The organism is Variovorax robiniae (assembly GCF_037889955.1).
In the GTDB taxonomy this organism is placed as follows: Bacteria; Pseudomonadota; Gammaproteobacteria; order Burkholderiales; family Burkholderiaceae_C; genus Variovorax; species Variovorax robiniae.
In genome coordinates, this window is sequence record NZ_JBBKZS010000021.1 from 1 (window position 1) to 100,780 (window position 100,780).

General features: G+C 66.7%; 96 protein-coding genes and 3 pseudogenes. 59 read left to right on the forward strand and 40 right to left on the reverse strand.

Features of this window, described 5'->3' with window-relative positions:
- Together WKW79_RS30055 and WKW79_RS30060 are read right to left on the reverse strand one after the other, a co-directional pair.
- A partial coding sequence (locus WKW79_RS30055) for an MBL fold metallo-hydrolase (protein ID WP_340338905.1) occupies positions 1–1,029 on the reverse strand: 1,029 nt, incomplete at its 3' end.
- A gap of 246 nt (positions 1,030–1,275) precedes the next feature.
- Positions 1,276–2,880 carry a GMC family oxidoreductase gene (locus WKW79_RS30060; protein WP_340338906.1) on the reverse strand — a complete coding sequence of 535 codons (1,605 nt, stop codon included), beginning with the start codon at positions 2,878–2,880 and terminating at the stop codon, positions 1,276–1,278.
- Between the two features lie 146 nt (positions 2,881–3,026).
- Here WKW79_RS30060 and WKW79_RS30065 point away from each other — a divergent pair, with 146 nt between their 5' ends.
- Positions 3,027–3,923, forward strand: a complete 897-nt coding sequence (locus WKW79_RS30065) for a LysR family transcriptional regulator (protein ID WP_340338907.1) — start codon at positions 3,027–3,029, stop codon at positions 3,921–3,923.
- Positions 3,924–3,935: 12 nt separating this feature from the next.
- On the opposite strand, the gene WKW79_RS30070 is transcribed toward WKW79_RS30065, so the two are convergent.
- Positions 3,936–4,757: an SDR family oxidoreductase gene (locus WKW79_RS30070; protein WP_340338908.1), complete on the reverse strand. Its 822-nt coding sequence runs from the start codon at positions 4,755–4,757 to the stop codon at positions 3,936–3,938.
- A 299-nt stretch (positions 4,758–5,056) separates the two neighbouring features.
- Here WKW79_RS30070 and WKW79_RS30075 point away from each other — a divergent pair, with 299 nt between their 5' ends.
- The 9 genes from WKW79_RS30075 (at position 5,057) to vapC (ending at position 16,085) form a co-directional block, all read left to right on the forward strand.
- On the forward strand, positions 5,057–6,445 hold the full coding sequence (locus tag WKW79_RS30075) for a DUF1329 domain-containing protein (RefSeq protein ID WP_340338909.1): 1,389 nt from the start codon (positions 5,057–5,059) through the stop codon (positions 6,443–6,445).
- Positions 6,446–6,463: 18 nt separating this feature from the next.
- A complete protein-coding gene (locus WKW79_RS30080) occupies positions 6,464–8,113 on the forward strand; it encodes a DUF1302 domain-containing protein (RefSeq protein ID WP_422823984.1) in 1,650 nt (549 codons plus the stop codon).
- Positions 8,114–8,173: 60 nt separating this feature from the next.
- Positions 8,174–10,561 carry an efflux RND transporter permease subunit gene (locus WKW79_RS30085; protein WP_340338910.1) on the forward strand — a complete coding sequence of 796 codons (2,388 nt, stop codon included), beginning with the start codon at positions 8,174–8,176 and terminating at the stop codon, positions 10,559–10,561.
- A gap of 14 nt (positions 10,562–10,575) precedes the next feature.
- Positions 10,576–11,571: a WD40/YVTN/BNR-like repeat-containing protein gene (locus WKW79_RS30090; protein WP_340338911.1), complete on the forward strand. Its 996-nt coding sequence runs from the start codon at positions 10,576–10,578 to the stop codon at positions 11,569–11,571.
- 34 nt (positions 11,572–11,605) lie between these two features.
- On the forward strand, positions 11,606–12,907 hold the full coding sequence (locus tag WKW79_RS30095) for an aspartate aminotransferase family protein (protein ID WP_340338912.1): 1,302 nt from the start codon (positions 11,606–11,608) through the stop codon (positions 12,905–12,907).
- Between the two features lie 28 nt (positions 12,908–12,935).
- On the forward strand, positions 12,936–14,006 hold the full coding sequence (locus WKW79_RS30100) for a phosphotransferase enzyme family protein (protein WP_340338998.1): 1,071 nt from the start codon (positions 12,936–12,938) through the stop codon (positions 14,004–14,006).
- Positions 14,003–15,355: an APC family permease gene (locus tag WKW79_RS30105; protein ID WP_340338913.1), complete on the forward strand. Its 1,353-nt coding sequence runs from the start codon at positions 14,003–14,005 to the stop codon at positions 15,353–15,355. The genes WKW79_RS30100 and WKW79_RS30105 overlap by 4 nt, the downstream gene beginning before the upstream one ends.
- A gap of 116 nt (positions 15,356–15,471) precedes the next feature.
- A complete protein-coding gene (locus tag WKW79_RS30110) occupies positions 15,472–15,675 on the forward strand; it encodes a type II toxin-antitoxin system VapB family antitoxin (protein ID WP_340338914.1) in 204 nt (67 codons plus the stop codon).
- Positions 15,672–16,085, forward strand: a complete 414-nt coding sequence (vapC, locus tag WKW79_RS30115; protein WP_340338915.1) for a type II toxin-antitoxin system VapC family toxin — start codon at positions 15,672–15,674, stop codon at positions 16,083–16,085. The genes WKW79_RS30110 and vapC overlap by 4 nt, the downstream gene beginning before the upstream one ends.
- Positions 16,086–16,126: 41 nt before the next feature.
- Here the strand turns inward: vapC and WKW79_RS30120 are convergent, their stop codons facing one another.
- Genes WKW79_RS30120 through WKW79_RS30130 form a run of 3 tightly spaced genes read right to left on the reverse strand, consistent with a single transcriptional unit; the run spans position 16,127 to position 19,656 of the window.
- Positions 16,127–17,329, reverse strand: a complete 1,203-nt coding sequence (locus WKW79_RS30120) for an MFS transporter (RefSeq protein WP_340338916.1) — start codon at positions 17,327–17,329, stop codon at positions 16,127–16,129.
- A gap of 25 nt (positions 17,330–17,354) precedes the next feature.
- Positions 17,355–18,089, reverse strand: a complete 735-nt coding sequence (locus tag WKW79_RS30125) for a metallophosphoesterase (RefSeq protein WP_340338917.1) — start codon at positions 18,087–18,089, stop codon at positions 17,355–17,357.
- Between the two features lie 22 nt (positions 18,090–18,111).
- Positions 18,112–19,656: a YifB family Mg chelatase-like AAA ATPase gene (locus WKW79_RS30130; RefSeq protein ID WP_340338918.1), complete on the reverse strand. Its 1,545-nt coding sequence runs from the start codon at positions 19,654–19,656 to the stop codon at positions 18,112–18,114.
- Between the two features lie 223 nt (positions 19,657–19,879).
- On the opposite strand from WKW79_RS30130, the gene WKW79_RS30135 reads away from it, so the two are divergent.
- The 4 genes from WKW79_RS30135 to WKW79_RS30150 all read left to right on the forward strand — a co-directional run bounded on the left by WKW79_RS30135 (position 19,880) and on the right by WKW79_RS30150 (position 24,349).
- Positions 19,880–20,767 (forward strand): TorF family putative porin, encoded by an 888-nt coding sequence (locus WKW79_RS30135; protein WP_340338919.1) that lies wholly within the window; start codon positions 19,880–19,882, stop codon positions 20,765–20,767.
- Between the two features lie 70 nt (positions 20,768–20,837).
- Positions 20,838–21,176, forward strand: a complete 339-nt coding sequence (gene glnK / locus WKW79_RS30140; protein WP_213954512.1) for a P-II family nitrogen regulator — start codon at positions 20,838–20,840, stop codon at positions 21,174–21,176.
- 34 nt (positions 21,177–21,210) lie between these two features.
- Positions 21,211–22,755 carry an ammonium transporter gene (amt, locus tag WKW79_RS30145; RefSeq protein WP_340338920.1) on the forward strand — a complete coding sequence of 515 codons (1,545 nt, stop codon included), beginning with the start codon at positions 21,211–21,213 and terminating at the stop codon, positions 22,753–22,755.
- A 190-nt stretch (positions 22,756–22,945) separates the two neighbouring features.
- A complete protein-coding gene (locus WKW79_RS30150; RefSeq protein ID WP_340338921.1) occupies positions 22,946–24,349 on the forward strand; it encodes a hypothetical protein in 1,404 nt (467 codons plus the stop codon).
- A gap of 30 nt (positions 24,350–24,379) precedes the next feature.
- Here WKW79_RS30150 and WKW79_RS30155 read toward each other — a convergent pair whose 3' ends face one another.
- The gene (locus WKW79_RS30155; protein ID WP_340338922.1) at positions 24,380–25,396 is read right to left on the reverse strand and encodes a Bug family tripartite tricarboxylate transporter substrate binding protein; all 1,017 of its coding nucleotides are present in this window, start codon (positions 25,394–25,396) and stop codon (positions 24,380–24,382) included.
- Between the two features lie 116 nt (positions 25,397–25,512).
- Between WKW79_RS30155 and WKW79_RS30160 the strand changes: the two genes are divergently transcribed.
- From WKW79_RS30160 to WKW79_RS30190, 7 genes are all read left to right on the forward strand, one after another.
- Positions 25,513–26,436 (forward strand): SMP-30/gluconolactonase/LRE family protein, encoded by a 924-nt coding sequence (locus WKW79_RS30160; RefSeq protein ID WP_340338923.1) that lies wholly within the window; start codon positions 25,513–25,515, stop codon positions 26,434–26,436.
- Positions 26,437–26,448: 12 nt separating this feature from the next.
- Entirely contained in the window at positions 26,449–27,336 is an 888-nt protein-coding gene (locus tag WKW79_RS30165) for a LysR substrate-binding domain-containing protein (RefSeq protein WP_340338924.1), read from the forward strand.
- Positions 27,337–27,443: 107 nt separating this feature from the next.
- Positions 27,444–29,105 (forward strand): L-lactate permease, encoded by a 1,662-nt coding sequence (locus WKW79_RS30170; protein ID WP_340338925.1) that lies wholly within the window; start codon positions 27,444–27,446, stop codon positions 29,103–29,105.
- An 83-nt stretch (positions 29,106–29,188) separates the two neighbouring features.
- Positions 29,189–30,694 carry an FAD-linked oxidase C-terminal domain-containing protein gene (locus WKW79_RS30175; protein ID WP_340338926.1) on the forward strand — a complete coding sequence of 502 codons (1,506 nt, stop codon included), beginning with the start codon at positions 29,189–29,191 and terminating at the stop codon, positions 30,692–30,694.
- Positions 30,694–31,788, forward strand: a complete 1,095-nt coding sequence (gene glcE / locus WKW79_RS30180; RefSeq protein WP_340338927.1) for a glycolate oxidase subunit GlcE — start codon at positions 30,694–30,696, stop codon at positions 31,786–31,788. Before WKW79_RS30175 ends, glcE begins: the two co-directional genes overlap by 1 nt.
- Before the next feature lie 2 nt (positions 31,789–31,790).
- Positions 31,791–33,032, forward strand: a complete 1,242-nt coding sequence (gene glcF, locus WKW79_RS30185) for a glycolate oxidase subunit GlcF (RefSeq protein WP_340338928.1) — start codon at positions 31,791–31,793, stop codon at positions 33,030–33,032.
- Positions 33,033–33,125: 93 nt separating this feature from the next.
- Positions 33,126–33,527, forward strand: coding sequence for a carboxypeptidase regulatory-like domain-containing protein (locus WKW79_RS30190; protein ID WP_340338929.1), 402 nt, complete (start codon positions 33,126–33,128; stop codon positions 33,525–33,527).
- A gap of 10 nt (positions 33,528–33,537) precedes the next feature.
- Here WKW79_RS30190 and WKW79_RS30195 read toward each other — a convergent pair.
- The 3 genes and pseudogenes from WKW79_RS30195 to lplT all read right to left on the reverse strand — a co-directional run.
- Positions 33,538–34,440, reverse strand: a pseudogene (locus WKW79_RS30195) (haloalkane dehalogenase); the annotation flags it as partial.
- Positions 34,441–34,492: 52 nt separating this feature from the next.
- A complete protein-coding gene (locus tag WKW79_RS30200; RefSeq protein ID WP_340338930.1) occupies positions 34,493–34,981 on the reverse strand; it encodes a glutathione peroxidase in 489 nt (162 codons plus the stop codon).
- Between the two features lie 266 nt (positions 34,982–35,247).
- Positions 35,248–36,552 (reverse strand): lysophospholipid transporter LplT, encoded by a 1,305-nt coding sequence (lplT, locus tag WKW79_RS30205; RefSeq protein ID WP_340338931.1) that lies wholly within the window; start codon positions 36,550–36,552, stop codon positions 35,248–35,250.
- A gap of 202 nt (positions 36,553–36,754) precedes the next feature.
- Between lplT and alr the strand changes: the two genes are divergently transcribed.
- Both alr and WKW79_RS30215 read left to right on the forward strand, forming a co-directional pair.
- Positions 36,755–37,846, forward strand: coding sequence for an alanine racemase (gene alr / locus WKW79_RS30210; RefSeq protein ID WP_340338932.1), 1,092 nt, complete (start codon positions 36,755–36,757; stop codon positions 37,844–37,846).
- A 22-nt stretch (positions 37,847–37,868) separates the two neighbouring features.
- On the forward strand, positions 37,869–38,588 hold the full coding sequence (locus WKW79_RS30215; protein ID WP_340338933.1) for a hypothetical protein: 720 nt from the start codon (positions 37,869–37,871) through the stop codon (positions 38,586–38,588).
- Positions 38,589–38,616: 28 nt separating this feature from the next.
- On the opposite strand, the gene WKW79_RS30220 is transcribed toward WKW79_RS30215, so the two are convergent.
- The 12 genes from WKW79_RS30220 to hpaR form a co-directional block, all read right to left on the reverse strand.
- Positions 38,617–39,594, reverse strand: a complete 978-nt coding sequence (locus tag WKW79_RS30220; protein WP_340338934.1) for a 2-dehydropantoate 2-reductase — start codon at positions 39,592–39,594, stop codon at positions 38,617–38,619.
- A 1-nt stretch (position 39,595) separates the two neighbouring features.
- On the reverse strand, positions 39,596–40,375 hold the full coding sequence (locus WKW79_RS30225; protein ID WP_340338935.1) for a class II aldolase/adducin family protein: 780 nt from the start codon (positions 40,373–40,375) through the stop codon (positions 39,596–39,598).
- 154 nt (positions 40,376–40,529) lie between these two features.
- A complete protein-coding gene (locus WKW79_RS30230) occupies positions 40,530–41,519 on the reverse strand; it encodes a Bug family tripartite tricarboxylate transporter substrate binding protein (protein ID WP_340338936.1) in 990 nt (329 codons plus the stop codon).
- Between the two features lie 144 nt (positions 41,520–41,663).
- Positions 41,664–42,473: an aldolase/citrate lyase family protein gene (locus WKW79_RS30235; RefSeq protein WP_340338937.1), complete on the reverse strand. Its 810-nt coding sequence runs from the start codon at positions 42,471–42,473 to the stop codon at positions 41,664–41,666.
- Between the two features lie 14 nt (positions 42,474–42,487).
- Positions 42,488–43,291: a 2-oxo-hept-4-ene-1,7-dioate hydratase gene (gene hpaH / locus WKW79_RS30240; protein ID WP_340338938.1), complete on the reverse strand. Its 804-nt coding sequence runs from the start codon at positions 43,289–43,291 to the stop codon at positions 42,488–42,490.
- 5 nt (positions 43,292–43,296) lie between these two features.
- Positions 43,297–43,701 (reverse strand): 5-carboxymethyl-2-hydroxymuconate Delta-isomerase, encoded by a 405-nt coding sequence (locus WKW79_RS30245; RefSeq protein ID WP_340338939.1) that lies wholly within the window; start codon positions 43,699–43,701, stop codon positions 43,297–43,299.
- A 2-nt stretch (positions 43,702–43,703) separates the two neighbouring features.
- Complete coding sequence (locus tag WKW79_RS30250) at positions 43,704–44,522, reverse strand: DODA-type extradiol aromatic ring-opening family dioxygenase (RefSeq protein ID WP_340338940.1); 819 nt, start codon at positions 44,520–44,522, stop codon at positions 43,704–43,706.
- Positions 44,523–44,535: 13 nt separating this feature from the next.
- Positions 44,536–44,871 carry an aromatic ring-opening dioxygenase subunit LigA gene (locus WKW79_RS30255; RefSeq protein WP_340338941.1) on the reverse strand — a complete coding sequence of 112 codons (336 nt, stop codon included), beginning with the start codon at positions 44,869–44,871 and terminating at the stop codon, positions 44,536–44,538.
- A gap of 36 nt (positions 44,872–44,907) precedes the next feature.
- Positions 44,908–46,368 carry a 5-carboxymethyl-2-hydroxymuconate semialdehyde dehydrogenase gene (gene hpaE / locus WKW79_RS30260; protein ID WP_340338942.1) on the reverse strand — a complete coding sequence of 487 codons (1,461 nt, stop codon included), beginning with the start codon at positions 46,366–46,368 and terminating at the stop codon, positions 44,908–44,910.
- Positions 46,365–47,120, reverse strand: coding sequence for a fumarylacetoacetate hydrolase family protein (locus WKW79_RS30265; RefSeq protein ID WP_340338943.1), 756 nt, complete (start codon positions 47,118–47,120; stop codon positions 46,365–46,367). Before WKW79_RS30265 ends, hpaE begins: the two co-directional genes overlap by 4 nt.
- A complete protein-coding gene (locus tag WKW79_RS30270) occupies positions 47,117–47,752 on the reverse strand; it encodes a fumarylacetoacetate hydrolase family protein (protein ID WP_340338944.1) in 636 nt (211 codons plus the stop codon). Before WKW79_RS30270 ends, WKW79_RS30265 begins: the two co-directional genes overlap by 4 nt.
- Positions 47,749–48,186: a homoprotocatechuate degradation operon regulator HpaR gene (gene hpaR / locus WKW79_RS30275; RefSeq protein WP_340338945.1), complete on the reverse strand. Its 438-nt coding sequence runs from the start codon at positions 48,184–48,186 to the stop codon at positions 47,749–47,751. Before hpaR ends, WKW79_RS30270 begins: the two co-directional genes overlap by 4 nt.
- 118 nt (positions 48,187–48,304) lie before the next feature.
- On the opposite strand from hpaR, the gene radA reads away from it, so the two are divergent.
- Positions 48,305–49,696 carry a DNA repair protein RadA gene (gene radA / locus WKW79_RS30280; RefSeq protein ID WP_340338946.1) on the forward strand — a complete coding sequence of 464 codons (1,392 nt, stop codon included), beginning with the start codon at positions 48,305–48,307 and terminating at the stop codon, positions 49,694–49,696.
- Between the two features lie 61 nt (positions 49,697–49,757).
- Here the strand turns inward: radA and WKW79_RS30285 are convergent, their stop codons facing one another.
- Positions 49,758–50,201, reverse strand: a complete 444-nt coding sequence (locus WKW79_RS30285) for a hypothetical protein (protein WP_340338947.1) — start codon at positions 50,199–50,201, stop codon at positions 49,758–49,760.
- 176 nt (positions 50,202–50,377) lie between these two features.
- Here WKW79_RS30285 and WKW79_RS30290 point away from each other — a divergent pair, with 176 nt between their 5' ends.
- Positions 50,378–50,812, forward strand: coding sequence for a glycerate kinase (locus WKW79_RS30290; protein ID WP_340338948.1), 435 nt, complete (start codon positions 50,378–50,380; stop codon positions 50,810–50,812).
- A gap of 41 nt (positions 50,813–50,853) precedes the next feature.
- Here the strand turns inward: WKW79_RS30290 and WKW79_RS30295 are convergent, their stop codons facing one another.
- A complete protein-coding gene (locus WKW79_RS30295) occupies positions 50,854–51,825 on the reverse strand; it encodes a recombination-associated protein RdgC (protein ID WP_340338949.1) in 972 nt (323 codons plus the stop codon).
- A gap of 160 nt (positions 51,826–51,985) precedes the next feature.
- Here WKW79_RS30295 and WKW79_RS30300 point away from each other — a divergent pair, with 160 nt between their 5' ends.
- Genes WKW79_RS30300 through bla form a run of 3 tightly spaced genes read left to right on the forward strand, consistent with a single transcriptional unit; the run spans position 51,986 to position 54,007 of the window.
- Positions 51,986–52,933, forward strand: coding sequence for a branched-chain amino acid transaminase (locus WKW79_RS30300; protein ID WP_340338950.1), 948 nt, complete (start codon positions 51,986–51,988; stop codon positions 52,931–52,933).
- Positions 52,934–52,940: 7 nt separating this feature from the next.
- Complete coding sequence (locus tag WKW79_RS30305) at positions 52,941–53,150, forward strand: zinc-finger domain-containing protein (protein ID WP_340338951.1); 210 nt, start codon at positions 52,941–52,943, stop codon at positions 53,148–53,150.
- Positions 53,150–54,007 (forward strand): class A beta-lactamase, encoded by an 858-nt coding sequence (gene bla, locus WKW79_RS30310; protein ID WP_340338952.1) that lies wholly within the window; start codon positions 53,150–53,152, stop codon positions 54,005–54,007. The genes WKW79_RS30305 and bla overlap by 1 nt, the downstream gene beginning before the upstream one ends.
- An 11-nt stretch (positions 54,008–54,018) precedes the next feature.
- Here bla and WKW79_RS30315 read toward each other — a convergent pair whose 3' ends face one another.
- The 6 genes from WKW79_RS30315 to WKW79_RS30340 all read right to left on the reverse strand — a co-directional run bounded on the left by WKW79_RS30315 (position 54,019) and on the right by WKW79_RS30340 (position 61,014).
- The gene (locus WKW79_RS30315) at positions 54,019–55,287 is read right to left on the reverse strand and encodes an O-antigen ligase family protein (RefSeq protein WP_340338953.1); all 1,269 of its coding nucleotides are present in this window, start codon (positions 55,285–55,287) and stop codon (positions 54,019–54,021) included.
- Positions 55,288–55,320: 33 nt separating this feature from the next.
- Positions 55,321–56,562, reverse strand: a complete 1,242-nt coding sequence (locus tag WKW79_RS30320; RefSeq protein WP_340338954.1) for a sensor histidine kinase — start codon at positions 56,560–56,562, stop codon at positions 55,321–55,323.
- Positions 56,563–56,571: 9 nt separating this feature from the next.
- Entirely contained in the window at positions 56,572–57,285 is a 714-nt protein-coding gene (locus WKW79_RS30325; protein WP_340338955.1) for a response regulator, read from the reverse strand.
- A 69-nt stretch (positions 57,286–57,354) separates the two neighbouring features.
- The gene (locus WKW79_RS30330) at positions 57,355–58,998 is read right to left on the reverse strand and encodes an NAD(P)/FAD-dependent oxidoreductase (protein ID WP_340338956.1); all 1,644 of its coding nucleotides are present in this window, start codon (positions 58,996–58,998) and stop codon (positions 57,355–57,357) included.
- Between the two features lie 10 nt (positions 58,999–59,008).
- Positions 59,009–59,824, reverse strand: a complete 816-nt coding sequence (locus WKW79_RS30335; RefSeq protein ID WP_340338957.1) for a beta-ketoacyl synthase chain length factor — start codon at positions 59,822–59,824, stop codon at positions 59,009–59,011.
- Positions 59,821–61,014, reverse strand: a complete 1,194-nt coding sequence (locus WKW79_RS30340) for a beta-ketoacyl-[acyl-carrier-protein] synthase family protein (protein WP_340338958.1) — start codon at positions 61,012–61,014, stop codon at positions 59,821–59,823. The genes WKW79_RS30335 and WKW79_RS30340 overlap by 4 nt, the downstream gene beginning before the upstream one ends.
- 250 nt (positions 61,015–61,264) lie before the next feature.
- Between WKW79_RS30340 and WKW79_RS30345 the strand changes: the two genes are divergently transcribed.
- A complete protein-coding gene (locus WKW79_RS30345) occupies positions 61,265–62,368 on the forward strand; it encodes a mandelate racemase/muconate lactonizing enzyme family protein (protein ID WP_340338959.1) in 1,104 nt (367 codons plus the stop codon).
- Between the two features lie 18 nt (positions 62,369–62,386).
- On the opposite strand, the gene WKW79_RS30350 is transcribed toward WKW79_RS30345, so the two are convergent.
- Entirely contained in the window at positions 62,387–63,862 is a 1,476-nt protein-coding gene (locus WKW79_RS30350; RefSeq protein ID WP_340338960.1) for an AmpG family muropeptide MFS transporter, read from the reverse strand.
- Positions 63,863–63,899: 37 nt separating this feature from the next.
- On the opposite strand from WKW79_RS30350, the gene WKW79_RS30355 reads away from it, so the two are divergent.
- Positions 63,900–64,733, forward strand: coding sequence for a M48 family metallopeptidase (locus WKW79_RS30355; protein WP_340338961.1), 834 nt, complete (start codon positions 63,900–63,902; stop codon positions 64,731–64,733).
- A 106-nt stretch (positions 64,734–64,839) separates the two neighbouring features.
- On the opposite strand, the gene WKW79_RS30360 is transcribed toward WKW79_RS30355, so the two are convergent.
- On the reverse strand, positions 64,840–65,787 hold the full coding sequence (locus WKW79_RS30360) for a hypothetical protein (protein WP_340338962.1): 948 nt from the start codon (positions 65,785–65,787) through the stop codon (positions 64,840–64,842).
- Between the two features lie 187 nt (positions 65,788–65,974).
- On the opposite strand from WKW79_RS30360, the gene WKW79_RS30365 reads away from it, so the two are divergent.
- The 8 genes and pseudogenes from WKW79_RS30365 (at position 65,975) to WKW79_RS30400 (ending at position 72,488) form a co-directional block, all read left to right on the forward strand.
- Positions 65,975–66,121 (forward strand): hypothetical protein, encoded by a 147-nt coding sequence (locus tag WKW79_RS30365; RefSeq protein WP_340338963.1) that lies wholly within the window; start codon positions 65,975–65,977, stop codon positions 66,119–66,121.
- A 57-nt stretch (positions 66,122–66,178) separates the two neighbouring features.
- Positions 66,179–67,060 carry a TauD/TfdA dioxygenase family protein gene (locus WKW79_RS30370; RefSeq protein ID WP_340338964.1) on the forward strand — a complete coding sequence of 294 codons (882 nt, stop codon included), beginning with the start codon at positions 66,179–66,181 and terminating at the stop codon, positions 67,058–67,060.
- A gap of 225 nt (positions 67,061–67,285) precedes the next feature.
- Positions 67,286–67,471 carry a hypothetical protein gene (locus WKW79_RS30375; RefSeq protein WP_340338965.1) on the forward strand — a complete coding sequence of 62 codons (186 nt, stop codon included), beginning with the start codon at positions 67,286–67,288 and terminating at the stop codon, positions 67,469–67,471.
- Between the two features lie 249 nt (positions 67,472–67,720).
- Positions 67,721–68,200: pseudogene (locus tag WKW79_RS30380) on the forward strand (rhodanese-like domain-containing protein).
- Positions 68,201–68,231: 31 nt separating this feature from the next.
- On the forward strand, positions 68,232–69,158 hold the full coding sequence (gene epsC / locus WKW79_RS30385) for a serine O-acetyltransferase EpsC (protein WP_340338966.1): 927 nt from the start codon (positions 68,232–68,234) through the stop codon (positions 69,156–69,158).
- 82 nt (positions 69,159–69,240) lie between these two features.
- Positions 69,241–69,510, forward strand: a pseudogene (locus WKW79_RS30390) (helix-turn-helix domain-containing protein); the annotation flags it as partial.
- A 62-nt stretch (positions 69,511–69,572) separates the two neighbouring features.
- Entirely contained in the window at positions 69,573–70,505 is a 933-nt protein-coding gene (locus WKW79_RS30395; RefSeq protein ID WP_340338967.1) for a family 2A encapsulin nanocompartment shell protein, read from the forward strand.
- Positions 70,506–70,589: 84 nt separating this feature from the next.
- Entirely contained in the window at positions 70,590–72,488 is a 1,899-nt protein-coding gene (locus WKW79_RS30400) for a family 2A encapsulin nanocompartment cargo protein cysteine desulfurase (protein WP_422823985.1), read from the forward strand.
- 8 nt (positions 72,489–72,496) lie between these two features.
- On the opposite strand, the gene WKW79_RS30405 is transcribed toward WKW79_RS30400, so the two are convergent.
- From WKW79_RS30405 to WKW79_RS30420, 4 genes are all read right to left on the reverse strand, one after another.
- Positions 72,497–73,417 carry an HAD family hydrolase gene (locus tag WKW79_RS30405; RefSeq protein ID WP_340338969.1) on the reverse strand — a complete coding sequence of 307 codons (921 nt, stop codon included), beginning with the start codon at positions 73,415–73,417 and terminating at the stop codon, positions 72,497–72,499.
- Positions 73,418–73,454: 37 nt separating this feature from the next.
- Complete coding sequence (locus tag WKW79_RS30410; RefSeq protein WP_340338970.1) at positions 73,455–74,300, reverse strand: alpha/beta fold hydrolase; 846 nt, start codon at positions 74,298–74,300, stop codon at positions 73,455–73,457.
- Positions 74,300–74,821 carry a VOC family protein gene (locus tag WKW79_RS30415; RefSeq protein WP_340338971.1) on the reverse strand — a complete coding sequence of 174 codons (522 nt, stop codon included), beginning with the start codon at positions 74,819–74,821 and terminating at the stop codon, positions 74,300–74,302. Before WKW79_RS30415 ends, WKW79_RS30410 begins: the two co-directional genes overlap by 1 nt.
- 169 nt (positions 74,822–74,990) lie before the next feature.
- Complete coding sequence (locus tag WKW79_RS30420; protein ID WP_340338972.1) at positions 74,991–75,953, reverse strand: ketopantoate reductase family protein; 963 nt, start codon at positions 75,951–75,953, stop codon at positions 74,991–74,993.
- A 215-nt stretch (positions 75,954–76,168) separates the two neighbouring features.
- Here WKW79_RS30420 and WKW79_RS30425 point away from each other — a divergent pair, with 215 nt between their 5' ends.
- The 6 genes from WKW79_RS30425 (at position 76,169) to WKW79_RS30450 (ending at position 82,398) form a co-directional block, all read left to right on the forward strand.
- Positions 76,169–77,341: an ABC transporter substrate-binding protein gene (locus tag WKW79_RS30425; protein WP_340338973.1), complete on the forward strand. Its 1,173-nt coding sequence runs from the start codon at positions 76,169–76,171 to the stop codon at positions 77,339–77,341.
- A 10-nt stretch (positions 77,342–77,351) separates the two neighbouring features.
- Positions 77,352–79,181, forward strand: coding sequence for an ABC transporter permease (locus tag WKW79_RS30430; protein ID WP_340338974.1), 1,830 nt, complete (start codon positions 77,352–77,354; stop codon positions 79,179–79,181).
- 24 nt (positions 79,182–79,205) lie between these two features.
- On the forward strand, positions 79,206–79,793 hold the full coding sequence (locus WKW79_RS30435) for an OsmC family protein (protein ID WP_340338975.1): 588 nt from the start codon (positions 79,206–79,208) through the stop codon (positions 79,791–79,793).
- Positions 79,777–80,649 (forward strand): ABC transporter ATP-binding protein, encoded by an 873-nt coding sequence (locus tag WKW79_RS30440; protein WP_340338976.1) that lies wholly within the window; start codon positions 79,777–79,779, stop codon positions 80,647–80,649. Before WKW79_RS30435 ends, WKW79_RS30440 begins: the two co-directional genes overlap by 17 nt.
- A 98-nt stretch (positions 80,650–80,747) precedes the next feature.
- On the forward strand, positions 80,748–81,503 hold the full coding sequence (locus WKW79_RS30445) for an ABC transporter ATP-binding protein (RefSeq protein ID WP_340338999.1): 756 nt from the start codon (positions 80,748–80,750) through the stop codon (positions 81,501–81,503).
- A 13-nt stretch (positions 81,504–81,516) separates the two neighbouring features.
- Positions 81,517–82,398, forward strand: a complete 882-nt coding sequence (locus tag WKW79_RS30450; RefSeq protein ID WP_340338977.1) for a VOC family protein — start codon at positions 81,517–81,519, stop codon at positions 82,396–82,398.
- 140 nt (positions 82,399–82,538) lie between these two features.
- Here WKW79_RS30450 and WKW79_RS30455 read toward each other — a convergent pair whose 3' ends face one another.
- The gene (locus tag WKW79_RS30455) at positions 82,539–83,177 is read right to left on the reverse strand and encodes an HAD family hydrolase (RefSeq protein WP_340338978.1); all 639 of its coding nucleotides are present in this window, start codon (positions 83,175–83,177) and stop codon (positions 82,539–82,541) included.
- A gap of 219 nt (positions 83,178–83,396) precedes the next feature.
- Between WKW79_RS30455 and WKW79_RS30460 the strand changes: the two genes are divergently transcribed.
- From WKW79_RS30460 to vapB, 9 genes are all read left to right on the forward strand, one after another.
- Positions 83,397–84,215, forward strand: a complete 819-nt coding sequence (locus tag WKW79_RS30460; protein ID WP_340338979.1) for an SDR family oxidoreductase — start codon at positions 83,397–83,399, stop codon at positions 84,213–84,215.
- A 31-nt stretch (positions 84,216–84,246) separates the two neighbouring features.
- Positions 84,247–85,287 carry a zinc-dependent dehydrogenase gene (locus WKW79_RS30465; protein ID WP_340338980.1) on the forward strand — a complete coding sequence of 347 codons (1,041 nt, stop codon included), beginning with the start codon at positions 84,247–84,249 and terminating at the stop codon, positions 85,285–85,287.
- Positions 85,288–85,300: 13 nt separating this feature from the next.
- Complete coding sequence (locus WKW79_RS30470) at positions 85,301–86,392, forward strand: galactitol-1-phosphate 5-dehydrogenase (RefSeq protein WP_340338981.1); 1,092 nt, start codon at positions 85,301–85,303, stop codon at positions 86,390–86,392.
- Positions 86,393–86,428: 36 nt separating this feature from the next.
- Positions 86,429–87,931 (forward strand): glycerol kinase GlpK, encoded by a 1,503-nt coding sequence (gene glpK, locus WKW79_RS30475; protein ID WP_340338982.1) that lies wholly within the window; start codon positions 86,429–86,431, stop codon positions 87,929–87,931.
- 46 nt (positions 87,932–87,977) lie between these two features.
- Positions 87,978–88,901, forward strand: coding sequence for a shikimate dehydrogenase (locus WKW79_RS30480; RefSeq protein WP_340338983.1), 924 nt, complete (start codon positions 87,978–87,980; stop codon positions 88,899–88,901).
- Positions 88,902–88,903: 2 nt separating this feature from the next.
- Entirely contained in the window at positions 88,904–89,488 is a 585-nt protein-coding gene (locus tag WKW79_RS30485; RefSeq protein WP_340338984.1) for a glucose-6-phosphate isomerase, read from the forward strand.
- Positions 89,489–89,496: 8 nt separating this feature from the next.
- A complete protein-coding gene (locus WKW79_RS30490) occupies positions 89,497–90,393 on the forward strand; it encodes an MBL fold metallo-hydrolase (protein WP_340338985.1) in 897 nt (298 codons plus the stop codon).
- Positions 90,394–90,439: 46 nt separating this feature from the next.
- Positions 90,440–91,855 carry an FAD-binding oxidoreductase gene (locus WKW79_RS30495; RefSeq protein ID WP_340338986.1) on the forward strand — a complete coding sequence of 472 codons (1,416 nt, stop codon included), beginning with the start codon at positions 90,440–90,442 and terminating at the stop codon, positions 91,853–91,855.
- A gap of 64 nt (positions 91,856–91,919) precedes the next feature.
- Positions 91,920–92,177, forward strand: a complete 258-nt coding sequence (gene vapB / locus WKW79_RS30500) for a type II toxin-antitoxin system VapB family antitoxin (RefSeq protein WP_340338987.1) — start codon at positions 91,920–91,922, stop codon at positions 92,175–92,177.
- Between the two features lie 87 nt (positions 92,178–92,264).
- Here the strand turns inward: vapB and WKW79_RS30505 are convergent, their stop codons facing one another.
- Entirely contained in the window at positions 92,265–92,756 is a 492-nt protein-coding gene (locus WKW79_RS30505; RefSeq protein ID WP_340338988.1) for a GNAT family N-acetyltransferase, read from the reverse strand.
- Positions 92,757–93,056: 300 nt separating this feature from the next.
- Positions 93,057–93,845: an SDR family NAD(P)-dependent oxidoreductase gene (locus WKW79_RS30510; protein ID WP_340338989.1), complete on the reverse strand. Its 789-nt coding sequence runs from the start codon at positions 93,843–93,845 to the stop codon at positions 93,057–93,059.
- Between the two features lie 128 nt (positions 93,846–93,973).
- On the opposite strand from WKW79_RS30510, the gene WKW79_RS30515 reads away from it, so the two are divergent.
- The 6 genes from WKW79_RS30515 to WKW79_RS30540 are packed head-to-tail and all read left to right on the forward strand — an operon-like array spanning position 93,974 to position 99,860.
- Entirely contained in the window at positions 93,974–95,161 is a 1,188-nt protein-coding gene (locus tag WKW79_RS30515; RefSeq protein ID WP_340338990.1) for an ABC transporter ATP-binding protein, read from the forward strand.
- 46 nt (positions 95,162–95,207) lie between these two features.
- On the forward strand, positions 95,208–96,629 hold the full coding sequence (locus tag WKW79_RS30520) for an ABC transporter substrate-binding protein (RefSeq protein WP_340338991.1): 1,422 nt from the start codon (positions 95,208–95,210) through the stop codon (positions 96,627–96,629).
- Between the two features lie 13 nt (positions 96,630–96,642).
- The gene (locus WKW79_RS30525) at positions 96,643–97,602 is read left to right on the forward strand and encodes a carbohydrate ABC transporter permease (RefSeq protein WP_340338992.1); all 960 of its coding nucleotides are present in this window, start codon (positions 96,643–96,645) and stop codon (positions 97,600–97,602) included.
- Positions 97,599–98,459: a carbohydrate ABC transporter permease gene (locus WKW79_RS30530; protein WP_340338993.1), complete on the forward strand. Its 861-nt coding sequence runs from the start codon at positions 97,599–97,601 to the stop codon at positions 98,457–98,459. The genes WKW79_RS30525 and WKW79_RS30530 overlap by 4 nt, the downstream gene beginning before the upstream one ends.
- A 25-nt stretch (positions 98,460–98,484) precedes the next feature.
- Positions 98,485–99,615 carry an ABC transporter ATP-binding protein gene (locus tag WKW79_RS30535; protein ID WP_340338994.1) on the forward strand — a complete coding sequence of 377 codons (1,131 nt, stop codon included), beginning with the start codon at positions 98,485–98,487 and terminating at the stop codon, positions 99,613–99,615.
- Positions 99,615–99,860, forward strand: a complete 246-nt coding sequence (locus WKW79_RS30540) for a hypothetical protein (protein ID WP_340338995.1) — start codon at positions 99,615–99,617, stop codon at positions 99,858–99,860. The genes WKW79_RS30535 and WKW79_RS30540 overlap by 1 nt, the downstream gene beginning before the upstream one ends.
- A gap of 681 nt (positions 99,861–100,541) precedes the next feature.
- On the opposite strand, the gene WKW79_RS30545 is transcribed toward WKW79_RS30540, so the two are convergent.
- On the reverse strand, positions 100,542–100,780 hold a 239-nt coding region (locus WKW79_RS30545), incomplete at its 5' end, for an ATP-binding protein (RefSeq protein WP_340338996.1).

Here is a 100,780-nt window from a genome sequence, read left to right on the forward strand (position 1 = left end):
GGGGTACATGTCGAGCATCGCATTGATGTACTTGCTCCACGAGAGCGCGTCGCGCACCTTGGCGCCGCGGATCGTGTAGAGGTTGTGCATGTTCTTGGTGATGACCTCGGACGCGCACAGGGCCTTCTTGTCGGGGAAGTAGAACATCATCTCCGAGGGCGCCTCGGAGTTCTGCGCCATCTGGAAGACGATGCGCACGCCGTCGATCGTGGCTTCCTGTCCCGTCTTCGTGATGAGGTCGGTCGGTGGCAGCATGCCGGTGCTGCCGAAGCTCAGCGCCTTGCCCAGGCCGGCACCCACCGCCTGTCGGTCGTTGGCATCCAGGCCCACGCCGAACTGGTAGGTCGCGCGGCGCGACATCGCATTGCCGGCCAGCACGTTCTCGGCGATGGCGTTGTCCATGAAGCCCTCCGGCGCATAGATCTTCACTTTGCCGGCCTTCACGTCGGCCTCGTCGACCACGCCGCGCACGCCGCCGAAGTGGTCGACGTGGCTGTGGGTGTAGATCACGGCGACCACCGGTTTGGTGCTGCCCAGCTTCTGCATCGAGAAGGCCAGCGTGGCCCGGGCCATCTCGGCGCTGAAGATCGGGTCGATCACGATCCAGCCGGTCTTGCCTTCGACCAGCGTCATGTTGGCCAGGTCCAGGCCGCGGATCTGGTAGATGCCATCGGTGACCTTGAACAGGCCGCTGTGGTTGTTGAGTTGTTCCTGGCGCCACAGGCTGGGGTTGACGGTGGCGGGTGCGGCGCCCTTCATGAAGGACGAGAAGCGGTCCTGGTCCCAGACGGCCTTGCCGCCGGCGTCTTTCACGATCGCATCGGGCAGGCGCGCGACCAGGCCGCGCGTGGCTTCCTCGTTGTCGGTCTTGTCGTCCATGGTCATGGCCTGGGCCGCGGCCTGGTTGGCGCGGACGGTGGCCGGCGTTGCGGGCTTGGGCGCGATGTCCTGCGGCGGCTGCGCGAAAGCTTGCGGTAGGACGGCCGATGCGATGAGGGAAGCGATGAGGGTTCGGTGAAGCGTCTTCATGGTGTGAGATTCCTGGCTGAATGGGTTCTCGACTCGGCAATCCATGACGCGTGGCCTTCTCCGCGTCACATGAATTCGAAGTCTGTTCGTGGGCACCCGCGGAACCGGCTTTGCCGGGCCGCTGGGTGCGCCCCCTTGAGGGCTGAGGGCCGCGGCTCCAAGCCTGCCTGCGCAGGCTTGGACGGCCCGCAAGAGCAGCCGCCTCTGGCGGCCGCCCATGGCGCCGAAGGCGCTTCGGGGGTGGGCTTAATTCAAGCGGATCATGTCGGCGGCCTTCTCGCCGATCATCACGGTGGGCGCGTTGGTGTTGCCGCCGCAGACGGTCGGCATGATCGAGGCGTCGGCGACGCGCAGGCCCTGGACGCCGCGCACGCGCAACTGCGCGTCGACGACCGCCATCGGGTCGCTGTCGGGGCCCATCTTGCAGGTGCCCACCGGGTGGTACTGGGTGTCGGCGCGGTTGCGGATGTCCTCTGCGATCGCGGCGGTGTCGTTGCGGTCGACCTTGTAGAGCATCTTGCCGCGGTACGGATCGAAGGGGCTGGCTTCCAGGATGTCCATCTGAAGCTGGACGCCTTTCACCAGCAGGTTCAGGTCGCGCTCGTCGTCGAGGAACTTCGGGTCGATCAACGGGGCGGCGCGCGGATCGGGGCTCGCCAGCTTCACGTGGCCGCGGCTGTGCGGACGCAACACTTCGATGTGGCACGAGTAGCCATGGCCCAGGTGCAGCTTGCGGCTGTGGTCGTCGACCACCGCGACCACGAAGACCATCTGCAGGTCCGGCACCTTGACATCGGGCGACGAGCGCACGAAGGCGCCCGACTCGGCGAAGTTGGTGGTGACGAGGCCGGTGCGCTTGTTCTTCCACTCCGGGATCGCCGCAGCCATGCGCATGCCCCCGCGTGCCGAGACGCCGAAAGTTTCATGCTTCGAGCTCGTGCGCCAGGTCTGCACATGGTCGATGTGGTCCTGCAGGTTCTCGCCGACGCCGGGCAGGTCGTGAATCACCGAGATGCCCATGCGTTGAAGTTCGGCGGCCGGGCCGACACCCGACAGCATCAGCAGTTGCGGCGAGCCGAAAGCGCCGGATGACAGGATGACTTCGCGGCGCGCGCGCACCCGTTTCTCGACGCCCCCGACCGTGTAGACGACACCGGTCGCGCGCTTCCCTTCGAACACGATGCGCGAAGTTAACGCGTTGGTGCGGACGCTGAGGTTTGCACGCGAGAGGTTCGGCGTGATGTAGCCCTTGGCCGCGCTATGGCGTTCGCCGTTCTTCTGCGTGACCTGGTACATGAAGGAGCCGAATTGCTCGGCACCGTTGTAGTCCGGGTTGTGGGTCACGCCCTTCATCGCAGCGGCGGCGAGGAAGGCCTTGTTGATCGCGCTCGGCCGGCGCAGCTCGGCCACGTTGAAGGGGCCGCCCTTGCCGTGATAGGGGTCGTCGCCATAGGTCTCGTTGTTTTCCGCGCGCTTGAAGTACGGCAGGACTTCTTCGTAGGACCAGCCCGGATTGCCGAGCGACGCCCAGTGGTCGTAGTCCCAGCGGTTGCCGCGCACGTAGAGCATGGCGTTGGTCGAACTCGAGCCGCCGAGCACCTTGCCGCGCGGCTGGTAGCCCTGGCGGCCGTTGAGTCCCCGCTGCGGCACGGTCTTGAAGGCCCAGTTGTTGTACGGGATGGGCAGCATGGCCACCACGCCGGCCGGTGCGTGGATGAACACGCTCTTGTCCCGGCCGCCGGCTTCCAGCAGGCACACGGTGGCCTTGGGATCTTCACTCAGGCGGGAGGCGACGACGCAGCCGCCCGAGCCTCCGCCGACCACGACGTAGTCGAATTCTTCAATGCTCATGGATGTCTCCGTTGATGGGCGCAGGGACGGAATTGCAGGGCGCCGCGGGTGAGAGAACTCAATTGTTCCCTTCGGAGACCATTGAGTCCAATGCATTGTTGAGCCAGAATCGATGAATGCACTGCATCGGTGCAAATGGAGATGCCATGGACCTTCGACGCTGGAACCACATCGTGACCTTGGCCGAGCGGCGCAACTTTGCGCGCGCTGCCGAGCAGGTGCACCTGACGCAGCCTGCGCTCACCCGGAGCATCCAGGCAGCGGAGGCCGAACTGGGCTTGCGCCTGTTCGACCGGGGCACGCAGGAAGTCGTGCCCACGCCCGCCGGTGAATTCGTCGTGGCACGTGCGCGGCAGCTCGTCTACAACAGTCGCTGCCTGGAGCGCGACGTGGACCTCTACCGCAGCCGCGCGCTCGGCGACACCGCCTTTGGTGCCGGACCCTTTCCGGTCGCGACTTTCATCCCGGGCTTGCTGGCGTCGGTGCGGCGCGAGTTCCCGGGCGTCAACATCCGCGTGGAGGTCAGCAACTGGAAGCTGCTGCTGGCGCGGCTGCGGGAGGAAGACATCGAGTTCTTCGTCGCCGACATCTCCGATCTGCCGGTGGATCCGAGTCTGGACGTGCGCCCGCTGCGCATGGAGCCAGGCAGCTTCTATGTGCGCGCAGGCCATCCGCTGGCAGGCCGGCGGTCCGCGAGTTTCAAACAGGTGTGGGTCCACGGGCTGTTGTCGATACGCCTGCCGCCGCGTGTACTGGCCCTGCTGGCCGCGAAGCTCGATTTCTCACCGCCGGAAGCGCTGAAGCTGGCGCTGGAATGCGACGACGTGGGCATCCTGAAGGCCATTGCACTGGCCAGCGATTCGGTGTTCCTCGGGCCGGATGTCGCCGTGGCGCAGGATGTTGCCGAGGGGCGCCTCGTGCCGTTGAAGGTCGACGGCCTGCCGCCGATGGGCGCGGAGATGGGCGTGGTCAGCCTCTGGGGGCGCACGCCTTCGCCGATGGCGGAACTGATCATCGGGCGCCTGCCGTCCGCCGTCGCCTGATTCAGCCGCAGGTCATGCAACGGCCGCGCGCGCCATCACCTCCAGGCTCTTGTAGAAGCCATCCAGCACGATCGGGCTCTCCGGCAAGGTCGAGCCGCCATCGACCACGATGGTCTGGCCCGTGATGTAAGAAGCCTCCTTCGAGGCCAGGAACAGCATCGCATGCGCGATGTCCTCCGGCACGCCGATCTTGCCGATCGGAATGCACGCGGCCATCTGCTTCAGCTCCTCGCCATCGCCCAGCGCCGACATGGCCGGCGTCATGATGTAGCCCGGCTCCACGCCGTTCACCGTGATGTTCTCGCGCGCGAATTCCAGCGCCGCGGTGCGGATCAAGCCGTTCATGCCCGACTTCGATGCCGCGTAGTGCGCGGTGCCAGGCATCGCCACGCGCGGGCCTGTTACCGAGGAGGTGAACAGCACGCGGCCGCCGCCTTGCTTGCGCAACTCGGGCAGGGCTTCCTGGATCAACCAGAAGGCCGCCTTGAGGTTGACCGCGAAGGTGCGTTCCAGGTCGTCGTCGCTGAGTTGCTCGATCGCAATGACCGGGTACACCGCCGCGTTGTGCACCACGATGTCGAGCCGCCCATAGGTCTGCGTGGCAACGGTCACCGCCCTGCGGATCTCCTCGCGCCGGCCAACGTCGGCCTGCACCAGCGTGGCCTCGCCGCCGGAAGCACTGATCGCATCCGTCACGGCCTGCCCGTTCTGCGCGGTGCGCGTGGCGATGACGACCTTGGCGCCGGCCGCCGCGAACACGCGCGCGATGCCTTCGCCAATGCCCTGGCCTGCGCCCGTGACCAGTGCGACCTTGCCCTTCAAATCTCCAACCATGGTGAGTTCCTTGACTGCGTGAGAGTGATTGAGTGAATCCACGAGGCACCGGTGCAACACACCTTCCGCCTCGGCGTCGAGCGTAGGCAGCGACAGCCGCGACGGCTGGCATTTGCGTGCACCGCATGCCGGACGAGCGTGCAACCCGCACGCATTCGCTTGCACGCGAATCCGGCACGTTGTGCACGCCAGTCCAAGCACCCGCGGAGCCGCAAACGTACCTTTGCCATGTCCGCTCCGGCGGCCCATGACCCGTCTGACCCCGAACGCTTGCGCACCACTCCAAGGAGGTTTCATTCATGAGATCCAAGACCGCCCCCACCGGCATCGCACTCGCGATTGCCACGGCCCTCTCGCTCTACGCCGCCACTTCACACGCCGCGCCTGACGCCGCCCGACTGGGTGCGGACCTCACCGCCACCGGCGCCGAGAAAGCCGCCAGCAAGGACGGCGCCATTCCCGCCTTCGCCGCCGCTCCCGTTGCCGAACCCGGCTGGTCGCAAGGCAAGAAGCGCGAGGACTTCTTCAAGTTCAAGGGCGACAAGCCGCAGTTTTCCATCGACGCATCCAACGTCGACAAGTACGCCGACAAGCTCTCGCCCGGCCAGGTCCAGCTCATCAAGCAGACCAAGGGCTACCGCATGGACGTGTACCCCACGCGCCGCACCTGCAGCGTGCCGGACTTCGTGCAGGAGAACACGAAGAAGAACATCGGCACCGCGAAGCTCGGCGATGACGGCTGGAGCCTCAAGGAAGCGGTGGTCCCCGGCGTTCCCTTCCCGATGCCCGAGAACGGCGCGCAGGCGATGTGGAACTACAAGATGAAGTACGCGGGCATCGGCTTCGAATGGCCGCTGAACTACGTGTCGCTGTCGCCGCGCAAGGGCTCGACCGACTGGATCCAGGCCGGTGCCACCGAGACCTATTACTTCCCCTGGGGCAAGAAGGGCTCGACCTTGCTGTCGACGCTGCCGCCAGTCGAGTACTACACCTACTTCGCCTATGAATCGCCGACCGCGCTCGCCGGCCAGGCCTTGTCGTACACCCTCTACACCGACAAGCCGAGCGAAGCCTTCTACTACTTCCCCGGCCAGCGCCGCGTGCGCCGCATGCCGACCTACGCCTATGACGCGCCGCAGGTCGGCTTCGAGAACCAGTACACGGTGGATGAGCCGCGCGTGTTCAACGGCACCATGGACCGCTTCGACTGGAAGCTGGTCGGCAAGAAGGAAATCTACGTCGGCTACAACGCCTACGGCATGTACGACCCGTCGGTGAAATTCGACCAGGTCGCGAAGCAGGACTTCATCGACCCGGCCAGCCGCCGCTACGAACTGCACCGCGTCTGGGTGGTCGAGGCTACGGTGAAGGCGGGCGTGCGCCACTCGGCGCCCAAGCGCACCTTCTACCTCGACGAGGACAGCTGGTCCGCGGTGGTCGCCGACGACTACGACGCACAGGGAAAGATCGCCAAGGTGCGCGAGTCCTTCGTGATCCCGGTCTACGAAACGGGCAGCTGCGACAACCCCGCCTTCGTCCAATACAACCTGCCCGAGGGTCGCTACCTGTTCGACCAGACACCACTGGCGGCCGGCAAGGACCTGCGCTGGGTCGTCGAGTCGAAGGAGCCGAAGTTCAAGGAGAGCTTCTACACCTCCGAGAACCTGCGCGCGATCAGCGAGCGTTGAGCGTCCGGCGACACACGAATGAACAACACCATGCGCCATAGCTTCGTCCCCTCCTGCATTGCCGCGGCCTGCGCCTTCTTCGCCATGGCCGGCGCCCACGCCCTCACCTTTGAAACCGAAAGCCTCAAGGGCAGCTTCGACTCCACCGTGAGCCTCGGCTCTGGCGTGCGCCTGAAGGACCCGAGCACCACGCTCATCAACGCCGGCAACACCGGCGGCCCGCCGGGCGAGCTGTCGCCGCTGTCGGGCATGGGCGACCAGGGCAACCTGAACTACGGCAAGGGCGATGCCTTCACCACCTACCTCAAGGGCAGTCATGAACTCGTGCTGAAGATGCCCGAGGACATCACCGTCATGGGCCGCTTCAGCTGGCTGCGGGACTTCACGTCCACGCACACCACCGGCTTCATCAGCTCCGCCCCGCCGATCGACCAGCCCGACGGCCTGGCGCCGGACGCGCGCAGCGACCTGCGCTTCAAGGCCCGCCTGCTCGACTTGTGGGTGAGCAAGAGCTTCTCCATCGGCGACCAGACGGCCCGCGTGCGCGTGGGCAACCAGGTGATCAACTGGGGCGAGAGCCTCTTTCTACCGGGCGGTATCAACGCCACCAACGCGATGGACATCATGCGGCTGTCGCAGCCCGGCACGCAGCTGAAGGAAGCGGTGCTGCCCGCGCCGATGATCAGCGTCGCCTCCGGCCTGGGCAAGGGCTTCGCGGCCGAGGCCTATGTGCAGACCGACTGGAACAAGAGCTACTTCCCGCCGAGCGGCAGCTACTGGTCCGTCACCAACGGCCTGGGCAAGGGCGCCAACAGCTATGGTATCCAGGACGCCAATCCCAAGCAGACCGGGCAGGGCGGCGTCGCGCTGCGCTACCAGCCGGACGGCACTGCGCTCAACCTCGGCCTGTACGCGATGACGTACACCGACAAGACGCCCAACCTGGCGCTGACCGAGTTCGGCCCGCGTTGGACGTACCTCGAGGACCGCAAGATGTTCGGCATCAGCGCGAACATGCCGCTGGGCGATTGGGCCATCGGCACCGAGCTCTCGTACCGGCCGAAGGATGCGGTGTTCATCTCGCCCAACGTCTCCGGCTGCGCCAGCCAGGGCGGCAACTGCTGGGTCGACCAGAAGCGCTTCCAGTGGGCCTTGACCGGCATCCTGAGCCTGACGCCATCGAATGCCGAGCCGGTGCTCAAGTTCCTCGGCGCACAGACCGCGACGCTGATGGCCGAGGCTGTCGTCATCGGCTATCCGAAGCTCAAGCCGACCTATGGCGGCGACCCCGTGGCCGCGGGCGGCTGGGGCTGGGGCAACGAGTACGCGGTCAATGCCGCGACCAATGCGCAGTACCCGGTCGGCAGCAAGTACTCCAGCGGCTTCAACTTCGACTTCAGCTGGACCTACGACGGCAACCTGATCCCGGGTTGGCAGGTGGTGCCGGAGATCTACTACTTCCAGGCGCTGAGCGGCCGCACGCCCAACCTGTCGGCCAACTTCATGAAGGGCGCGAAGTCGGTCAACCTGACCGTGACCTTCATCAAGAACCCGGCGACCTGGCAGTTCGGCGTGAACTACGCGAAGTTCTGGGGCGGTGACTCGGTGTTCGACCAGCCGCTGCGTGACCGCGATTTCATCGGGGTTTACGCCTCGCGCAATTTTTAAGGCTCCCTGCCGGGTGAAGGGGCCGCGTGTCCCTCGCCCGGCCTTACCGGGTTTCACGCCGTGTCCTCCCATACCCTTGCCCCGTCCTACGCGCAGCGCCTGCTGGCGCGGCTCGAAACCTTCTTCTTCACGCGGCGCAAGCCGCTGCTCATCGCCCTCGCGCTGCTCACCGTGGTGATGGGCGGCCTCGCGCTGCAACTGCGCATGGACGCCGGCTTCGAGAAGCAGATGCCGATCGGCCACGAGTACATCCGCACCTTCCAGCAATACCGCAACGACGTGCTGGGCGCGAACCGCCTCAACATCGTCGTGAAGGCGCGCCACGGCAGCATCTGGACGCCGGCCGGCCTCAAGCGCCTCTATGACGTGACGGAGGCGGTCAAGTTCCTGCCGAGCGTCGAGCGCCTCGGCGTGCAGTCGCTGTGGACGCCCAACAGTTTCGTCAACGAGATCACCGAGGAAGGCTTCCGCGCCGACCCGCTGATCGACGGCACGATCACGCCCGAGCAACTCACGCCCGAGCGCATCGCCGCCATCCGCCAGGCCACGGCGCAGGGCGGCTTCGTCGGCTCGCTGGTCTCGCGCGACCAGACCAGCGCGATGGTCACCGGCGAACTCACCGAGTTCGACAAGGACGGCAAGAAGCTCGACTACGTCGCCTACAACCGCATCCTGGAAAAGGACATCCGCGACAAGTTCGAGGACGCCGACTTCGAGATCCAGATCATCGGCTTCGCCAAGCAGATCGGCGACATCGCCGACGGCGCCTCGGCCGTGATCGAGTTCTGCGCGCTGGCGCTGCTGCTAACCGCCGGCGCGGTGTACTGGTACAGCCATTCGGTGCGGTTCACCTTGCTGCCGATCGTCTGTTCGCTGACCTCGCTGGTGTGGCAGTTTGGCGCATTGCGGCTATTAGGCTTCGGGCTGGATCCGCTGGCGGTGCTGGTGCCCTTCCTGGTGTTCGCGATCGGCGTGTCGCATGGCGTGCAGCAGATCAATTTCATCGTGCGCGAGATCTCGCACGGCAAGAGTTGCCATGACGCCTGCCGCGCGAGCTTCACGGGCTTGTTGATCCCGGGCACGCTGGCATTGGTGACGGCCTTCGTCTCCTTCGTCACGCTGCTCCTGATCCCCATTCCGATGGTGCGCGAACTGGCCATCACGGCCTCGCTGGGTGTCGGCTTCAAGATCATCACCAACCTGGTGATGCTGCCGGTGGCCGCGTCGTACTTCGACGTGCCCAAGTCCTACGCGGACCGCGCGATGGTGCAGCGCGAGGCGCGTGCCCGCTGGCTGCGCGTGCTCGTGCGAGTGGCCGAGCCGCGCAATGCCGCGATCACGCTGGCGGTGGTGGGCGCGATCTTCGCGACCGCCGTCTGGCAGAGCAGCGACCGCGTGGTCGGCACGCTGCAACCGGGCGCGCCGGAGCTGCGGCCCGAGGCCCGCTTCAACCGCGATGCGGTGGCCATCTCCACCAACTACGACACCGGCCTCGACTGGCTCACCGTGGTCTTCGAGGCCGCGCCCGACAGTTGCAGCAACATCGACATCGGCCTGTACCAGGACCGCTTCGCCTGGGCGCTGCAGCCGGTGGAAGGCGTGCTCTCGGTGTCCTCCTTCTCGCAGCAGCTTCGCCTCTACAACGAGGGCTACAACGAAGGCAATCCGAAGATGAGCGTGGTGCCGACCGACTCCGGCAACTACGCCGCGCTGGCCGCCGAGATCTCGCGCATCCGCGGCACCATGCGCAAGGACTGCAGCATGACCGCGGTGCACCTGTTCCTCACCGACCACAAGGCCGCGACCATCCAGCGCGTGGTGGATGCGGTGAAGAAGTTCCGCGACACGCATCCGCAACCGGGCGTGACCATCCGCCTCGCATCGGGCAACGCCGGTGTCCTTGCTGCAGTCGATGAGGAAGTCGAGCACAGCGAACTGCCGATGATGCTGTACGTCTACGCGGCCATCGTGATCCTGGTGTTCGCCGTGTACCGCGACTTCCGCGCCGTGCTGGCCTGCTGCCTGCCGCTCACCGTCGGCACCTTCATCGGCTACTGGTTCATGAAGGAACTGCAGATCGGCCTGACCGTGGCGACGTTGCCGGTGATGGTGCTGGCGGTCGGCATCGGCGTGGACTATGCGTTCTACATCTACAACCGCCTGCAACTGCACCTGAGCAAGGGCCAGCCCATCGTCAAGGCGGTGGAGCACGCGATGCTGGAAGTCGGCACCGCAACCATCTTCACCGCCATCACGCTGGCGGTCGGCGTGGCGACCTGGTCCTTCTCCGACCTCAAGTTCCAGGCCGACATGGGCAAGCTGCTGGCCTTCATGTTCATGGTCAACATGATCATGGCGATGACGGCGTTGCCGGCCTTCGCGGTGTGGCTGGAGCGGCTGTTCCCGCGCAAGGTGCCGATGCGTGCGCCGGGCTTGCTGAGTCACTGAGAGGGAGCAGGAACATGAACAACGCACTCCTCTCGCGCACCTTTCGAGCTTCGCTCGTGGCCTTCTGCTACGGCCTTGCGAGTCTTTCAGCTTCCGCGCAGGCGCCAGTGGACGGCGCGCCGTCCGCGCTCGTGCCGGCGCAGCGCGTGGCGCATGCGCTGAAGGCCGAGATGCTGGCCATCGCGAGCGCCGGTCCGCGATTCGTCGCGGTGGGCGACCACGGCGTGGTGCTGCTCAGCGATGACGCGGGCAAGGCATGGCGGCAGGCGAAGTCGGTGCCAGTCGACGTCAAGCTCAACGGCACCAGCTTCGTCGACGACAAGCAGGGCTGGGCCGTCGGCCATCGTGGCGCGATCCTGCACACGCAGGACGGCGGCGAGACCTGGGTCGTGCAACGCATGGCCGCGCAGGAAGACCGACCGCTCTTTGCCGTTCACTTCTTCGACGCCAGCCATGGCGTGGCTGTCGGCCTGTGGTCGCTGGTGCTCGTGACCGAGGACGGTGGCAAGAGCTGGAAGGAGCAGAAGCTCGCGCCGCCCCCCGACGGCAAGACGGCCGACCTGAACCTGCTGAGCCTGTTCGCGGACGCCAAGGGCCGCCTGCTCGCGACCGCGGAGAAGGGCATGATGCTGCTCTCCGAGGACCAGGGCCATGCATGGCGCTACCTGGAGACGGGCTACAAGGGCTCGTTCTGGACCGGCGTGGCCACGGACGGTGCGTGGGTCGTGGCCGGCCTGCGCGGCTCGCTCTACCGCAGCGCTGACGACGGCGCGCACTGGGACCGCATCGACACCGGCAGCACCTCCTCGATCACCGGCCTGGCCACGCGCGGCAAGAACGTGCTGGCCGTGGGCCTCGACGGCCTCGTGCTGCAAAGCAACGATGGCGGTTCGCACTTCAAGCCCGAGATACGCGAAGACCGGCTCAGCCTCACCGCCGCCGCGCTGCTGCCCGATGGCAAGGCACTCCTCCTGTCGCGCAACGGCCCGGTCGAATCCGCGGCCCGCTGAACACACAACACACACATCCGAAGAAGGACATCGCATGTCATCAACGTCTATCGACCTCCTCCAGCGCCGCTTCGACATCCTCGGCAAGCGCGCACCGCTGTTCTACGAAAAGCCGCTGCACATCGTGCGCGGCGAAGGCGTCTGGCTGCACGACGCCGACGGCAAGAAGTACCTCGACGCCTACAACAACGTCGCGCACGTGGGCCACTGCCACCCGCGCGTGGTCGATGCCATCTGCGCCCAGGCCCGCACGCTCAACACCAGCACGCGCTACCTGCACGAGACCATCGTGCGCTACGCCGAGCGCCTGGCCGCGACGTTCACGCAGGACGACATGATGGTGATGTTCTGCTGCAGCGGCAGCGAGGCCAACGAACTCGCGCTGCGCATGGTGCGCGAATTGAGCGGCGGCACCGGCGTCATCTCGACGGCCAATTCGTACCATGGCAACACGGCCGCGGTCTCGCAGATCAGCAGCATCCTCAGCACGCCCGACCAGCGCGGCCCCGACGTGCGCATGATCCCGGTCATCGATCCGTACCGGGATCGCGGCGCGAAAGACGACGCCACGCTCGTCGACGGCTACTGCGCCGAGGTCGACAAGGCCATTGCCAGCTTCGCAGACGGCGGCCGCAAGTTCGCCGGCATGATCCTCTGCACCGGCCTCTCCTCCGAAGGCCTGCCGACCCAACCGGCGGGCTACATGCGCCGCGTCGCCGAGCAGGTGCGTGCGGCGGGCGGCTACTTCATCGCCGACGAGGTGCAGGGGGGCTTCGGCCGCTTCGGCAGCCACTTCTGGGGCCACCAGGTGCAGGGCGTGGTGCCCGACATCGTGACGCTGGGCAAGCCCATGGGCAACGGCCATCCGATGGCCGCGGTGATCGCGCGCCGCCACATCGTCGAGCGCTTCACCGAGCTGAACCCGATGTACTTCAACACCTTCGCGGGGAACCCGGTGTCGTGCGCCGCGGGCATGGCCGTGATGGACGTGCTGGAGGACGAGGACCTCGTCGCCAATGCGAAGACGACCGGCGACTATGTGATCGCGCAACTGCACGAACTCGCGCAGCGTCATGAGCTGATCGGCGACGTGCGCGGGCGCGGCCTCTTCTTCGCGGTGGAGCTGGTGCAGGACCGCGAGGCCAAGACCCCGGCCACCGATGCCGCCAAGGAAATCATCAACGCGATGAGCCGCGCCGGCGTGCTCATCAGCCGCATCGGGCCTTTCGACAACATCCTGAAGATCCGCCCGCCGATGCCTTTCACCCGCGGCAACGCGGACCAGCTCATCGAGACGCTCGACGGCGTGATGGCCTCGCTGCGCGTCGCCGCGTAAGCCACGGAGCCCGCCCGCCGTGACCGACATGCTGCAAACGCCACCCGACGAACATGCCTTCCGCCAGATCGCCCTGTCGGCCCTGATCCACTGGGACCTGCAGCCGACCGGCATCAGCCTCCTCAAGGTGCGCGAGAACGCGGTGTTCCGCGTTGACTGCGAAGGAGGCCGCAAGGTGGTCCTGCGCGTGCACCGCCAGGGCTACCACGCCGACGCCGCGCTGCGCTCGGAGTCCGAATGGATGGCCGCGCTGGACCGCGATGGCCTGCAGGTGCCGCGCATCATCCCCTCGCGCCATGGCCGGCCCTTCGAGGTCATCAGCGCCACCACCGGTTCCATCGGCCACCAGGTCGACATCATCGACTGGATCGATGGCCGGCAGCTCGGCTCGGTGGAGGCGGGCGTGAGCGGCGGCGACGAAGAGATCGCGCGCAAGTACCGCATCGTGGGCGAAACCATGGCGCGCATGCACAACCAGTCGAGCGGCTGGCAGCCGGCCGAAGGCTTCGTGCGGCACAGCTGGTGCGAGGAAGGGCTGGCCGGCCTGCGCCCGCTGTGGGGACGCTTCTGGGAACTCGAAGCGCTGTCGACCTCGCAGCGCAGCCTGCTCGGCTCCGCACGCATGGCGATCCGCGAGGACCTGCTCGCCATCGGCAAATCCGCGCAGGTCTACGGCCTCATCCATGCCGACCTGGTGCCGGAGAACTTCCTGGTCGAAGGTGATGACGTCCGCGTGATCGACTTCGACGATGCGGGCTTCGGCTGGCACCTGTTCGACGTCGCGACCTCGCTCTACTTCCTGAAGGCCGAGCCGTACTACGACGTGGCACAGGCCGCGCTCGTCGAAGGCTACCGGCGGCATCGCGCGTTGAGCGACCAGGCGCTGGCGCAGTTGCCGATGTTCCTCGCGGCGCGCAGCACCACCTACCTGGGCTGGGTGCACGAACGCAAGGGCACGGCCACGGCGAACGAGCTGACGCCGATGCTCATCGAGCTGGCCTGCGGCGTGGTCGAGGACTACCTGGCGCAGCGCGCGCGCCGACCGGTTGTTCCGGCTGCTTCATCTGCAACGCAAAGTCCTTCCCTGGAGCCCACATGAGCCATCAAGACGGCAAGCTGCGACCGGTCCTGCGTTTCTCCGACCTGCTGATCTACGGCATGACCTATATGGTGCCGGTGGCGCCGTGGGTCATCTTCGGCTTCCTGCACGTCACCTCGGGCGGCACACCTGCACTGGCCTACCTGCTCGGCATGGGCTGCATGGTCTTTACCGCGGCGAGCTACGCGACCATGGTGGAAAGGGTGCCGCGCGCGGGCTCGGTGTATGCCTATGCGCGCGTCGCGCTCGGGCCCTTCGCGGGCTTCCTGGCCGGCTGGCTGATGCTGCTGGACTACATCCTGTTCCCGGCGCTGACCTGCGTGTTCGCGGCGATCGGGCTCAACAGCCAGATCCCGGCGATTCCGCGCGAGGCCTGGGTGGTCGGCCTGGTGCTCGTGACCCTGGCGGTCAACTGGTTCGGCATCGGCGTGAGCGCGCGCATCAGCGCGGTGCTGTTCTGGGCCTCGGTGGCGGCGGTCGGCGCCTTCGTCATCGCGGCGGTCATCGCGCTCAGCGGCGGCAAGGGCGCGGGCCACGTGAGCACGCTGTCGCTGTGGCCCGCGCACATCGTGTGGCAGTCGCTGCTGCCAGGCGTGGCGCTGGGCGTGATGTCATACCTGGGCTTCGACGGGATCTCGACGCTGAGCGAAGAGGTGCGCCCCGAGCATCGGCACCTGATCGGCCGCGCCATCATGCTGAGCCTGTTGCTGACCGGCGTGCTGTTCGTGGTGCAGGCCTCGCTGCTGAGCGACCTGATGGTCGGCTTTACAGTGGGCGACCCGGCCTCGCTGGCCTACGACGTGGCCAATGCCACGCTCGGTCCGACGCTCGGCGGCGTGATGACCTGGACCGTGGTGGTCGCAGCCATCGTCGCGATGGTGCCGATCTGCGCCGGCGTGGCGCGGCTCATGTATGCGATGGGGCTCGACGGGCAACTGCCGCGCGTGCTGGGCCGCGTGCATGCGAAGCACGGCACGCCGCATGTGGCGATGCTGGTGACGGCGGTGATCGCATTGGTCGTGGCGCTGGTCGGCGTGGACCATGCGGATGAGCTGTCGACCATGATCAACTTCGGCGCGCTCGGCGGCTTCCTGCTGCTGCATCTGTCGGTGCTGCGCTACTTCGGGAAGCGCGAGAAGACGGTGCGCTTCGTGCGGCACCGGCTGTTGCCGGGCATCGGGCTGCTGGTCAGCGTGGGGTTGTTGCTGAGCCTGAGCCCGCTGGCGTTGGCAGTGGGTGCGGGATGGTTGGTGGCGGGGTTGCTGTTGTGGGCGGTGGTGCTGCGCGGGCGGCCGGCTTCGGAGGGGTTGCCGGTGGATGAAGGGATGGACTCGCGCGTTGGCGTGTAACCGGGCGGTGCTGCAGAACAGCACTCAGCAGATTGCGGCTGCGAAAGGCCCGTATTGCCTTGACCGCGTTGCCATAACAAAATCCCATGTGTAGACTGAACTTGAAGGAGTCACACATGGCTACCAACCTTGCCCTGGATCAGGAACTTCTGGACCGTGCATTTCTGCTCAGTGGAGAAGTCACGAAGAAGGCCGCCGTCACGCGCGCGCTTCAGGAGTTCATCGCCCGTCGCGAGCAGAAGCGTGTTGCCGATCTCTTTGGCAAGCTCGATTGGGATTCTTCCTTCGACTACAAGGCTGAGCGATCGCGCAAGTCATGAGCTTGCTCGTGGACACAAGCGTCTGGTCACTCGCATTGCGCAGGGATGGCGATCTCCAGACACCGCAAGTCATAACCCTGCGCAACGCACTTCTCGGAGCTGACCAGGTGTTCAGCACCGGGCTCGTATTGCAGGAACTCTTGCAGGGCTTCGCCGGCCCGAAGGCGCGCGACAGCATCATCGAGCGTTTCTCTGCCTTGGCCTTCATCGAGCCGGACCGTCAGGACCACATCGAAGCTGCGGAGGTCCGCAATACTTGCCGCCGCCATGGCGTTCAGATCGGCACCATTGACGCCTTGCTCATTCAGCTGAGTCGCAGGCACGATCTTCGGATTCTGTCGACCGACAAGGACTTTCAGTCTGCGTCGAGGCATGTGGAGTTCGGCCTCTGGAATGCCAGCGATGGCTGACAAGTCCTCCCCAATGTGAGGATCGCGAACAAGCGGGCAGATCATCCCACCTGCGCCCGCTGCGCCCCCATCAGTGCCAGCACTGCGACAACGCTCGCGACCAGCAGCACCCACAGCCCCGCCGTGTAGCCGTTCGCCGGTGTCCACAGCAAGCCCAGCATCAGCGGCGCGACGGCGCGTGCCATCGCCATCGGCAGGCCGAGCGCGCCATTCAGCGTGGCCACATGCTCGCGGCTCACATACTGCGCAATCGCGGTCCCCTTGACGATCGTCAGCATGCCGTTGCCCATGCCGTACAACGCGACGAACAGCAGCGCCGCGCCCGCATGCCCGCTGCCGGCGAGCAGCGCGATCAAGCCCAGCGGGATCAGGCAGGGAATCAACCGGTTCGCCAGGTGCAGGTCGAAGCGATGCTCGAAGAAGTACAGCAGCGCCCGGCCGAAGACCTGCACGATGCCGATGCTGGCCGGCACCGCGATGGCCCACGTCTCCGGCAGGCCGCTGCCGCGCAGCAGACTCACCATGTGCGGCGGCAACGCGGCCGTGACGGCCATCAGCAGCACCGAAAACACGCCGATCAGCAGGAAGGGCTTGCTGCGCAGGTAGTGGGACGCAGGCAGCGCAGTCGTTGACGACGCCGCGCCGGCCTCGCGCAACGCAGACGCCCGCGGTGCGCCACGCAGGACCACGGCATGCAAGGGCACGCAGAGGAACAGATGGATCGCCGCCAGCACCCACAGCGCATGCCGCCAGCCGATCGCGCCGACGAGCCAGGCGATCAACGGAATGAATACCGTGCTGGCCAGTCCGCCGAGGAAGGTGAGGGTGATGATCGCGCGCCGGAACCCCAGTGGAAAGCGACGCGTCACGATCGCGAAGGCCGGCGCGTAGAGCGTCGCCGCGAGCGCCCCGCCCAGCACGATCCACACCGCGTAGAAGCTCGCCATGTCTTGCACGAAACTGTGGGCGATGAGCCCGAGCCCCATCACCAGCGAGCCGCCCGTCATCACCGCGCGCTCATGTCCCGCGTCGATCCAGCGCCCCACCGGCCAGGCCATCAAGCCTTCGGCCAGCAGGCCCAGGCTGAAGGCCAGCGACGATTGCGCGCGGCTCAGGCCCAGCGACAGCTCGACCGGCTCCATCAGCAGCGCGAAGGCGTAGAAGACGCTGCCCCAGGTGATGAGCTGGCCGACCGACAACCAGCCCACCAGGCGGGCGTCGTAGGTGGGCTGCTCGGCGGACATGCGCGAGTCGCCGGATTGCAGGGGGCTACCGGTTCCGCCGGACATTGGCACGCTCACGCAAGGGTCCGGGACCGGTGAAGGCCTTCAGCTCTCCCAGCTCCAGAAAGGTGAAGCGCCCCGAGGGATGCCAGCCGCCGGTGTCGATGAAATGAACGTTGCCCAAGGTCTCCATCGCGGGAATTGTCATGTGCCCGTGCACGACCGCACGGATGTTCCGGACGACGCCCCGGTAGCGCCGTCGATGGCGCTCGATCGACCAGAGGCACTGGCTGGCAAAGCTGTCCATGTTGTCGAGGGTCCGCCAGTCGATGATGGCCAGATCGCGCCAATCGTCCGATGGAAAGTCGGCGTGAACCATGCCGACCCAGCCCCCGGCCGTTTCCACTTCGAAGGCCATCGGCAACGCGCGCAGGCGTTCGCCAATGCGCCGCTGCTCGCCCAACGGCAGGTCGTACAACCATTCGCCACCGTGCGCGGCATGGTCCACCGCTTTGAAAGGCAGACCGAGCGCGCTGCGCCACGCCATGAAGTCGTGATTGCCGCAGATCGCGTGGAACCAGGGCAAGTCGAGCCAGGCCAAGACCTGCGCCGACTCGGGGCCGCGGTCGACCAGGTCGCCCACGGAGAAGAGCCGGTCCGTGCTGCTGTCGAAGCCGATGGCGGCCAGCGCGGCTTGCAGGGCGCCGAATGCGCCGTGGATGTCGCCGACGGCAAAGTCCCGCCCCAGCGTGTTCCTCACGAACCGTGCGATGGCGGTCATGGTCTATCTTTTTGTTCGTGATTCATCCGGCACCGCTCAGCGCCCGCCGGTACTGCACCGCCTCCGCCACGTGCGCGGCCTGCACGTTCGCGGCGCCGGCCAGGTCCGCGATGGTGCGCGCGACCTTGAGCGCCCGGTGCGTCGAGCGCGCGCTCCAGCCCAGCTTGGTAGCCGCGGTCTGCATGAAGCGCATGCCGGCGTCGTCAAGCCCCGCATGCACGTCGATCTGCGCGCCGCGCAGCGCCTGGTTGGGCACGCCTTGCCGCGCTACCGCAAGTTCGCGCGCGGTGGCGGCGCGGTCGCGGATGCCAGCGCTCGCTTCCCCTTGGGGTGCCGTCAGCAGTTCCTGCGCGGAAACGGCCGGCACTTCGATGTGCAGGTCGATGCGGTCCAGCAGGGGGCCGCTGAGCTTGCCCTGGTAGCGCGAAATCTGGTCCGGCGTGCAGCGGCAGGCTTTCAGCGGGGAGCCCGAGAAGCCGCAAGGGCAGGGGTTCATTGCGGCGATGAGTTGGAATCGCGCCGGGAATTCGGAGCGCCGGGCGGCCCGGGCGATCGTGATGGTGCCGGTCTCCAGCGGCTCGCGCAGGGCTTCCAAGGCGGCCCTCTGAAACTCCGGAAACTCGTCCAAAAACAAGATGCCATGATGTGCGAGCGAGATCTCGCCTGGTCGAGGGGGCGAACCCCCTCCGACCAGCGCCACCGCACTGGCGGAGTGATGTGGCGAACAGGTAGGCCGCACGCCCCATCGGTCGACCGTGAAGCGCCCGCCCAGGCTCGACACCGCCGCACTCTCCAGCGCCTCGTTCACCGACATCGCCGGCAGCAATCCGGCAAAACGCTGGGCCAGCATCGACTTGCCCGAGCCCGGCGGCCCGACCATCAACAGGCTGTGTCCGCCCGCCGCAGCGATCTCCAGCGCCCGCTTGGCGCCGGCCTGCCCCTTGACGTCGGACAGGTCGGGATAGCCATGAATGTGAGCGCCGGCTTCAGCAACAACGCGCACCCAGCTGTCTTCACCCGGTTCAATCGGCAGCGGTTCATCCGCCCCAGCCGGCAGAAAGCGCCGCGCCACATCGAGCAAATGCCGCGCCCCATACACCTCCGAGCCCGGCACCAACGCCGCCTCCTGCGCGCTCTCGGCCGGCAACACCAGCCGCGTCGCAATCCCTCGGCTGTGCAACGCCAGCGCCATCGCCAGCGCCCCGCGCACCGGCCGCAGATGCCCCGACAAGGACAACTCGCCCGCAAACTCATGTCCCGCCAGCTTCGCCGGATCGACCTGCCCGCTGGCCGCCAGGATGCCCAGCGCGATCGGCAGATCGAAGCGCCCGGAGTCCTTCGGCAAGTCCGCGGGGGCTAGATTCACGACGATTTTTTTGTTGTTGGGGAATTCCAGCCCCGCGTTCTGGATGGCCGAGCGCACCCGCTCGCGCGCCTCCTTCACCTCCACATCCGCCAGCCCGACCAGCGTGAAACTGGGCAAACCATTGGCCAGATGCACCTCGACCGTGACGCTGGCCGCTTCCAGGCCCAGCAAAGCACGGCTTTGCACCAAAGACAGACTCATTTCCACTCCCTCACCAAATCAGTGCATCCACCTCCGTGGTGCACTCTTGTTTTCTTTTCCATTCATCACGCCATCGAGAAACCCTGAAATGACGATTTGACGCGTCATTTGTGAGTGTTTGTGAATGACCCATCCGGGTTATCCAGCACCCTCCGACACACTTTGGCACGCTCCCTGCTTTGACAGGTTTCCACCCCTTTCAAATACACGTAGGAGTTCCTCGATGATGCACCGTAACACTGCCTCGGCTTTGGTTGCACTGGCCACAACGCTCGCAACGTCGGGCGCCGCTTTCGCCCAGAGCACGCCTGCGGCAGATCCGGCTGCTGCACCCGCCCCGGCGCCTGTCGTCTCGCCGCTCACGGCCAACGTCTCGTTCACCACCAACTACAAGTTCCGTGGCCAGGACCAGGACATGATCGGCAAGGGCTTCACCGACCCGGTCAAGACCAGCTGGTTCAAGCCCGCCATCCAGGGCGGCTTCGACTACGCGCACGAAAGCGGCTTCTACGTCGGCAACTGGAACTCCAGCGTCAACTGGCTGCCGGGCAACAGCATCGAGAGCGACTTCTACGGCGGCTACAAGTTCAAGGCCGGCCCGGTCGACCTCGACTTCGGTGTGCTGCAGTACTACTACTCGGGCAATACGGCCGGCAACACGACCGAAATCTACGGTGCCGCCACCTGGGCCGACGAAGCCATCGGTTCCTTCACCGCCAAGTACTCGCACACCGTGTCGAAGGACTATTTCAACTACGCCGGCAACAAGGGCGGCTCGGGCCTGAAGGGCCAGAACACGGGCTACCTGAACCTGTCGTACAGCAAGACCGTGCTGACCAGCCTCACGCTGAAGGCGGCCGTCGGCTACACCTTCATGTCCTCGGACATCCGCAGCCTGGGCTACAAGAACTACCTGGACTACAACGTCGGCGCGAGCTGGGACTTCGGCGGCGGCCTGTCGTTGGCCGGCTCGATCCAGGGCGCCAACGAGCAAAGCGCCTATGCCGTGGCCAACAACCCCGGCATCGACTTCGGCTTCGGCCCGATCGGCGCGTCGACCTATTCGCCGAACAAGGCCCGCTTCATCGCGACGCTGACCAAGACGTTCTAAGAAAAACGAAAGCAGGCCCGACCCTTGCTGGGGTCTGGCCATCCACATTTTCCTGAGGAGTAGCAGAACCATGAAGCTGGTCACAGCCATCATCAAACCCTTCAAGCTCGACGAGGTGCGCGAAGCGCTCTCGACCATCGGCGTGCAGGGCATCACCGTGACGGAAGTCAAGGGCTTTGGCCGGCAGAAGGGCCACACCGAGTTGTACCGCGGCGCGGAGTACGTGGTGGACTTCCTCCCCAAGGTCAAGATCGAGGCCGCCGTCGCCGACGACCTGGTCGAGCGCGTCATCGAAGCCGTCGAGGGCGCGGCCCGCACCGGCAAGATCGGCGACGGCAAGATTTTCGTGTACGACCTCGAGCAGGTCGTGCGTATCCGCACCGGCGAAACCGGTCGCGAAGCCCTCTGATTTCACGCGCATCACGGCACGAAAGAGCACCCCAATGAAAAAGTTCCTCCTCTCCCTCGCGCTGGGCGTGGGCATATTGACCGCCAGCGTTTCAGGCTTTGCCCAGGCACCGGCCGCGCCAGCCGCCGAAGCCACGGCGCCCGCTGCCGCTGCGGCCCCCGCAGCCGCCGCGCCCGCAGCCGCTGCACCTGCCGCAGCAGCCCCCGCTGCCGCCGCACCGGCCGACGCCGCTGCAGCACCGGCTGCCGCACCCAGCTTCAACAAGGGCGACACCGCCTGGATGATGGTCTCCACTTTGCTGGTCATCATGATGACCATCCCCGGCCTGGCCCTGTTCTACGGCGGCCTGGTCCGCAGCAAGAACATGCTGTCGATCCTGATGCAGGTGATGGTCACCTTCTCGCTGATCGTGGTGCTGTGGATGATCTACGGCTACAGCCTCGCGTTCACCGAAGGCAACTCCTTCATCGGCGGGTTCGACCGGCTCTTCATGAAGGGGGTCTTCGATCCTGCCACCGGTGTCTTCGCACCGGGTGCGACCTTCAGCAAGGGCGTCTACATCCCCGAGCTGCTGTTCGCCGCCTTCCAGGCCACCTTCGCCGGCATCACCTGCACGCTGATCGTGGGCGCCTTCGCGGAGCGCGCCAAGTTCTCGGCCGTGCTGCTGTTCATGGTGCTCTGGTTCACCTTCGCCTACACGCCGATCGCGCACATGGTCTGGTTCTGGATGGGCCCGGACGCCTACACCAGCGCCGCCGTGGTCGACGAGCTGAATGCCAAGGCCGGCCTGATCTGGCAATGGGGCGCGCTGGACTTCGCCGGCGGCACCGTGGTGCACATCAACGCGGCCGTTGCTGGCCTGGTCGGTGCCTACCTGATCGGCAAGCGCGTGGGCTACGGCAAGGAAGCCTTCACGCCGCACTCGCTGACGCTGACCATGGTCGGTGCCTCGCTGCTGTGGGTGGGCTGGTTCGGTTTCAACGCCGGTTCGGCCCTCGAAGCCGGCACCAGCGCGGTGCTCGCCTTCATGAACACCTTCTCCGCCACCGCCGCCGCCGTGCTCGCATGGTCCATCGGTGAAGCGCTGTTGAAGGGCAAGGCCTCGATGCTGGGTGCCGCTTCCGGCGCCGTCGCCGGCCTGGTGGCGATCACGCCGGCCGCCGGCAACGTCGGCCTGATGGGTGCGATCGTGATCGGCTTCGTCGCCGGCTTCGCCTGCCTCTGGGGCGTGCATGGCCTGAAGAAGCTGCTGAAGGCGGACGACTCGCTCGACGTGTTCGGCGTGCATGGCGTGGGCGGTATCGTCGGCGCGCTGCTGACCGGCGTGTTCAACACGCAGTCGCTCGGCGGCCCCGGCTATGTCGGCGACTGGGTCACGGCCACCGTGGTGGCCGGCGAGATCGGCCCGCAGGTGCTGACCCAGCTCAAGGCGGTGGTGCTGACCATCGTGTGGTCGGGTGTGGTGGCGTTCATCGCCTACAAGATCGCCGACCTGACGATCGGCCTGCGTGTGACGGAAGAAGAAGAGCGCGAAGGCCTCGACATCACGTCGCACGGCGAGACGGCTTACAACAGGTAAGTCCTGGGCAGGGCGGCAGGGTGTGCCGCCTTGCCAACCGCCTGCTGTGAGCGAGCCTGCGGGGCCGCACAACCGGTTCCGCTGTATCCCACGAATGAGCATCAAGCCACCGCAACGGGGTGGCTTTTTGCTTTTCGGCGATGTGAACGGAGTCATAGATTTTGAGCGTCCGTCCGCATAGAGTCCGCCCATGGACACGACCTCGCTCGAAACCGACTACCTGGTGATTGGCGCCGGCGCCAATGCCATGTCCTTCGTCGACACGCTGCTCGACGAAACGCAGGCCGACATCGTCATGGTGGACCGGCACCATCGGCCCGGCGGTCATTGGAACGACGCCTATTCCTTCGTGCGCCTGCATTCACCGTCGGCCTTCTATGGCGTCAACTCGCGCCAACTGGGCAACGGCCACACGGATCAGGTAGGGCTCAACAAGGGTCTGTCGGAACTGGCTTCCGGCGCCGAGGTGGTGGACTACTTCGACCAGGTCATGAACCAGCGCTTCCTGCAGTCGGGGCGGGTGCGCCATTTCCCGATGTGCGATGTCGATGCGGATGGCACCGGCTTCACTTCGCTGCTGTCAGGTGCGCGGCAAGCGGTGAAGGTGCGTCGCAAGATTGTCGACGCGACCCATGCGCGCACCGAAGTGCCCTCCACGCGCCCGCCGCCGTACCCGGTGGCCGCGGGCGTGCGTTGCGTGCCGCCGAATGATCTGCCAAAGATCGGGCGTCCGCACCCCGCCTACGTGGTGATCGGCTCCGGCAAGACCGGCATCGACGCCTGCCAATGGTTGCTGGAGAACGGCGTGGACCCCGGCGCGATCCGCTGGATCGTCCCGCGCGATGCGTGGTTCCTGGACCGCGGCGCGGTGCAGCCCGGCATGGAGGGCTTCGATCGAACCTTCCTCGGGCTGGCCGAGCAGATGGAGGCGATCGCTGCCGCCACCTCGATGGCCGACCTGTTCCTGCGGCTCGAGGCGGCCCACCAGATGCTGCGCCTGTCGCCGGATATCGAGCCGACGATGTACCGCTGCGCCACCGTCGCACCGGCCGAGATGCGCGAGGTCCGGCGCATCACGAACATCGTGCGCCTGGGGCATGTGCGCTCCATCGAGCCGACACGCATCGTGCTCGACCACGGCACCGTGTCGGCCGATCCCGACTGGCTCTACGTCGACTGCACCGCCAACGGCATCCCGCCGCCGCAGGCCATGCGTGTGTTCGACGGCGACAGGGTCAACCTGCTGATGGTGCGCAGTTGCCTGCCGGCCTTCAGCTCGGCGCTGATCGCCTTCGTGGAAAGCCTGGACGCCGACGACGCGGAAAAGAACGCCCTCTGCGCCACCATCCCGCCACCCAGCGTGCCGGCCGACTGGCTGCGCATGATGGCCATTGCGATGGCCAACGGTCAGCGCTGGGGCAGGCATCCGGCCGTGTCGGAGTGGATGGGACGCGCACGGCTGAACACGCTGGGGAACATGGTGCGCGGCGTCGACGAAAGCGACGCGGACCGGCAGGCGCTGCTGCGTCGCTACCGTGCGGCCACCAAGCTGGCCGCGGCCCGCCTGCCGGAGTTGCTGGCGGCTGCGGGGTGAGGGTCGGCGTGGTGGTCGACCCTGTTGCTCTTACTCAGCCCGGATGTCGTTGTTCTTGACGACCTCGCCCAGCAGCTTGTAGTAGCTCTTGGTCATCGCATCGAGTTGCGCGGGCGTGCCGCCGCCGGCATCGTCGCCACGGTCGGCGATGGTCTTCTGGACGTTGGCGTCCTTGAGGGCCGTGTTCATCGCGGTATTCACCTTCGTCACGATGTCGGCCGGCAGGCCGGCGGGGCCGTAGAGGCCGATGAAGGAGATGATCTCGAAGTCCTTGATGCCGCTTTCCTTGGCGGTTGGCACATTGGGGAAAGCCGGCACGCGCTTGGGGCCGGTGGACATCAGCGCCTTGAGCTGCCCGGACTTGAGCATCGGCGCCACCACCGACGAGGCGTCGAACATGCACGGGATGCGGCCGGCGATCAGGTCGATCATGGCCGGGCTGCTGCCCTTGTACGGCACGTGGCTCATCTTGGGCTTGCCGATGCGCTCGCGGAACAGTTCCATGGCGGTCTGCACCAGGCTGCCGGGGCCGCCCGAGGCGTAGTCGACCGTCTTGCCGGCCTTGTCCTCCGCCTTGACCCAGGCGATGAATTCCTCGACGTTCTTCACCGGCAGGCTGGCCGGCACCACCAGCATCAGCGAGGAGGTCAGCAGCAGGCCGATGGGCGTGAGCTTGAGCGGGTCCGCCACCGGCGTGTTGCGGTAGGTGTGCGGATTCAGCACCATGTTGCTGCCATTGCCGACCAGCAGCTTGTAGCCGTCCGGCGGCGACTTGGCGACGTAGTCGGTCGCGATGTTGCCGTTGACGCCGGGCTTGTTGTCGATGACCACGCCCTGGCCCAGGCTGGTCTGCATGCCGGCCGTGAGCACGCGCCCGGCGAAGTCGGTCTGGCCGCCGGGTGGGTAGCCCACCACCAGCGTCACCGCCTTGTTGGGCCAGGCGCCCTGGGCGGAAGCGAATCCGGGGAGCACGCTGGCGGCGCCCCCCAGGCACAGTTGCAACGCACTGCGGCGCGACAGCGAAGTCTTGGGATGGATGGTGTTCATGGTCAGTTTCCCGTCAGTTTTTTGGGGCAGCCGCATCATAAGCGGGTGGTCGGCGCGCGCAAGGGCGTTGCTTGTGGGCGCGCAGGCGCTGCGCTTGACCGCACAATCGCAGCACCATGTGGCAGACCCTCCCAGACTCCCTTTGTGAACTTGGCGAATCGCCCTTCTGGCATCCGCAGGAGGGGGCCCTCTACTGGATCGACATCCCCGGCCGGTGCGTGCTGCGCACGCGCGGTGCGATCGGGCCCGATGTCGTCGTCGAGCGCTGGCCCTTGCCTGAGGAGCCTGGATGCATCGCGCCCGCCCGGCGCGGCGGCCTCGTGCTGGCCTTGCGCAGCGGCATCCATCGCGCCAGGGAATGGGGCGGCGCGCTGCAGTTGATGCGGGCCGCCGACTACGACACCGCGACCATGCGCTTCAACGACGGCAAGTGCGATCCGCTCGGCCGCTTCTGGGCTGGCACGCTGAACGAACCCAAGACGCAGCGCAATGCCACGCTGTATTGCCTGGACGCGCGCGGTGGCCGCACGCCGGTCGTGACGAAGATGGCGAATGAAGCCACCACCGCCAATGGCCTCGGGTTCTCGCCGGACGGGGGCACGCTGTATTGGTCCGACACTGCCGCGCACGTCGTGCGTGCATGGGACTGGGTCGGCGACAGCAACACGCTCTCGCGCGAGCGCGTGTTCCATCAATTTGCCGCCAAGCCCGAAGGCTGGAGTGCGGAGAGCGGTGTGCCCTACGAGGGTCGGCCCGACGGCGCAACCGTCGATGCCGCCGGCGACTACTGGTCGGCCATGTTCGAAGGCGGGCAACTGTTGCGCCTGTCACCCGACGGCACGCAGTTCGAAGCCATCCCCCTGCCGGTGCAATGCCCGACCATGCCGTGCTTCGGCGGCGACGACCTTCGCACACTGTTCGTCACCAGCGCGCGCAAGGGGCGGCCCGCGGCGGAGATCGATCGCCTGCCCGCGTCGGGCTGCGTCGTGATGCGCCGAGTCGAGGCCGCGGGCTCGCCAGTCAACTTCTTCGACGACTGATGTGCGGCGCGTATGTCCCTCCAGCACATCCCGCCTATCCAGTGCCTGCTGACCTTCGAGGCCGTGGCGCGCCTGCGGCATGCGGGTCGCGCGGCCGATGAACTCTGCGTGACGGCCAGCGCGGTCAGCCACCGGATCCGGCAACTGGAGTCGCATGTGGGCTTCAAGCTGTTCGGGCGCAGCGACTTCAGCCTCACGGCCGATGGCGCGGCCTACCTGGCCAATGTGCGCGCCGGGCTGGCGGCGCTGCAGGCGGTGCCGGGCAGCAGCAAGGCCACGCAGCGCGCGGCACGCCTGCGCGTGGCGGTGACGCCCACCTTCAGCCGCCAGTTCCTGATGCCGCGGCTGGAAGCCTTCCGCAATCTCTACCCCGATATCGACCTGGTGCTGCAGGTGTCGATCCCGCTGCTCGACGTGACCGGGGAGCAGGCCGACCTCGAGGTGCGCTACGGCCCCGGTGCGTATGCCGACTGCGAGCACCGCCTGCTGATCGAGGAAGAGGTGGTGCCGGCCTGCAGCCACAGCTACCTCAACGAGTTCGGCCCGTTCGACGGCTTTCGCACCGAGGCCGAGATCGCCAGCGCGCGCCTGATCCGCAGCCCGCTGGAGCCCTGGAACACCTGGTTCGCAAGCTGCGGCCTGGCCCGGACCGAGCCCAAGGTCGGCGCGCAGTTCAACGACCTGGGTCTCGTCTACGACGCCGCCGCCAGCGGCTTCGGCGTGGCACTCGTGCGGCTGAAGCTGGGCGCGGCCTGGCTTGAATCGGGGCGGCTGGTGCCGCTGTCGGACAAGCCGGTGATGTCGCCGCACAAACATTACATCTGCTGGCAGCCGGGGGCGCTGGAGCGGTGGCAATGCGCGGCGTTTGTCGACTGGCTCGCTCAGACGTTCCATTCCTGAAGGTGTGACGCCGCAAAATTTTCTCAAGCGGCGGACAAAAAACGATCAACCCGCTGCGGGGCACGCCTGCCTACAGTCACCGGCACAACTTTCCGGAGACACAAGATATGACCTGGCAGCAGATCTACGACCCGTTCGGCAACATGATCATTTCCACCGCGCTGGCCGCGATTCCGGTGGTGGTGATGCTGGCCTGCCTGGGCTTCTTCCACATCAAGGCGCACATCGCGGCCGGCCTGGGCCTGCTGGCCGCGCTGCTGGTCGCCGTCTTCGCCTATGGCATGCCCGCCGACATGGCCGGTCGCGCCGCCCTCTTCGGCGGCTTCACCGGCCTGCTGCCCATCGGCTGGATCGTGCTCAACATCATCTTCCTGCAGCAACTGGCCGAGCAGAACGGCAGCTTCAAGGTGCTGCAGGACTCGCTCTCTGGCATCACCGAGGACCGGCGCATCCAGCTGCTGCTGATCGCCTTCTGCTTCGGCGCGTTCTTCGAGGGTGCAGCCGGCTTCGGGACGCCCGTGGCGGTGACCGCGGGCATCCTGATCGGCCTGGGCTTCTCGCCGCTGGCCGCCTCCGGCCTCTCGCTCATCGCCAATACCGCGCCGGTCGCCTTCGGGGCCTTGGGCACGCCGGTCATCACGCTGGCCAAGGTGCACGGCTACGACTTGATGGAAGTCACCGCGATGATCGGCCGCCAGCTGCCCTTCTTCTCGCTGCTGGTGCCCTTCTGGCTGATCTGGGCCTTCGCCGGGCGCAAGGCCATGATGGAGATCTGGCCGGCGATCCTGGTGACGGGCCTGTCGTTTGCCATCCCGCAGTACCTGGTCTCCAACTTCATCGGCCCGGAACTCGTGGACATCATCGCGGCCATCGTCTCGATGGTCAGCCTGGTGCTGTTCCTGCGCGTCTGGCAGCCGAAGAAGATCTGGCACTCGCCGTCGCTGCGCGGCAAGGACGTGAGCGCGCATGAGGCCAAGCCGCCTGCGCCGATCGTGGTGCATCCGCGCGCGGAGCTGATCCGTGCCTGGACGCCCTGGCTGATCCTGTCGGTGTTCGTCTTCGTCTGGGGCCTGCCGCCGGTGAAGGCCGCGCTCAACGGCATCTTCGCTCCGTCCTTCCCGATGGCCGGGCTGCACAACATGATCGACAAGATGCCGCCGGTGGTGCCCACGCCGCACAAGGAGTCGGCCGTCTACGTGCTCAACCTGATGTCGGCCACGGGCACGGGCATCCTGCTGTCGGCCATCGTGAGCGCGCTGTTCATGAAGTACAGCCCGGTGGAGATCGTGCGCACTTTCTTTCGCACGCTGTGGCTGGTGCGCTACTCGCTGCTGACGATCGTGCTGATGCTGGCGCTGGGCACCTTGACGCGCTTCTCGGGCACGGACACCACGCTGGGGCTGGCCTTTGCGAACACCGGTGCGTTCTATCCCTTCTTCGGCACGCTGATGGGCTGGATCGGGGTGGCGATGACGGGCTCCGACACCGCATCGAACGTCTTGTTCGGCGGCATGCAGAAGGTGGCGGCGGAGCAACTCGGCCTGAGCCCGAACCTGATGGGTGCGGCCAACAGCTCGGGTGGCGTGATGGGCAAGATGATCGATGCGCAGTCGATCGTGGTGGCCTCCACAGCCACGCGCTGGTTCGACCATGAGGGCGACATCCTGCGCTATGTGTTCTTCCACTCGATCGCGCTGGCCGCGCTGGTGGGGCTGTACGTGACCTTGCAGGCGTATGTGTGGCCGTTCACGCTGATGGTTGTTCATTGAGAATGTCGGAATGAAGCAGCCCACGATGCTTCCGATCGCAACCACCAACGCTGTTGCGACGCACAGAGCAATGAAAGACTGAAATGAATGCCCCCGTCACGCCCACGCAGAACGAATTGCTCTCGAAGACGGAACGCCAGGCGCAGGTCGTGCGCGCATTGCAGGCCGACCTGCCCGCGCATGCACTGATCTGGCATGACGAGGACACGACGCCTTACGAGTGCGACGGCCTCACGGCCTACCGCGCGCGCCCGCTGGTCGTGGCCTTGCCCGAGACCGCGGCGCAAGTGCAGGCCGTGCTCAAGACCTGTCACAAGCTCAACGTGCCAGTCGTGGCGCGCGGCGCCGGCACCGGCCTCTCCGGCGGCGCGATGCCCGACACGATGGGCGTGACCCTCTCGCTCGCCAAGTTCAACAACATCATCGAGATCGATCCGGTCGCCCGCACCGCCAGCGTGCAGTGCGGCGTGCGCAACCTCGCGATCAGCGAGGCCGCCGCGCCCTACGGCCTCTACTACGCGCCCGACCCGTCGAGCCAGATCGCCTGCACCATCGGCGGCAATGTCGCCGAGAACTCGGGCGGCGTACATTGCCTCAAGTACGGCCTGACCTTGCACAACGTGCTGCGCGTGCGCGGCTTCATGGCCGATGGCGAGCCGGTCGAGTTCGGTGGCGCAGCGCTCGACGCGCCTGGCCTCGACCTGCTGGCGCTCGTGGTCGGCAGCGAAGGCATGCTGGCCGTGACCACAGAGGTGTTGGTGAAACTGGTGCCAAAGCCGCAACTCGCGCGCTGCATCATGGCCAGCTTCGACGACGTGCGAAAGGCCGGCGATGCGGTCGCCGCTGTGATCGCCGCCGGCATCATCCCGGCCGGCCTGGAGATGATGGACAAGCCCATGACTGCCGCCGTCGAGGACTTCGTGCGCGCAGGCTACGACCTCACGGCCGCCGCGATCCTGCTCTGCGAATCCGACGGCACGCCGGAGGAAGTCGAGGAAGAGATCGGCCGCATGAGCGAGGTGTTGCGAAGCTGCGGCGCCACGGCCATCGCGGTGAGCACCAGCGAAGACGAACGCCTCAAGTTCTGGAGCGGCCGCAAGAACGCCTTCCCCGCATCCGGCCGCATCAGTCCCGACTACATGTGCCTGGACTCCACCATCCCGCGCAAGCGCCTGGCCGACATCCTGCTCGCCATCCAGGAGATGGAGAAGAAGTACAACCTGCGCTGCTGCAACGTGTTCCACGCCGGGGACGGCAACCTGCACCCGCTGGTGCTGTTCGATGCCAACGACCCGGACGAGCTGCACCGCTGCGAACTCTTCGGCGCCGACATCCTCGAGACCAGCGTCGCGATGGGCGGCACCGTGTCGGGCGAGCATGGCGTGGGCGTGGAAAAGCTCAACAGCATGTGCGTGCAGTTCACCGCGGCCGAGAACGAGCAGATGTTCGGCGTGAAGCGCGCCTTCGACCCGAGCGGCAACCTGAACCCGGGCAAGGTGATCCCGACCTTGCAGCGTTGCGCGGAGTACGGCAAGCAGGTCTTCCGCGCCAGCGCGCAGACGCCCTTCGCCGACCTTCCACGTTTCTGATGAGCACCATGGATTCCACTTTGCAAGCGCTGGTCGAGTGCGTTCGCGCCGCGGCCGCCAGCGCCAACCCCTTGCGCATCCGCGGCGGCGACACGCGCGACTTCTACGGCGAACCCGGCAGCGGCGAGCCGCTGGACACCCGGCCGCTCGCGGGCATCGTGAGCTATGAGCCCAGCGAACTCGTCGTCACCGTGCGCGCCGGTACGCCGCTGTCCGAACTCGAAGCGCTGCTTGCCGCCGAGGGCCAGTGCCTGGCCTTCGAGCCGCCGCGCTTCGGCAGCGGCGGCACGGTCGGCGGCATGGTCGCCGCCGGGCTCAGCGGCCCTTCGCGCGCCAGCGTCGGCTCGGTGCGCGACCATGTGCTCGGCGCGGAACTGCTCAACGGCAAGGCCGAGCTGCTGCGCTTTGGCGGCACGGTCATGAAGAACGTTGCAGGCTATGACGTCTCGCGCGTGCTCGCCGGGTCGCTGGGCACATTGGGTGTCATCACGGAGGTCAGCCTCAAGGTGCTGCCGGTGCCGCCGGCCGAAGCGACCTTGCGCTTCGACTGCAGCCAGGCCGATGCACTGACGCTGCTCAATGCATGGGGCGGCCAGCCCCTGCCACTGAACGCGAGTTGCTGGGTCGAGGACGCCAGCAATCCCATGCTCTACCTGCGGCTGCGTGGCGCCGCGGCAGCGGTCGAAGCCGCCTGCACGCACCTCGGTGGCGAGCGGCAGCAGAACGTCGCCGCCGACTGGGACGCCTGCCGCGACCAGACCCTGCCGTGGTTCATCGACACACCGGGCACGCACGACCTGTGGCGCGTCTCCGTGCCGCAGACCGCGCCCGTGTTGGCCATAGACGGCGAGTCGCCGCTGATCGAATGGCATGGCGCCCAGCGCTGGTACCGCGCACCGTCGGGCCAAGGCGCGACCATCCGTGCCGCGGCACGCGAAGCCGGCGGCCATGCGACGCTCTTCCGTCCAGCCGATGCGTCGCAAACCGACGCACGATTCGACACGCTCTCGCCCGCCCTCGCGCGCGTGCAGCGCAACCTGATGCATGAGTTCGACCCGCATCGCCTCTTCAACCGCGGCCGCCTCGGCAACTGACCATGCAAACAGAACTCGCCCCCGAATTCCAGAACACGCCCGACGGCCGTGAAGCCGAAGCCATCCTGCGCAAGTGCGTGCACTGCGGCTTCTGCACCGCCACCTGCCCGACCTACCAGCTGCTCGGCGACGAACTCGACGGCCCGCGCGGACGCATCTACCTCATCAAGCAGGTGCTCGAAGGCAAGGCGCCCACGCGCAGCACGCAAATGCACCTGGACCGCTGCCTCACCTGCCGCAACTGCGAGAGCACCTGCCCGAGCGGCGTGCAGTACGGGCACCTGGTGGACATCGGCCGCAAGATCGTCGACGAGAAGGTACCGCGCACGGGCAAGGAATCCGCCACGCGCTGGCTGCTGAAGGAGGGACTTCCTTCGCCGCTGTTCGGCCCTGCGATGAAGCTCGGCCAGAGCGTGCGCGGGCTGCTGCCAGAAAAGCTCAAGGCCAAGGTGCCGGTGAAGCAGGGCGCCGGTGCCTGGCCCACGCGCCAGCACGCACGCAAGGTGCTCATGCTCGCCGGTTGCGTGCAGCCGTCGATGATGCCCAACATCAACAGCGCCACCGCGCGCGTGCTCGACGCGGCCGGCATCGAAACCGTCATCGCGAAGGAGGCGGGCTGCTGCGGCGCCGTCAAGTTCCACCTCAACGACCACGAAGGCGGCAAGGCCCAGATGCGCGCCAACATCGACGCCTGGTGGCCGCAGGTGGAAAGCGGCGCGGTCGAGGCGATCGTGATGAACGCATCGGGCTGCGGCGTCACGGTGCGCGAATACGGTCACATGCTGAAGGACGATGCGGCCTATGCCGCGAAGGCCGCGCGTATCAGTGCACTGACGCGTGACCTCAGCGAGTTGTTGCCAGACCTGGTGAAGTCGCTCAAGCCGCGCGTGAAGGCGCCGGCCGGCGTCGTCGCCTACCACCCGCCTTGCACCTTGCAACACGGCCAGAAGCTGCGCGGCGGCGTCGAGGTCGACCTGCGCGCGCTGGGCTTCGACATCCAGGTCGCGCGCAACGAATCGCACCTGTGCTGCGGTTCCGCGGGCACCTATTCCGTGCTGCAACCCGAATTGGCCTATCCGCTGCGCGATCGCAAGCTGGGGCACCTGAACCAACTGCAGCCGAGCACCATCGTGTCGGCCAACATCGGTTGCATCACGCACCTGCAAAGCGGCAGCGAAACGCCGGTGCGGCACTGGGTCGAACTGCTCGACGCGGCGCTTGCGCCGTCCGCCACATCGGCCTGATCGCACAGGCATTGCAGGACGGGTCCGACCCGCTGCATGCCCGTCGCGCCGCACCATGACGCCAACCTGATCCCTATCAGGAAGGAGTTCCAAATGGTTTCCCTTGTTTCTTCCAGCTTGCTGCGCAACGGCGTTGTCGCCTGCGCCATCGCCACTGCGGCCTGCGGCGCGTGGGCTCAGAAACCCGATGGACCGACCCACGTGTGCGGTGGCATCGGCTCGGATGAATCCGTGGCGATGCGCTCGCAGATGAAGGACCATCCGCTGTCGCTGATGTTCGCGCGACCCGATGGCGCCTACCTGGCCGACGTCGATGTGACGATCCAGGACGCGACGACCGCGGCCCCGGCCTACGTATTCCGCGCCCGCGGCCCGCTGTGCTTGGTCGACCTGCCGACGGGTTCCTACATGGTCCAGGCCAGCAGCGGTGGCGTCACCAAGAACCTGCCGGTGACGCTCGCAAGCGCACCGAGGACGGTGGATTTCCGTTTCTGATCGAAGTGCTTCAACGGAACGCCTGCACCGCGGCCAGCGCCGCGGGCTCGCCCATTTCCTGCACGAAGTGACCAGCCTTTTCGAGCACCAGCGGCTCGGGGCAATTGCGGATCAATTTCTGCAGCGCGCGCATCGCAGGCACACCCATCACGGGGTCTTGCGCGCCGACCGCCATCACGGTCCGGCCTTGCCACTGCTGACCGAAGAAGTCACGCGCCGCGCGTGACTCGGCCGCGCCGTTGGCGTCCGGAAATTCCGGCACCATTGGCGGAAAGGCACGCAGCGCCGCGCGATACGCGGGACCGGGAAAGGGGGCGTTGTAGGCGGCGCATTCTTCCGAGCGCATCTGCGGATTGCCGCGCGCAAACAGCCGGCCCACATCGAACTCGGGATTTTTCGCGCACATCTCGCGCCAGGCCAGGAAGCCAGCGCCCAGCGGCGCATCGCCCGTGCCGAACCCTGTATTCATGACGAGCAAATCGCGATAGCGCTGCGGCGCGACCATCGGCAGCGTCAAGCCGAGCAGACCGCCCCAGTCCTGCACCACCAGCGCCACGTCGCGCAGGTCCAGCCGCTCGACGAATTCCAGCAGCACCTGCCGATGCCAGGTGAAGCTGTGCGCGCCGTCGTCCGTGGGCTTGTCGCTTCTGCCGAAGCCGATCAGATCCGGCGCGACCACGCGATGCCCGGCCTCCAGGAAGCTCGGAATCATCTTGCGGTAGAGGTAGCTCCACGTCGGATTGCCGTGCAGGCACAACCAGGTCGTCGCCGCGTCACGCGGGCCTTCGTCGAGGTAGTGCATGCGCAGGCCCGACAGCGAGGGCAAGTCCGCGATGTAGTGCGGTGCCCAGGGATAGCCGGGCAGGTTGTCGAAGCGCTCGTCGGGCGTGCGCACCGCGTCGTGCCGCACCGGAGATGTGGTCATCAGGCTTGCTCCTGCGTTCATCGCGCGAATCGGGTGCGGATCAGGTGGCCTGCAGCGCCTTCTCGATATCCCGCGTCATGGAAGCCGGCGTGTCCAGCGGCGCATAGCGCTTGAGCACCTTGCCGTCGCGCCCGACCAGGAACTTGGTGAAGTTCCACTTGATCGCGGTCATGCCGAGCAGGCCCGGCTTTTCCTTGGTGAGGTACTGGTAGAGCGGTGCGGCGTTGCTGCCGTTGACGTCGATCTTCTCCATCATCGGAAAGCTCACACCGTAGTTCTTGGTGCAGAACGCGCCGATTTCCTCGTTGGTGCCGGGGTCTTGCGCGCCGAACTGGTTCGACGGAAAGCCCAGCACGGTGAGGCCTTCGCCGGAATACTTTTCGTGCAGCTTTTCGAGGCCTTCGAACTGCGGCGTGAAGCCGCATTTGCTCGCCGTGTTGACGATCAGCAGGACCTTGCCCTTGAATTTCTTGAGTGCGATGGGCTTGCCATCGATGCTGGTCGCCTCGAAGTCATAGATGCTTGCCATGGCCAATCCTTGCTGTGGGTAAAGGTAAAGGCGTGCATCCTAGTCGCAGCGGGAAGACATGTCTGTCACCGCCGTACGAAGCCTGTGCGAGCGCTGTCTGTTCGGGAGCACCCGCGGAACCGGCTTTGCCGGGCCGCTGGGTGCGCCCCCTTGAGGGCTGAGGGCCGCGGCCCCAAGCCTGCCTGCGCAGGCTTGGACGGCCCGCAAGAGCAGCTGCCTCTGGCGGCCGCCCGATGCGCCGCAGGCGCTGCAGGGGTGGGCCTATTTCAATGATGCTTGTCGCTGCGCGCGATCTGCAGCAGGTGCTCGATTTCCTCGGGGTACTTCTTGAGGTTGTAGTTGTACCAAAGCTGGATGATCCACATGACCCCACCGACCAACCCGCCGAAGGCCGCGATGGCCATGTACACCGACAGCCCTGCGCCGGTGCAGGCGCTGTAGAACACGCCCAGCACCAGGATGCAGGCCTGCTCGTTGAAGTTCTGCACGGCGATGGAGCGGCCGGCGCCCATCAGGTTGTGGCCGCGGTGCTGCAGCAGCGCGTTCATCGGCACCACCAGGAAGCCACCCAGCCCGCCCAGCAGCACCAGGAACGGAATCGCCACCCACAGGTTGGTGATGAAGATCAGCGAGATCAGCAGCAGCCCCATGCCGATGCCCATCGGAATCACCCGCGTCGCCATGTCCAGCTTCATGCGCATCGAAGCCACCACCGCGCCGACGGCGGTGCCCACCACCACCACGCCGGTCAGTGCCGTGGCCTGTGCCGTGCTGTAGCCCAGGGCCAGCGTGCCCCATGCCAGCACGATGTACTTGAGGCTGCCGCTGGCGCCCCAGAACAGCGTGGTCGTGGCCAGCGAGATCTGTCCGAGCCGATCGCGCCACAGGCGCGAATTGCAGTGCCAGAAGTCCGGCAGCAGCGCGACCAGGTTGGACAGGAAGCTCTTGCGCGGATTGGAGCGCAGCGGCCGCATCTCGACGCCGGTGTGCGGGATGCGCGTGTTGAACCAGGCGGCGATCAGGTACACGAAGATCAGCACGGCGATCGCGGCTTCGGAGGGCGTGTCGACGCCGGTGTCGATGAAGGGTACGTCGAACTTCAGCAGGAAGTGCGACACCGTGTGCCCCACCAATTGCCCGCCCAGCAGGATGCCCAGGATGATCGATGCGATGGTGAGGCCTTCGATCCAGCCGTTGGCCTTGACCAGTTGCGAGGCCGGCAGCAGCTCCGTCAGGATCCCGTACTTGGCCGGCGAGTAGGCCGCCGCGCCCAGGCCGACGATGGCGTAGGACAACAATGGATGCGAGCCGAACAGCATCATCACGCAGCCCAGCACCTTGATGCCGTTGCTGATGAACATCACCTTGCCTTTCGGCAAGGCGTCGGAGAATGCGCCCAGCAGTGGCGCCAACACCACATAGAAGATGGCGAAGATCGGCACCAGTGCCGCGCGTTGCCATTCGGCCGCGCCCGTGCTTCTCATCAGTTCGATGGCGGCGACGAAAAGCGCGTTGTCGGCCACAGACGAAAAGAACTGGGCCGACATGATGGTGTAAAAACCGCGCTTCATCGATGAGCATGCTGGCCAGTGGGGAAAAAGGCCGCTGGCAAAAGTGGGGAATGGTCGCCGCCGCTCGGGCGGACAGGCGGTTATAGCATGGGGGTCCAATGCCAGAATCAGCCTGCCGCTACGGGTTCACCCGCGCCCCGATCGTGCCGTTTTGCGCGCCCTGAGCCCCGCCATCCTCCACGTTCCACATTCGCCCCATCCGATGCCGCGTCCCATCCTCGCCACCATCCACACCGACGCACTGCGCCACAACCTGGACCGCGCACGCCGCGCCGCGCTCGATGCGCGCGTGTGGGCGGTCGTCAAGGCCAACGCCTACGGTCACGGCATCGAGCGGGCCTATGAAGGGCTGCGCGGCGCCGACGGCTTTGCGCTGCTCGACCTGGCCGAGGCCGAACGTGTGCGCGCACTCGGCTGGCGCGGCCCGATCCTGCTGCTGGAAGGCGTCTTCGATGCGCGCGACCTGGAACTCTGCTCGCGCCTCGACCTCTGGCACACCGTGCATTGCGACGAGCAGATCGACATGCTCGCGGCGCACAAGACGCAGCAGCCGCAGCGCGTCTTCCTCAAGATGAACTCGGGCATGAACCGGCTCGGCTTCACGCCCGAACGCTACCGCGCCGCCTGGACGCGCCTCAACGCGCTGCCGCAGGTCGACGAGATTTCGCTGGTCACGCACTTCAGCGACGCTGACGGGCCGCGCGGCATCGACGCGCAAGTCGAGGCCTTCCGCCGCGCCACCGAAGACCTGCCCGGCGAGCGCTCCATCGCCAACAGTGCCGCATTGTTGAGACACCCCTCGGACACGCGCGCCGATTGGGTGCGCCCCGGCATCCTGCTGTACGGCAGCGCACCCGACTTTCCGGCGCACGATGCGGCGCACTGGCAATTGCAACCCACGATGACGCTGGCCACCCGGCTCATCGGCATCCAGGAACTGGCGCCAGGCGCGCGGGTCGGCTACGGCTCCAGCTTCGAGGCCGAGCAACCGATGCGCATCGGCATCGCCGCGGTCGGCTATGCGGACGGCTATCCGCGCCATGCCGACACCGGCACGCCGGTGCTGGTCAATGGCGTGCGTACGCGCATGGTCGGACGGGTGAGCATGGACATGATCACGGTCGACCTGACGCCGGTGCCGAACGCGGGCTTTGGCAGCGAGGTCGTGCTGTGGGGGCGCTCGGCCGTCAACGGCGCCGTGTTGCCGATCGACGACGTCGCGCGCGCCGCGGGTACCGTCGGTTACGAACTCATGTGCGCGCTGGCCTTGCGGGTGCCTACGATCGTTGCATGACGGTCGAGTCGTTCATCAGCGCATGAAAGTCCTCTCCAACTGGCGCTCTGTCAGGTTGTGGGAGAGCGTCTACGAACGCGACCTGCGGCGGCGCCACAGCCTGAGTGCCCACGGCATCCTGATCGGCATCGTCACGCTGCTGCTGATGTGGGGCGCCGCGGCCTTGGTACGGCAACTGGGTGGGCATTCGCTGGCGTTGCGCTATGTCATCACGCTGGGCGTCGGCTACGTTGCCTACCTGCTCATCCTGCGCTGGTGGGCACAGCGCCTGGTGGAAGGCCGCACGGACATGAACTTCGACCTGCCGGAGGGCGGCAGCGGGCTCGACACCGAGACAGGCTATGCGGCACTGGCCCGGGCCGACGGCACCGGGCTCGGCGACCTGCCGGGCGGTTCGCTCGACTTGGCCAGCGCGGCCGACGGCGAACTCATCGTGGTGCCGGTCGTCGCGATCTTCCTGCTCGGCATCGCGGTGGCGCTGGGCGCGGGTTGGCTGGTGATGCTGTTCTTCGGCACCGACGTGCTGCTGGCCGTCACGCTCGAACTCGCCTTTTCATACGTGGCAGCGCGCGCCACCGTGCGCCTCGCGCGCGCCGGCTGGCTGTCGGCCGCGGTGAAGCTCACCTGGAAACCATTGCTCGGCGCACTGATCTGCGCGGTCGTGCTGGGCGCAGCGATCGACGTGCTCCTGCCCGATGCGAAGACGCTGCCGCAGGCGGTGGGGATGGTGATCAGGAAGTGAGCCACCGGCGCGCCTGCGCCACGGCGGTTCAGTACAGGCCGAGTTGACGTGCCTGCAAGCGTGACAGGCCCAGCAGCGCATCGGTGAACGGCGTCGGCACGCCAGTCATCTGGCCCAGTTCGCGCACCGCGCTCACGAGCGCATCGAGCTCGACCGCGCGGCCCGCTTCCACGTCCTGCAGCATCGAGGTCTTGAAGGCGCCGAGCCGGCGCGTCACGGCATGGCGGTCCTCGGGCGTGTCGGTGATCGGAATGCCGATGCGCGCGCCGATTTCCTTGGCCTCCAGCATCACGGTCGAGATGAAGCCGAGCACCAGTTCGTCGCCGAGGATCCGATCGGTGGTGGCGCGGGTGAGGGCGCTGATCGGGTTCACCGTCATGTTGCCCCACAGCTTGAACCACACGTCCTTCTGGATCTGTGCCGACAGCTTGGCATCGATGCCGGCGCGCGTGAGCAAGTCCAGCAAGGCCTGCGCGCGGGGCGTGGCCTCGCCCGAGGGCTCGCCGATGATGAGTCCGTTGCCGAAGTGATGCCGCACCACGCCTGGTGCATCGAGCGAGCAGCTGCAGTGCACGACGCCGCCAATCACATGCTGATCGGGAATGGCCGCGGCGATGGCGCCATCAGGGTCCACTGCCGCGAGCCGCCGGCCCGCGACCTCGCCACCGAAGCCGCCCTGCAGGAACCACCACGGCACGCCGTTCATCGCGACCATCACAGCAGTGTCTGGTCCGAGCAGCGGCGCGATCTGCGTGGCCACGCCCGCGAGCGAAGGCGCCTTCACGGCCACGACCACCAGGTCCTGCTCGCCAAGTTCGGCCGGGTCGGCCACGGCGTTGACCGGCACGCGCGTGCGCACGTCGCCGCGCATCAGCGACAGGCCGTCGCGCTGCAAGGCTTCCAGGGTTGCGCCGCGCGCCACCACGTTGATGCGCTCGCCGGCTTGCGACAGCGCCACGCCGATCCAGCCGCCGATGGCGCCGGCGCCGTAGATGCAGATCTTCATTTCAGTTCTTGTAGGAGTCGTCGATGCGATCGACCTGCCGCACCAAGGCATCGAACACATCGCGCCCGGCACCGTGGTTCGGGTTGAACTGCAGTGCATCGCGCGTGCAGCGCTGCGCGACATCTTCGCCGATCGGAATGGCCTGGCCCATCGAGAAGGTCGCCATCTGGATCTCGCAGGCGCGCTGCAGCGTCCAGAGGATCGCGAAGGTCTGGGGCAGCGTCTGGCCCCAGGCCAGCAGGCCGTGGTTGCGCAGGATCACGGCCGGTTTGCCGTCGATGCTCTTCAGGAGCCGCGGCCCTTCGTCGGCATGGATCGTGATGCCCTCGAAGTCGTGGTACGCCACCATGCCATGCAGCTGCGCGGTGTAGAAGTTGGTCTGCTGCAGGCCGCCCTGCAGGCAGGCCACCGCCACGCCCGCCGTGGTGTGCGTGTGCATCACGCAATGCGCGTCGGGGAGGTTGTCGTGGATGGCGGCATGTACCGTGAACCCGGCCGGGTTGACCGGGAAGGCGCCGCCGTCGAGTACGTTCCCTTCCAGGTCGATCTTCAGCAGGTTGCTGGCCGTGACCTCGGTGTAGTGCAGGCCGAAGGGGTTGATGAGGAACTGCTTCTGGCCACCCGTCACGCTGTCGGGCAATCGCACCGTGATGTGGTTGTAGATCATCTCGGTCCAGCCCAGCATCGCGAAGACGCGATAGCAGGCCGCGAGTTGCAATCGCGCGGCGCGCTCGTCCGGATGCATCAGCGTGGCGTCAGGGGTATCGAGGCGGGTGTTCATCTGGGTCTGCCTTTCAGTTTCAATATCCCCTTGCGCACCATGCGCCGCCTCTCTTGCCAGGGACACCGCGGAACCGGCTTTGCCGGGCCGCGGGTGTCGCCCCTGGTGAGGGGGTGGGCGCTCGCACGACGTGCGAGCAACCTGGGGGAGAGCTCTAGCCTTCCGCGGTAAAGCCCACCTGCTTCACGATGGGCGCCCACTTGGCGGTGTCTTTCTTGATCAGATCGGTCAGCTCCTGTGGCGTGGACGACATGGCTTCCAGGCCGAAGCCGGCGAGGCCGTCGATCACGTCCTTCTGCGCGAGTGCCGACCTCATCGCGCCGTTCAGGCGGTTCAACACTTCCGGCGAGGCCTTGGCCGGCAGCAGGAAGGCGAACCACTCGCTGTGCGCCATGTCCTTGATGCCCTGCTCGCCGAAGGTCGGCACGTCAGGCACGAAGCGGCTGCGCTTTTCGCCCGACACGCCGAGGATGCGCACCTTGCCGGTGGGCAAATGTTGCGTGATGTCGCCGATCGGGCCGGAGACGGCCGAGATGTTGCCGCCCAGCAGGTCGAGCATCGCCGGCTGCGTGCCGCGATAAGCCGCATGCTTCAGTTCGACGCCGGCGCTCTTGCCCAGCAGCACGCCGATGAAGTGCGGCGTGGAACCGGCGGCCGGCGAGCCGAAGTTGGCGCCGGCCGGGTTGGCCTTGGCCCAGGCCAGGAATTGCGGCACCGTCTTCACGTCGAGCGGCACGGCCGGACCGACCGCGAAGCCGAAGTCGAAGATGCAGGCGATGGTCACAGGCGTGAGGTCGACGAGCGGGTCGTACGGCAGCTTCTTGTAGATGTGCGGGTAGATCGTGAGGATGGAAGTCGGCGTCTGCAGGATCGTTGCGCCATCGGCCGGCTGGCTCTTCACGTAGGTGACGGCGATCTGGCCGCCGGCGCCGGTCTTGTTCTCGACCACGCAGGTGTTCGCGTACGGCGGGCCGAGCTTGGTCGCGACGCGGCGGCAGGTCGTGTCCGAGGTGCCGCCGGCCGCGAAGCCGGTGATGATGCGCGCGGTCTCGATCTGCGCCTGGGCGAAGGCCTGCTGGCCGATGCTCGCGAGCAGCGCGGCGGCGCCGGTGGATTGCAGGATGTGGCGGCGGGTGAAGTCCATGTGTGTCTCCAAGGTTGAGTGCGGTCGGGATTGTTCCAGCGTGAGCCGGGTTTTCGTCCCCGCGTTTACCTCAGCTTTGACTTCTTGCGTGCGGGCCTTCGTTGACGTGCGATGGATTTGTCATGCGTTGAATCCATTGCGAGGTCAGTAAGCGCTGCCGGGTTTCACGGCACTGGCACTGTCTTTGAAGCGGGCAGCGAGCGCACTGGTATGCCGCACCAGCAGGTTCGTGTCCAGCCCCACCGCCACGAATGTCGCGCCCAGCTCCAGGTAGCGGCGCGACAGCGTCTCGTCCGGCGTCAGGATGCCGGCGGCCTTGCCGGCGCGGATGATGCGCGCGATGGCGTCCTCGATCGCGGCCTGCACCTCCGGATGCCCCTGGTTGCCGAGGTGGCCCAGCGATGCCGACAGGTCGGCCGGGCCGATGAAGACGCCGTCCACGCCGTCGACAGCCGCGATGGCGTCCAGGTTGTCGAGCGCCTCGCGCGTCTCCGCCTGCACCAGCAGGCAGACGTTGTCGTTGGCTTCCTTCGGGTAGTTGTTGTAGCGGCCCCAGCGCGAGGCACGCGCACCGCCCATGCCGCGGATGCCGTGCGGCGGATAGCGCATCGCGCGCACGATGGCGGTGGCCTGTTCGGGTGTGTCGACCATCGGCACCAGCAGCGTCTGCAGGCCGAGGTCGAGGTATTGCTTGATGTAGGTCGTGCCGACATCGCCGTGGCCCACCGGCACACGTGCGATGGCATTCGCGCCGGGGTAGGCGGCGATCGCCTGCGCCTGCTGCAGGATCGACTGCAGCCCGTTGGGCGAATGTTCGCCGTCGATGAGCAGCCAGTCGAAGCCGGCGCCGGCGCAGATCTCCGCGCTGTAGGCATCGCCGAAGCCGAGCCAGAAGCCGATCTGCGGGCGCTTCTCGACGAGGGCTTGCTTGAAGGGGTTGACGGGTGTTTGCATGAAGGCCTTTTTGTCTAGACGAAGCGGAAGGAGATCGAGCCCAAGGGCCCGTAGTCGGCATGAAAGGTATCGCCCGGCGCGCCGGTCGTGGGCCGGGTGAAGGAGCCGCCCAGCACCACCTCGCCGGCCTGCAGGCATTCGCCCCAGGGTGCCAGCTTGTTGGCGAGCCACGCCACGCCCGTGGCCGGATGGTTGAGCACGGCCGCGGCCACGCCGGACTCCTCGATCACGCCGTTCTTGAACAGCAGCGCGCTGACCCAGCGCAGGTCCACCGCATCCGGCTTCACGGGCCGCCCGCCGGTCACGATGCCGGCATTGGCCGCGTTGTCTGCGATGGTGTCGAACACCTTGCGCATCTGCTTCGTGTGGCGGTCGAACTGCTCGATGCGCGCGTCGATGATCTCGATGGCCGGCACCACGTAGTCGGTGGCCGCGAGCACGTCGAAGATCGTCACGCCCGGGCCTTCCAGCTTCTTGCCGAGCACGAAGGCCAGCTCCACCTCGATGCGCGGCGCGATGAAGCGCGTGAAGGGGATGTCGCCGCCCTGCTCGAAGAACATGTCGTCGAGCAGCGTGCCGTAGTCGGGCTCGGTGATCTGGCTGGCCTGCTGCATCGCGCGCGAGGTCAGGCCGATCTTGTGACCCTTGACGACGCGCCCCGCGGCGATCTTGCCCTTCACCCATTCACGCGAGATCGCATAGCCGTCCTCGACGGTCATCTGTGGAAAGCGCTTGGAGAAATGCTCGACCTGTACACGCGATTTCTCGCTCTGGTCCAGCTCGGCGGCGAGTTGCTGGATGACTTCGGTGGAGAGCATGGGCGCTACTTGTTGAACAGGGGATGCAGGTTGCCGAGCTTGCCGTCGTAGACCTGGCCCGGCGCCTCGTCGATCTGCAAGGTGATGCCGACATGGCGTTGCGCGATGAGCGGATCGAAGTGCTGCTTTGCGCACGCCAGCAATGCGTCGCCGATGCGTTTCTTGACGGCATCGGGCCGACCCGCCGCCATGCGCACGTTGAGGTAGACGAAGGCATGGTCGCCACTCCCGTCGGCCACCGCGTAGTGCGTGGCGGGGAAGGCCAGCACGCGCGTGCCGCCGGTCGGATAGACCTGCTTGCCGTCGTCGTCGCGCTGCGCGAGCATGGCGTCGGCCATCGAGCGGCACAGCGCGCTCATGTCGGTCTGCGCTTCGATGTTGGGGGTATAGAGGATGACCAGGTGCGGCATGGCTATTCGACAGTCATGGTTGCGGCGGTGCAACTCACCGCGAAGATGGGAATGGCCTTCATGTGCAGGATCTCGCCGCGTCCTCGCGCCGCGGCCGCCACAGTGATGAAGGTGCGGATCTCGAAGCCGCCTTGTCCCGCATCGCGGTAGGTGGCTTCATCGGTGTAGTCGAGCATGCCAGCCTTGTCGTTGGCGCACCAGCGCTGCATGAAGTCGGCGTCCCAGGCTTCGTTGACCTTGCCGGAGTCCGGCGTCGCCGGCCAGTGCGAGATGCCGCCGGTGCCCACCAGTGCGATGCGTTCCGGCGCCTTGTCGCAGGCCCGCCGCAACGCTTCGCCGAAGGCCCATGCACGGTGCAGTGGCGTCAACGGCGGCCCCTGGCAATTGATGTTGACCGGGATCACCGGGATGTCGTACTTCGGCGTGAGGAAGTTGAGCGGCACCATGATGCCGTGGTCGAACTTCCACTCCTCGGCATAGGCCACGTCCACCGTCTGCATCACCTCGCGGATGAGGCGTTGCGACAGCGCTGCGTTGCCAGGTACCGAGGTCTTGGCGATGCCGAGCCAGGCCGGGTCCTCGATCGGCCCTTCGTAGCGGTCCGCCATGCCGATCGCGTAGGCCGGCATGTTGTTCATGAAGAAGTTGGCGAAGTGCTCGGCGGCGATGACGATGACCGCATCGGGCTTCGTTGCGCGCATCGCCTCGCCGAAGCGATGGAAGGCCGCGTGGAAGGCGTCCTTTACCGCCGGGTCGGCCAAGTGGGCGCGGCCCGTGATGCCGGGGGCGTGACTGCAGACGCCCGAGAAGACGAGGCTCACGACGATGCTCCTTTCATACGCCCGCCACCTTGTCTTCGGTCGAGGTGGTCATCGCATAGATGCCGGCGCGCACCGGCCCGTACTTGCGCACGCCCTCGCGCATGGCTTCGAGGTAGTCGGCCCACGGCATGCCGAGCAAGGGCGCGAAGTGCATCAGCAACTGGCCGTTGCAACCGAGCACATAGAGCTTGCCGATGTCGCCATCGCGGATGGCCTCGCGCTCTTCATCGACCAGGTCGTAGCCGGCGAGCAGGGCGTCGCGCTCGGCCCCGCCTTCGCGGTAGCGGCGCTGCACCTCCGGCTCGCGGTTCAGTGCGTAGAGGAATTTCTGCATGCTGTAGAGGCTCATCGCGTCAGCTCTCCAGCGCGATGTTGGACTCGCGGGTCACGCCACACCCCAATGCGGGATGTGATGCGAACCCATCGACACCGCGATGTTCTTCGGCTCGCAGAACACCTCGTAGCTCCAGGTCCCGCCCTCGCGTCCCGTGCCCGACGCCTTGGTGCCACCGAAGGGCTGGCGCAGGTCGCGCACGTTCTGGCTGTTAACGAAGCACATGCCGGCTTCGACCGCAGCCGCGACGCGGTGCGCACGGCCGATGTTCTCGGTCCAGACATAGCTGCTCAGGCCGTACTGGATGTCATTGGCCAGCCGGATCGCATCCGCCTCGTCTTCGAACGGAATGAGGCAGGCGACGGGCCCGAAGATCTCGTCTTGCGCGATCCTCATGCGGTTGTCGACATCGGCGAACACAGTGGGCAACACATAGTTGCCCTTGCGCACGCGCTCGGGCAGATCGGGCATGCCAAGACCGCCGCACAGCAGCGTCGCGCCTTCCTTTGGCCCGAGTTCTATGTAGCTGCGCACCTTGGCCAGATGCGCCTGGGAGATCATCGGCCCGACGATGGTCTTCTCGTCCAGCGGATCGCCGACCGTGATGCGCCGCGCGCGCTCGGCGAACTTGGCCGCGAAGTCCGCATAGATCGACTTCTGCACCAGGATGCGCGAGCCCGCGGTGCAACGCTCGCCGTTGTTGCTGAAGATCATGAACACGGCGGCGTCCAGCGCGCGGTCGAGGTTCGCGTCGTCGAAGATCACGAAGGGGCTCTTGCCGCCAAGCTCCATGCTGAACTTCTTCAAGCCCGCGCTCTTCACGATGCGGTTGCCCGTGGCCGTAGACCCAGTGAACGAGATCGCACGCACATCGGGATGCGCGACCAGCGGCTCGCCCGCATCCTTGCCGTAGCCATGCACGAGGTTCAGCACGCCGGGCGGAATGCCGGCTTCCAGCGCCAGTTCGCCCAGCCGCGCAGCCGTCAATGGCGACAGCTCGCTCATCTTCAACACGGCCGTGTTGCCGAACGCAAGGCACGGCGCGACCTTCCACGTCGCCGTCATGAACGGCACGTTCCACGGCGAGATCAACGCACACACGCCGACCGGATGGAACAACGTGTAGTTGAGGTGCGTCTCGGTCGGGTAGGTGTGGCCGTCGACGCGCGTGCACATCTCGGCGAAGTAGTAGAAGTTGTCGGCCGCGCGCGGCACCAGTTGCTTGCCGGTCTGCGCAATGACCTGGCCGCAATCGTTGGTCTCGGTCTGCGCAATGGCCGGCACGTTGGCCGCGATCAGGTCGCCGAGCTTGCGGATCAGCTTCGCGCGTTGGGGTGCGGGCATGCCGGCCCATTTCGGAAAGGCTTCCTTTGCAGAGGCCACGGCGGCATTGACTTCCGCCTCGCCGCCGGACGCGACCTCGGCCAGCACTTCCTGCGTCGCGGGGTTGACGGTCTCGAAGTAGTCCCTGCCTGCCACCGGCTTGCCGTTGATGAGGTGATCGATCTTCATGAAGCTCCCTGGATGGTGTTGACGAGTGCGCCGATGTGCTCGATCTCGGTCACGACCACATCGCCGGGCTGGCAATCCACCACGCCGTCGGGCGTGCCGGTGAGGATCAGGTCGCCCGGCTGCAGCGTCATGAAGCGGCTGAAGTACTCGATGAGAAAGCCAGCGTCGAAGATCATGTCGCGCGTGTTGCCCGACTGCGTGAGCTTGCCGTTGACGGTGGTCTGCAAGGCGAGCGCCATCGGGTCGGGAATGTCCTTGGCATCGACCCGCCACGGCCCGATCGGCGTGCAGGTGTCGCGGTTCTTCACGCGCAGGTTGGGGCGGTACCAGTTCTCGAGGTAGTCGCGGATCGCGTAGTCATTGGCCACGGTGTACCCGCCGATGAAGTCGTAGGTGTCGTCGCGCCGCACCTTCTTCGCGGTGCGGCCGATGACGATCGCCAGTTCGCATTCGTAGTGCATGAACTGCACGCCCGCGGGACGGCGCGTGAGCTGGCGATGGCCGATCAAGGAGCCTTCGCCCTTGACGAACACCAGCGGTTCCTCGGGCGCCTTGAATTCCAGTTCCTTCGCATGGTCGGCGTAGTTGAGGCCGAGCGCGAGGATGGTGCGTGGGCGCGGTGTCGGGGCGAGGGGCGGAAGCCAGTCGACCGCCTCGAATGCGACGAGCCGGCCATCCGCGAGCAGCAATGCGCCGTCGCGCTCGATGGCGTCGTGCACCGCGCCCTGGTAACGCACGCGGGCGTGTTTCATGCAGCCTCCACCAGCGTGTTCGTCAGAGTCTCGAAGCCCGGCGCCGTGATCTCGATGCGGTCACCGGCCTTGGCCAAAGGCCGTCCAACATTGCAGCCCAGCATCAACACATCGCCGGGCGCCAGGGTCATGAACTCGCTCACGTCTGCCACCAGTCGCGATGCACTGCGAACCAGCTTGGAAAAGTCGGCGGCATGCCGAAGCTCGCCATTGATCCGCACCTCCAGCACAAAGCCTTCTGGATCGCCACCGACGCGCATCGCGGGGCCGATGCCCAGGAAGCCATCCACGCACTTGAATTTGACCGGCGGCCTGAAGAAGCTCGCATGCGGCAGCGACAGGTCGTTCATGAGCACATGCCCCGCCACCTGGCCGCCTTCGCCCATCACCATGGCAATGGTCGCGCCGACTTCGACTTCGCTCTCGCCCTCCGGCACTGCGATGTCGCTGCCATGTGGACTCCATGTGTTGGCCGTCTTGACATACAACACTGGCGCTTTCGGCGGAGCCTTGTACGGCGGCTCGTTCATGCGCGATGCCCACGCGTCCACCTCCTCGCGGAAGTTGAGCAGCACGCCGTACACGGTGCCGCTCGGCAGGAAAGTCGCCGCATCGGCGCGCTCGTTGCTCACGATGGTTGTTCCAATGCAATCAGTTCGTCGAGCAGCTTGTAGAGCTGCCCGAGCTTGGCCTTGCTCATCGACTGCTCGAGCCACGCGTAGTGCGCCTCGATGGTGCCGGACAGCTTCTTCACCAGCCGCTTGCCCTTGGCCGTGGCCTCGATCACCGTGCGTCGCTGGTCTTCCGGGTCGCGGCTGCGCTGGATCAGGTCATCGCGCTCCATGCGCGCCAGCACGCCGGTGAGGCTCGGTCCGAGGATGAAGGCCTCTCGCGCGACGCGGCCGGTTTCGACGGCACCGTGCTCGCCCAGCACGCGCAGCACGCGCCACTGCTGGTCGGACAGCTCGTGTTCGCGCAGGCTGGGCCGCGTGTGCGCCATCACGGCTTCGCGTGCTTGCAGCAGAAGGCGCGGCAAGTTGCGATGGACGAAGGGCGTGGTGCTCATAGGCACCGATATTATTTAACTTGTTAAATGATTTGCAAGTGCCAGGACATTCCGTTACCAAGGGGTTTACCCGAGTTTGTCCGCAAGGCGCTTGCCCGGCCCTGCCTACACTCGATCCATGGCAAAGGAAAAAACAAACTACGTCTGCGGCGAATGCGGCGGCACCAGCGCGAAATGGCTGGGCAAGTGCCCCAGCTGCGGCGCATGGAACACGCTCGTCGAGCAGGTCGCGGTGCAGGGCGGCGGCGCCGGCAACAACCGCTTCAGCGCGCCGTTCGCGGCGCTGGGCGGCTCGTCGGAGCTGGCTACCTTGTCGGAGATCGAGGCGACCGACATCGCGCGCACCCCCACCGGCATCGACGAACTGGACCGTGTGCTCGGCGGCGGCATCGTCGCCGGCGGCGTCACGCTGATCGGCGGCGATCCGGGCATCGGCAAGTCGACCCTGCTGCTGCAGGCGGTCGACGCGTTGCAGCGCGCGGGGCAGAACGCGCTCTACGTGACCGGCGAGGAGAGCGGCGCCCAGGTCGCGCTGCGCTCCAAGCGGCTCGGCCTCGACTATTCGCAGGTGCAGGTGATGGCCGAGATCCAGCTGGAGAAGATCATCGCCACGCTGGACGCCAACCGCCCCGCGATCGCGGTCATCGACTCGATCCAGACGGTGTACTCAGACCAGCTCACCTCCGCACCGGGCTCGGTAGCACAGGTGCGCGAATGCGCCGCGCACCTGACGCGCTTCGCCAAGACCAGCGGAACCGCCGTGGTGCTGGTCGGCCACGTCACCAAGGAAGGCGCGCTGGCCGGCCCGCGCGTGCTGGAGCACATGGTCGACACGGTGCTGTATTTCGAAGGCGACACGCATTCGAGCTTCCGGCTCGTGCGCGCCATCAAGAACCGCTTTGGCGCGGTCAACGAGATCGGCGTCTTCGCGATGACCGAGCGCGGCCTGAAGGGTGTCACCAATCCGAGTGCCATCTTCCTGAGCCAGCATGCGGAGCCGGTGCCCGGCAGCGTGGTGCTGGTGACGCTGGAAGGCACGCGGCCGATGCTGGTGGAAATCCAGGCGCTGGTCGACGATGGTGGCCCGAGCCCGCGGCGCCTGAGCGTCGGTCTCGACCGGGACCGCCTCGCGATGCTGCTGGCCGTGCTGCACCGTCACGCGGGCATTGCCTGCATGGACCAGGACGTGTTCGTCAATGCGGTCGGCGGCGTGCGAATCAGTGAGCCCGCAGCCGACCTGGCGGTGATGCTGGCGATCACCTCGAGCCTGCGCGGCAAGCCATTGCCCAAGGGCTTCATCGCTTTCGGTGAAGTCGGGCTGGCCGGCGAGGTGCGCCCGGCGCCGCGCGGTCAGGAGCGTCTGCGCGAAGCCGCCAAGCTCGGTTTCAGCATCGCGGTGGTCCCCAAAGCCAACGCGCCCCGGAAGGGCGCGAAGGAGATCGAAGGCCTGACAATCCACGCCGTCGAACGGATCGAGGAAGCGATGGACGTGGTCCGTCAGCTTCAATAGTCAGGGGTCAAAAAAACGCCCGGACCGCGAGGGGGACGATCGCGAATCCGGGCAGACCTCCCTACCCGCCGATATGCATCGTGAACTCTGGTCCGCCGTTGAGCGTGCAGTTGCCTGCACCCAACGTCGCCGAGTTCATCGTGTACCGGCAACTCAAGATCCCGCCTTTCGCACCGGCGGCATTGGCGATGCCATTGCGTTGCGAACCCGCAGTGCGCGTTGCTTCTCCCTGGAACTGTTCTCCACCGATCACCGCGCTGAAATGGCCGCGGCCGTTCAGGTCGCTCGTCACGACGCCGGTCACTGCGCCGTAGCGGCTCGCTTCGGCATTGCTCGGGTAGAGACGTGCGGTGAAGCTCTGGCTGGTCGGTGCGGGTGGAGCGGGTGGCATCGGGGGCATCGGCGAGATCGCGATGGCCTGCTGCGGCGGACCGACCTGCGCGGGTGGCGCGATCGGCACCACGTAGCAGCCGCTCAAGGTGGCAGCAGCGACGACAGTGGCCATGGACAGGAGAACAGTACGAGGGGAGGTGACGCGATTCATACACTTCGGGGTGGCCCGGGCACATGCCCGTGAACGAAATGTGCCGTCACGGGGTACCTTCCACCATTCTTTCCATGCAAAGTATCGAAGCGTGCCACTCGCGGTAGCGCGGCTTGGCTACCGACGACAATCCATTGATGAATTTCCGCAAGTACCTGGTGCCCATTGCCGGCTTGTCGTTGCTCGTCTTTGCGTGGAACCAATACGGTTGGCAGGGCGTGGCCGCGGTGTCGGGCGCGATCGTGATGTTCCTGTTGCTGCACTTCAACCGCACCATGGCCGTCCTGCGGCGCGCTGCAAACCGTCCGATCGGCTATGTCGACAGCGCGGTGATGCTCAACGCCAAGCTCAAGCCTGGCGTGAACCTGATGCATGTGATGGCGCTCACGCGCTCGCTCGGCGAACTGAAAACGCCAAAGGACGAGCAGCCGGAGCTCTACCGCTGGACCGATGGCGGCGGCTCGTGGGTCGATGCCGAGTTCATGGATGGCAAGCTGCGCCAATGGACCTTGACGCGGCCCGACCCGGCGGCTGCGCAGGCCGAGCCGTCAGACCAGCCGCCGGCGCCATAGGGCGCCTCGGATTGAGGCACCGGTTCGCCGCTTCGGGGCTCCTAGAACGGCGCGTCTTCGGTCTCTGCCTCGGCGGGGGAATCGGCTTTTTCCACCCGCGCGGCAACACCCAGTGCCATCTCGCCACCGAGCGCTTCCAGCAGGTCCGGCACGAGCTGGCCGAGTTCGCCGGTGGCGATGGCCGCATCGGCGTCGAAGTTGTCGTCCTTGCCGTCCTTGATCGCGCTGGTGCTGTCGGTGCCTTCCAGGAACACGATCTTGCGCAGCGTCATGCCTTCGGTCAGCTCGAAGGACACCCGGTCGTCCCAGGTCATGGCCAGGCGGGTGGGGCGCTTGCCCTGTTCGATGTGCTGGCGCACCTCGTCGATGTCCAACGCATGCTTGGCATAGCGCACCACCGATTTCGATTCATCGCTGGCCTTGAGTTCGCACTCGCGGTCGATCGTGAAGCCGGCCGGCGGCTCCTGCGTCGACAGCCAGTTCGACATGGCGGCGGCCGGTTCGATGGTGGTCGAGATCTGCGCCACGGCAAAGCCTTCGAAGGCGTTGACCAGCGCGGTCACGACCTCGTCGGCGCGTGAGACGTTGGAGCTGTTGATCACCAGGCGGCGCGATTCCGGGTCGATCCAGACCGTGACCTTGGCCTGGCGCGTGAAGGCCATTGGCAGCAGTTCGTGCGCGATGTCTTCCTTGAGGTCGCGCTTTTCCTTCTTGCCCGGCTTGCGGCCGGTGGTGGCCTCGATCTGCGCGCAGCGCTCGTCGACCTTGCGGCGGATGACCGATGCCGGCACCGCCTTGGCCTCAATCATGAATTCCAGCAGCCAGTGGCCGCCGACGGATTCGACCAGCGCCCCATTGGCCTGGCCGCGCGGCTCGATCCAGCCGGCGGATTTTTCCTGCGTGGCGCCGCAGGGCGCGAAACGGTGGGCGTCGAGCGCCAGTTCGGCCTGCTCGAGCGTGGCAGACCATGAAGATTCGATGCGATAGACGATGACGTTCTTGAAGAAGGACACAGGCACTCTTTCCTGAAGCGTTGGGCAGATGCGTTTTTTGGCGAAGGCGCGATTGTCGCCGCCCGCCGGGCACCCGACTCGCGCGTCCGTCGGTCCGCCGCGAAGCCGCCCGCGCCGTAAAATCGCCGGCTCAGCGAATCTCCCCCAAGGACACAACACAATGAGCGCCCTCGTTCCCCCCGCGCCTTCGATGGCCGACCGTGACGGCAAGATCTGGATGGACGGCCAACTGGTCGACTGGCGCGATGCCAAGATCCATGTGCTGACCCACACGCTGCACTACGGCTGCGGCGCCTTCGAGGGCGTGCGCGCCTACAACACGGTCAACGGCACCGCCATCTTCCGGCTCGAAGAGCACACCGAGCGCCTCTTCAACAGCGCCAAGATCCTGCGCATGAAGATCCCGTTCACCAAGGAAGAGGTCAACGAAGCCCAGAAGACGGTGGTGCGCGAGAACAAGCTCGACAGTTGCTACCTGCGCCCGCTCACCTGGATCGGTTCGCAAAAGCTCGGCGTCAGTCCCAAGGGCAACCAGATCCACCTGATGGTCGCCGCCTGGGCCTGGGGCGCCTACCTCGGCGAGGAAGGCATGAAGCGCGGCATCCGCGTCAAGACCTCCAGCTACACCCGCCATCACGTCAACATCACGATGACGCAGGCCAAGGCCGTGAGCAATTACAGCAACTCGATCCTGGCCAACATGGAAGCGCTGGACGATGGCTACGACGAGGCACTGCTGCTCGATGCGAGCGGATTCGTTTCCGAGGGCGCGGGCGAGAACATCTTCGTGGTCAAGGGCGGCGTGATCTACACGCCGGACCTGTCCGCCGGCGCGCTCAACGGCATCACGCGCAACACCATCCTGCACATCGCCAAGGACCTCGGCATCGAAGTGATCCAGAAGCGCATCACCCGCGACGAGGTCTACATCGCCGAGGAAGCCTTCTTCACCGGCACCGCCGCCGAAGTCACGCCGATCCGCGAGCTCGACCGCATCGAGATCGGCAGCGGTTCGCGCGGCCCGATCACCGAAAAGATCCAGAGCGCGTTCTTCGACATCGTGAACGGCCGCAATCCCAAATACGCCCATTGGCTTTCAAAGGTATAAATCAAGCATGGCTACCGATGCTGTCGTCGAACTCCTCGGCAAGGAACTGAACTCGCAGGGCGGCGTGTACTGCCCGAGCCCCAAGGCCGACATGCCGATCTGGAACAACCACCCGAAGGTCTACCTCGACGTGGCCCGGACCGGCGAAGCCAAGTGCCCGTACTGCGGCACGGTCTATCGTCTCAAGGCCGGCGAGTCCGCCGGTCACCGGCATTGATGACCACGCGGCGCACCTTGCTGCTCGGCGCCATCGCGGCGCCGGTGCTGAATGCGTGTTCCCCCTTGCCGACAACCCCGGCGACGCTGGCCAAGCTGGAGAACGATGTCGGCGGGCGCCTCGGCGTGATGGGCATCGACACCGGCACCGGCCGGCGCGTCCAGCATCGGGCCGAGGAGCGCTTTGCCTTCTGCAGCACCTTCAAGGTGCTGGCCGCCTCCGCCGTGCTGCGGCAGAGCGTGACCGAACCGGGACTGCTGCAACGCCGCGTTCGCTATGCGCGCCCGGATCTCGTCACCTATTCGCCCATCACCGAGAAGCACGTCAGCGACGGCATGACCCTCGGCGAACTGTGCGCCGCCGCCCTTCAGTACAGCGACAACACCGCCGGCAACCTGCTGGTGCGGCAGGCGGGCGGGCTGGAAGCGGTGACGGCGTTCGCGCGGACGCTCGGCGACCAGACCTTCCGCCTGGACCGCTGGGAGACCGCGCTGAACACCGCCGTGCCCGGCGATCCGCGCGACACCTGTACGCCCGGCGACATGGCGCGCAACCTGCAGCGCCTGATGCTCGATGACGCGTTGCCGCAGCCACAGCGCAGCCAGCTCCAGGCCTGGATGCGCGACAACACCACCGGCGGCCAGCGCATCCGCGCCGCATCCGGCAACTGGGGAGTGGCCGACAAGACCGGTTCTGGCGACTACGGCACCACGAACGACATCGGCGTGGTCTGGCCGGAGGCCCGTGCGCCGCTGGTGTTGGCGATCTACTACACGCAGGACCGCAAGGACGCGACGATGCGCAACGAGGTGGTGGCCTCGGCCGCGCGCATCGCCATCCGCCTGCTCACGGCTTGAATCCTGGGGGCTCAGAGGGAGTGCGTCGGGCTGCCGTCCGCGCTGACGAACACGCCTGACAGCCGCGCCGGCAGCACCTCGCGCCACGGGCTGCCACTCTCCTCGACCAACCGCAGGTAGAGGAAGCAGATCCACGGCAGGCACAGGCCGATCTGCGCGTCGCGCAAGGCGGAGTTGAGACTTGCCGCGATCAGCAAGGTCAGCATCGCAACGAAGCCCAGCCGCCCGGTCAGGTCGGCGCGGCGCCAGCAGACCCAGACGCTGGCGACCATGATGAACAGCAGCGAGAGAAGGCCCGGGATGCCGCCCTGCGAGCCCATCCAGAGGTAGTCGTTGTGCGGCATGTTCTTGTAGTCCAGCACCTTCGGTCCGCGCTTCTTCCACTCGCTGGTCCAGGCGCCGATGCCCAGGCCGATGAGCGGCTTGTCCAGCATCATCTCGGTGGTCAGGCGGTACATGTAGTAGCGCGTGATCATGCTGCCCTCGGACACTTCGCCGGCCTGCGCCTGCTCCACCTCGTGCAGCCCCAGCTCGAACTTGTCCTTCATCTCCGCTGGCGCCTGCCAGACCAGCAGGCCGGCCACCACGAACACCGCCGCCAGCGCCCCCGCCATGATGCGCGGATGGCTGCGCCACTGGTGCACGCAGGCCGCGACCACGCACACCAGCATCGCCACCAGCGAAGTGCGCGAAGGCAGGACCAGCGTGACGATCAACGCCATCAGCACGGTGAAGACAAAGGCCGGTCCGGCCCAGTGCCAGCGTCGCGCGTCGGCCAGATGCGCCAGCCCGAGCACGGCGGTCGAGGCGCCCAGGACGGTGAACAGCAGCGCGTCGTTGATCGACTTGTTGCCCTGCAGCGAGACGACCGCGCGCCAGATCTGCTGGTCGGGCAGGAGGTGGGCCTGGTGCAGCACGATGAGCAGCAGGTTGATCATCGACACCAGCAGGAAGCCGCGCAGCGCCCATACCGCCTCGGCGCGAGTGAGCGCCAGCGCCAGCAGCATGGTGGAGGCGATGCGGAAGCCGTGGAACAGGTTCTCGGCGGTCTCCGGATAGTGCTGGCCGATGGCGAGCACCACCAGCGTCCATGCGAGGTAGATGACGATGGGCCACCACAAGGGGCTTGCGCGCAGGCGGGCGCCTCGTTCGCGCAGGCTTCCGCCGGCCAGCATCGCAAGAAGGAGGAGGAAGGTGGCGCCGTAGTTCACGCCCACGGGCATGTAGACCACGAAACCCCAGAAGGCCGCCAGATGGCGGACGAGGCGTGTCCTGAGCATGGACGGGGATTTTAGGTGGGCACCCCCGGGCGCTCAGCGCGGCAATGCAATCACGAAGCTCGCACCGCCACCCGCGCGCGACTCGCAACGTACGCTGCCGCCATGCCGCTCGACGATCGACTTCACCAACGCCAGCCCCAGCCCGACGCCGCCCTCGCGCTCGCTCGCGCCGGGCAGCCGGTAGAAGGGCTCGAAGATGCGCTCGCGCAGCGCGGCCGGCACGCCGGGGCCGCGGTCGCCGACGCGCACTTCGGCGTTGCGTGAGTCGGTCTTGAGTTCGACGCTGATCTCGCCGGCGCCGTAGCGGCGCGCATTCTCCAGCAGGTTGCGCACGGCACGGCGCAGAAGACGTGGGACGCCGGGCACGTTGAGGCTGTTGCTGCTGGTGCCCTCGGCCAGGTCGAGTTCGGCGCCGACGCGCGCACATTCCTCGGCGGCCAGGCCGGTGAGATCGACCGTCTCGATGGTGCCCATGTCGGCCTCGTGCGCGTCGAGGCGGCTGGCCAGCAGGATCTCGTCGATCAGCTGGTCGAGTTCGGCGATGTTGCGGGAGATCTCGGCTTTGGCTGCAGCCATGGCATCGGCGCGGCCAGGCAGCGAGGACGCTTCAGCGCCGGGCGCGGGGGGCGCATTCCCCATCAGCTCAAGGCCCATGCGGATGCGCGTCAATGGCGAGCGCAGCTCGTGGGAGGCGTTGGCCAGGAGCGACTTGTGCGAGCGGACCAGCGTCTCGACGCGCGCAGCCGCCGCGTTGAAGCGCTTCGACAGGTCCCCCACTTCGTCCTGCCCCTGCTCCGGCACGCGCACGGAGAGGTCGCCTTCGCCCCAGCGCTGCACGCCGCGTTGCAAGGCCTCGAGCCGCTGCGTCAGGCGCCGCACGATCGGATAGACGCCCAGTGCCACCGCGAGGCCGACCACCACGATCATCCAGGTGAACCCGAAGGGCGTGCGCCATGGCGGTGGCGGCGGACGGACGCCGCCCGGGCCCAGCTCCTGGTCGCGCGGCGGCATCTGCAAGGTGAGGGCGCGACCGTCGCTCAAGGTCAGGTCGAACTCCAGCCCCTGGCCGCGCACGCGCGTGGCCTGGCCGGTGCCGATGACACGGTCCTCGGCGTCGCGCACGATCACCGTGCGCGGCAGCGAGGAAATGCGGTCGCGCTCGTTGTCGGCGGCCCAGCGCACCATCCAGCCGGCCGTGAGGGTGAGGATGACCACGCCCGCGACCACCGCCAGCCAGATGCGGACGTAGAGGTGCCGGGAATACAGGTTGACCACGGGCGGCTACTAGTCCTGTTGCTTGGCAAAAACGTACCCCACGCCGCGCACCGTCAGGATGCGCTTCGGGTTCTTCGCATCCACCTCGATCGCCGCGCGGATGCGGCCCATGTGCACGTCGATGGAGCGGTCGAAGGCTTCCAGCTCACGACCGCGCACGGCTTCCATGATCTGATCGCGCGTGAGCACGCGGCCGGCACGCTCGGCCATCGCGGCCAGCAGGTCGAACTGGTAGGAGGTGAGGTCGGCCAGCGCGCCGCCGACGGTGACGGTGCGCGCGTTGCGGTCGATCTCCAGCGTGCCGAAGCGCATCACCGTGGCGGCGGCGCTGGCGGCGCCGGGCTCGGCGCGGCGGCGCAGCACGGCGCGGATGCGGGCCAGCAGTTCGCGCGGCTCGAAGGGCTTGGGCAGGTAGTCGTCGGCGCCGATCTCCAGGCCGATGATGCGGTCCATCGGGTCGCCCTTGGCGGTGAGCATCAGCACGGCGACCTTCGACAGCGGGCCGGGCAGGGAACGGATGCGGCGGCACACTTCGAGGCCGTCGATGTCGGGCAGCATCAGGTCGAGGATGACGAGGTCGGGTGCGTGCTGTTGCAGCAGGTCCATGCCGGTGTTGCCATCCATCGCATGGTTGACGCCGAAGCCGGACTGGGTGAGGTATTCGCTCACCATCTGCGCCAGCCGCGCGTCGTCTTCGATCATCAGGAGTTGCGGATTGCTCATGGAAGGATCGTGGTCCAGGCCGGCCAAGGCGGCTTGAACGCTGCGTAAAGTTGGGTAAATGGCCGCAGGCTAACCCATTGCCGAGGCGGCGAGGAAGAGCATGGCCGGACGCGCGGCTTCGTCCGACACAGTAGGTGATTTTTCGTCCAGCAGGCGGCCGAGCGCGCCGCTGTCGAGGCCGGGATGGGCCTGGCTGGCGCGCTCGACGATCTCGCGGGCCAGCGCATCCAGCAGCGCCGCCGAGTCACGCACGCGCTGGCGGAAGCCGTCGTCGTCGAGGGTGTCGTTGAGGCTGCGGTTGAGTTCGGCGAACCAGGGCAGCGCGGCCTGGTCGAGCATCACGGCCGGGTTGCGCTTGTGGCTTACCGCCGACCAACTGCGCAGGAAGGCCTGCATGGCGACGTTGAGCCGCTGGCAATGGACCAGTTGCTCCCTCAGTTCGCCGAGCAGCGCCAGGTGCGTCAGCTTCTGCTGGAAGAACATCTGCGACAGCACGCCCCAGTAGTAGGTGTAGTCCCAGATCACCTTGACCGGCAGCACCTCGGGGTCGCCGAACAGCGGGTACTGGTCCTGGTAGAGCGTGAGGGTGCTTTCGTAGAAGGAGTGGTAGATCTGGTCGTAGAGCTGCGCGCGCGCCTCAAGCCGCAGGCCGGCGCGGTCGCGCGCCACCAGGTCGGTGATGTAGGTGTTGCCGAGCGCGATGAAGTCGCTGCCGGGCGAATAGAAGGGGTCGAGGAACAGGCCGGCCTCGCCGGTCAGGGCCCAGCGCTGGGCGGAGAACACCTGCTTGCAGCCATACGAGAACTTGCGGAAGAACATGAAGTCCTGCAGCTTGTCGCGCTTGCCGTCGAGTTCGTCGTAGAGGCGCGGCTGCCATTTCCTGAACCAGTCCATCGCCTTGTCGAAGCTGTCCATCGTGTCGAGCGGATGCAGCTTGGGGTCGGCCACGATGCCGACCGAGTGCGAGCCGGAGGCCAGCGGGATCAGCCACACCCAATAGCCGGCGCCGACCAGGTGGTTGGTCGAGAGCCAGCGCGCCTGCGGTTCGCAGCGCGCGCGCCATGCGGGGTCGTCGCTCCAGTCGTCGATGACGATGCGCTCGCCGATGCGGAACCAGACGGCGTTGGCATCGTGCGCGTTGGGCCGCGCGAGGCCGAGCTTGCGCTTGAGCAGGCCGGCGCGTCCGCAGGCGTCGACCACCCAGCGCGAGCGCGCGATGTAGGTCACGCCGTCGACAGTCCAGCGCAGGCGGTGCGGCGCGTCGGCTGTTTCGGCCAGGTCGACCGCGCGGACCACGGCGCCGTCTACGAAGCGCACGCCGCGGCGCGCGGCCTCGTCGGCCAGGTAGTTCTCGAAGATGCCGCGGTCGATCTGGTAGCTCGGCACCGAGAGGTAGCGGCTGGCGCCGATCTCGGTGACCTGGTCGATGTCGCGGCGGCCCTCGCTGAAGAAGAAGCGGAAGCCGAACTTGCGCAGCTGCGCCTCCTGCATGTGGGGCTTGAGGCCGAGCACCGTGTCGAAGTAGTGCGCGCCGATCTCGACGGACGACTCGCCCACCTTGTGCGCTGCCAGCGGCACCGGATGGCTGCGCCGCTCCAGCACCAGCACGTCGATGTCCTCGAAGCGGCGCTTGAGTTGCAGCGCCAGCGTGAGGCCTGCCAGACCGCCACCCATGATCACGACGTCGTGTGCGGGGGTGGCGGGTCTGGTCATGGACGCTCCGTCAGGCAGTGAGAGGGTGGATCAGCAGGCGCAGCGACATCGTCGGCGCTAATGGCAGTCGAAGCGGCGTGCCGCTGGCGCGCGCGAGTTCCTCGAAGACCGGCAGCGCATCGGCGACGGAGTCGGTGTGAACGCTTTCCGCGGCGGACGAAACCAGGGCGGGCACGTGCGAAGGACCCGGTTCCAACGCCCAGTCGAAAGAGGCCACTGTGCGCTCCGTGCGCACCGGCGACACCACGAAGGCTGCGGCCATGAGCCCGGCACTGGTGATGACCGACTTCAGCGGGCCGACGGCCGGCACGTCGTAGCCGACCAGCAGGATGGCCTGCTGGTCCGCCGCGCACTGGGTCGCGGCCTCCAGCAGCCCGGCGGCGAAAGTAGTTTCGAAGGCGCTCAGGGAATTGCTGGCCGCCATGCAGCCGGTGCCGATGGTCCAGTAGCCCACGGCCGCGTTGTGTACCGAGTTGTGGAACTTGATCGGCGACAGCACCGAGGGATCGGTGGCGAGCGTGCCGCACATGTAGTCGTTGATGCCCAGGTCGCCGTGTGCGGAGGCGAAGACGCAGGGCAGTTCTTTCGCGTCCCGGCCGGAGCCGGCCACGGCGGCGGCCGCGACTTCGAGCGCGAGCGCCACGGTGTCGGGCGCGCGGCGACGCTCGGCCGGCGCCAGGATTTGCGGCGAAGGGCGCTTGGCGGGCGGATCGGACAGCCCGCCTTCGTCGCGGAAGGCGGCGCGCGCGATGTCCCAGCCGGGCAGCTCGGGCGCCCAGAAGGCTGGGCCTTCGATGTAGAGGGTGGGTGGCGTCGTCTCGCTCATGCCGCCGCTCCCTTGCCGAAGATCAGCGCGCAGTTGTTGCCGCCGAAGCCGAAGGAGTTGGAAAGCGCATGGCGCACCTCGCCGCGCTCTGGCTGGAGCTTGATCTGCGGGCCGAAGCCGGTGCCCAGTTCCTTGCAGTTGGCGGTGCCGGGCTTGAGGCCGGTCTCGATCGCCAGCAGGCTGATGACGGCTTCCACGATGCCGGCCGCGCCAAGCGTGTGGCCGGTGAAGCCCTTGGTCGAACTGGCATGCGTGCTCGCGGGAAAGCGCCTCGACACCAGGCCGCCCTCGACCTCGTCGTTCTTCATGCTGGCCGTGCCGTGCATGTTGATGTAGTCGATGGCATCGGTGGCGAGGCCGGCACGTGCGAGTGCGTCATCGAGCGCATGCTCCGCGCCGAGGCCTTCGGGATGCGGCGTGGACATGTGGTGCGCATCGCTCGATTCGCCATAGCCGCGCAGTTCCAGCGCGCCCGGGCCGCGCTCCAGCAGCGCAAAGCCTGCGCCTTCACCCAGGCTGATGCCGTTGCGCGCGGCGTCGAAGGGGCGGCAGGGCTGCGTCGACACCAGCTCCAGCGAATTGAAGCCGAACAGCACGCTGCCGCACAGCGTGTCGACACCGCCGACCACCGCCGCGTCGACCAGGCCCAGGCGGATCATCCGTTCCGCCGAGGCGAACACTTTGGCGCTGGACGAGCAGGCGGTCGAGATGGTCTCGCACGGGCCTTCGAGTTGCAGCACCTTCTGCACGAACATCGCGAGCGAATGCGGCGTGTGCACGGCAGGGCGGTTCTGTTCGGGCGTGAATTCGCGCTCGGCGGTCAGTTGCGTGTACGCGAGTTCGGTCTCGCCGATGCTGGAGGTCGACGTGCCGAGGATCAGCGCGATGCGGGCCGCGCCGTGGTGGGCACGCGCGGCAGCGACCGCTTCCATGAAGCCATCGGCATGCAGCCCGAGCCAGGCCAGCCGGTTGTTGCGGCAATCCCAGAATGCGAGCGACTCGGGCAGGCGGACGTCTTCGACGCCGTCGACGCGGCCGATCCAGGTGGGCAAGGGGTTGGGGCCGAAGTCGTTGGCGCGCAGGCCGCTGCGCTGTTGTTCGAGCGCGGCGAGCAGCGGCGCCTTGCCGACGCCGACCGCCGACGTGGCGGTGAAGGCGCTGATGTGAAGGGGCGGAATCCTGGAGGGCACGGTGAGAGGAAGGAAAGGGAAGACCGAAAGGGGGTAATCCGAAAGCCTACCAGTTCACCAAGGTGTCCCGCGTGGGAGTTTTGCCATATCCGGGGCATGCGGGCGAATATCGGGGTTCCGTGAGCAGTGGACTGCGCCGGGGTGACGGGAGGGTTTCTTCGCATCGCGCTTGCCGATCGAGGTAGCCCTCTGGCTGGCCTGGATGGGTAAAGTGCATCGACCCATACGTCAAAAAGGAAGGAACCCCGCCATGGCCAAGATCGTCTCCGTCGAGGTGCTCAAGGTCGACCTGAAGCCCAAGGTCGTCCGCACCGATGCCGTCCAGAGCTTCGAATGCCAGGAGACGCCGATGGTGCGCATCCGCGACGCGGACGGCGTGGTCGGCACCGGCTACAGCTACACCATCGGCACGGGCGGGTCGTCGGTCATCAAGCTGCTGGACGACCACCTGGCGCCGATGCTCATCGGGCGCGATGCGGCCGATGTCGAGAAGCTTTGGCGCGACATGTTCTACCGCGTGCATGCCACCACGGTCGGCGCCATCACCTCGATCGCCATGGCCGCCGTCGACACCGCCCTCTGGGACCTGCGCGCCCGCAAGGCCAACCAGCCGCTGCACCAGGTGGCCGGCGGCGCCAAGCACAGCATTCCGCTGTACTACACCGAAGGCGGCTGGCTGCACCTTGAGCCATCGCAGTTGGTGGATGAGGCGCTGCGCGTCAAGTCATTGGGCTTCGGCGGCACCAAGCTCAAGGTCGGCAAGCCGCATGCCGGCGAGGACGTGCGCCGCATCGCCGCGGTGCGCGAGGCCGTCGGCGGCGACTGGGAAGTGATGACCGACGCCAACCAGGGCCTGAGCCTGGACGAGGCGATCCGCCGCGCGCGCTGCTTCGAGCCCTTCGACATCGCCTGGTTCGAGGAGCCGATCCATGCGGACGACGTGCTGGCGCACCAACGCCTGAGCAACTCGACGACGGTGCCGATCGCGGTGGGCGAGTCGATGTACAGCCTGTCGCAGTTCAAGGACTACCTGCAAAGCGGCGCCTGCTCGATCGTGCAGACCGACGTGGCGCGCATCGGCGGCATCACGCCGTGGCTGAAGGTGGCGCACATGGCCGAGGCCTTCAACGTGCCGGTGTGCCCGCACTTCCTGATGGAGATCCATCTGGCTTTGTGCTGCGCGGTGCCGAACAGCCGATGGCTGGAATACATCCCGCAGCTGGACATGGTGACGCACGGCGGCATGCGCGTGGAGAACGGGCAGGCGATTCCTTCGCAGGAGCCGGGGTTGGGGATCGAGTGGGACTGGGAGAAGCTGGAGCACCACCTCGTCCACAGACGAATGCACGCCTGAAGGCGGCGATCGCCCTGATCAGTCGGACGCCTTCCGCGCCCTCGAAGCCAGCGCCACCAGCACCAGCACCGGCACGCCCAGCAGCGCGGTGGCGGTGAAGAAGCTGATGTAGCCATAGCGGTCCACGAACACGCCCGAATACCCCGCGATGAACTTGGGCAGCAGCAGCATCATCGAGCTGAACAGCGCGTACTGCGTGGCCGAATAGTTGATGTTGGTCAGGCTCGACAGGTAGGCGATGAACGCGGCCGACGCGATGCCGCCCGCGAGGTTGTCCGCCGATACCACGGCCACCAGCGCGGTCAGGTCATGCCCGCGCGTGGCGAGCCAGGCGAACAGCAGGTTGCTGGCCGCGCTGAGCACCGCGCCCAGCATCAGCACCCGCATCACGCCGAAGCGCATCGACAGGATGCCGCCGACGAAGGCGCCGACCAGCGTCATGATCACGCCGAAGATCTTGCTGACCGTGGCCACCTCGTCCTTGCTGAAGCCCATGTCGACATAGAAGGGGTTGGCCATGATGCCCATCACCACGTCGCTGATGCGGTAGATGGCGATCAGCGACAGGATCAGCGCGGCCTGCCATTTGTAGCGGCGGATGAAGTCGGCGAAGGGCTCGATCAACACGCTTTGCAGCCACGCGACCGCGCCCTTCGGTGCGGCGAGCGGACGCCGCTCGGGCTCGGGCGACAGCAGAACCGTCAGCACGCCCACCGCCATCGACGCGGCCATCACCAGGTAGGCGGTGCGCCAGGCGGCGTTCTGGTAGCCGCCCGTGTCACTGACCTCGGCCCATGCCGCCACCCACAACACGCCGGCGCCGGCCCAGATCATGGCGAGGCGATAGCCGGTCTGGTAGGCCGCGGCCAGCGCCGCCTGCTTGCGCGTGGCCGCCGACTCGATGCGGAAGGCGTCCAGCGCGATGTCCTGCGTGGCCGAGCCGAAGGCCGCGAGCAGCGCGCACCACACCAGGGGATGCAGGCCGTCGCGCGGATCGTTGAGCGCCATGCCGACCAGGCCGGCGATCACGAGCGCCTGCGCGAACAGCAACCAGCCGCGGCGCCGCCCGAGCAAGGTGGTCAGCGGCGGCAGCGGCAGCCGGTCGACCAGCGGCGCCCAGACCCACTTGAAGGCATAGGCCAGCCCGACCCAACTCAGGAAACCGATGGTGGCGCGGTCCACGCCCGCCTCGCGCAGCCTGAAGCTCAGCGTGCCGAGCACCAGTAGCAGCGGCAGTCCGGCGGAGAAGCCGAGCGCGAGCATGCGCAGCGTGGCCGGTTCGAGGTAGACCTTGAGGGTGTCGCGCCAGGGGAGCTTGCGGTCTTCCGAATCCCCTTGCGGAGAATCGAGCCGGGAGGGCGAAGCCGCATCGGCGGCAGCGCCCCCAGCGCCGGGCGCGGCCCGGCCCGGCCCCCGAGGGGAATCAAGTCGAGCTGGCGAAGCCACATCGGCTTGAGAAGCGGGAAGGGTTTGGTCGGCGGAAGGTGGGGACATGTAGGGCAAACAGGCGCGTGCTGCTTATTATTCCCCCATGTGTTCACGCTGCCATTTCACTTCCCCCGGCCCTTGGTCCGCGCGTCGCGCATTCCTGATGGCGGCGGGGGCGTCCCTCGCAGGGCCCGCGCTGGCGCAGGTCGACGTCGGGCAGTCCTCGATGGCGCGCAATCTCGTTTCGGCGGACCAGATCGAGCAGGCCGGCACGCAGCAATACAGCCAGTTGATGGCGCAGGCCAAGGCCAAGGGCGCACTGGCCGGCGATGGCAATCCGCAGTTGCAGCGCCTGCGCGCCATCGCGGCGCGACTCATTCCCTTCGTCGGTCAGTGGAATCCGCGCGCCACGCAGTGGAAGTGGGAGGTCAACCTGATCGGCAGCAAGCAGATCAACGCCTTCTGCATGCCCGGCGGCAAGATCGCCTTCTTCACCGGGATCATCGACCAGTTGAAGCTCACCGACGACGAGATCGCGATGGTGATGGGCCACGAGATGGCGCATGCCCTGCGCGAGCATGCGCGGGCGCGCATGGCCAAGAACGCCGGTACCGGCGCGGCGCTGTCGATTGGAGCCCAACTGCTGGGCCTGGGCCAGATGGGCGACCTGGCGGCGCGCGGTGCGACTCAGCTCATCACGCTCAAGTTCAGCCGCAATGACGAGACCGATGCGGACCTGGTCGGCCTCGAGATCGCGGCGCGCGCGGGCTACGACCCGAAGGCCTCGGTCACGCTGTGGAAGAAGATGGCCGAGGCGAGCAAGTCCTCGGGCGGGCTGGGCTTCCTGTCGACGCATCCGAGCGGCACCGATCGCATCAAGATCCTGGAAGCGAATGTGCCGAAGGTGGAGGGGCTTTACCGGTCCGCGAAGCGCTGAGCACGCGACTTTGCAATCAAGTGCAGGACAAGGCGGAGCGCCGCAGACAGTGCTGTAGCACGGCAAGGCGATCCAACGCCGTCATGCGCTTGAGTGCGAAGTCGGATCAGTAGCGCGGCGGCGGGTCGGGCACGTAGCTCGCCTGCGGGTTCTGTGGGAAGGGGCGTGGAGGCCGTGCAATGCGGTCGTCGGGCTGCGGGATGACGCCCATGCGGATCAGATTGGCGCGGCTGTCGTAGCGCAAGGCGAGCACCTCGTCGGGCGTGCTGCGTGCGCGGACGAAGCGGGTGTGCGTGACGATCGATTCCTCGCGCTGGCCGTGGCCGGTGCCGAGCTTTTGTTCCTCCAGCGGGGCACGCTCGCGACGGGCCAGCGCGGAGGGCGCGGCCGCGTCGTTGGCGGCGCCGGACCCTGAGGGCTGGGATGCCGGACCCGCCGGTGCTTCGGCGCGTGCGGCGGGCGCGGCCTCGCTCGCGGCGGCGCTGTCTTTCTGCATCGGCGACGGAACCATCGGCGGCCGAGGCATCGGACGCGGCTCGGGCCGACGCTCACTGAACACCGCAAAGCCGATCACACCCAGGTCGAGCGGGCGCCCGGTGCGCGAGGCATACGAGTCGCCCGGCGCGGTGAACTCGAATGCGGCGACTTCGCGGTCGCTCTTGCGCCAGCCCGCGATCTGGCCGGAGGCATGCGCGCCCAGCACATAGCCGTCCTGGTCCCACCCGGCGGTCCTGCCGTTCAACACGTTGATGCCGTCCACCGACATCACGACGAGGATGCGCTCGCCGCGCAGGTTGCGCAGCGTGACGCCGTAGCGCGCTCCGGGCCGTCCGGCCACGTAGCGCTGGCCGTCGGCGGCAGTGTAGACGGGGAGGGTCTCGCCGCTGTCACGATCCTGCACGTCGACGCGCAGCCAATTCGAGTCGAGCTGAGTCCGAGACCAGGTCGGCATGGCGCAAGCCACCAGGAGGCCGGCCGCCGGCAGGCCGAGCAGCAAGCGGCGATTCAACAGGCCGGCCGCGCGGGGCGGCAGGGCGGCGACAGGATGGGACATGAAGGGCTCCTCGCAAGCCGGTCGACATTGACCGTGGGGGCTTGTACGGGCGGGATCGTCGAACCGGGTCAAAACGGACGAAGTCATCTTGAAAGTGGGCTGTCCGGCGTCGAACCAGTCGTTTCAGTTATATGCAACTGACAACTTCGTCGTTCCCGAACTGCGTGCAGTTCCGCAGAATGAACACATGCTTTCCCCAGTCCGCACAGAAGACTTCGCCGCCGATCCGCAGGAGCGCGAATCGTGGGGCACCGAGTTGCGCGACCTTGCGCTGAGCATTCTGGTGGTGACGGCCGCCGCGCTGATCGCGGGCTTGCTCTCGGGTATCGCGTAGTCAGGCCGGACACCTGCTATCCGGCAAGCTGCGCGCAGCCGCCGTAGACTTTCGCGCATGACGACCTCCGTTCCATCCATTCCCGCGCAAGACTTCGAAATCCGCCGCCTCGACGCCCCCGTCGGCGCGGAGATCATCGGCCTCGACATCTCCAAGCCCATCAACGACGCCGACTTCGCCCGCATCCATCGCGCGCACCTCGGCCATCACGTCGTCGTGTTCCGCGATCAGGACGTGTCGCCCGAGGCCCACATCGCGTTCAGCCGCCGCTTCGGCCCGCTGGAGATCCATGTGCTGCACCAGTACCACCTGGAGGGGCATCCGGAGATCCTCATCGTCTCCAACATCAAGGAGGACGGCGAGCCCATCGGGCTGGGCGATGCGGGGGCGTACTGGCATTCCGACATCTCGTACAAGGACAAGCCCAGCCTTGGCTCGCTGCTGCATGCACAGGAGTTGCCGAGCGAAGGCGGCGACACGCTCTTCGCCGACCAGCACCTGGCCTGGGAAGCACTGAGCCCCGGGATGCAGCAGCGCCTGCTGCCGCTGAAGGCCGAGCACAGCTACCTGGCCAAGTACGAGGAGCTGCGGTCGAAGAACCCGTGGCGGCCGAAGCTCTCGCAGGAGCAAATCGACAAGGTTGCGCCCGCCATCCAGCCCGTGGTGCGCACGCACCCCGAGACGGGCCGCAAGGCGCTCTTCGTCAGCGAGCATTTCACAACGGGCATCGTCGGCATGCCGAAGGACGAGGGCGATGCGCTGCTGGCCGAACTGTTCGCGCACAGCGTGCAGCCGGAGTTCGTCTACCGCCACCAGTGGAAGCCGCACGACCTCGTGTTCTGGGACAACCGCTCGTTGATGCACCTGGCGGCCGGCACGCCGGATGAACTGCGGCGCAAGCTGTATCGCACGACGATCCAGGGCGACCTGCCGTACTAGCGTGAGGCCTCCGCCAATGGCTGCGCATGAAATCTCGTCTGGCGCGCCGTGACACATGGGCGGCGGCAACGTTGCCATTGCGTGCTGCCACTCGCTCCGCGCGAATGAAATGCGCCGCGCGCAAATCGAATCTGCATAGCCGAATTCCTTCGTTGGCTTTGCACGCGCTCCTTCGCAGAATTCCGTGACGCGCGGGCCACCGGCCCGCCTTCGGTGGAAGTCACGATGACACAGCTTGCAGAGATCTCGCCCGTCGACCGGGCGCGTCGGGTGATTGCCGTCACGGCATCGGCCTGGCATGTGGCGCCGCGCGCGCCTCGTCGTTCGTTGTCGATCCGGGTGCTGAAGCACCTGCAACGGTCGGCCGCTTCGAGCGCGCCGCGGCATGCGTTGCTGGCGCACTCGTGGTGACTTGAAAGACATCGAGCCCGCCTTGCGCGCACGCCTGGCCGATGACCGCGTGGCGTTCGGTGCCGATGCCATCGATCCATGAATGGCAGCGGCGTATCAACGGTGCGCCGTCGTGGTGCTTGCGAGACCTCAGACAGTTCAGTGCTTAAGAACTGAATTCTCAGTCGTTTGAGTTGGCAAGCCAGAACCCTAGAGTTGTCTATCGCCATCAAGGCGAGCCTCGACCCCAATAAGAAGCGGAGACCTCTCATGAATCTCGTTGCAGCAACCTTGGAACTTCCCGCGGCCCTGGAGCTGGCGCGCTAGCTCGCGGCGCAGCAGAACCTTCCTTACGCAGGCGGCGTGACGCCATTCGTGGCGTGGCAACTGGTGGAGCAGGCGCAGGCCGTTCTTGTGGACGTGCGCTCCGGCGAAGAGCGCAAGTTCGTGGGCCATGTGCCAGACAGCCTGCATGTGCCGTGGGCCACGGGCACGGCGCTCACCCGCAACCCGCGCTTCGTGCGTGAACTGGAAGCCAAGGTGGCGAAGGAGGGTGGCAAGGATGCCGTCGTGCTGCTGCTGTGCCGCAGCGGCAAGCGCTCGGCGCTGGCGGCGGAGGCGGCAGCAAAGGCCGGCTTTGCGAATGTCTACAACGTCCTCGAAGGCTTCGAGGGTGAGATCGATGCGCACCAGCACCGCGGCGTGGCCGATGGCTGGCGCTTTCATCAACTGCCCTGGGTGCAGGACTGAGCGGCATCCGGTCAACGACGCGAAGGACACCATGCCCGTACGACTCGACATCGACCGCATCGCCAGTTCCCTGCGCAGCGTGCGCAGCGAATGGCGTGACGCCCAGAAGCGTGCGCGCGAGCCAGCGGGACGCGAGTTCCCGTCGCGCGAATCGCTGGCCGTGGTGGTCGAGCAGTTGAAGGGCGCGCTGTTTCCGCTGCGCCTGGGTCCGCCCCACCTGCGCCCCGATGGCGAGGACTACTACGTCGCGCACACGCTCGATGCGGCCCTGCACACCTTGCTGGACCAGGCGCGGCTGGAGTTGCAGTATGTCGGCCGGCATGCATCCACTGAAGCGGCCGAAGTCGATGCGCGCGCTTCGCAAGCGGTGCGGGAATTCGGCGACGCCTTGCCCGACATCCGGCGGCTGCTCGACAGCGACGTGGTGGCCGCCTTCCAGGGCGATCCGGCCGCGCACAGCGTCGATGAGGTGCTGCTGTGCTATCCGGGCGTGCTGGCCATGATCCATCACCGGCTGGCGCACACGCTCTACACGCTGGGGCTGCCGCTGCTCGCGCGCATCGTGGCGGAATTGGCGCATGGGCAGACCGGTGTCGACATCCATCCGGGTGCGCGGATCGGCCCCGGCTTCTTCATCGACCACGGCACCGGCGTCGTGATCGGCGAGACGGCGGTGATCGGGCGGCATGTGCGCGTCTACCAGGCCGTGACCCTGGGCGCCAAGCGCTTTCCGACCGATGCGTCGGGCCATCTTCAGAAGGGATTGCCGCGGCATCCGGTGGTGGAGGACGACGTCGTCATCTATGCGGGCGCCACCATCCTCGGGCGCGTGACCATCGGCAAGGGCGCGACCATCGGCGGCAATGTCTGGATCACCGATGACGTGCCCGCCGGCACGAGCGTGACGCAGGCCAGCTTGCAGAACGCGCCGCAGCCTCGGCTGGCGTTGCGGGCGTGAGCGCAGTGTCGGGCCGCCCCAAGCAAGCTCGCGCCCCTTTGGGGGGCAGCGAGGACACGAAGTTCCGAGCGTGGGGGCACCAATGAGCGGCGTCCTCGTCGAAAGCTTCGGCGTCGCAGTGCGCCGCCTGCGCGAGCAGCAGGGCTGGTCGCAGGAGCAACTGGCCGAGCACTCCAACCTCAACCGCTCCTACGTCGGCGAGATCGAGCGTGGCCGCGTCATCCCATCCATCGTCACCGTCCGCAAGCTGGCCGACGCGCTGAAGCTCAACACCTCCGGCCTGCTCGCGCGCTGCGAGGAACTGGAGTCGCAGGTGTTGACCAAGCGCATCAACTTGATGGCTATAGCCTGTTGGGGGATAACCCCTAGCGCCCCGACACTGGCTTCGTCTTTCCCTCAACCACGGAGCCCCTCATGAGTGCAACAGTCGGTGGAACCACCGCCCTTGGCGACAGCGCCGCCCGCCAGCTCGCCAATGCCACCAAGACCGTCCCCCAGCTCGAAACGATCAGTCCGCGCTGGCTCACGCACCTGCTGCAATGGGTGCCGGTGGAAGCGGGCATCTACCGCCTGAACAAGGTCAAGAACCCCGAGTCGATCAAGGTCGTCTGCACCGCGCAGGAGAGCGAGAACCAGTTGCCGCGCACCTGGGTGGACTACGAGGAGAACCCGCGCGAATACTTCCTCAACGCGGTGAGCACCGTGCTCGACGTGCACACCCGCATCTCCGACCTCTACAGCAGCCCGCATGACCAGATCAAGGAGCAGCTGCGCCTGACGATCGAGACGATCAAGGAGAACCAGGAGAGCGAGCTCATCAACAACCCCGACTACGGCCTGCTTTCGCAGGTGACGGACGAGCAGCGCATCTTCCCGCTGACCGGCGCGCCGACACCGGACGACCTCGACGAGTTGCTGACCAAAGTGTGGAAGGAGCCGGCCTTCTTCCTCACGCACCCGCTGGCGATTGCCGCCTTCGGCCGCGAAGCCACGCGTCGCGGCACGCCACCGCCGACGGTGAGCCTGTTCGGCTCGCAGTTCATCACCTGGCGCGGCATCCCGCTGATCCCGTCGAACAAGGTGCCGGTGGCCGATGGCAAGAGCAAGATCATCCTGCTGCGCGTGGGCGACAAGCGCCAGGGCGTGGTCGGCCTGTTCCAGCCGGGGCTCACCGGCGAGCAGAGCCCGGGGCTGTCGGTGCGCTTCATGGGCATCAACAATCACGCGATCGCGTCGTACCTGATCTCGCTGTACTGCTCGCTCGCGGTGCTGACGACGGATGCGCTGGCTGTGCTCGACGATGTCGAGGTCGGCAAGTACCACGACTACGCCGACACCTACAAGTAAGCCGCGGTGAGCAACGCACACCCTTCCTCCGCCGGCCTGCCGCATGGCGTGGAGGCTCCGTTCGACCCCGAGGTGCTGGCGCGCATGGCGAGCCAACTCTTCGCGGCCTTGCCGGGGCACTACGCGCCACCCGGCGCGCAGGCGCCCTCACAACTGGCACCGCCGGGATCGCCGCTGGTGAGCCCCGCGGGCTTCGGGCCGAGCGTGCCCGGCACGCCCATTCCGCAAGGCCAGGTGCCGGGCAGCAACCTGCTACCGGCATCGCCGACGCAACTGCCTTCGCTGGCCAACCGTGCGCCTTCGACGCTGCCGAAGGCGGTAGCCGGCAACGGCGTGCCCGACAACGTGTTCGCTGCGCTGCCGGCATACGAACCTCGGCTGGGTACGGCCGCCATCGGCGTGCCGGAGGCCGCGGCGGTGACGCCTTCGCAGGCCGCGACGCATCCCGGTACGGGCGCATCGTCGTTCTACTTCCTCGGCGACACCTACGGCCAGCCGTTGCCGGGCGGCCGTGGCACCGACAGCACGCCGCGCATCAGCGACGAGCTGGCCTACGTCCCTTATGCACAGCCGCAGGGCGCCGACGTGCAGGGCCTGCTCGCGAAGCCATCGCCAGCGCCTTCGAACACGCCTGCGCCATCGACCGAGCCGCACTACTACTTCGTCGATTCGGTGCGCTTGACCAGTGGCTATGTCACGCCTGCCAAGCCCTCACCGCATGGCGGCGATGCGTCCCTGGCGACGGCAGGCCAACGCCAGCCCTTCGACGTGAACGCGGTGCGGCGCGACTTTCCGGTGCTGCAGGAGCGCGTGAACGGCCGTCAACTGGTGTGGTTCGACAACGCGGCGACCACGCACAAGCCGCAATCGGTGATCGATCGCATCTCGTATTTCTACGAACACGAGAACTCGAACATCCACCGTGCGGCGCATGAGCTTGCAGCGCGTGCCACCGACGCCTATGAGGGTGCGCGCGAGCGGGTGCGCAAGTTCATCAATGCACCTGACGTGGACGAGGTGATCTTCGTACGTGGCACCACCGAGGCCATCAACCTCGTCGCCAAGAGCTGGGGCGGCCAGCATGTGCGCGAGGGCGACGAGATCATCGTGTCGCATCTGGAGCATCACGCCAACATCGTGCCGTGGCAGCAGCTCGCTTCGGCCAAGGGCACGAAGCTGCGCGTGATTCCGGTGGACGATTCGGGCCAGGTGCTGCTGGACGAATACCGCAAGCTGCTGAACGACCGGACCAAGATCGTCGCCGTCACGCAGGTCTCCAACGCGCTCGGCACGGTGGTGCCGGTGAAGGAGATCGTCGAGCTGGCGCATCGCGCGGGCGCGGTGGCGTTGGTCGATGGTGCGCAGTCGGTCTCGCACATGCGCGTGGACGTGCAGGACATCGGCGCGGACTTCTTCGTGTTCTCCGGCCACAAGGTGTTCGGCCCGACCGGCATCGGCGTGGTGTGGGGCAAGCGCGCGCTGCTGGAGGACATGCCACCCTGGCAAGGCGGCGGCAACATGATTGCCGACGTCACCTTCGAGAAGACGGTGTTCCAGCCGATCCCGAACAAGTTCGAGGCCGGCACCGGCAACATCGCGGACGCGGTGGGGCTTGGCGCGGCGATCGACTACGTCAACAAGATCGGCATCGAGAACATCGCGCGCTACGAGCATGAACTGCTCGAATACGGCATGCGCGAATTGGGCGCGATTCCGGGTGTGCGGCTGATCGGCACGGCGGCCGACAAGGCGAGTGTGATGTCCTTCGTGCTCGATGGCTACACGACCGAGGAAGTGGGCCATGCGCTGAACGACGAGGGCATCGCGGTGCGCACGGGGCACCATTGCGCGCAGCCGATCCTGCGGCGCAACGGGGTCGAGACCACGGTGCGGCCTTCGCTGGCGTTCTACAACACCTTCGACGAGATCGATCGGCTCGTGGCGGTGGTGCGCAGGCTGTCGGCGCAGCGGCGCGCAGGCTGATCGTGGATTCAGTCGACGAACACGGTCGCCCAGTCCCGCTTCATGCTGACCACGTCGATGCCGAAATCGGCGGCGTGGTCCAGCGCCTCGACCAGCGGGCTCAGGCGGAATTCGCGGTCATAGGCGAACTCGCGTTCGGCGTCGTCATGGTGCAGCAGCAGGGCCAAGCGGGCGCCCGCGCCTGACTTGACGTAGCGCAGCATCGCCAGGTCGCCGTCGGAGTTGCCGAAGGCGAGGATGGGCCGGCGACCGATGTGCAGGGCGATGTTCTCGGTCTTGACCTCGCGGTCGTCGAAGGAGCCGAGCTCGGCGATCTTCATCATCTGGACACGGCCGTCGATAACCTCGAAGCGCGTCTTGGTGCTGCTGCCGATCACCTGCTCGGTCGGGATGCCGTAGACCTCTTCCGCAAAGGCCCGCATGAACTCGAGGCCGCCGCCGCTGACGATGAAGTTCTTGAAGCCGTTGGCGCGCAGGTAGTCCAGCAGCTCCAGTTGCGGCTGGTAGACGCAGCGCGTGAAAGAACGGTGGAGCACCGGATGAACGGCGCTGGCCAGCCACACCTTGGCGATGGCGTTGAATTCCTCGATCGTCATGCCGGCATGCGTCATGAACACGGCCTCGAAGGCGGCTTGCTTGCCCAGGCTGGCAAGGGTGTTGAGGTCGTGTTCGAGAAAGGCCTTGAAGGGCTGGCGCTCGCGCAGGCTCGGGTCCTTGTCGGCCAGCGCTTCGAGCCGGGCCTCTGCGAAGAAGAACTGTGATTGCTTGGGTTGCTCGCACCAGAGCGTGCCGTCGTTGTCGAAGGTCGCGATGCGCTCCGCGGGGCGGACGAAATCCGGATGGGATGGGTCGGTGACCCTCGCGACGAAGTCGAGGATGGCCCGCCTGGCGGGGCCGTCGTTCCATGATGGCAGTGACTGTTCAGGCATTCGCACGAACTCCATCTCCGGGTTGAGGGAGCGCAGCTTACACCCGGTGTTCCGTGAAGGCGGTCTCCGCCGAAGCAAGCAGTTGCGACGCGAATTCGCGGAAGGCCCTGGCGACGGCCGATGGGTTCTCGATCCACGGGAAGTGGCCGGCGTCCGGTATCTCGCGCGCCATGAGGTTCGGCGTGTTGTACGCGAGGTCGCTCCATCCACGCTGGCTGACGATTCGATCGTTGTCGCCCCACAGGCGCAGCACCGGGATGTCCGTGGGCCACCAGGCGGCCTTGTAGCTGTGGTCGAAGTTCGCATCCGACCATTGCACTGCTGCGCTGTTGTACGGCATGCGGGCGAGCAGCGCGCGGCCGGCTTCGAGACCTGCGGGTGTGAAGTTCCATTCGGCCGAGGTCACGCAGAGTGTCGTGAGGTTCTCGAAGCTGCCGTCGCGCTCGTACGCTGCGGCGGCGCGTTCGAAGGCCGGCAGCGGATCGTTGCGCGTCATCTCCACATACTCGGCATGCCAGGTGCAATCCGGCGCCGTGTCGAGCAGCGCCAGGCCGCGCACGCAGTCGCGCAGGCGCGGCGTGGAGAGCAGGTACATGCCGCCGGTCGAGTGGCCGACGAACACGGCATCCGGAACCGCCTCCGCGGCCTCGATCAACACCTGAGGCCAGAGCGCGAAAGGGTCGGGCTGGTGCGATGTGTTGGAGCCATCGCCGGGCAGGTCGACGAGCCATATGGTGCCCGGGACGTCGAGGACGTCAGCCAGTTCGTGCAAGCTCTCCGAACCGATGCCCGGGCCGCCCGGCAGCAGCACCCAGTTCAACGCGCCCTCCCGCGCGGAGTGAAGGCGCATGCGCACGCCGGAAGGCGTGTAGCGTGTTTCCATCACGCGGCCTGCGCTACTTCCGCCTGCGGGTTGTGCGCATGGGCCCAGCGTTGCAGCACGCGCGGCGCCTCGGCTGCGAAGCCTGCCAGCCGCTCCGGCGTGCAGATCGGCGCGGTGAGTTCCAGCCGGTGCCCCGAGGGATCATTGAAGTAGATCGACAGCACGAAGTCGTCATGGTTGACCGGGCCGATCACCGGCACGCCCTGATCCTCCAGTTCGGCCCGCGCCTGGTGGAGCACCTCGACGCTTTCCACCTGGAAGGCAAAGTGCTGGATCCATGCCGGTGAGTTCATGTCCCGGATGCCGCCGGGCACGGTGGGGCATTCGAAGAAGGCGATGCTGCTGCCGTCCTCCATCTCGAAGAAGAGGTGGATGTGCGGGGCGTACTGGCCGGTGGAGGGCACCTCGTCCTGCGTCAGCGCGTGGGACAACTTGAGGCCGAGCAGGCCGGTGTAGAAGCGGGCGGTGGCGGCCGCGTCCGTGCAGCGGAAGGCGGCGTGATGAAGTTTCTTGCAAAGCATGGTGGGCACGACAGGTAGGAGTTGAAGCGTGACCTGAACGATAGGCCCAGGGGCTGCTTCGGTGTTTCTCCCGCGTCCCAGATGTTTGCGTGCAGTCCCAGGGTCGGGTTTCGCGCGCATGAGCGCAGGCAAGGCCGCACGATGCCGGCCGGTCGCGACGTTGCCGTCCTCACGCAGCTCGGCGATGAAGCGCTTCTGCAACCTCGCCGGCTTCGCGCTTGCGTCGCACCTCGTAGCTGCGCACATGCGCATAGGCCACGGGCAAGAGCCGCGTGTCAGCGGTGGACCAGCGCCCGCGCCGCAGCAGGTCGCCCAGGATGTGCTCGCATTCCGTGGGCGCGCCACGCTCGATGTCATGGAACATCGAGCCGGTGAGGCTGGAGCCGCTCTTGAGGATGGCGGCGCGCGTGTGGTCGATGGCCTGCCTTGACGGTGCGTGCGCGTTGAAGGCTGCGATGCGGCAGCACTCGTCGAGCAGGTCTAGCGCGAGGTTGTGTGCCCTGGCGTCGACGATGTCGCCAACGTTGGCGCGCAGCAGTGCCGTGATGCTGGCCAGGGTTGCGATGTGGATCCATTTCTCCCACATGGCCTGCACGATTTCGTCGCTGGCGCGGGCATCGAATCTCGCGCGGCTGAAGGCCTGGGCGATCTGCTCGACCCGCGCCGTGCGCTCGCCATCGAGTTCGCCGAACAGCAGCGTGTGCTCGGTGCTGGAATGGTTGATGCCCCCGGCGCCATCGAGTGCCGCGGCAATGATGCTGGCGCCGCCCAGCACGCGACGGTGGCCGAAGCGCTCGACCAGCAGGTCGAGGTGGCGCATGCCGTTGAGAAGCGGAAGGATCGCGGTGTGGGGCCCGACGGCTGGCGCAAAGGCGCTGATCGCATGCTCCAGGTCGTAGGCCTTGCAGGCCACGATGACGACGTCGAAATGTTCCTTGATCTGCTGGGCGTGGAGCATCGGCGGCGGGGGCAGGTGAAGGTCGCCGGCAGGGCTGCGTATCACGAGGCCCTGCGAAGACAACTGCGCCGCCCGGTCTGGCCGCACCAGGAAGCTCGCATCCTGCCCGCTGTCAAGAAGCCGGCCGCCGAAGTAGCCACCGAGTGCGCCCGCACCCACCACAAGGAATCTCATCGCCTGCCTTTCATGCCAGAACGCCGGGAGTGCCCCACTGTGCCGGCCGCTTCCGGATGCGGGAACGAAGAAATTCGCGCAGCGATATGCGCAAACGTTTGGACGAGGGCGAGTTAGTCGGAGAGCAACTGAGCCAACTCCTTTTTCTTCGTTCCCTTGCCCGCGGGCGAATCGAAGAATCGGGTTCTTCCTGTTGCCCTGGAGCGCACGCAAAAATGATCAGCCGCCAACTCTTCCTCCGCCTCGCCTGCATCATCCTGCTGGCCCCCATGCTTGCGAACGCCGCACCGGCCACTGGCGAGCCTGTCTGGTTCGGCGTCAGCGGCCCGCTGACCGGCCAGAACGCGCAATACGGCGCGCAATGGAAAGCCGGCTTCGACCTGGCGCTCGACGACATCAATGCCAAGGGCGGCATCCACGGTCGCCCGCTCGCCTACACCTTCGAGGACAGCCAGAGCGATCCGCGCCAGGCCGTCGGCCTCGCGCAGAAGTTCGTCAACGACAAGCGCATCCTGATCGAGCTGGGCGACTTCTCCAGCCCGGCCTCGATGGCCGCCTCGCCGATCTACCAGCGCGCCGGCCTGGTGCAACTGGGCTTCACCAACTCGCACCCTGATTTCACCAAGGGCGGCGACTTCATCTGGAGCCCGTCGATCAGCCAGTCGGACTCGCAACCATTGCTTGCCGACCTGGCCGTGAAAACGCTGGGCTTCAAACGCGTGGCCGTGCTGTTCCTCAACACCGACTGGGGCCGCGCCAGCCGCGACGTGTTCGTCAAGGCGGCCGAGTCGCGTGGCGCGCAGGTGGTCATCGCCGAGGGCTATCAGCCTGACGAGAAAGACTTCCGCTCGACGCTGGTGCGCGTGCGCGATGCCAACCCCGATGGCCTGGTGCTCATCTCCTACTACCCCGATGGCGCGCTCATTGCCGGGCAGGTGCGCAACGTCGGCCTGAAGCAGCCGATCGCGGCGAGCGGCTCGGTCTACTCGCCCAAGTTCATCGAGCTTGGCGGCGCCGCGGTCAACGGCATCTACACCAACACCTCCTTCTTCCCCGAGGAGCCGCGCGCCGAGGTGCAGGAGTTCGTGACGCGCTTCAAGGCCAAGTACGGCAAGGAGCCGGACGCCTTCAACGCCTACGCCTATGACGCGGTGCTGATCACCGCCGCCGCGCTGAACCAGGCCGGCCCCAAGGCCGACCGCACCGCCGTGCGCGATGCCTTCTACAAGATCAAGGACGTGCCGAGCGTGGTGTTCGGCAAGGCCAACTTCGATCCGCAATCGCGCCGCGTGATCGGCGTGAAGAGCGTGGACCTGGTCGTGAAGGATGGCAAGTGGGCACTGGGCGACGCGAAGGGCAGCAAGGCCGCCGTGGCATCGGCCCGCTGACAGCGCACGCATGAGCTTCACCTCGTTCTTCGACTACACGGTCAATGGCCTGATCATCGGCAACATCTACGCGATGCTGGCCGTTGGCCTCGCGTTGATCTTCGGGGTGTCGCACCTCATCAACTTCGCGCACGGCTCGGTCTACACCGTCGGCGCGTACATTGGCTGGTCGGCGATCACCTTCCTGCACACGCCGTTGCCGATCACGCTGCTGCTGGTGGTGCTGGGCTCCGGCGCGCTGGGCATGCTGATCGAGCGCGTCGGGCTGCGGCCGCTGCAAGGGGCCGCGCGTATCGCGCCGCTGCTGGCGACCATCGGCATCAGCTTCGTGCTCGACATCCTGGTCCAGATCTTCGCGAGCCCCGACCCGCGCTCGCTGCCGACGCAACTGCCGGACTGGCGCTTGCAGATCGGCACCGGCACCATCGGCGCGCTCGACCTGCTGATCGCCGGCATCGGGATCACGAGCGCGGCGCTGCTGTTCGGTTTCCTGCGCTTCACCAAGCTCGGCTGGGCGGTGCGCGCCACGGCGCAAGACCGGGATGCGGCGCAGCAGATGGGCGTGGATGTGAACCGGGTCAACCAGAGCGTGTTCGCCATCGCGTCGGCGCTGGGTGGTTTGTCTGGCGTGCTGGTGGGCATGTACTACAACAACATCAGTCCGGCGATCAGCTTCCAGGCGACCTTGAAGGGTGTGGTCGCGACGGTGGTCGGTGGCGTCGGCAACGTGCCGGGCGCGATCGTGGGCAGCATGCTGCTGGGGCTGACCGAGAGCTATGGCGTGGCGATGTTCGGCACGCCATATCGCAACCTGTTCGCCTTCGTGCTGCTGCTCATCATCCTGGTTTGGAAGCCCAACGGCCTGTTCGGCCGCAAGCGTGCATTGCCGCCGGAGCCGCTGACCGGCACCTTCATCGCGCCGAGCAAGCCGTGGCATGTGCCGGCGAAGGTGCTGCTTGCGCTGTTCGTGGTTGCAGCGGTGCTGCCGCTGTTCAATCCATCGCCTTACCTGCTGCAGGTGCTGACCAACTCGTGGCTCTATGCGGCGCTGGCGTTGAGCCTGACGCTGGTGGCCGGGACCATCGGGCAGATCTCGCTGGGGCATGCGGGGCTGCTGGCCATTGGCGCGTATGCATCGTCCCTGCTTGTGCTGGACCTGCACCTGCCCGTGGGCACGAGCATCGTGGTGTCGGGCTTGCTGACCTCGTTGATCGGCACCGTGCTGATCTTCCCGGCGTTCCGACTGCGGGGGCACTACGTGTCGATTGCCACGCTGGGCATCGGCGAGATCGTGGCGCTGACGATCCTCAATTGGGAAAGCCTCACGCGCGGGCCGATCGGCGTGTCGGGCATACCGCCGCTGTCGCTGTTCGGGCACGACGCCTCGTCCAATGCTGCCTTCTACTGGGCCGCGCTCGCCGCGATGGTGCTGCTCGCCTTGCTGCAATGGCGGCTGCTGCGCTCGCACCTGGGCCGCACCTTTCGCGCGGTGCGCGAAGACGAGGTGGCCGCGCGTGCCTACGGTGTGAGCCCTGATCGCTACAAGGCGATGGCATTCGGCTTCGGCGGCTTCGCGGCGGGTGTGAGCGGTGCCTTCACGGCGCATCTGTACTCGTACATCAACCACGAGACCTTCACCTCGCAGATCTCCATCCTCGCGTTGACGATGGTGATCCTGGGTGGGCTGGGAAACATCAGCGGCGCGCTGCTTGGTGCGGTGACCTTGGTCAGCCTGCCGGAGCTGTTCCGCGTGACGGCGGAATACCGCATGTTGATCTACGGCGTGGCGTTGCTGCTGCTGATTCGCTTCCGGCCGCAGGGCTTGCTCGGCACCGTTTGAACCTCACAAACAAAGGAAATCTTGATGAGCCATCTGAACGACTACCTCGCCGAAAAGCGCGCCGCCGTGCTGGCTCGCGATGCCGCGATCGAGGCCGGCACCGCACAACCGCTTCAACTCAAGGCCAATGTGCGCGTCGAAGGCCGCAGCGGCGTGCGGCGCCTGCGCATCCGCGACCACCAGGTCATCAGCGACAGCCCTCCAGACTTCGCCGGCTACAACCTCGGTCCCAGCTCGCCGGAGCTGCAGCTGGGTGTGCTGGGCACCTGCGTCACGCACATCTTCCTGATCCACGCCGCGCAGCGGCAGGTGCCGTTGGAAAGCCTGGACGTAGAAGTGACCGGCATCATCGACCCGCGCGGCGGCAAGCCCGGGCATGAGCAGACACCGATCTGGCCGCACGAGATCGCCTACACGGTGAACATCGATTCGCCAGCCTCGCGCGAGGCCATCGATGCGTTGTTCGAGGAAGTCGAGCGCACCTGCCCGATCCTCAACCTGCTGCGCAATCCGCAGACGATTCGCGCGGAGGTCAAGCTGGTCAACTCGAAGGCCGCAGCCGCCAATGCCGACATTGCGGCCAGCAAGGACGCGGATGCCCTCGCTGCTTGAAGTCTCCGGCCTCACGCGCCGCTTCGGCGGGCTGACCGCTGTCGATGCGGTCGACCTGTCGGTGGGCGTGGGCGAACTGGTGAGCGTCATCGGCCCCAACGGCGCGGGCAAGACCACGCTCTTCAACCTCGTCACCGGGCTGGACCAACCCGATGGCGGCACGGTGCGCTTCGATGGCGAGGACATCACCGGATGGCCGGCGCCGAAGCTCGCGCAACGCGGCCTGGCGCGCACGTTCCAGCATGGGCGCGTGTTCGCCAACCTCACGGTGCTCGACAACGTGCTGGTCGGCGCGCACACGCGGCTGCGTGCGGTGCGTCCGCGCCTGGGTGGCATGCCGGGCGTCGGCGCATTGGCGGAACTCGCATTGGCCCTGGTGCAGCCGCCATCGGTCACGCGCGAGGAAGCAAGGCTGCGCGAAGAAGCGCTGGAGATCATCGCGCTCTTTGGCGAACGCCTCGCGCCGCGCATCGACCATCCTGCGTACAGCCTGTCGTATGCGAACCGTCGCCGCGTCGAGATCGCCCGCGCTCTCGCGTTGCAACCGCGCCTGCTGCTGCTCGACGAGCCCACGGCCGGCATGAACGAAAGCGAGACCGCCGAGATGCTGGAGATCATCCGCACCCTCAAGTCGCGCGGCCAGACCATCCTGCTGATCGAGCACAAGCTCGACCTGGTGATGCAACTGTCGGACCGCGTCGTGGTACTCGACGACGGCCGCAAGATCGCCGAAGGCCCGCCGCAGGAGGTGCGCAACGATGCCAAGGTGATCGAGGCCTACCTGGGCAGCCGTAACGTCGGCCAGACCACCCCTGCCAAGGCGCCCGCCGAAGCGCCGCAGCCCGTCGCCGCATGACCCTCGTCACCACCGTTGCCCGCACCGGCTTCCCTGCGCCCTCTCCCCTGCGGGGAGAGGGCTGGGGCGAGGGCATCTCCCGCCGCGAAGCCGCCGCCATGACCCAAGGCGCGCCTTCTCATGCCTTGCTCGAACTCCGCAAGGTCAACACCTTCTACGGCCCCGTCCAGGCGCACTTCGACCTCGACCTCGAAGTCCGCCAGGGCCAGATCGTGAGCCTGCTCGGCGGCAACGCGAGCGGCAAGTCCACCACCATGAAAGTCGTGCTCGGCTTGCAGAAGCCGCGTTCTGGCGAGGTGCGCTTTGCAGGCCAGTCGATGCTCGGCCTGGGCACGCCGCAGGTGATCCGTCGCGGCATCGGCTCCGTGCCCGAGGCGCGGCGACTCTTCCCCGCGATGACGGTGCGCGAGAACCTGCTGATGGGCGCCTATGCGCGCAGCGATAGCAAGGCCATCGCCGAGGACCTCGAACGCATGCTCGAACTCTTCCCGCGCGTGGCCGAGCGCATCGATTTCCTGGCCGGTACGCTGTCCGGCGGCGAGCAGCAGATGGTCGCGATGGCGCGCGCCCTCATGGGCCGCCCGCGTCTCATCTGCATGGACGAGCCCACGATGGGCCTGTCGCCGCTGTATGTCGACAAGGTGCTGGAACTCATCGCGCAGATCAACCGGCAGGGTGTGTCGGTCTTCATGGTCGAGCAGAACGCCAGCCTGGCCTTGCAGATCGCGCACTACGGCTATGTGTTGCAGACGGGGCGCATTGCGCTGCAAGGCCCGGCGGCGCAACTGCTGACCGATGCCCGCATCCGAGACGCCTATCTCGGTGGCAGCGATGCCGCGAGCACCGCTTCATGAACAAGGGATCCACGTGTCACTGAAACTCGACCACATCGTCATCGCCGTCCATGACCTGGATGCGACCCTCGCCGACTACACGGCGCTCGGCTTCAACGTGCAGCGTGGTGGCGACCATCCGGGGCGCAGCACGCACAATGCGCTCGTCGTGTTCGCCGATGGCAGCTACCTGGAACTGATCGCATGGAAATCGCCGGCGCCGCAGGAGCGGTGGTGGCAGGTGTTGCAGCGGCGGGGCGAGGGCCTCGTCGACTTCGCGCTGTTGCCCGCGGACACGGCTGACACGGTGAGGCAAGCGGCGCAGCGCGGCCTGACGCTGGAGGGTCCGCTCGACGGTGGGCGCTTGCGCCCCGATGGCGAGCGCCTGCATTGGCAGACCGCGCGGCCCACGACGCAGGACTTGCCCTTTCTCTGCGGCGACATCACGCCCCGCGGATTGCGCGTGCCCGAGGGCGATGCACGCGTGCATCCCAATGGCGTGACCGGCGTCGCCAGCCTGGCCATCGCGGTGAAGGACCTGGACGCGACCCTGGCCCGCTATCGCGCACTTCTGGGCGAGGCGACGAACGGCACGCATGTCGGCCGCGCCGTCACGCTGCCTGCGCGGCACGACCGAATCGCACTTGTCTCGCTCGGCGACAGCACGCTGGTGCTGAGCGCAACCCGGCCCACGGTGATTGCGGACGACATCGATGATGAAAGCGGCGATCCGATCGCGCGCCTGCTGGCCGCGCACGGCGAAGGCCCGTTCCACCTGACGCTGCGCACCACGCATGAGAACGCTGCGACGCCCAGCCTCGGACTCACGCACGGCGCGAGCATCCACTTCGAACAGGAAAGCGCCGCAGCGACCGAGCCGCGCCTCGAACAAGCAGCGCTTGCCGAACCGGCCTAAGCGCCGCGCGTCCGCCCGGCCGCCCCGCCGCCCGGAGGCGCTCGCATTGCAGCGCGGCGGTCAGACAATGAGCACGCCGTCGCCCTCGCACGACGGCGACGCCCCCCTCACTTCACACTGCCTGCGAGGCAGAGCGAGCCTCAATCCAGTGACAGCTGCCGCCTCAGTTCGCCCAGGTGCGCGACCAGGACGGCCCCCGCAGGTGCCGTCGTCGGCGCCTGCGGCCAGAGCAGCGTGCGATAGCCGGCGGCGATCCCCGCCAGCGCCCCGGTCGGGCTGTCCTCGACCACGGTGATCTCCGCCCCTTCCAACCCCAGCAGCCAGGCCGCGCGCAGATAACCCTCCGGCTCCGGCTTCCCCTGCCGCACGTCATTGCGGCTCACCGACACCAGGTCCGGCTCCATCAGGCCGATCGCGCGCAGGTTCACGTCCACGATCAGCCGCTCGGAGTTCGACACCACGGCCTGCGGCACGCCGAGCGACTGCAACTCCCTGAAGACTTCCAGCGCCCCGGCGCGCGGCTGGAGGCGCGCGGCGCGCGCCAGGTAGGCATGGCTGCGGAACCGGCGCCAGGCGTCGAAGGGCATGGCCAGGCCGTAGCGCGCACTGAAGGTCTCATGGATCGACCGGGCCGGCAGGCCCACGACCAGCGCGTGCAGGTCCGGCGGCGGCGTGATGCCCTCGGCCGCCAAGGACATGAGGAGCGTCTCCTCGTGCAGTGGCTCGCTGTCCACCAGCGTGCCGTCCATGTCCCACAGGACCGCCCTTCGTTCTTGCATGTTGTCCGCCTTTCCGTTCCGCGATGCGTCTTCTCCCGCGCCGACCGCCGGCACGGCCTGCATCGAATTTTGACGGAAAAAGTTTTCGTGACGTGTTGTCAAAGAAAGAAATTCCTTTTATAGTCCAGCCCATGCCAGCCGAGACCCTGAACAAGGACGGCCTCGCCAGCCGGCAGTTACTGAAGTGCCCTGAAACCCAATCTGAACTGGAGCAACCCCATGAACAACGGAAAAATGCTGGATGGCAAGGTGGCGATCATCACGGGTGCCGCCTCCGGCATCGGTGAGGCAGTCGCCCGCATGTATTGCGAGAACCGCTGCAAGGTCCTCGGCGTCGATTTCGATGCGGAGCGCCTGAAGCGCATCGCCGCAGAGATCACGGCGGCCGGCGGCGAATTCGTGCCGGTGGTGGCGGACGTCACCGAAGAGCAGACCGTCATCGACTTCTTCAAGAAGGCGCACACGATGTGGGGCAGCATCGACGTGGTGGTCAACAGCGCCGGCCGCGATTCGCTGGCGCCTCCGGTGGTCGAGGTCACGCTCGACGAATGGAACAAGACCATCGGCCCGAACCTCACCGCCGTCTTCCTCTGCTGCCGCGAAGCCTTCCGCTACATGGAAAAGCAGCCCAACGGCGGCCGCATCATCAACATGGGCTCCTCGTCGACTCGCGTCGCCTCCGGCCCCGGTCACAGCCCCTACCGTGCGTCCAAGCACGGCATGCTCGGCTTCTCGAAGAACATCCTGCTGGAAGGCAAGGACAAGAAGATCGGCGTGACGGTGCTCAACCCCTCGCACGTCAAGACGCCGATGACCGAGATCATCGACAAGGGCCTCTACGACGGCAACCTGAAGGCCTACGTCGACGGCTGGCTCGACGAAAAGGAAATCAAGGAAGGCATTCACGCCTCCTGCATCGAAGTCGACAGCGTGGCCTGGCTGGCGCTCTTCGTGGCCACCCGCACGCCGGACGTCACGATCCCGACGATTGCGCTGTACCCGACGCACAAGGCCCATCGCTACGGCATGGAAGTCTGAGCGGTACGGACGCAGGCAAGGCGGCACCCCCATGAAAGCAGCGGTATTCCACCGGCCCGGCCAGATCACGCTCGAGGAGCGCGACATCTACGCCATCGCCGACGACGAGATCCTGGTGAAGACGCGCGCCGCCTCGATCTGCGGCACCGACCTGCGCATCTACGGCGGCGGCCACTTCAAGATCCGGGAAGGGCAGTCGCGGGTGCTGGGCCATGAGTTGTCGGGCACCATCGCGAAGGTCGGCAAGCTGGTGTCGGGCTGGCGCGAGGGGCAGCGTGTGTCCTTCACGCCCAACATCGGCTGCGGCCATTGCGAAATGTGCCGCCAGGGCTACAACAACATGTGCCCGGACTACGAGGCCTTCGGCATCAGCTTGGACGGCAGCTTCCAGGAGTACATGAAAGTGCCGGCGATCGCGATCCGCGGCAACAACATCTTCGAGGTGCCGGACCACCTGTCCTTCGAGGAAGCGGCGGTGATCGAGCCGCTGTCCTGCTGCTACAACGCCTTCAAGGGACTGGATGTCACGCCGGAAGACACGGTGCTGATCATCGGCCCGGGACCCATCGGCGCCTGCTTCGTGCAGTTGGCCAAGACATGGGGCGCCAAGCAAGTCATCGTGGTGGGCCGCAGCGCGGGGCGGCTGCGCGAGATCGAGAAATTCGGCGCCGACGTGCTGATCGATTCGAGCCAGGTCGACGTGCTGGCCGAAGTCATGCGCATCACCAAGGGCCGCGGCGTGGACGTGGTGGTCACGGCCGCCTCGTCGCCCGAGTTGCAGCCCCTGTCGGTGCAACTGCTGGCCGTCCATGGCCGCGTCAACTTCTTCGGCGGCCTGAAGAAGGGCACGCGCGTCGAGATCGACACCAACCTCGTGCACTACCGTGGCCTGAAGCTGCTGGGCACCACGGGCTCCAGCAACGAGGACTACTTCCGCTCCATGCGGCTGGTCGCCGATGGCCGCATCAACGTGCGCGACATCGTGAGCCACCGCTTCGAGCTGGCCGACATCCAGCAGGCGTTCGCATTCGCCAAATCGGGCCAGGGCATGAAGACCCTGGTCGTGCAGTGACACAGGAGCAGACGTGGCAACACCCATGAACATGCAGGCCGCGGTGCTGAAGGCCGCCGGCGACCTGCGCTACGAAACCGTCGCGGTGCCCTCGGCACTGGGCCCGCAGGACACGCTGGTCAAGGTGATGGCGGCCGGCATCTGCGGCTCCGACATCGGCCGCGTGATGGTCACCGGCACCTATCGCTTTCCGACGATCCCGGGGCACGAGTTCGCCGGCGTCGTCGAAGCGGTGGGCTCGGGCGTGGGCAACGTCAAGCCCGGCGATAGGGTCGCGATCGCGCCTTTGCTGCCCTGCATGAAGTGCGATGCCTGCCACCGCGGCAACTACTCGCTGTGCGACGACTACAGCTTCCTCGGCTCGCGCACCGACGGCGGTTTCGCGCAGTACGTCAAGGCGCCGGCACGCAACCTGGTGCGCTTCCCGGACAGCATCGGCTTCGAGGAGGCGGCCACCATTGAGTCGGCGGCGATCATCCTGCACGGCATCCACAAGATCAACCTGCGTGCCGGGGACTCGGTGGCGGTGATCGGCATCGGGGCGCTGGGCTACTTCGCGGTGCGCCTGGCCAAGCTCTCCGGGGCACGGCCGGTCATCGCGGTGGACATCGACGAGAGCAAGCTCGCGATGGCGCGCGAAGCGGGCGCCGACATCTGCATCAACGCCAGTGCGGCCGACCTGCATCAGCAGATCCGGGCCGCGACCGGAGGCGCCGGGGCCGACGTGGTGCTGGAGACGGCCGGCAACAACGCGGGCCGCGAGACGGCGATCCACGCGGCGCGCAAGCAGGGCACGATCGTGATCTACGGCTCGGCCCACCAGGACGTGGTCTTCAAGCCCGCCACCTTCGAGCGCGTGCTGCGCAACGAGCTGCACCTGGTCGGTTCGTGGAACTCCTACTCGGTGCCCTTCCCGGGCAAGGAATGGTTCGACCTGATCCGCATGATCGAAGCGGGCGAACTGAGTGCCCGGCCGCTGATCTCGCACGTGCGGCCGCTCAGCGATGCGCCGCGGATCTTCAAGGAAATTGCCGAGCGAAGTTTCGGCGGCTACAGCAAGGTGATATTCCTGCCCCACGGCACACCCGAGCCGGTGGAACACTGAAGCATCGCCACAAGAAGCGAACCAGGAGACAAGAAGATGACCCAGAAGAAATACGTGCTGGCCCTCGATGAAGGCACGTCCAGCGCCCGCGCGATCTTGTTCGACAAGGCCGGCCAGATCGTCTCGATCGCCCAGCGCGAGTTCCGCCAGATCTACCCGAACCCGGGCTGGGTCGAGCACGATCCGATCGAGATCTGGAACGTGCAGTTGTCCGCCGCACGCGAGGCGCTGACGCAGGCCGACGCGCGGCCCGAGGAGATCTCCGCCATCGGCATCGCCAACCAGCGCGAGACTTGCGTGGTGTGGGACCGTGCCACCGGACTGCCGATCCACAACGCGCTGGTGTGGCAAGACCGCCGCACGGCCGGCGACTGCGATGAACTCAAGGCCAACGGCATGGGGCCCTATGTGCGCGAGACCACCGGCCTGGTGATCGACGCTTACTTCTCGGGCACCAAGATCGCATGGATCCTGGACAACGTCGAAGGCGCACGCGAACGTGCGGAGCGTGGCGAACTGGCGGCCGGCACCATCGACAGCTGGCTGATCTGGAACCTCACCGAGGGCAAGGCGCACGTCACCGACTATTCGAACGCCTCGCGCACGATGCTCTACAACATCTTCAACGCGAGCTGGGACGACAAGCTGCTTGCGGCAGTGCGCGTGCCGCGCGAAGTGCTGCCGCAGGTGCGCAACTCCTCGGAGGTCTACGGCCTGTCAGCCGGGAAGTTCTTCGACGGCGTGGAGATCCCGGTCGCCTCCGCCGTGGGTGACCAGCAGGGCGCGCTATTCGGCCAGAGCTGCTTCCAGCCCGGCATGGTGAAGTGCACCTACGGCACCGGCTGCTCGCTGCTGATGAACACCGGCGCACGGCCCATGCCCTCGCGCAACAACCTGCTGACCACCGTGGCCTGGGGCCTTGACGGCAAGCTGGAGTACGCGCTGGAAGGCCTGATCTTCACCTGCGGCTCGGTCGTGCAATGGTTGCGTGACGAGCTGAAGCTGATCCACCTGTCGAGCGAAACCGAACTGGCGGCGCGCCAGGTGACCGACACCAACGGCGTGTACTTCGTGCCGGCGTTCACCGGCCTGTCGGCGCCGTACTGGGACCAGTACGCACGCGGCGCGCTGCTCGGCGTCACACGCGGCACCAACCGCAACCACATCATCCGCGCGGCGCTGGAGTCGATGGCCTACCAGGTCAAGGACGTCATCGATTGCATGGAGGCCGACAGCGGCATCGCCCTGTCGGACCTCAATGTCGACGGTGGTGCGGTCAGCAACAACTTCGTCATGCAGTTCCAGGCGGACCTGCTGGGCGTGCCGGTGACGCGGCCGAAAGTGATCGACACCACCGCGCGCGGCGCCGCCTTCCTCGCCGGCCTGGCCACCGGCTTCTGGGCCGACAAGGCCGACCTCACCAGCGCCTTCACGCTGGACCGCAAGTTCACGCCCGCGATGGGGCGGGCGGAAGCGGACAAGCGCTACGCCGGCTGGAGCCGCGCCGTGCAGCGCTCGCGCGACTGGGAACAACACTGAACCGCAACCTGAAATGAACAACTACCAGCCCGCCACCCGGCGAACCATGTCTTTCATCGGTGTTACCACCGCCAGCTCATCGATCATGAAGGTGTTCCCGGCCTGGGCCGAGCACCTCGGTCTCGACGCCGTCATCCAGGGATACGACTTCCCCCCGGGCGATGCACCCGAGCGCTATGTCGAAGTGGTCGAGTTCATCAAGAACGATCCGCTGTCGCTCGGCGGCTTGGTCACCACGCACAAGATGAACCTGCTCAAGGCGGCGCGCGGACTGTTCGACGACCTGGACCCGTATGCGACGACGCTGCACGAAGTGAGCTCGATTTCCAAGCGCGGCAATCGGCTCGTCGGCCATGCCAAGGATCCGATCTCGGTGGGCGTGGCGCTGGAAGCGATCGTCGACACGGGCTATTGGGCGCGCACCGGCGGGCAGCTCTGCCTGCTGGGCTCGGGCGGCTCGTCGCTGGCGCTGTCGCTCTACCTGCACAACAAGGCCAAGGCCGGCGGCGACGTGCCCGTGAAGATCATCGTGACCGCGCGCCGCGAGTCCAGCCTCGAGGAGATGCGGCATGTGCATCGCCACATCCAGTTCGCGATCCCCATCGACTACGTGCTCACGCCGACGCCTGAAGACGCCGACCGCGTGCTCGCCGCATTGCCGCCCGCGTCGATGGTGGTCAACGCCACGGGCCTGGGCAAGGACCGGCCCGGCTCGCCGATCACCAACGCGGCCGTCTTCCCGCAGGACGGCATCGCCTGGGAATTCAACTACCGCGGCAACCTGGTCTTCCTCGACCAGGCCAACGCACAGAAGGACTCTCGCCACCTCCAGGTAGAGGGCGGCTGGGTCTATTTCATCCACGGCTGGACGCGCGTCATTGCCGAGGTGTTCGACGTGGACATTCCGTCGTCGGGCCCCGCTTTCGACAAGCTCAGCCAGATCGCCATCGAAGCCACCGCAAGGAAATGAACATGTTCGACCTCAGCAACACCAACTCCACCCTCGTCGATTTCGACCTGCACACGGGCCTGTCCAAGACCCGCGAGACCCTGCGCCGCCCACTCTCGGCCATGAAGGGCATGTACCACGACCAGGCGGCCTTCGACGCCACCGTGAAGTCCGGCGATCCGCTGGTCTACGAGTTCTTCGACATGGGCGTGCCCGACAGCTCCGGCGACGTGGCCTACGGCACCTCGATCACCTATCCCGGCAAGGTGGGCGACGAGTACCACATGACCAAGGGCCACTTCCATACCGTGCTCGACACCGCCGAGGTCTACTATTGCCTGCGCGGCCACGGCCTGATGATGATGGAGAGCCCGGAAGGCGAGGTCGAGGTGCAGGAGCTCACGCCCGGCAAGGCCGTCTATGTGCCGGGGCGCTTCGCACATCGCAGCATCAACATCTCGGCGAAGGAACCGCTGATCACCTTCTTCGCGTTCCCGGGGCATGCCGGTCATGACTACGGCAGCATCGAGACGCAGGGCTTTCGCAAGCTGGTGGTCGAGCGCGACGGCAAGCCGGCGCTGGTGGATAACCCGCGCTGGTCGAAGTGACGGCTGCAATGGCCGTGGACCGTGCCGTGACAGAGGCGACGCTGGAGCGGCTGCCAAGCACGGACCTGCTGGCAGAGTTCTCGGCGCGCGAGGAGGGCGATGCGGTCTCGGCCTGGTGGCTCGGCCAGGCCGGCTTCTGCATCCGCTGGCGCGACTTGCGCATCGCCGTCGACCCCTATCTGTCGGATTCGCTGGCGCGCAAGTACGCGGGAACGCGCTTTCCGCATCGGCGCATGATGGCCGCGCCGGTGCAGCCGGAACAGCTGACCCAGCTCGACTACGTGTTCTGCACCCACGCGCACACCGACCACATGGATGGCGACACGCTGTCGGCCATTGCACGCGCGAACAGCCGTTGTCGTTTCGTCGTGCCGCTGGCCGAGCGCGCGAAGGCCTTGGAACGCGGCGTGCCGGCCGACCGGATGATCACCGTGCGCGCAGGGGACGAATTGCCGATCGGGCCCGGCGCCAGTCTTGCCGTGGTCCCGGCGGCGCACGAGGAGCGCAGGTCCGATGCCGATGGCAACGACCTCTACCTCGGCTATGTCTTCAAGCTCGGCGATCGCTCGCTCTACCACCCGGGCGACTGCGTGCCCTTCGACGGCCTGGAGGACTGGCTGCGGCCGCACCGCATCGAGCTGGCGCTGCTGCCGGTCAACGGACGCGATGCCGTGCGCGCCAGCAACGGCGTGCCGGGCAACTTTCATCTTCAGGAAGCCGTGGAACTGTGCTGCGCGGTGGGCATCGGCCGCATGCTCGGCCACCACTACGGCATGTTCGACTTCAACACGGTGCAGCCCGAAGACAGCGAGCGCGAGATCGCGCGCATGAAGCCGGTCTGCGGCGCGTCGCTGGTGCGTGCCGCAACGCGTTATGTGCTGACGGTGGCACCGGCGAATGCATGACTATGGGTGATTGCCTCGGTCGCATGGAAACCAACGGAGCAATGTGATGAATACGGGAACGCAGGAGATCGAGGTCATGCCCGCGGTGGTCGCGGCACTGCGCGAGGCGCTGGGCCCGCGCGTCGTGCAATTGCCGCACGAGTTCGCAGGCCGGCACAACGCCGATGCCAGCCGCATGCCCTGCGCAGAACCCATCGCGCTGGTACGGCCTGGCAACACGGAAGAGGTGTCGGTCGCGCTGCGCATCTGCCATGCGCACCGTCAACCGGTGGTCACGCAGGGCGGCCTCACGGGGCTGGCGGGCGGCGCCTGCCTGCTCGGAGGGGAGATCGCCCTGTCCCTCGAACGCATGCGCGGCATCGAGCAGGTCGATCCCGTGTCCGCCACCATGATCGTGCTCGCCGGCACTCCCTTGCAGATGGTGCAGGAAGCGGCGGACGCGGCGGGCTTCCTGTTCCCGCTCGACCTCGGCGCGCGCGGCAGTTGCTCGATCGGCGGCAACCTCGCGACCAATGCCGGCGGCAACCGCGTCATCAAGTACGGAATGATGCGGGAGCAGGTGCTCGATGTCGAAGCGGTCCTGGCTGACGGCAGCGTGGTCGGCGGCCTGCACGGCATGATCAAGAACAACACGGGCTATGACCTGCGCAACCTGCTCATCGGCAGCGAGGGCACGCTGGCCGTCATCACGCGCGTGGTGCTGCGCCTGCGGCCGAAGCCGAGTGCGGTGTCGACGGCCTTCTGCGGCTTGCCGAGCTATGAAGCCGTGACGACCTTGCTGTCGCGCGCGCAAGCCATGCTGCCTGCGGGCGTGTCGGCCTTCGAAGTGATGTGGCCGGGCTACTACGACTTCTACACGGGCCGGCTGCCCGAGCTGCGGGTACCGCTTGCCGGCAAGCATGCCTTCTACGTTCTGCTCGAAAGCCTGGGCGCCGACCCTGAGCGCCAGGCGGAATCTTTCGAAGGCTTCCTCGGCGCGATGCTGGAGGAGGGCGTGGTCGAGGACGCCGCGCTGGCCAGTTCCGAGTCCGACGCGCTCGCGTTCTGGGCCGTGCGCGATGCGCCGGGCGAGAACGCACGGCTGCTGCCGGGCCGCGTGTCCTTCGACGTGAGCTTTGCCATCGCCGAGGTGGGCGAGGCCGCGCGCCGCTGCGAGGCTGTGCTGCGCGCGCGCTGGCCGCGCGCCAATGTCCTGGTCTATGGCCACCTCGGCGATGGCAACGTGCACATCGTGGTGCAGGAGCCTGATTGGCCCCCGACCACGGCGCGCGAGGTGCAGGACGTGGTCTACGGCGTCACCGGCGAGATGCAGGGCTCGGTGTCGGCTGAGCATGGCATCGGCACCAAGCGCATGCATGTGCTGGGGCTGACGCGCACGCCGGTGGAGATCGCGGCGATGAAGGCGATTCGCAGCGCGCTTGATCCGCTGGGGATCCTCAATCCGGGCAAGCTGTTCTCGTAGCGCTTCGTGATGTTGCCAGTGAAGAACGTTGATCTATGGCAAACAGCGCCATATGCTGCAATAAATGGCAAGTCGACACACGCCCACCCCACGGCCCACGGCGCGAGTCGGCTGGAACAACCAGGTTCAAACCGTGTCGATCCCGCTGGAATTCCGGTTTCCGGAAGCCGTGCGCGAGGTCGTCATCCGCCGTGAAAGCGAAAGCGTCATCCTGAAGCCGCGCCCGGCCGACTGGAGCGACTTCTTTGCATCGCCGGCAAAGGCCTCCCCGGACTTCATGGCTGGCGCGGAGCGCATGCCCGTGCAGGAGCGGTCGTCTTGACGGCGCCGATCTACATGCTGGACTCAGGTCCAGCCGAGCGGCGCATGAACTCATCGGCATCAACAGTGACATCCGGGCGCCCAAGCTTCACGTACCGTGCGACTTGCTGGATTGCCCGCCCTGACCTCCGCCAGCCATGCGCCCCGGCGCCCGCTTGATGAATCGCACGGGTCCGTCCCACAGGTCGTCGATCTTCCAGCCGAGGTGCCGGTAGAAGCCATTGGCGCGCGTACGTTCGTCGTCATCTGTCACCAGCCAGATCTCCTCGCATCCTTCTGAGAAAAGCCATTCCTCGGCCTCATACATGAGTTGGCGGCCCAAGCCTTGTCGCTCATGGCCGGGGCGCACGAACATGGCCACGATGCGGGCTTCGAGGCGACTTGCGAGCACGAAGGCCACGACCTCGCCATCCAGGTCGGCGACCCAGGCGCGCGCGTTCTCGTCCATCAGCAGGGGAAGGGTTTGCAGCGTGACGCCCTGCGAGGCGAGTTCCTCCAGCGACATCTCGTTTTCATGCACGCTGGTCCGGATCTCGAAGAACGAAGGCAAATCGGCTGGGACTGCGAGGCGAATTCGCATGGCGGCGGGGATTGGTCCGTACGTTCGCGACGGTATCACGCGGGCTGCTTCAGCGCATCGTCAACGGACTACCGCGGCTTGACCAGAACTGCGCGCGATGCGTGCAGGCTCGTCGCTGATCAGTCCGCAGCGCCCGCTGCCGGGGATTGAGGGGGCACCGGGCTGCCAGTCTCTGCGGGGTGGCTCACCCGGTCGTTCAGAACGAGCGGCCCGTTGACTTCGACGCGATGGCTGGGCTTCAGGAGATAAAAGTCTGGCGCGGGGCACACCGCGGCTCTCGTGAACGGAGCGCCTTGCGCTTCAGAACACAGACCGGATCATCCCGCCATCCACCTTCAGCGCCGCCCCATTCACCGCCGACGCCCGCGCACTCGCAATGAAGGTCACGAAGTCGGCAATCTCGGCCGGATCGCTCAGCCGCTGGATCAGCGAGGTCGGCCGGTTCTCCCGCATGAACTTCGCATGCGCTTCCTCGGGCGGCAGCTCCGGGAAGACGTTGGCAATGAAGCCGCCCACGCCCTCGGTGTTCACCGGCCCCGGCAGCACCGCATTGACCGTGACCCGCGTCCCCTTGGTCAACTCCGCGAGATTGCGCGACAGCGACAACTGCATCGTCTTGGTGGCCGAGTAGTGCGCCATCTCCGGCGCCGGGTTGATGCCCGATTCGCTGGCCACGAACACCACCCGCCCGCTGTTGCGCGCCAGCATGCCCTTGAGGTAGTGGCGTGACAGCCGCACGCCGCTCATCACGTTGACCTCGACCAGCCGATCCCACTGCGCATCGCTGGTCTCGAAGAAGTCGCTCGGCTCGTAGATGCCGAGGTTGTTGACCAGGATGTCCACCGCGTCGAAGGCGGCGATCGCTTCATCGCAGCCCTGCGGCGTGCCCAAGTCCGCTGCCAGCGCGTGCAGCACCGCCCCCGGCACCGCCTTGCGAATGCGCGCCAGCGCGCGCTCGATGCCGGCCGCCGTGCGCCCGTTGACGATGACCTGCGCGCCTTCGCGTGCGAGCGAGGTCGCGATCGCTTCGCCGATGCCGCCGGACGAGCCGCTGACCAGCGCCGTCTTGCCTTGCAGTCCGAGTTCCATGTCGTGTCTCCTGTGTTGAGAAAGATATTTTATTCGATTGATATTTACAAGCAAGGAAATTACTTCTACATTTCAGCCCATGGATGACGCCGCACTTTCATGACGGCGACGCTTCACCGGAGACATCAATGGCAGGCTTGCGAGTCGAGGGTATCGAAAAGGCGTTCGGGCGTGGCGAGCGCGCGGTGCGTGCCGTGTGCGACCTGTCCTTCGACGTGGCGGATCGGGAGTTCGTCTTCCTGCTCGGCCCCTCGGGCGCCGGCAAGACCACCACGCTGCGCACCATCGCCGGCCTGGAGCAGCCCGATGCCGGCCGCGTGCTCATCAACGGCAGCGACATGACCTGGGCCGCACCGCGCGAGCGCAACGTCGCGATGGTCTACGACAAGAACTCGCTGTATCCGCACCTGTCGGTGTTCGAGAACATGGCCTACCCGCTGCGCTTGCAGCGCCTGGCCGAGCCCGAACTGCGCGAGCGCGTGATGGGCGTGGCGAAGATCCTGCAGATCGAGCGCATGCTGGAGCGCCGCCCACGCGAGCTGTCGGGCGGCCAGCAGCAGCGCGTGGCCATCGGCCGCATGCTGGTGCGGCGCGCCGACCTGTTCCTGATGGACGAGCCGATCTCGCACCTCGACGCCAAGCTGCGCGCGCACATGCGGCTCGAGTTCAAGAAGCTGCAACGCGAGTTCCAGTCGACCATCCTCTACGTGTCGCACGACCAGCTCGAGGCGATGACGATGGGCGACCGCATCGTCGTGATGAACGAAGGCGTGGTGCAGCAGATCGGCCCGCCCCGCACCATCTTCGACCGGCCCGCGAACCGCTTCGTCGCAGGCTTCGTCGGTGAGCCGTCGATGAACATTGCGGACTGCACGCTGGAGGATGCGGGCGGCGCCGCGACACTGCGCTTCGGCCACCAGCGGCTGGCGCTCGACCGCGACTGGCTTGACGCCGCCGGCCTGGGCAATGCGCCCGCACGCGCGCTGTCGCTGGGCATCCGGCCGCAGCACCTTTCACTGGCGCCCCAGGCGGAGCAGGGCGCACCGAACGTGATCCGCGGCGAGGTCTATGCCGCCGAGACGCTCGGCTCCGAAACCATCCTCGACGTCGAAGCCGACGGCGTGATCTTCCGCGCCTGGATCCGCAACAGCGCACTCGGCCGCGCGCCCGCGATCGGCGAAGCCATCGGCCTGCAAGTCGACCCGCGCGCCATCTATCTGTTCGACCGGGACAGCGGCAAGACGCTCGCCTTCGCCGACCTGAGCCGCCTCGACGACGCACACGCCCTGTCGAGCCCCAGCCCCCTCATCCACTGACCCGGCCGCCGCGCCGGGCACATCCACCACGCACAGGAGACAAAAGATGACGACCGAATACTCAAGACGCCAGATCACCAAACTGCTCGGCAGCGCCGCCGCGGGGCTCGCCATGCCCGCGCTCTCGATGGCGCAGGCCCGCAAGCGCCAGTTCGAGGGCCGCACCGTCAACCTGCTGGCCGTGCAGTTCGGCCACCACCAGCACCTGTGGAACCTGATCCCGGAGTTCGAGAAGGAGACCGGCATCAAGGTCAACCTCGAATACGCCCCCTTCGACCAGACCCGCGAGAAGACGCTGCTCGACATGAGCAGCAAGACCGGCCGCTTCGACCTGTTCACCATCGACATCATGTGGCTGGCCGAATACGCGGCCGCGGGCTACCTGGAGCCCCTGTCGAAGTACCTGAAGAACAAGGACCTCACCGCCGACGACTACGACATCGACGACTTCGTGCCGCGCGTCTTCAGCGGCACCGGCATCTACAACAACACGCTCTACAACATCGCCTTCGACTCGGGCACGGTCGGGCACGAGTTCCGGCGCGACTGGATGGAGAAGGCCAACCTGCCGGTGCCCAAGCGCTTCGACGGCAAGTTCACCCACACGGCCTTCATGGAAACCGTCGGCGCGCTCAACGAGGCCAGCAAGGGCGTGGCCGGCTACGTGACGCAACCGCAGCGCTGGTTCTGGGGCTGGACCTTCACGCCGCTGATGTACGCCTTCCAGAAGCCCGCCAATGTCGGCAATGAGTTCGTCGACAAGGACTGGAACGTCACCATCGCCAGCGATGACAACCTGGCCGCGCTCAAGTACTACCTCGGCTGGCGCAAGTTCACGCCGAAGAACGATGCCAACTTCGGCTACGGCGAGGTCGTGTCGCTCTACCAGCAAGGCAAGGCGGCCGGCGGCATCCACTATCTGGGCTTCATCGGCGAGCAGTTCGAAGGCACCTCGCCAGTCGCGGGCAAGAACGTCTACCTGCACACGCCGGTGGGCCCGCATGGGCGGACCGACCCGTTCTTCGGCTCCTGGGGCCTCGGCGTCTCCGCCGACTCCAAGCAGAAGGAAGCGGCCTGGGTCTTCCTGCAATGGATCACGCACAAGAACCAGCTGATCCGCGCCTCGGAGAAGGGCGCCGGCCTGGTGCGGCATTCGCAGTTCAAGAGCCCGACGGTCGCCAAGGCACAGCCGTGGGTGGTGGACTGCTACGAGTTCCTGCTCAAGACCGCCAACCCCGACGAACGCATCCGCGTGCCGGAGTGGGCGCAGATCTCCGAGGTGATGGGCCTCTACGGCAACAAGGCCTGGCTCAACGAGATGACGCCGGAGCAGGCGCTGGAAGCCATGGCCAAGGAGATGAAGGACGCCTTCCGAAAGGGCGGCTACTACCGCAGCAACGCGAAGAACCCGCCGCAGCTGTGGCGCAACCTCTCCTACTACGACAAGAAGCCTTCGGGCTGGATCTGAAAGAGGCCGCCCCATGTCCGCAATGCTCCACCACGCAGCGCGTGCCCCGGTCGTTTCGACACGGCCGAAGACCGCGCTGCAGAACCGGCGCTGGTTCCCGTGGCTGCTGATGGCGCCCGCGCTCATCATCCTGCTGGCCGTGGGGCTCTTTCCCTTCGGCTACTCGGTCTGGCTCGCGACGACCAACATCATCCTGTCCAAGCCCTACCTGCCGCATGCCTTCGTCGGGCTGGAGCAGTTCCAGGAGATCGTGCAGGACGGGGACTTCTTCAACGCGCTGCGCGTGACGGCGGTGTTCACGGTCTCGTCGGTCTTCATCGAGTTCTGGGCCGGGCTGGGGCTGGCCTTGCTGTTCCGCCGGCACTTCCGCGGCAAGGCGGTGTACCGGCTCGCAATCCTCGTGCCGATGGTGCTGCCGCCGGTGGTGGTGGGCCTGATCTGGCAGTACATGCTGTTCCCGAACTCGGGCCTGATCTCGCACTACAGCGGCGAGCTGGCCGCCTTCCTCGGCGTGACGCCGCCGACTTTCGTCTCCAGTCCCGCTTCGGCGCTGCGCACGCTGATCCTAGTGGACGTGTGGCAGTGGACGCCGTTCATGTTCCTGATCCTGCATGCGGGGCTGGCCTCGATACCGCCCGAACCTTATGAAGCGGCCGAGATCGACGGCGCCTCGTCATGGCGCATCTTCTGGTCGATCACGATGCCGATGCTTAAGTCAAGCATCCTCATCGCGGTGGTGATCCGCACCATGGACGCGTTCCGCACCTACGACACGATCGCGGTGCTGACGCAGGGCGGCCCGGGCAATTCGACCGAGACGCTCAACATCTGGCTGACCAATCTCGGCTTCAAGTTCTTCGAGGCATCGAAGGCGGCGGCACTGTCGCTCATCGTGTTCGTGATCATCCTGGCCTTCAGCTCGGTCTTCATCCGCGTCTTCAGCAAGGCCAACCGCGTCGGAGGCAAATCGTGAGCCGCGAACTTCGCAGCACGGCCGTGTCGCCGGACGCGCCGCCGCAACAGCGCAACGGCTGGGTGCACCTGGTGCTGGTGTTCGTCACGGTCGTGTGCGTGATGCCGCTGGTGTGGATCGTGCTCACAGCCTTCATGAGCCGCGCGACCGCGCAGTCGGTGCCGCCGCAGTGGATCTTCACGCCCACGCTCGATGCCTTTCGTACGCTGATCCGCGACTACGGGCTGCTGCGCAACCTGTTCAACACGGTGGTCATCGCGGGGGCATCGACCTTCTTCTCGGTGACGATCGGCATGTTCTGCGCCTACGCGCTGGCCCGCTTCGATTTCGCCGGCAAGGAGGACGTGTCCTTCTGGATCCTGACCAACCGCATGATGCCGGCCGTCGCGGTGATCCTGCCGGTGTTCCTGATCTTCCAGACGCTCAAGCTGCTCGACTCCTACGTCGGCCTGGTCATCCTCTACACATCGATGCAATTGCCCTTCGTGGTGTGGATGCTCAAGGGCTACTTCGAGGACATACCGCGCGAGCTGGAGGAGATCGCGCTGGTCGATGGCGACACCTGGTTCGGCGCATTTCGCCGCGTGGTGTTGCCGGTGATGGCGCCGTCCATCACGGCCACGGCCATCTTCGTGCTGATCCTGTCGTGGAACGAATACGCCTTCGCGCTGTACCTCTCGGGCACGCAGACCAAGACGCTGCCGGTGTCGGTCGTGACCTTCGCGGTGCAGACCGCGGCGGCTTCGTGGGACATCCTGGGCGCCGCATGTTTGATCATCTCGACGCCGATCCTGCTGTTCGTCATCGCGGTGCAGAAGCAGTTCATCAAGGGCCTTTCTATGGGCATGGTTCGCTGAGCCCAAGCGGCTGAAAGGATTCGCAATGGCATCCGTCCTGGTCCATCAACTCGTCAAGCGCTTCGGCGATGTGCATGCGGTGCACGACGTCGGCTTCAAGGTCAACGATGGCGAGTTCGTGTTCTTCCTCGGCCCGTCGGGCTGCGGCAAGACCACCACCCTGCGCATGATCGCCGGCCTCTTGATGCCCACCAGCGGGCGCATCGAGATCGGCGGGCGCAACGTCACCTTCCTGCGACCGCGCCACCGCAACGTGGGCATGGTGTTCCAGCAGAACGTGCTCTACCCGCACATGAGCGTGGCCGACAACCTGGCCTATCCGCTGAAGGTGCGCGGCTTCACCCGCGCGGAGGTGCGCGAGAAGCTGGGCGAGGTGGCCGAGCGACTGCGCATTGCCGACGTGCTCGACCGCATGCCCGACGAGCTCTCGGGCGGGCAGTCGCAGCGCGTGGCCATCGGGCGCATGCTGGTGCGACAGGCTGACGTCTTCCTCATGGACGAGGCCATCTCGCATCTCGACGCGAAGCTGCGCGCCCACATGCGGACGGAGCTGCGGCACTTGCAGAAGACGCTGGGCGTGACCACGCTGTTCGTGTCGCATGACCAGTTGGAGGCGATGTCGATGGGCGACCGCATCCTCGTGATGAACGATGGCGCGATCCAGCAGTTCGGCACGCCGCAGGAGGTGTTCGACCGGCCGGCCAATCGCTTCGTGGCGAGCTTTGTGGGGGAGCCGCACATGAACATCCTGCCGGCAGAGATCCGCTATGAGGGCGCGCGGCCGGTGGCGCGCTGGGCGGGTGGCGCGATGCCGCTGCCGGATCTGCCGCGTGGGCTTGTGGAGGGCTCGCTTGTGGACGTCGGCATACGGCCGGAGCATGTGGTGCTGGCCGCGCCCGGCGGGAGCGATGCAGGACACGGGCGCGTCGAAGCGCTGGAACCGCTGGGCGCCGAATGCCTGGTCACCGTGCAGACCGGCGGTGAGACGCTGCGTGCACGCCTGCCGGCGGTGCGGGCCGACCGGCTGGGATTTGTGGTCGGCGCGATGGTGTCCTTGCAGTTCCCGCGCGACCACATCTACCTGTTCGACAAGGCCGGCGGGCAGACCTTGCTGCAAGCCGGTTTCACCGAAGAATTGCGACTGGAGGCTGCGTGATGACTGCGATGCGTTCCTGGGCCCTGCTGGCCATTGTCTGCGCAGTGCTGCTTGGCGGCTGCACGGCCCTTGCCGGCGACGTGGCGCACTGGCCGGGCAGCCTGCCGGCCATCGCGCTGATGGTGCTTGGCAAGGCGGTGAACGACCGCGTGAAGCTCTTGAAGTGGCCGATGGAGTTCGCCTTCTGGTCGGCGATCCTATTGATCTTCTGCAACCTGGTCTACCTGCACTTCAAGCCGCTCTGACTTTTGGGCGTTGTCGAGGCTCTGCGCCGTACTGGATCGGGCGCCACATCGCGTTGGCGCGTACAAAGCGTGCGCTTTCCCACTACAAGCTGGCGCCGACTCGAGCCCCTGGACGTCTCCTGCGCAGCGATTGCAGCCTCTCACTTCCTTGGAAACGACGCCCGACAGCAGCCACTTATGCCCCTTCGCCGAATCGATCGTCGACAAGATCAAGGTGGTCTTCGTCCAGCGATGACGCCCTTGAGTCGTCGCTGCTGGCATTCGGCCAATTGAGCATTGGTTCCGTCAGGAACCGCACTCGGCTTCCGTACCCATGGGCGATACGACACGTTCGCTGACCGTGGCAGGCGGAGATGCTTCCAAAGACACGGCATGCAGGCCGATTCTTTCCTCCGCGGGCCTACCGGGGATTTGCCGCGGGCCCATCAGTTGTAGCTGCCCGTGTGGCTCGCGTTGGAGGCCCCAGTCATTTGCACTGTCGGCGCCGATTCGATATTGACCACCCGGGCCGATCGAATTTTGACCAGGGGGTGGAAGCCGACTTTTCGTTGGTCGGCTGTGCATAAGTTTAGTGTTTGGGTTGCTCGTTGACCTCCTTGATGCTGAATTGATCGCGCGGGGGAAGCCGCGGAGGGCGTAGCCCGCAGCGGGTTTCCCCGCGCGGCGCGACGAGTTCTGCCGTCAGATGCTCGGCTCCGGCGGCGACGGTGGATCGGCCTTGCGAGCCTGCTCGCGCGCCTTGATGCGCTTCTTCGCCACCGCGCTGCTGTGCAGGAACCGATGGCTCTCGTTGCCCGTCTCCACGATGCGGCAGTGATGCGTGAGTCGATCCAGCAAGGCTGTCGTCATCTTCGCGTCGCCAAACACACTGGACCATTCGGCGAAGGTCAGGTTGGTCGTGATCAGCACGCTCGTGTGCT

What these genes read in the sequence shown, in the direction of transcription:
- WKW79_RS30060 (WP_340338906.1), bottom strand. Translation starts at nt 2,880, where the DNA reads ATGAGCATTGAAGAATTCGACTACGTCGTGGTCGGCGGAGGCTCGGGC.
- WKW79_RS30065 (WP_340338907.1), top strand. Translation starts at nt 3,027, where the DNA reads ATGGACCTTCGACGCTGGAACCACATCGTGACCTTGGCCGAGCGGCGC.
- WKW79_RS30070 (WP_340338908.1), bottom strand. Translation starts at nt 4,757, where the DNA reads ATGGTTGGAGATTTGAAGGGCAAGGTCGCACTGGTCACGGGCGCAGGC.
- WKW79_RS30075 (WP_340338909.1), top strand. Translation starts at nt 5,057, where the DNA reads ATGAGATCCAAGACCGCCCCCACCGGCATCGCACTCGCGATTGCCACG.
- WKW79_RS30080 (WP_422823984.1), top strand. Translation starts at nt 6,464, where the DNA reads ATGAACAACACCATGCGCCATAGCTTCGTCCCCTCCTGCATTGCCGCG.
- WKW79_RS30090 (WP_340338911.1), top strand. Translation starts at nt 10,576, where the DNA reads ATGAACAACGCACTCCTCTCGCGCACCTTTCGAGCTTCGCTCGTGGCC.
- WKW79_RS30095 (WP_340338912.1), top strand. Translation starts at nt 11,606, where the DNA reads ATGTCATCAACGTCTATCGACCTCCTCCAGCGCCGCTTCGACATCCTC.
- WKW79_RS30100 (WP_340338998.1), top strand. Translation starts at nt 12,936, where the DNA reads ATGCTGCAAACGCCACCCGACGAACATGCCTTCCGCCAGATCGCCCTG.
- WKW79_RS30105 (WP_340338913.1), top strand. Translation starts at nt 14,003, where the DNA reads ATGAGCCATCAAGACGGCAAGCTGCGACCGGTCCTGCGTTTCTCCGAC.
- WKW79_RS30110 (WP_340338914.1), top strand. Translation starts at nt 15,472, where the DNA reads ATGGCTACCAACCTTGCCCTGGATCAGGAACTTCTGGACCGTGCATTT.
- vapC (WP_340338915.1), top strand. Translation starts at nt 15,672, where the DNA reads ATGAGCTTGCTCGTGGACACAAGCGTCTGGTCACTCGCATTGCGCAGG.
- WKW79_RS30120 (WP_340338916.1), bottom strand. Translation starts at nt 17,329, where the DNA reads ATGTCCGCCGAGCAGCCCACCTACGACGCCCGCCTGGTGGGCTGGTTG.
- WKW79_RS30125 (WP_340338917.1), bottom strand. Translation starts at nt 18,089, where the DNA reads ATGACCGCCATCGCACGGTTCGTGAGGAACACGCTGGGGCGGGACTTT.
- WKW79_RS30130 (WP_340338918.1), bottom strand. Translation starts at nt 19,656, where the DNA reads ATGAGTCTGTCTTTGGTGCAAAGCCGTGCTTTGCTGGGCCTGGAAGCG.
- WKW79_RS30135 (WP_340338919.1), top strand. Translation starts at nt 19,880, where the DNA reads ATGATGCACCGTAACACTGCCTCGGCTTTGGTTGCACTGGCCACAACG.
- glnK (WP_213954512.1), top strand. Translation starts at nt 20,838, where the DNA reads ATGAAGCTGGTCACAGCCATCATCAAACCCTTCAAGCTCGACGAGGTG.
- amt (WP_340338920.1), top strand. Translation starts at nt 21,211, where the DNA reads ATGAAAAAGTTCCTCCTCTCCCTCGCGCTGGGCGTGGGCATATTGACC.
- WKW79_RS30150 (WP_340338921.1), top strand. Translation starts at nt 22,946, where the DNA reads ATGGACACGACCTCGCTCGAAACCGACTACCTGGTGATTGGCGCCGGC.
- WKW79_RS30155 (WP_340338922.1), bottom strand. Translation starts at nt 25,396, where the DNA reads ATGAACACCATCCATCCCAAGACTTCGCTGTCGCGCCGCAGTGCGTTG.
- WKW79_RS30160 (WP_340338923.1), top strand. Translation starts at nt 25,513, where the DNA reads ATGTGGCAGACCCTCCCAGACTCCCTTTGTGAACTTGGCGAATCGCCC.
- WKW79_RS30165 (WP_340338924.1), top strand. Translation starts at nt 26,449, where the DNA reads ATGTCCCTCCAGCACATCCCGCCTATCCAGTGCCTGCTGACCTTCGAG.
- WKW79_RS30170 (WP_340338925.1), top strand. Translation starts at nt 27,444, where the DNA reads ATGACCTGGCAGCAGATCTACGACCCGTTCGGCAACATGATCATTTCC.
- WKW79_RS30175 (WP_340338926.1), top strand. Translation starts at nt 29,189, where the DNA reads ATGAATGCCCCCGTCACGCCCACGCAGAACGAATTGCTCTCGAAGACG.
- glcE (WP_340338927.1), top strand. Translation starts at nt 30,694, where the DNA reads ATGAGCACCATGGATTCCACTTTGCAAGCGCTGGTCGAGTGCGTTCGC.
- glcF (WP_340338928.1), top strand. Translation starts at nt 31,791, where the DNA reads ATGCAAACAGAACTCGCCCCCGAATTCCAGAACACGCCCGACGGCCGT.
- WKW79_RS30190 (WP_340338929.1), top strand. Translation starts at nt 33,126, where the DNA reads ATGGTTTCCCTTGTTTCTTCCAGCTTGCTGCGCAACGGCGTTGTCGCC.
- WKW79_RS30200 (WP_340338930.1), bottom strand. Translation starts at nt 34,981, where the DNA reads ATGGCAAGCATCTATGACTTCGAGGCGACCAGCATCGATGGCAAGCCC.
- lplT (WP_340338931.1), bottom strand. Translation starts at nt 36,552, where the DNA reads ATGAAGCGCGGTTTTTACACCATCATGTCGGCCCAGTTCTTTTCGTCT.
- alr (WP_340338932.1), top strand. Translation starts at nt 36,755, where the DNA reads ATGCCGCGTCCCATCCTCGCCACCATCCACACCGACGCACTGCGCCAC.
- WKW79_RS30215 (WP_340338933.1), top strand. Translation starts at nt 37,869, where the DNA reads ATGAAAGTCCTCTCCAACTGGCGCTCTGTCAGGTTGTGGGAGAGCGTC.
- WKW79_RS30220 (WP_340338934.1), bottom strand. Translation starts at nt 39,594, where the DNA reads ATGAAGATCTGCATCTACGGCGCCGGCGCCATCGGCGGCTGGATCGGC.
- WKW79_RS30225 (WP_340338935.1), bottom strand. Translation starts at nt 40,375, where the DNA reads ATGAACACCCGCCTCGATACCCCTGACGCCACGCTGATGCATCCGGAC.
- WKW79_RS30230 (WP_340338936.1), bottom strand. Translation starts at nt 41,519, where the DNA reads ATGGACTTCACCCGCCGCCACATCCTGCAATCCACCGGCGCCGCCGCG.
- WKW79_RS30235 (WP_340338937.1), bottom strand. Translation starts at nt 42,473, where the DNA reads ATGCAAACACCCGTCAACCCCTTCAAGCAAGCCCTCGTCGAGAAGCGC.
- hpaH (WP_340338938.1), bottom strand. Translation starts at nt 43,291, where the DNA reads ATGCTCTCCACCGAAGTCATCCAGCAACTCGCCGCCGAGCTGGACCAG.
- WKW79_RS30245 (WP_340338939.1), bottom strand. Translation starts at nt 43,701, where the DNA reads ATGCCGCACCTGGTCATCCTCTATACCCCCAACATCGAAGCGCAGACC.
- WKW79_RS30255 (WP_340338941.1), bottom strand. Translation starts at nt 44,871, where the DNA reads ATGAGCCTCTACAGCATGCAGAAATTCCTCTACGCACTGAACCGCGAG.
- hpaE (WP_340338942.1), bottom strand. Translation starts at nt 46,368, where the DNA reads ATGAAGATCGATCACCTCATCAACGGCAAGCCGGTGGCAGGCAGGGAC.
- WKW79_RS30265 (WP_340338943.1), bottom strand. Translation starts at nt 47,120, where the DNA reads ATGAAACACGCCCGCGTGCGTTACCAGGGCGCGGTGCACGACGCCATC.
- hpaR (WP_340338945.1), bottom strand. Translation starts at nt 48,186, where the DNA reads ATGAGCACCACGCCCTTCGTCCATCGCAACTTGCCGCGCCTTCTGCTG.
- radA (WP_340338946.1), top strand. Translation starts at nt 48,305, where the DNA reads ATGGCAAAGGAAAAAACAAACTACGTCTGCGGCGAATGCGGCGGCACC.
- WKW79_RS30285 (WP_340338947.1), bottom strand. Translation starts at nt 50,201, where the DNA reads ATGGCCACTGTCGTCGCTGCTGCCACCTTGAGCGGCTGCTACGTGGTG.
- WKW79_RS30290 (WP_340338948.1), top strand. Translation starts at nt 50,378, where the DNA reads ATGAATTTCCGCAAGTACCTGGTGCCCATTGCCGGCTTGTCGTTGCTC.
- WKW79_RS30300 (WP_340338950.1), top strand. Translation starts at nt 51,986, where the DNA reads ATGAGCGCCCTCGTTCCCCCCGCGCCTTCGATGGCCGACCGTGACGGC.
- WKW79_RS30305 (WP_340338951.1), top strand. Translation starts at nt 52,941, where the DNA reads ATGGCTACCGATGCTGTCGTCGAACTCCTCGGCAAGGAACTGAACTCG.
- bla (WP_340338952.1), top strand. Translation starts at nt 53,150, where the DNA reads ATGACCACGCGGCGCACCTTGCTGCTCGGCGCCATCGCGGCGCCGGTG.
- WKW79_RS30315 (WP_340338953.1), bottom strand. Translation starts at nt 55,287, where the DNA reads ATGCTCAGGACACGCCTCGTCCGCCATCTGGCGGCCTTCTGGGGTTTC.
- WKW79_RS30325 (WP_340338955.1), bottom strand. Translation starts at nt 57,285, where the DNA reads ATGAGCAATCCGCAACTCCTGATGATCGAAGACGACGCGCGGCTGGCG.
- WKW79_RS30330 (WP_340338956.1), bottom strand. Translation starts at nt 58,998, where the DNA reads ATGACCAGACCCGCCACCCCCGCACACGACGTCGTGATCATGGGTGGC.
- WKW79_RS30335 (WP_340338957.1), bottom strand. Translation starts at nt 59,824, where the DNA reads ATGAGCGAGACGACGCCACCCACCCTCTACATCGAAGGCCCAGCCTTC.
- WKW79_RS30345 (WP_340338959.1), top strand. Translation starts at nt 61,265, where the DNA reads ATGGCCAAGATCGTCTCCGTCGAGGTGCTCAAGGTCGACCTGAAGCCC.
- WKW79_RS30350 (WP_340338960.1), bottom strand. Translation starts at nt 63,862, where the DNA reads ATGTCCCCACCTTCCGCCGACCAAACCCTTCCCGCTTCTCAAGCCGAT.
- WKW79_RS30355 (WP_340338961.1), top strand. Translation starts at nt 63,900, where the DNA reads ATGTGTTCACGCTGCCATTTCACTTCCCCCGGCCCTTGGTCCGCGCGT.
- WKW79_RS30360 (WP_340338962.1), bottom strand. Translation starts at nt 65,787, where the DNA reads ATGTCCCATCCTGTCGCCGCCCTGCCGCCCCGCGCGGCCGGCCTGTTG.
- WKW79_RS30365 (WP_340338963.1), top strand. Translation starts at nt 65,975, where the DNA reads ATGCTTTCCCCAGTCCGCACAGAAGACTTCGCCGCCGATCCGCAGGAG.
- WKW79_RS30370 (WP_340338964.1), top strand. Translation starts at nt 66,179, where the DNA reads ATGACGACCTCCGTTCCATCCATTCCCGCGCAAGACTTCGAAATCCGC.
- WKW79_RS30375 (WP_340338965.1), top strand. Translation starts at nt 67,286, where the DNA reads ATGACACAGCTTGCAGAGATCTCGCCCGTCGACCGGGCGCGTCGGGTG.
- epsC (WP_340338966.1), top strand. Translation starts at nt 68,232, where the DNA reads ATGCCCGTACGACTCGACATCGACCGCATCGCCAGTTCCCTGCGCAGC.
- WKW79_RS30395 (WP_340338967.1), top strand. Translation starts at nt 69,573, where the DNA reads ATGAGTGCAACAGTCGGTGGAACCACCGCCCTTGGCGACAGCGCCGCC.
- WKW79_RS30400 (WP_422823985.1), top strand. Translation starts at nt 70,590, where the DNA reads ATGGCGAGCCAACTCTTCGCGGCCTTGCCGGGGCACTACGCGCCACCC.
- WKW79_RS30405 (WP_340338969.1), bottom strand. Translation starts at nt 73,417, where the DNA reads ATGCCTGAACAGTCACTGCCATCATGGAACGACGGCCCCGCCAGGCGG.
- WKW79_RS30410 (WP_340338970.1), bottom strand. Translation starts at nt 74,300, where the DNA reads ATGGAAACACGCTACACGCCTTCCGGCGTGCGCATGCGCCTTCACTCC.
- WKW79_RS30415 (WP_340338971.1), bottom strand. Translation starts at nt 74,821, where the DNA reads ATGCTTTGCAAGAAACTTCATCACGCCGCCTTCCGCTGCACGGACGCG.
- WKW79_RS30420 (WP_340338972.1), bottom strand. Translation starts at nt 75,953, where the DNA reads ATGAGATTCCTTGTGGTGGGTGCGGGCGCACTCGGTGGCTACTTCGGC.
- WKW79_RS30425 (WP_340338973.1), top strand. Translation starts at nt 76,169, where the DNA reads ATGATCAGCCGCCAACTCTTCCTCCGCCTCGCCTGCATCATCCTGCTG.
- WKW79_RS30430 (WP_340338974.1), top strand. Translation starts at nt 77,352, where the DNA reads ATGAGCTTCACCTCGTTCTTCGACTACACGGTCAATGGCCTGATCATC.
- WKW79_RS30435 (WP_340338975.1), top strand. Translation starts at nt 79,206, where the DNA reads ATGAGCCATCTGAACGACTACCTCGCCGAAAAGCGCGCCGCCGTGCTG.
- WKW79_RS30440 (WP_340338976.1), top strand. Translation starts at nt 79,777, where the DNA reads ATGCCCTCGCTGCTTGAAGTCTCCGGCCTCACGCGCCGCTTCGGCGGG.
- WKW79_RS30445 (WP_340338999.1), top strand. Translation starts at nt 80,748, where the DNA reads ATGACCCAAGGCGCGCCTTCTCATGCCTTGCTCGAACTCCGCAAGGTC.
- WKW79_RS30455 (WP_340338978.1), bottom strand. Translation starts at nt 83,177, where the DNA reads ATGCAAGAACGAAGGGCGGTCCTGTGGGACATGGACGGCACGCTGGTG.
- WKW79_RS30460 (WP_340338979.1), top strand. Translation starts at nt 83,397, where the DNA reads ATGAACAACGGAAAAATGCTGGATGGCAAGGTGGCGATCATCACGGGT.
- WKW79_RS30465 (WP_340338980.1), top strand. Translation starts at nt 84,247, where the DNA reads ATGAAAGCAGCGGTATTCCACCGGCCCGGCCAGATCACGCTCGAGGAG.
- glpK (WP_340338982.1), top strand. Translation starts at nt 86,429, where the DNA reads ATGACCCAGAAGAAATACGTGCTGGCCCTCGATGAAGGCACGTCCAGC.
- WKW79_RS30480 (WP_340338983.1), top strand. Translation starts at nt 87,978, where the DNA reads ATGTCTTTCATCGGTGTTACCACCGCCAGCTCATCGATCATGAAGGTG.
- WKW79_RS30485 (WP_340338984.1), top strand. Translation starts at nt 88,904, where the DNA reads ATGTTCGACCTCAGCAACACCAACTCCACCCTCGTCGATTTCGACCTG.
- WKW79_RS30490 (WP_340338985.1), top strand. Translation starts at nt 89,497, where the DNA reads ATGGCCGTGGACCGTGCCGTGACAGAGGCGACGCTGGAGCGGCTGCCA.
- WKW79_RS30495 (WP_340338986.1), top strand. Translation starts at nt 90,440, where the DNA reads ATGAATACGGGAACGCAGGAGATCGAGGTCATGCCCGCGGTGGTCGCG.
- vapB (WP_340338987.1), top strand. Translation starts at nt 91,920, where the DNA reads ATGGCAAGTCGACACACGCCCACCCCACGGCCCACGGCGCGAGTCGGC.
- WKW79_RS30505 (WP_340338988.1), bottom strand. Translation starts at nt 92,756, where the DNA reads ATGCGAATTCGCCTCGCAGTCCCAGCCGATTTGCCTTCGTTCTTCGAG.
- WKW79_RS30510 (WP_340338989.1), bottom strand. Translation starts at nt 93,845, where the DNA reads ATGGAACTCGGACTGCAAGGCAAGACGGCGCTGGTCAGCGGCTCGTCC.
- WKW79_RS30515 (WP_340338990.1), top strand. Translation starts at nt 93,974, where the DNA reads ATGGCAGGCTTGCGAGTCGAGGGTATCGAAAAGGCGTTCGGGCGTGGC.
- WKW79_RS30520 (WP_340338991.1), top strand. Translation starts at nt 95,208, where the DNA reads ATGACGACCGAATACTCAAGACGCCAGATCACCAAACTGCTCGGCAGC.
- WKW79_RS30525 (WP_340338992.1), top strand. Translation starts at nt 96,643, where the DNA reads ATGTCCGCAATGCTCCACCACGCAGCGCGTGCCCCGGTCGTTTCGACA.
- WKW79_RS30535 (WP_340338994.1), top strand. Translation starts at nt 98,485, where the DNA reads ATGGCATCCGTCCTGGTCCATCAACTCGTCAAGCGCTTCGGCGATGTG.
- WKW79_RS30540 (WP_340338995.1), top strand. Translation starts at nt 99,615, where the DNA reads ATGACTGCGATGCGTTCCTGGGCCCTGCTGGCCATTGTCTGCGCAGTG.